The organism is Phycicoccus sonneratiae, assembly GCF_016887965.1.
Taxonomy (GTDB): domain Bacteria; phylum Actinomycetota; class Actinomycetes; order Actinomycetales; family Dermatophilaceae; genus Phycicoccus; species Phycicoccus sonneratiae.
Window position 1 is genome coordinate 230,687 of record NZ_JAFDVD010000008.1, and the last position, 111,388, is coordinate 342,074.

Genomic DNA, 111,388 nt, shown 5'->3' on the forward strand with positions numbered 1-111,388 from the left:
CTTCGGCTGGAAGTGGATGTCGGCGATGACCGGGATCTGGCTCTTCTGCGCGATGGCCGGCAGCGCCTCGGCGTCGTCCTGGCTCGGGCACGCGACGCGGACGATGTCGCAGCCGGCGGCGGTGAGCTCGGCGATCTGCTGGAGCGTGGCGTTGATGTCGGTCGTCGGCGTCGTCGTCATCGACTGCACCGACACCGGCGCGTCGCCGCCGACCTCGACCTTGCCGACCCGGATCTTGCGGCTCTGCCGGCGCGGGGCGATGACGGGGGGCGGGGCGGCGGGCATCCCGAGGGAGACGGACATGCCCCCCAGCCTACGGCGCGCGGCTGGGTGTTCCCTGCACGGGGACCGGGGTCAGCCGCCGAGGTCCACCGGGTTGACGAGGTCGGCGTAGATGAGCAGCGCGGACATCCCGATGAGCACGACGGCCACCGAGTACGCGAGCGGCAGGGCCTTCGCCACGTCGACGAACCCGGGGTCGGGACGGCCCCGCAGGCGGGCCCACTGGCGCTTGGTCCCCTCCCACAGCGCGCCGGCGACATGACCGCCGTCGAGCGGCAGCAGCGGGACGAGGTTGAAGACGAAGAGCATGATGTTCAGCCCCGCGAGCAGCGCGAGGAGGGTCCACAGCTTGTCGCCGAGGCCCTTGCCGAAGATCGCGTCGTACTTGCCCGACCCGACGTCGCCGGCGACCCGTCCGACGCCGACGACCGACATCGGGCTGTCGACCTCGCGCTCGGCCCCGCCGAAGGCCGCGTCCCACACCCCGCTCATCCGCTGGGGGATGTGCGCGAGCGCCGAGGCGGTCTGGGTCGTGTAGCCCCAGACGATGCCCGGCACGGCGGTGAGCGGCTGGCGCTCGTAGGCCATCGGCTGGCGGCTCGTGACCCCGAGGAACCCGGCCTCGGTCGTCTCGGGGGTGCCGTCGGCGCGCACGACGGGGTTGCCCGCGTCGTCGAGGACCTGGACCGTGTTGCGGATGGGCGTCACCGAGAGCGTGAGGCGCTGCCCGTCGCGCTCGACGACGACGGGCACCGCGGTGCCGGCCTCGGGCCGGATGAGGGCGCCGACGTCGCGGATGTCGTCGACCGGCGTCCCCGCGATCGAGACGAAGCGGTCACCGGGCAGGATGCCGGCGGCGAGCGCCGGGGTCGGCGCGCGGCCGGCGCACGAGGTGGTCGCGGCGGCGTCCGTGGCGGGGACGACGCACTGGGCGACGGAGGCGACCTCGGCCCCCTTCTGCGGCGCCTGGAGCCCGTGCACGGTGACGAGGATGGTCAGGAGGACGACCCCGATGAGCAGGTTCATCAGCGGCCCGCCGAGCATGACGAGGACCTTCTTCGGCACCGAGAGCCGGTAGAAGACGCGGTCCTCGTCGCCGGGGCGGACCTCCTCGAGGCTGGCCGCCCGGGCCTCGTCCATCAGCTGGCTGAACCGGCCGGTGCTCGAGGCGCGCAGCTTCCCGTCGTCGCCGGGCCGCGGCGGGAACATCCCGATCATCCGGATGTAGCCGCCGAGCGGGATGGCCTTGACGCCGTACTCGGTCTCGCCGCGACGGCGTGACCAGACGGTCGGGCCGAAGCCGACCATGTACTGGGTGACGCGCACCCCGAACCGCTTGGCCGGGACGAGGTGCCCGACCTCGTGCAGCGCGATCGAGAGCGCCACGCCGAGCGCCATGAAGAGCACGCCGAGCACGAACGCGACGGTCGTCACCGGCGGCCTCCTTGGGTCTGGTCGGTCGGTGCGCCCCCGAGCAGCTCGCGGGCGCGCTCCCGTGCCCACCGGTCGGCGGCGAGCACCGACTCAACGCTCGAGGCGTCGAGTTCGCTCCCATTGTGCGCCTGCTCGTCGTGGTGCGCCTCCACGACGCGTTCCACGGTGTCGACGATGTCGAGGAAGCCGATGGCCCCGTCGTGGAAGGCGTCGACGCACACCTCGTTCGCCGCGTTGTAGACCGCCGGGAAGGTGCCGCCGGCCTCCCCCACCCGCCGGGCGAGCCGCACGGCGGGGAACGCGTCGTCGTCGAGGGGGTGGAACTCCCAGGACTGGGCGAGTGACCAGTCGCACGGGACGTCGACGTCCTCGAGCCGTTCTGGCCAGGACAGGCCGAGGGCGATCGGCACGAGCATCCGCGGCGGGCCGAGCTGGGCGATGGTCGAGCCGTCGTGGAACTCGACCATCGAGTGGATCTGCTGCTGCGGGTGGACGACGACGTCGATCCGGTCGAACGGCACGTCGAAGAGCAGGTGCGCCTCGATGACCTCGAGGCCCTTGTTGACGAGCGTCGCGGAGTTCGTCGTGATGACCCGGCCCATCGAGAAGTTCGGGTGGGCGAGGGCCTGCTCGGGCGTGACGTCGGTGAGCTCGGCCCGGCTGCGGCCGCGGAACGGCCCACCGCTGGCGGTGACGACGAGCCGGCGGACCTCCTCGGCCCGGCCGCCACGCAGCGACTGGGCGATGGCGCTGTGCTCGGAGTCGACGGGCACGATCTGCCCCGGCGCGGCGGCGTCCTTGACGAGCGGGCCGCCGACGATGAGCGACTCCTTGTTGGCCAGCGCGAGCACGGACCCGGCACCGAGCGCGGCAAGGGTGGGGCGCAAGCCGATCGAGCCGGTGATGCCGTTGAGCACGACGTCGGCCCCGCACCCGGCGGCCGTCGTCGCGGCCTCGTCGCCGACGACCACCTCGGGCCGGTACGACGGGTCGCCGGACGCGGCGGCGACGGCCTCGCGCAGCTCGTCGGCGCTCCCCCGCGCGGCGGCGACGAGGGGGGCGCGGGTGGCCGCCGCCTGCTCGGCGAGCAGAGCGGTGTTGCCCCCGGCCGAGAGCGCGACGACGCGGAAGCGGTCGGGGTGGGCGGCGACGACCTCGAGGGCCTGGGTGCCGATCGAGCCGGTGGAGCCGAGGACGGCGACGGTGCGGACGCTCACGCCGGCCATCCTGCCGCACCCGGCCGGCGGCCCCGACGCGGCCCGGACCCGCTCAGGAGGTGAACACCCGCTCCTCGATGAGGCGTTCGGCGACCACCCGGGCCTTCGGCACGTAGCGGCCGTGCTCGAAGTCCTTCTGCACCTCGAGCTCGACCTGGCCGCCGCCGAAGCGGTTCTTCTCGACCGAGATGACGACCCAGCGCCGGAAGACCTTGGCGGCGTTGAGGTCGTAGGTGAGGTGCTCGCGGGCGACGATGTTCTCCTTGGTCTGGAGGATGAGCACGATGTCGGCCTCGTAGGCGAGGGCGCTCGAGCCGCGCAGGTCGCGGGTGCGCATCCGATGCCCGGCCCCGAGGCTCTCGCGGTCGGCCGCGGAGATGGCGACGACGGGGCACTCGAGCTCCATCGCGAGCTCCTTGAGCGTCTCGGTGACGAAGGTGACGCGCGTCGTCTCGTCCGAGGTCCCCTCGATGCCGTCGACCGGGATCTTCTGGAGGTAGTCGACGAGGACGATCGGCGGCTCGCCCGTCTCGTCGGCGACGGCCGCGACGGTGCTCGCGATCTGCCCGATCGTCGTCATCCGGTTGCCCTCGACGATGTGCAGCCGGTCGGAGTAGGCCTCGATGGTCATCAGCGCGTCGACGCCGTACGGCAGGGCGCGCATCGCGGAGCCGAGGCCGCGGCGGTCGGGGTCCTCGGCCTCGAGCACGGCCCGGAACTGGCGGACGTCCGCGGCGGGGTTCATCGGGTCGTCGAGCCGGTCGGCGGCCGTCGCGGCCTCGAGACCGAGGAGGCGCTGGATGAGCGAAGCGGCCGTCAGCTCGAAGGAGAAGACGACGGCGTGCCGGCCCGCGACGACCGCGTTGCGCATCAGCTGCATCGCGAAGGTCGTCTTGCCGGCGCCCTCGGTGCCGGCGAGGAGGACGAGCTCGCCGGAGCGCAGACCGCCCCCGAAGGTCGTGTCGAGCAGGTCGAAGCCGGTCGGCCAGACCCGCGCACCGGGACGCGCGCCCATGCGCAGCGCCTCGTCGGTGTCGTCGAGGAAGGAACGCACGGACCGGTGACGGTCCGGGCGCTCGGAGTGGCGGGCCCGGCTCATGGGGTCAGTGCACCACTCGCGCCCCACCCGCCGCACGCCGCCGGGCCAGATCCTGTCCCTTCGGCCGACCCGTCCCCGTGTCAGAGGGACGGCGGATGCCGCCCTGACACCGCCGCTGCAGCCGCCGCGCAGCTGCGCTGTCATCGTGCACCGTCCCCATCCTCACGGGGAGGACGCGGACGCCGGCCGATGACGTGGATACATCCGCGTCATCGGCCGGTTTCCCCGGCATCACCGTGACGACTCGGACATTCGCGCTGGTCGGCCTGCGCGGTCGACGGCTGCCCGGCGGGCCCGGCAGCAGGGACGTCCGGTCAGAGCGCGATGCCGACGTACTTGACCTCGAGGTACTCCTCGATGCCCTCGAAGCCCCCCTCGCGCCCGTACCCGGACTGCTTGACGCCGCCGAAGGGGGCCGCGGGGTTCGAGACGATGCCGGTGTTCACGCCGACCATCCCGAACTCGAGGGCCTCGGAGACCCTCAGCACCCGGGCGTTGTCGCGCGTGAAGACGTAGCCGACGAGCCCGTACTCGGTGGAGTTGGCGCGCGTGACGGCCTCCTCCTCGGTGGCGAAGGTGCACACCGGAGCCACCGGGCCGAAGATCTCCTCGGTGAGGCAGCGGGCCCCCTCCGGCACGTCGGTGAGGACGGTCGGCGCGTAGAAGTTGCCGCGCCCGGCCACCGGAGCGCCACCGGTGAGGACCGTGGCCCCGCGGCCCACCGCGTCCTCGACGAGCTCGTGGACGCCCTGGCGGGCCTTCGGGGTGATGAGCGGCCCGACGTCGACACCCTTCTTGGTGCCCTTGCCGACGGTCAGCGCCCCCATCCGGGCGGCGAGCTTGCCCGAGAACTCCTCGGCGACGGACTCGTGGACGAAGAACCGGTTGGCCGCCGTGCACGCCTCGCCGATGTTGCGCATCTTCGCGAGCATCGCGCCCTCGACGGCGGCGTCGACGTCGGCGTCCTCGAAGACGATGAACGGCGCGTTTCCGCCGAGCTCCATCGACAGCCGCAGGAGCTGCTCGGCGGACTGCTCGACGAGCTTCTTGCCCACCGCGGTCGAGCCGGTGAAGGTCAGCTTGCGCAGCCGCGGGTCGCGGATGACCGGCTCGCAGACGGCGCCCGAGTGGGTCGTCGTCACGACGTTGAGGACGCCGTCGGGCAGGCCGCACTCCTGGAGCACCTGGGCGAGCAGGAGCATCGTCAGCGGGGTCTCGTGCGCCGGCTTGACGACCATCGTGCAGCCGGCGGCGATGGCCGGGCCGATCTTGCGGGTGCCCATGGCCAGCGGGAAGTTCCAGGGCGTGATCATCAGCGTGGGGCCGACCGGCTGGGCCATCGTCACGAGCCGCGATGCCCCGTTCGGGGCCACCGAGTAGCGTCCGTGCACGCGCACCGCCTCCTCGGAGAACCACCGGAAGAACTCGGCGCCGTAGGTGACCTCGCCCCTGGCCTCGGCGAGCGTCTTGCCCATCTCGAGGGTCATGAGCATCGCGAACTCGTCGGCGCGGGCCGTGACCGTCTCGAAGGCCCGCCGGAGGATCTCGGCGCGGTCGCGCGGTGCCGTGGCCGCCCACGAGGCGCGGGCGGCGTCGGCGGCCGCGAGGGCGGCCAGTCCGTCCTCGGGCGTGCCGTCGGCGCACGTGGTGAGCGTGGCGCCGGTGGCCGGGTCGTGGACGTCGAAGCGCTCACCGCCGCTCGCCTCCCGCCACGAGCCGCCGACGAGGATCCCCGACGGGAGGGAGTCGATGAGTGCCTTCTGGGTGATGGCCATGGGCCGATCCTTTCGCACGAACGGGGTCAGCGGTCCTCGAGGCCCCAGGGCGAGCCGTAGCCGGCGGGCTTAGGGGCGGCGAGCAGGTCGAGGAAGGGGACGGCGTCGAAGGCCTCGGGCCCGAGCACCCCGACCCCCGACCACGCCCCGGTCGCGAGCAGCTCGAGGGCGACGACCGGGTTGACCGCCGTCTGCCAGACGACGCACTGGGCCTCGTACTCGCGCATCGTGTCGGCGTTGTCGGACACGTGGTAGAGGTACGTGCGCCGCGGCTGCCCGTCCTTGCCGGTCCCGGTGACCCACAGGCCGGCACACGTCTTCCCCTCCATCCGCGGACCGATGGTCTGCGGGTCGGGCAGCACGGCGGCGACGACGTCGCGCGGGCTGACCTCGACGCCCTTGACGGTGACCGGCTCCGTCGAGTCGAGGCCGAGGGTGTGCAGCGTCCGGAGGATGGTGATCATCTCCTCGCCGAGCCCGTACTTGAAGGTGACCTTCCGCGCGTCGACCCAGCGCGGCATGAGGAGCACCTCCTCGTGCTCGACGTGCACGCACTCGACCGGGCCGATGCCCTCCGGGAAGTCGAACACCTCGGGCTCGCTGAACGCCGGGAGGGTGTACCAGCCGCCGTCGGGCTCGTCGGCCCGCGCCTTCTCCCAGACGACCGGCGGGTTGAGGCACTCCTCGATGATCGTCCACATCGAGAACCCGGGAGCGAACACCTCGTTGCCGTCGTCGTCGCGGATGACCAGGTTGGCGCCGTCGCGCGTGCCGAGCTCGTCGATCTCGGAGAACAGGTGGTCGGCGGCGTACCGGGCGAAGACGTCGGACAGGCCCGGCTCGACGCCGATGCCGACGAGCGCGAGCCGACCGTCGGCCTCCCACTCCCCCGCCTGCGCGAACTGCTCGTCGCCGAGCTTGACCCCGACCTTGGCGTACGGCTCGTCGGGGTGGCGGCGGGACAGGCTCATCGCCATGTCGAGGTAGTCGGCCCCGGCCGCCCGCGCGCCCTCGAAGATGGGGACGACGAACCGCGGGTCGACGGCGTTGAACACGTGCGTGGCCGACACCTCGCGGGCCAGCGCCGTGACGGCGTCGGCGTCCGAGGCGTCGACCTGCGCCGCCGAGAACCGTTCGCCCCCACCGCCGCGGGCCGACACCGCGGCGACGGTGCGCTCGGCCCGGGAGACGTCGTGGTCGGCGACGACCCACGCCTCGAAGAAGTCTCGCTCGGCGGCGATGCGGGCCGCGGCGTCGCCGACGCCCCCCGCACCGATCATGAGGACGCGCACGGTGACCTTTCCTGTGTCGTGCCGGGGGTGCCCCCGGCGGCTACTTGCTGCTGCGGCGGGCGTTGCCCACGAGCTGGCCGACGATGACCAGCGTGAGGGCGATGACGAACATCGAGAAGCCGATGACGTTGGCCTGGGCGGGGATCCCGCGCAGGTAGGAGACGTAGACGAACTTCGGGAAGGTCGTCTCGTTGCCGGAGACGAAGTTCGTGATGATGAAGTCGTCGAACGAGAGCGAGAACGCGAGCAGCGCCGCCCCGACGATGCCCGGGAGGACGAGCGGGAAGGTGACCCGCCAGAACGTCGCGGACGGACCCGCGTAGAGGTCCTGGGCGGCCTCCTCGATGCGCGGGTCGAGGCTCTGGAGACGGGCCTTGACCGTGACGACGACGAAGCTGACGCAGAACATGATGTGCGCGATGGTGATCGTCCAGAAGCCGAGGCCGAGGCCGACCCGCGAGAAGCCCTGGACGAAGATCGTCAGCAGGCTGGCGCCGAGGACGATCTCGGGGGTCGCCATCGGCACGAAGACGAGCACGTTGCTCGCCGACCGGCCGACGAAGCGGTGCCGCACGAGGGCGAAGGCCAGCAGCGTGCCGAGGACGGTCGCCACGAGGGTGGCGATGACCCCGATCTCGAGGGAGGTGACGAGGGCGTCGCAGACCCCCGGTGCACCGCAGGGGTCCTGCCAGTGCTTGAGCGTGGGGCTGCCCTGCGGGTTCCAGACGATGTTCGACTTCCGGTAGTTGTTGAACGAGAAGACGAACGTGTAGGCGACCGGGAGGAACAGGTAGAGGAGCACGAGCACCGCGACGATGATCGCGAAGCGGTTCTGCAGACGGCGGATCACAGCAGCTCCTCCGTCCCGAAGCGGCGCACGTAGACGAAGACCATGGCGAGGATCAGCGCCATGAGGGTGAACGACAGGGCCGCCGCCACGGGGAAGCCGCCGAGCACCCGGAAGAACTGGCTCTCGATGACGTTGCCGACCATCTTCGTGTTGTCGGCGCCGAGGAGGTCGGCGTTGACGTAGTCGCCGGCCGCCGGGATGAAGGTCAGCAGCGTCCCGGCGATGACACCGGGCATCGACATCGGCAGGGTGACCGTGCGGAAGGTCGTGAACCCGTTGGCGTACAGGTCACCGCCGGCCTCGATGACCCGGTGGTCGGCCCGTTCGAGGGAGGCGTAGATCGGGAGCACCATGAACGGCAGGAAGTTGTACGTGAGGCCGGCGACGACCGCCGCCCACGTCTCGGTGATGTGGCCGCCCGGCAGCAGGTGCAGCGCGTTGAGCGTGCTCGCCACCGGCCCCTCGTCGGCGAGGATCTGCCGCCAGGCCACGGTGCGGAGGATGAACGAGGTGAAGAACGGCGCGATGACCGCGATGAGCATGACGTTGCGCCAGCGGCCCGCCTTGAACGCCATCGCGTAGGCCAGCGGGTAGGCGAGGCAGAAGGCGAAGAAGGTCGCCAGGCCGGCGAAGAGCAGCGAGCGCCCGAACTGCGGGGCGAAGTCGGTGAGCGCCCGCAGGTAGTTCGAGAAGTTGACGTCGCGGTAGTAGTAGCCCGGGTACCCCGGGAACTGCGACTGCAGGCTGACCGTGAACAGCTGGAGCAGCGGGATGACGAAGAAGACGAAGAGCCAGAGCGCGCCGGGGAGCAGGAGGAGGTAGGGCAGCCAGCTGCGTCCCGCGCGCTCCTGGGCGGGCGCGGGGTCGGTGGGTCCACCTCCCCCGGCCTGCCCGACGTGGGCGAGGGCGCTCACGCCGTGGCCTCCTCGGCCGCCCTGGCCTCCGCCTCGTCGGCGGCGACCGTGAAGGCGTGGGCCGGGTCCCACGAGATCCACACGTCGTCACCGGGGCGCAGGTCGATCGGGTCGACGTCGAGGTTCTGCTCGTAGCAGCTCCAGACCGTGCCGCTCGGCAGCCGCACGAGGTACTCGGTGGCGACGCCGGTGAAGGAGACGTCGAGGACGGTGCCCTTGACGTCGTCGCCGCCGCCCTCGGGGGCCGAGCGCAGCACGCGGACCTTCTCGGGCCGGACGCCGAACATCACGGTGCCGTCCTTCGCATTGGCCCGGGCGAGCGGCACCTTGACCTTCGTGCCCTGCACCTCGGCGACGAGGTTGTCGCCGTCGCGGTCGACGACCTGTCCCACACCGAGGTTGGAGCGGCCGACGAAGTTCGCGACGAACGACGTGAGCGGCAGGTCGTACATGTCGGCGGGCCGGCCCATCTGCTCGATCCGCCCGTGGTTCATGACGGCGACCGTGTCGGCCATCGTCATGGCCTCCTCCTGGTCGTGCGTCACGTGGATGAACGTGAGCCCGACCTCGGTCTGGATCCGCTTGAGCTCGACCTGCAGCTGGCGCCGCAGCTTGAGGTCGAGGGCGCCGAGGGGTTCGTCGAGGAGGAGCACCTCGGGACGGTTGACGAGGGCGCGCGCCAGGGCCACGCGCTGCTGCTGCCCGCCCGAGAGCTGGGCCGGCTTGCGCGACGCGAGGTGGTCGACCTGGACCAGCTGGAGGGTCTCGTCGGCGAGGGTCATCGCGTTCCTGTCGCCCCGCCGCTTGGGACCGAACGCGACGTTGTCGCGGATCGTCAGGTGCGGGAAGAGCGCGTAGCTCTGGAACACGGTGTTGACGGGACGCTCGTACGGACGGCTGCCCGTGAGGTCGGTCTCGCCGATGAAGATGTTTCCCGCGGAGGGCTGTTCGAGCCCCGCCACCATCCGCAGCGTCGTCGTCTTGCCACAGCCGGACGGGCCGAGCAGTGCGAAGAACGAGCCGCGCGGGACGACGAGGTCGAGGTCGTCGACGGCCGTGAAGTCGCCGAAGGACTTGGTGACCGACTCGAGGCGCAGGTCGCCCTTCGCCTCGCGGAAACCGCTGCTGCGTGCCATCAGTTGCCCTGCACCTTCTGCCAGATGGCGCTGTAGGCCTGGTCGTCCTCGGGAGAGAGCGCCGGGAAGCCCTGGATGTTGTTGTCCTTGATGTAGTCGGCGCTCGGGAAGATGAACGGGCTCTGCGCCAGCTCGGGGTCGCTCTTCGCGAGCTCCTCCTGGGCCCCCTGGACCGGGCAGACGTAGTTGACCCACGCCGCGACCTCCGCGGCGACCGCCGGGTCGTAGTAGTAGTTCATCAGCGCCATCGCGTTCTTCCGGTGCGTCGACGTGATGGGAACCATCATGTTGTCGCTCCACAGCGTGCCGCCGGACTCGGGGATCACGAACTGCCAGTTGTCGTTCCCGGTCTCGGCCCGCAGCACGAAGAGGTCGCCGCTCCAGACGATGCCGGCGAGCGCGTTGCCCGACTTGAGGTCCTCGAGGTAGCTGTTGCCCTTGATCCGGCGGATGTAGCCCTCGGACATCTTCTGCTCGATGACGGCCACGGCCTTCTCGAACTCGGTGCGCCCCCACCCGCCGGTGATGTCGACGCCCTGGCTCTGCATGACGATGGCGACCGTGTCGCGGAACTCGGAGAGGACGACGATGCGGCCCTTGAGCTCGGGGGTCCACAGGTCGTCGAGGCTCTTGAGCTCCTTGCCGACCTTCGACTTGTCGTAGCCGATGCCCGCGAAGCCGGACTGCCAGGTGAGCGAGTTGGTGCGGCCCGGGTCGAAGCTGACGTCCTTGAGGCTGTCGAGGAGGTTGGAGGCGTTGGGCATCCGGATGATCTCGAGCGGCTGGCAGAGCTGCTCGCGGACCACCCGGTTGGCCATCCAGTCGGTGAAGACGAAGATGTCGGCCCCGACGTCCTGCTTGGCCCGCAGCTGCGGGGCGATCTTGTTGAAGTACGAGTCGTTGTCCTCGATGTCCTCCGAGTACGTGGCGCGGATGCCGGAGTCCTTGATGAACGCCTCGAGGGTGGGGTACTTCTTCGTGTCCTCGTCGTAGTCGAGGTAGGCCGTCCAGTTCGACCACCGCACGACCTTGTCGGTGCCGGAGACGTCGGTGGGCAGCTCGAGCGCCGCGGCGCCGCCGGCGGGCGGGGTCGGGGGCGCGCAGGCGCTCAGGGCTGCGGCGACTCCGCCGAGGGCGGTGCCCCCGAGGAGCGAGCGGCGGGAGAGCTGGGAGCCGCGGGCCGCGCGCACGAGGCCGCGGACGGCGGGGTCGGCGGGGGGACGCCGTCGAAAGGGTGCCATCTGGGTCCTCAGCTCTCGATGTTCGCCATGACGTGCTTGATGCGCGTGTAGTCCTCGAACCCGTACATCGACAGGTCCTTGCCGTAGCCGGACTTCTTGTAGCCGCCGTGCGGCATCTCGGCGACGAGCGGGATGTGGGTGTTGATCCACACGCACCCGAAGTCGAGGGCCTTGCTCATCCGCATCGCGCGGCCGAAGTCCTTGGTCCACACCGAGGAGGCGAGGCCGTAGTCGACCCCGTTGGCCCACGCGACCGCCTCGGCCTCGTCGGTGAAGCGCTGGACGGTGATGACCGGCCCGAAGATCTCGTTCTGCACCGCCTCGTCGTCCTGGCGCAGGCCGGAGAGCACGGTCGGCTCGAGGAAGAACCCGTCGCCGAGGGCGGCGACCCGGTTGCCGCCGGCCGAGACCGTGGCGTGCGAGGGCAGTCGCTCGATGAACCCCGAGACCCGCTCGAGCTGGTTCGCGTTGTTGACCGGCCCGAAGAGCGCGTCCTCGTCGTCGGGCAGACCGACCGGGGCCGAGCCCTTGGCGTACTCGGCGAGCGCGGCGACGAAGTCGTCGTGGATGCCCGGGGCCGCCAGCACGCGGGTCGCGGCCGTGCAGTCCTGACCCGCGTTGAAGTAGCCGGCGATGGCGATGCCCTCGACCGCGGCCTCGAGGTCGGCGTCGTCGAACACGACGACCGGGGCCTTGCCGCCGAGCTCGAGGTGCACGCGCTTGACCTGGGGCGCCGCGCTGGCGGCGACCTCGGCCCCGGCCCGGACCGACCCGGTGATGGCGACGAGCGAGGGGGTGGGGTGCTCGACGACGAGCCGGCCGGTGTCGCGGTCGCCGGTGACGACGTTGAGCGTGCCGGCGGGGAGGAACTCCGAGGCGATCTCGGCGAGCAGGAGGGTGGACTCGGGGGTGGTGTCGCTCGGCTTGAGGACGACGGCGTTGCCGGCCGCGAGGGCCGGGGCGATCTTCCACACCGCCATGAGCAGCGGGTAGTTCCACGGAGTGACCTGACCGACCACGCCGATCGGCTCGCGGCGGACCCACGAGGTGTGGCCCTTCATGTACTCGGCGGACGCCCGGCCCTCGAGGACCCGGGCCGCACCGGCGAAGAACCGCAGCTGGTCGACCATCGGCGGGATCTCCTCGCTCGCGGTGAGCGCCTTGATCTTGCCGGTGTTCTGCGACTCGAGGGCGATGATCTCCTCGGCCCGGGACTCGAGGGCGTCGGCGATCTTGAGGAGCGCCTGCTGGCGCTCGCTCGGCGTCGTGGCGCCCCACTCGCCGGCGAAGGCCCGGGACGCGGCCGCGTAGGCGGCGTCGACGTCCTCGGCCGTGCTCACCGGGGCCTGGGCGACCACCCGCCCGGTCGACGGGTCGACGACGTCGGTCGTCGCGTCGGTGCTGGCGTCGACGTGCGCTCCGTCGACGAAGTTGCGCAGGACACGGGGGGTGCTCATCTGGGTGCTCCCGGGAGTCGGTGGCGTGGCGGCGGGGTCGTGCGGGCACAGTAGTACGCGGAACCGCGAAATCACTAGGGTCCGTCTGGATTCGCAGGGGAAAGTCACCGACAGATGTCCTCGATGTTGCGGAATCCGCGCCCGGTTACTTGCGTCGGCCCCCGCCACCGGCCACGATGGGCCCCGTGACTTCACGCCAGCACCGGGACCGGTCGCCCGAGATCCGTCTCGACGACGTGGCCAAGCGGATCATCGAGCTGCTCCAGGAGGACGGCCGCCAGTCCTACGCCGCCATCGCCAAGGCCGTCGGGCTCTCCGAGGCCGCGGTGCGCCAGCGGGTGCAGCGGCTGCTCGACGCCGAGGTCATGCAGATCGTCGCCGTCACCGACCCGCTCCAGGTCGGCTTCCGCCGTCAGGCGATGATCGGCGTGCGCGCGTCCGGCAACCTCATCGACCTCGGCGAGGCGCTCTCGGCGATGCCCGAGGTCGACTACGTCGTCACCACCGCGGGCTCCTTCGACGTGCTCGTCGAGGTGGTCTGCGAGGACGACGACCACCTCCTCGAGCTGCTGACCCAGCGCATCCGGCCGCTGCCGGGCGTCACGAGCACCGAGACCTTCGTCTACCTCAAGCTCAACAAGCAGCACTACAACTGGGGCACGCGGTGAGCATCCACCCGAACGACGTCTGGGAGCCGAGCTCGGACCGGCACACGGCCACCGGGAAGCTGTACTCCGACGCCGCCCGCGACCACCTGTGGATGCACTTCACCCGCCACTCGGTGTTCGAGGAGCGCGGCGACGGCGGCCTCGGCCACAGCGTCCCGATCATCACCCGCGGCGAGGGCTGGCGGATCTGGGACGACCGGGGCAACGAGTACATCGACGGCCTCGCGGGCCTGTTCGTCAACAACGTCGGGCACGGCCGCACCGAGATCGCCGAGGCGATGGCCAAGCAGGCCTCCGAGCTGGCCTTCTTCCCGCTGTGGTCCTACGCCCACCCCCGGGCCATCGAGCTCGCCGAGCGGCTGGCGCACCACGCCCCCGGCGACCTCAACCGGGTCTTCTTCACGACCGGCGGCGGCGAGGCCGTCGAGACGGCGTGGAAGCTGGCCAAGCAGTACTTCAAGCTCGTCGGCAAGCCGACGAAGCACAAGGTCATCTCGCGTTCGGTCGCCTACCACGGCACGCCGCAGGGCGCGCTGTCCATCACCGGCATCCCCGACGCGAAGCTGCCGTTCGAGCCGCTCGTCCCCGGCGGCCACAAGGTGCCGAACACCAACCTCTACCGTGCGCCCGAGCACCTGCGCGAGGACGAGAAGGCCTTCGGGCGCTGGGCCGCCGACCGCATCGCCGAGGCCATCGAGTTCGAGGGCCCCGACTCCGTCGCGGCGGTCTTCCTCGAGCCGGTGCAGAACTCCGGCGGCTGCTTCCCGCCCCCGCCCGGCTACTTCGACCGGGTCCGCGAGATCTGCGACGAGTACGACGTCCTCCTCGTCTCCGACGAGACGATCTGCGCGTTCGGCCGGATCGGCTCGATGTTCGCCTGCCAGGACTTCGGCTACCAGCCGGACATCATCACGACGGCCAAGGGCATCACCTCCGGCTACGCGCCGCTCGGGCTGATGATCGCCAGCGACCGGCTGTTCGAGCCGTTCCGCAGCGGGACGACGTACTTCCCGCACGGGTACACGTGGGGCGGGCACCCGGTGTCGTGCGCGGCGGCGATGGCCAACCTCGACATCTTCGACCGCGAGGGCCTCAACGACCACGTCAAGCAGAACGCCCCGGTCTTCCGGTCGACCCTCGAGCGCCTGCTCGACCTGCCGCTCGTCGGCGACGTCCGCGGCGCCGGGTTCTTCTACGGCATCGAGCTCGTCAAGGACAAGGCGACCCGCGAGACCTTCGACGACGACGAGGCCGAGCGCCTGCTGCGCGGGTTCCTCTCCAAGGCCCTCTTCGACGCGGGCCTGTACTGCCGCGCCGACGACCGCGGCGACCCCGTCGTCCAGCTCGCTCCCCCGCTGACGATGGGGCCCGCCGAGTTCGACGAGATCGAGCGCCGGCTGCGCGGCGTGCTCACCGAGGCGGAGAACCACCTCTGAGCGCCGGGCCCGCCACCGGTACGCCGCCGCTCTGGTGGGACACCCGGGCGGCGGACGCGGTGCTGCCCCCCGACTCCGGGGCCGACCTGCCGCTGCGGGCCGACGTCGTCGTCGTCGGCGGCGGCTTCACCGGCCTGTGGACGGCCTACTACCTGCTCTGCGCGGAGCCGTCGCTCGACGTGCTCGTCCTCGAGGCGCGCCACGTCGGGTTCGGCGCCAGCGGGCGCAACGGCGGCTGGGTGTCGGCCCTGTGGCCGGTCGCGCCGGACGCGATCGCCGCGCGGCACGGGCGGGCGGCCGCCCTCGCCCACCTCGCCGCCCTCCGGGACACCGTCGACGAGGTCGGGCGGGTCGACGCCGCGGAGGACCTCGGCTCGGGGTTCACCAAGGGCGGGACGCTCGTCGTCGCCCGCACCCCGGCCCAGGAGGAGCGGGCGCGGGCCGAGGCCGAGCACGGAGCGTCCTGGGGCGACGGCACGGTCTGGCTGGGCCCGGAGGAGGCCCGCGAGCGCCTGGCCACCGGACCGGTCCGCGGGGCGACGGCCAACCCGCACTGCGCGCGCGTGCAGCCGCGCGACCTCGTCGACGGCCTGGCCGCCGCCGTCCGGCGCCGCGGTGGCCGGGTCGTCGAGGACACCCCGGTCGGTCGGGCGGGGGACGGTGTCGTCGTCCTCGCGGACGGACGGCGCCTCAGCGCCGGGGCGGTCGTCCTGGCCACCGAGGGATGGACCCCGCGGCTGCCGGGCCACGAGCGCGCGGTCGTGCCCGTCTACTCGCTCATGGTGGCCACCGACGTGCTGCCCGAGGAGCAGTGGGAGCGCATCGGCCTCGCGCGGCGCGAGGTCTTCGCCGACCACGGGCACCTCGTCATCTACGGCCAGCGCACCGTCGACGACCGGATCGCGTTCGGGGGCAGGGGTGCTCCGTACCACTTGGGCTCGACCATCCGCCCGGAGTTCGACCACGAGGAGCGGGTCTTCGCGTCCCTGCGTCGGACCCTCACCGCGCTCGTGCCGGCCCTCGAGGGGGTCTCCTTCACGCACGCCTGGGGTGGTCCGCTCGGCATCGCCCGCGACTGGCACCCCACCGTCACGTGGGACCCCACGACCCGCACCGGCCGGGCGGGCGGCTACGTCGGCGACGGCGTGGCGGCGACCAACCTCGCGGGGCGGACGCTGGCCGACCTCGTGCTCGGCCGGTCCTCCGACCTCGTCGGGCTGCCGTGGGTCGGGCACCGGTCACCGTCGTGGGAGCCCGAGCCGCTGCGCTGGCTCGGGGTGAACGCCGGTCTGCGGCTGGCCCACGCCGCGGACGCCGAGGAGGCCCGCACCGGCCGGCCGAGCCGCCTCGCCGGTCTCCTCGGCCGACTCACCGGCGGCCACTGACCGCGCCGGGCGGCCACCCTCCGCGACGACGGAGGGACCCCGGCCCTCGGGCCGAGGTCCCTCGTGGCGGTGATCCGGGGTCAGGCGACGGCCGGGGTGGCACCGGTCGCGGCCAGCTCCGGCACGTCGTCGGCCTCGGGCCCGGTCGCGGCGTCCCGGGCCCGCCGCGGCCGCGCGAGGCCGAGCGCGACGAGGAGCGCCAGCGAGGCGAAGGCCGCCGAGGTGAGGAAGGCCTCCCGTGCGCCCGGCGTGAACGCGTCCGGGACGGCCCCGGCCGCGTAGACCGACACGATGGCGGCCACGCCGACGGCACTGCCCAGCTGCTGGAACGTCTGGAGCATCCCGGACGCGGCACCCGCGTCCTGCGGCTCGACGCCCGCGAGGGCCGTCATCGTCACCGGCATGAAGACCAGCCCGGCCGACAGGCCGTTGACGAGCAGCGCGCCGAACGCCGTGGTCCAGTAGGTGCTCTGCTCTGACACCCCGCTCATCCAGACGAAGCTGACGAGCAGCCCGAGCACGCCGACCACCATGAGCGGCGCGGCACCGAAGCGGCCGACGAGGCGCGGCGTCAGCCGCGACATCCCGAAGATGCCGAGGCTGAGCGGGAGGAAGGCCAGCCCCGAGGCCATCGGGCCGAAGCCGAGGGTGCGCTGCAGGAACTGCACGACGAGGAAGAACATCGACAGCTGGCCCCCGACGACCAGCGCCATGACGGCGAGGCTGCCGAGGCGACGCCGACTGCGCAGGAGGTGCAGGCGCAGCATCGGCTCGGCGACCCGGGTCTCGACGACGGCGAGCGCGCCGAGCAGGACCAACCCGAGGGCGGCGGTGCCGAGCGTGCGGTCGGAGGACCAGCCGTAGGTGGGCGTCTCGATGAGCGCGTAGACGAGGGCGACGGCACCGCTCGTGGCGAGCACCGCCCCGAGGACGTCGAACCGGCCGCGGACCCGCGGGGTCTCCTCGACGAAGCGCGGCGCGAGCAGCAGGACCGCGAGGCCGATGGGGACGTTGATCCACAGGGTCCAGCGCCACGAGCCGAGGTCGGTGAGCAGGCCGCCGAGCAGCAGCCCGATGGACGCACCGCCCGAGGACACGGCGCCGAAGAGGGCGTAGCCGCGACGGCGAGCCTCCTCGTCCGGGGCGCTGGTGGTGAGCAGCGCGAGCACGCCGGGGGCGGCGAGCGCCGCGCCGACGCCCTGGGCGGCGCGGGCCGCGACGAGCGCGCCGGCCGTGGGTGCGAGGCCGCCGACGAAGGAGGCGATTGTGAAGAGGGCCAGGCCCACCTGGAAGGTGCGCAGCCGGCCGAGGACGTCGCCGAGCCGGCCGCCGAGGAGCAGCAGGCCGCCGAAGGCGAGGGTGTAGCCGTTGAGGACCCACGAGAGGGTCGCCGGGCCGAAGCCCAGGTCCGTGGCGATGCGCGGCAGCGCCACGTTCACCACGGTCGCGTCGAGCACGAGCATGAGCTGCGCGACGAGGACGATGAGGACCCCGGTCCGCGCCCGTCGCGCGGAGGTCTGGGAGTCAGGCAAAGGAGTGCCCCTGTTCTGGCCCGGGTGGGCCGTCGTACACTAGACGGAGAAGTTCTCCGCTTGGCTTCACCAGCATACGGAGACTGTCTCCGCTTTGGCAAGGAGGAACCGTGCGCGCCGATGCGCAGAGGAACCGCGACCGGATCGTGGAGGTCGCCCGCGAGGTGTTCCGGGAGCAGGGCTACGACGCCTCGCTCGACGAGATCGCCCGCCGGGCCGAGGTGGGACCGGGCACGCTCTACCGGCACTTCCCGCGCCGCGAGAACCTCGTCGATGCGGTGATGCAGGCCTGGGTCGACCGTGTCGACGCCGCCGCCGACGTGGCGCTGTCCCGCACCGGGCCCCCCCGCGAGCGGCTCCTCGCCTGGTTCGAGGACTACGTCGGGCTCATCACGCTGCACCGGGGCGGCGCCGTCAAGCTGACCTCCGCGCTCGGCGACGAGACCTCCCCCATCCGCACCAAGTGCCGCGTCCTCACCTCGGCGATGGGGCGGGTGCTGGACAGCGAGCGACCCGCCCTCCGCGAGGGTGTCGACGACGTCCAGGTCTGCCGGCTCGTCGGCGGCGTCGCCACGGTCGCCGACTCCGGCGGCCTCGCGGCGGACCAGGTCCGCCCGATGCTCGGGGTGGTCGTCGACGGCGTCCTGGCCCTCGAGCGGGCGGGGGCCGTCCCCACCCCCTGACGGACTAGGTTCGCGGCATGCGCGAGATCGAGACCCTGGCCGCCCTCGACGCGGCGCTCGCGGCCGGTGGCTCGCTACGCGGCCTGCGCCTCCAGGACCTCGACCTCACCGGCCGGGTCGACCGGCTGCTGGAGCGCGACGACGTCGAGGGCCTCGTCGTCCTCGGTGGCCGGCTGCCCGACGGGCTCGGCGAGCACCTGCGCCGGCACGGCGCGCTCGTCTTCCCCACCGACCCGCACGCCCCGGTCGACCCCTACCGCGCGAGCCTCTACTCCCCCGACGAGCTGTACGCCGGGCTGCGCGAGGCCGGGTACGAGGCCACCCCGGACGCCCGCGCGTACCGCTGGTCCCGGGACGCCGGTGTGGGTCACGACGTCTTCGTCACCCTGCTCCGCGCGGTCCACGACGACTCCATCGGCGACGCCCTGACCGACCTCCTCGACGGGCACCCCGTCGTCGGCGTCATGGGCGGGCACGCCCTCGCGCGCACCGACCCCGCCTTCGCCCGGGCCGCGGCGCTCGGCCACGCGCTGGCCCGCAACGGCCTGGTCGTCGCGACCGGCGGCGGGCCGGGGGCGATGGAGGCCGCCAACCTCGGGGCCCTCGCCCCGACGAGCGAGGCGCTCGCCGACGCCGTCGAGGCCCTGCACGCGGTGCCGTCCTTCCACCCCGACGTGCGCGCCTGGGCCGCCCTCGCCCTCGAGGTCCGCGAGCGCCTCGGCTCCCTCGGGCCCCCGACCGGCGGTCGCCCGCACAGCATCGGCATCCCCACGTGGTTCTACGGCCACGAGCCGCCCAACGTCTTCTGCGACGGCATCGCGAAGTTCTTCTCCAACGCCATCCGCGAGGACGGGCTGCTCGCGCGGTGCACCGCCGGGGTCGTCGTCCTCGAGGGCGCCGCGGGCACGGTGCAGGAGGTCTTCCAGGCCGCGACCCGGCTGTACTACGCGACCGAGCCCGGCGACGGCACCCCGCTCCCCCGGCTGGTCCTCGTCGGCCGGAGGCACTGGACCGAGACGGTCCCGGTCTGGCCGGCCCTCGCCGCGCTCGGGGCGGGCCGCGAGATGGCCGGGCGCATCCACCTCGTCGACGACGTCACCGAGGCCGCCGGCGTCCTCACGACCGGGGCGCCACAGGAGCCGGCTCGTCGCGGCCCGGCAGCACCATGAGGGTCGCCGTGACGACGAACCCGAAGGGCACGAGCAGGAAGAGCTGCCACCACGGGCTCTGACCCGCGTCGCGCAGGCGGCGGGTGCCCGCGGCGAGGAGCGGGACGAGGCAGAGGACCCCGACGAACGCCCCGAGCCGGTCGTCGAGGGCCGCCGGCGCGCCGACGACGACGACCGCGGCGAGGACGAGGAACCAGTACTCGGAGCGGCTGGCCCGCCCCTCGAACGAGGACCAGCCCCGCGCACCGAGGCGCAGGGCCTCGGCGAACGTCACCTCGGGTGCGGGTGCACCGGCCGCCTCGCCGGGGGCCGCGTCGGCCAGGACCTCGGGCTCGACGCCCAGCGCCGCGGCGAGGGCCGCCGTCGTGGCCCGGCCGGCCGGGCGCCCGCCCTCCACCCGCTGGACGGTGCGCACGCTGACGCCGCTGGCGTCGGCCAGCTCCTCCTGGCTCCAGCCGCGGCGGACCCGCTCCTCACGAAGGCTCACGCCGCCAGTCTGGCCGAGGCAGGGCCGCCACCACCACGACACGGGGCCGCCACCTGCCCGACGGACGAGGGCGCCGGCCCGTCAGGGACGCGTCAGCAGGACGATGCCGAGGCACATCTCGTCGGTCGTGCCCTCGCCCCAGACGACGTAGCGCTCGCGCTGCCCGGCGAAGGCCGGCAGCCGGTCGCGCAGCGACTGGTCGTGGCGGCAGGTGACGGTGATGGTGTCACCCGCGGCGACCCGCACCGGCTTCTCCAGGGGGATGCTCCCCTGGTCGTCGAAGTCGTAGTTCGCCACGTCGAGCACCCGCTGGGCCGTCGTCGAGCCCTTGTCGACGTCGACGGTGATGGCCCGGCCGAGCAGGTGCATGTGGCCGGCGACGGCACGGATGGTGCCGGGCTCGCGGACCGTGCGCGAACAGCTCTGCACCGGACCCGGGACCACGGGGCCGCACAGCCAGTGCAGCATGTCGGCGGTGGCCGGTCGCTCGTCGAAGCGTCGCGACACGTCGGCGACCGACACCGCCCGGCTGCAGGTGCCGGCCGTGCGGTTGTCGCGGCAGGGCAGCTCGACCGGGGCGGGCAGCAGCATCGTGTCGAGCGCCTTCTTCGGGCTGCCCTCGGCCTCGGACAGGCGCAGCCGCACGGTGCTGCGGTCGGTGCCCGAGCCGGCGAGCAGGTTGTAGTGCATCTGGACGACGAGGCGGCTGCCGGCCTCGAGCGGGATGCCGATGTCCTTCGCCATCACCCGCTCGCCCCCTCCGGGCGCCCAGGCCCCCACCCAGTCGGCGTCGTCGAGGTCGACCCCGACGCCCTGGATCCCGCTGCCGCCGAAGCAGGTCCAGCCGTCGCCGGGCTCGGCGGCGTCGAGGCGCTCCGCCTCGCCGACGTCCTTCGGGGCGACGCGGGAGACGATGACGTGGTGCACGAGCGCCGCGTTGTCCGGGCGGATGTCGACGCCGCTGACCAGCTGGTCGGTGGTGAGCCCGGGGTCGACGAGGAAGCAGCGGTAGTCGTCGGTGCCCTTCGGCGTGGGGGCCTTCGGGGTGTAGGCGGACGGGAGCCGGACCTCGACGAAGCGCTCCCCGGCGCGGAGCGGGACGTCGGCCTTCGTCGGTGTCGCCGACGGCGTGGCGGCGGCCGCGTCGTGCGCCGCGTCGTGCGAGCTCTTGTCCTGCAGGCTCGCCGGGAGGTCGGCCGAGGACGCGCAGCCGCCGAGGGCCGTGGCGAGGACCACGGCGCATCCCAGCAGGCGACGTCGCATGTGCGGAGCGTAGCCCGGCGGGTCGGTGCCGGTCAGCCGGTGCGCGCCGGTCGGGTCAGGCGGTCGAGGCGGCGAGCTGGCCGCAGGCACCGTCGATCTCCGAGCCGCGGGTGTCGCGCACGGTCGTGGGGATGCCGTGCGCGCGCAGCCGCTCGACGAACTGCTGCTCCACCCCGCGGCGCGAGGCCGTCCACTTCGACCCCGGCGTGGGGTTGAGCGGGATCGGGTTGACGTGCACCCACCCCCGTCCGCGCGCGGCGAGCTTCTCGCCGAGCAGGTCGGCACGCCAGGCCTGGTCGTTGATGTCGCGGATCAGGGCGTACTCGATGCTCACCCGGCGCCCGGTCGCCTCGTAGTACCGGTACGCGGCGTCGATGGCCTCGTCGACCTTCCACCGCGTGTTGATGGGCACGAGCTCGTCGCGCAGCTCGTCGTCCGGGGCGTGGAGCGAGAGGGCGAGGGTGACCGGGATGCCCTCGGCCGCGAGCCGGTCGATGCCGGGGACGAGCCCGACCGACGACATCGTGATGCCGCGGGCCGAGATGCCGAGCCCCGACGGCGGCGCCTCGGTGAGCCGGCGGATGGCGCCGATCGCCGCCTTGTAGTTGGCCAGCGCCTCCCCCATCCCCATGAAGACGACGTTGCTGACGCGGGTGGGACCCGACGGCTCGGCGGAGTCGTCGGCCTCCTCGCCGAGGCCGGCGCCGGCGGTGGGCGCACCGATCTCGGGGAGGCCGCCGTGGCGGAGCAGCCGGGCGGCGGCGACGACCTGCTCGACGATCTCGCCGGCCGACATGTTGCGGGTCAGGCCCTCCTGCCCGGTGGCGCAGAACGGGCAGTTCATCCCGCAGCCGGCCTGGCTGGAGATGCAGACGGTGACCCGGTGGGGGTAGCGCATGAGGACAGACTCGACGAGCGCGCCGTCGAAGAGCCGCCACACCTGCTTGACCGTGGCGCCCTCGTCGGCGGTGATCGAGCGCACCGGGGTGAGCAGCGGCGGGAGGAGGTCGCGGACGAGGTCGTCGCGCACCGCCTTCGGCAGGTCGGTCATCTCCTCCGGGGCGTCGACGAGCCGCTCGAAGTAGTGGGTCGAGAGCTGGTTGGCCCGGAAGGCCGGGTGGCCGAGGGCGGCCACCGCCTCGCGGCGCTCCTCGACGGACAGGTCGGCCAGGTGGCGCGGCGGCTTGCCCCGGCGCGGGGCGACCATCGTCAGCTGGCCGGGGACGGGGCGGGTCGAGGGCTCGGGCGCATCGGACATGACCGCACGATTGTCGCAGGTCGTCGAGCGGCTCCCGCCCGCCGGACCCCGCCACCCGGCCCGGCCCCCTACACCGGCCCGGCCGGCGCGCGGCCCCACGGCACACCACCCTGTCCGTTCGGTGGATTCCGCCGATCGGCCACGCGGACGAGCCCGGTGGCTTTACCCTTCCTTTAACTTCGCTCCGCAGGGGGAGCGAAGATGCAGGGAAAGGCACGGCCATGGGCCTGTTCGATCGCTGGCGCGCGCCCGCAGGGGGTTCCGCCCAGTCCACCACCACCTCGCCGACCGTCCGTCGTCCGCTCCTCCCGGTGCCCGACGTCGACGCCGACGGCCCGTCGCTCGACGAGGCGGTGCGCGCCCACCTCGAGCGGCTCACCGCCGCGGCCGAGACCGACGTCGACGCGCTGACCACCGAGCAGTTCGACGCCGCGCTCACCTCGCGCCTCGTCGCCCGCGACCGCGTGCACGGCACCGGCCTCGGCTTCTCGTACGCGGTGCCGTTCACCGAGCACATCGACGAGGTCCTCACCCTCGACCTCCCGACGACGGTCGTCACCCTCCCCGACTCGCGGATCGCCGCGACCCGGCGCCAGGTCTCGACGCTCCTGGAGATCGGGCGCAGCAACCTCGTGCGCGAGATGGAGCGCGCCGACGTCGAGGTCGTCCGGCTCGGCTCCGGGCGCCGCTCGGTCACCGCGCTCGTCGGCGACTCGGCCTACACCGCCTCGTTCGCCCGCTTCCTCCTCGACGCCGTCGACCTGTGGCTGCCGGGCGCCGACCTCCACGGCGGGCTCGTCTTCGCGATGCCGCACCGCCACGCGCTCGTGCTCCAGACCTGCGCGACGCAGGCCGAGACGCGGCTCGCGCTCGACCTCGTGCCCTCGCTCGCCGCGGAGATGTTCGACGACGGCACCGGGCCGGTCTCGCCGCACGTCTACCACTGGTACCACCGCGAGATCACCTGCCTCACCGAGGAGCAGGCCGACGGCTCGCTCGAGGTGCGCCCGACCCCGCTCGTCGAGGGGATGCTCGGCCGCGGGGGCCGCCGGGCCAGCTGAAGCCGCCCGGGCCCGGTGCCGCGAACCCACCGGGCCCGGGTCGCTCCTCCGTGCCGCCGGCTCAGCCGCCGGGGACGAACCAGAGGAGCAGCGCCCAGGCCACGGGTGCGACGACGACGAGCGAGTCGAGGCGGTCCATGAGGCCGCCGTGGCCGGGCAGCAGCGTGCCCATGTCCTTGATGCCGAGGTCGCGCTTGATGCTCGACTCGATGAGGTCGCCCGTGGTCGCCGCCCCCGCGGCCACGGCACCGAGCACGGCCCCGGCCCACCAGGCGCCGTCGAGGAGCAGCGGCAGCGCCACGGCGCCGACGACCGCGCAGGTGAGCACCGAGCCGGCGAAGCCCTCCCACGACTTCTTCGGGCTGAGCGACGGGGCCATCGGGTGCTTCCCGAACACGACACCGACGGCGTAGCCGCCGATGTCGGAGAAGACCGTGACGAGCACGAACGTGATGATCCGCTGCCGCCCGTCGTCCGGCGAGGCGAGCATCAGCGACGCGAAGCCCCCGAGGAAGACGGGGTAGAACACGACGAGGGCGGACGCCGCGAGGTCGCGTGCCGCCCCCGCGAGGCCGTCGGCCACCCGCCACACGAGCATCCCGACGACGGTGAGCCCGAAGGTGACGACGAGCGCCTCGGCACCGCGCAGGTAGGCAGCGGCGATCATCCCGACGGCGCCGAGCACGAGCGGCACGAGCGGCACGCGGATGCCCCTGGTCGCCACCGCGCGGCGGACCTCCCACGCCCCGAGCACCATCGCCGCGATGACGACGACGAGGAAGGCGCGCGCGTCGAGGACGAGGGTGGCGATGACGACCGCGCCGAGGAGCAGCCCGACGCCGATCGCCGCCCGCAGGTCGCGCCCGGCCCGCGGGGTGCGGCGGGGCGCCTCCTCGGGTGCGGCGTCGGAGTCGGCCGCGACGTCGGCGTCGGCCGGGACGTCGGTGTCGGGGTCGGGAGCGGGCGGGGCGTCGGGCATCGTCGGGTCAGACCTCGAGGAGCTCGGCTTCCTTGTGCTTGAGCAGGTCGTCGACCTGGTCGACGTGCCGCTTGGTGACCGCCTCGAGCTCCTTCTCGGCCCGGGTGCCCTCGTCCTCCCCGACCTCACCGTCCTTGACGAGCTTCTCGAGGCTCGTCTTGGCGCTGCGGCGGACGTTGCGGATGGAGACGCGCGCCTCCTCGGCCTCGGTGTGCGCCATCTTCACGTACTCGCGACGGCGCTCCTCGGTGAGCAGCGGCATGGTGCAGCGGATGATGTTGCCGTCGTTGCTCGGGTTGACGCCGAGGTCGGCCTGCTGGATGGCCTTCTCGATGGCGTGCATCGAGCCCTTGTCGAACGGGCTGATGATGATGGTGCGGGCCTCGGGGGTCTGGAACGACGCGAGCTGCTGGAGCGGGGTCGGGGCGCCGTAGTAGTCGACCATGACCTTCTGGAACATGCCCGGGTGCGCCCGGCCGGTGCGGATGCCGGCGAAGTTCTCCTTGGCGACCTCGACGGCCTTCTCCATCTTCTCCTCGGCCTCGAACAAGGTCTCGTCGATCATCGGGGTCGTTCTCCTTCGGTCGGCGGCGCCGGCGCGGCGCTGCGGGTCCAGTGTGTCAGGCGGGCTCGGGGAGAGCGGCTCAGCCGGCCGACACGAGCGTGCCGATCGGCTCGCCGCGCAGCGCCCGGGTGACGTTGCCGTCGCCCTCCATGCCGAAGACGACCATCGGGAGCCGGTTGTCCATGCAGAGGCTGAACGCCGCGGCGTCGACCACCTTGAGGCCGGTGCGCAGGGCCTCCTCGAAGGTGACCTTGTCGAGCTTGCGGGCGTCGGGGTTGGTGCGCGGGTCGGCGTCGTAGACGCCGTCGACGCCGTTCTTGCTCATGAGGACCGCGTCGCACTGGCACTCGAGGGCGCGCTGGGCGCTGACGGTGTCGGTGGAGAAGTACGGCATCCCCGCGCCGGCGCCGAAGATGACGACGCGCCCCTTCTCGAGGTGGCGGATCGCGCGGCGCGGGATGTACGGCTCGGCGACCTGGCCCATCGTGATCGCGCTCTGGACGCGGGTGTCGACACCCTCCTTCTCGAGGAAGTCCTGGAGCGCGAGGCAGTTCATGACGGTGCCGAGCATCCCGATGTAGTCGGCGCGGGCGCGGTCCATGCCCTTCTGCTGCAGCTCGGCGCCGCGGAAGAAGTTGCCGCCGCCGACGACGATGGCGACCTCGATGCCCTCGCGCACGGCCTCGGCGATCTGGCGGGCGATGCCGCGCACGACGTCGGGGTCGACACCGACGCGTCCGCCGCCGAAGACCTCGCCGGAGAGCTTGAGCAGCACCCGGCGGGCGCGGCCCGGGGTCGCGGTGGCGGCCGGGGCCTCGGTGGTGGCAGGCGTGGTCACGGGGCCTCCTCGGCGGGTGGTGCACAGCGGTCACCCGATCCTTTCACAGAGGTGCGGCGGGACCGAACCCGCGAGGCGGGGCCGCGCCCCGGGCGCGGCCCGCCCCGGCTGCGACTTCTCGCAGGACGAGTTCCCGGCGGCGCGACCGGACCCTAGGATCCGATCGCGGCACGGCGGACGAACGCCGGCCCGGAGCGTGAGGGGTTGCCGTGCGGGGTCGACGGTGGATGTCGGTGGTGGCGGCCGTGGTGGTCGCGGGGTCGGGGGTGGCCGTGGCGCCGGGCGCGGCGACAGCGCGTGGCGGTGCGCCGACGGCGGCGGCCGGCGACTCCGTGCCCGGGGGGTACCACGCGGTCCCGGCGGCCCGCCTGCTCGACACGAGGAACGGCACCGGCGCCCCCGCCGGCCTCCGGGCCGCGGGGTCGACGACGAGCCTCGGGGTGCTCGGCGCCCACGGGGTCCCGGCGACCGGGGTGTCCGCCGTCCTCGTCACGGTGGTCGCCACGGGGACCACGGGCACCGGGTACCTCACGACGTTCCCGCACGGTTCGGCGGCGCCGCAGGCCTCGACGCTCAACTGGACCGCGGGCCGCACGGTGAGCAACACCGCCCTCGTGCGGGTCGGTGCCGGTGGCGCCGTCGACCTGCGGGTCAGCGGGACGGCCACCCACCTCGTCGCCGACGTCGTCGGGTGGGTCGAGGACGCCGCGGGCAGCCCGGGTCCGGGTGGCATCACCCCCCTGACGCCGAGCCGCGTGCTCGACACCCGCAGCGGGGTCGGCGCACCGGCTCGTCCCGTCCCGGGCGGCAGCGTGCTGGGGCTCGCGGTCGCCGGGCGCGGCGGTGTGCCCGCGACCGGGGCCGGCGCCGTCGTCCTCAACGTCACCGTCGCCGGGGCGAGCGCCGGCGGGCACGTGACGGTCTCCCCCACCGATCCCGGGCCCGGAGGGACGTCGAGCCTCAACTACGCGACCGGCGAGACGGTGGCCAACCTCGTGACCGTCGGGCTCGGACCCGACGGCGGCGTCGACCTGCGGGTCACCTCGCCGGGGACCGTCCGGCTCGTGGCCGACGTCGTCGGCTGGGTCGCGCAGGGAGCGCCGGCCGGCCCCCTCGGCGTCACCCCGGTGACTCCCACCCGCCTCCTCGACACCCGTGAACCCGCGGGCGGAGGTGCCGTGCTCGGCGGCTCCCGGCGCACGGTGCAGGTGACCGGCCGGGGCGGGGTCCCGACCACGGGCGCGGGCGCGGGCCTGCTCAACGTCACCGTGTCCGACGCGACGTACACGGGTCACCTGACGGTCGTCGCGTCCGGCGCCGGGGTGCCGGCGTCCTCGACCCTGAACTTCGAGAAGGGCCGCACGAAGGCCTCCTTCGCGGTCGGGCTGCTCCCCTCCTCGGGGCGGGTCGACGTCGTCGCCTCGTCCGGGGGCACGCTGCGGCTCGTCGTCGACGTCGTCGGCTGGGTCGAGGGTCCGCCCGCCGACGTGGCCGCACCCACCGTGCCGACGCCCGTCTCCGCGACCGTGAGCGGCACGTCCGTCACCGTCGGGTGGACCCCGCCGGCGGATGAGGACCCGCTGACCTACCGCGTCGACCGGATCGTCAACGAGGGGCCGCCCTGGCAGAAGGTGGTCCGGAGCACCGTGGGGACGACCTCCGGCACCTCCGTCGTCGACACCGGTGCCCCGCCCGGCCTGGCCCTCCGGTACGAGGTCGTGGCCGTGGACCCGTGGCACAACGCGGGTCCGGCCGGCAGCAGTCCCTCGCGCACCGTCCCGCTCACCGTCGGCACCCCCGAGGTGGTGGCCCCGGTGACCGGAGGCCTGCTCGACGTCGACTGCCCCACCGCCACCTGGTGCGTCGCCCTCGAGCGGGACGGCGCGGTGCGCACGTGGAACGGCACGGCGTGGTCGGGCCGTACCCAGCTGCTGCCGCGCAGGGCCGACGGTGACCCCTTCGCGGGCCTCGCGCACGTGTCGTGCGCCGACCCGACGTTCTGCGTCGCCACCCGCAACGACGACCCCTCGGTCATGGTCTGGCGGGCGGGCTCGTGGACCCGTGTCGACCTCGGCGACCGGGGTGCGTCGGCGGTCTCGTGCCCCACGACGACGCGCTGCCGCCTCCTCGGCGCGCCGATGACGGCGTTCGGTACCCCCGACACCGTCCTCGAGTTCGACGGCGAGCGCGTGCTCGGCCGGACCACGCTGCCCACCGGCGTCGAGTGGCGCGCCCTGTCGTGCGGGTCCACGACCTCGTGCGCCGTCACCGGCATCACCCCGTCCGTGCCGTACACGTCCTACGCCGCGGTGCTGAACGGCAGCACCTGGACCCGGACCCGACTCGGGACCGGGCCCGAGGAGGTCCACGACGTCTCGTGTCCCGCCGCCGCCTCCTGTGTCGCCGTCAGCGACGGGCACGCCTTCTGGGTGCTCGGGTCCGGCGGGTGGTCGGCCCGGACCAGCTCGGTCCTGGGCTCGAGCTGGCACGGTGCCGTGCTCGACTGCACGTCGAGCCGCTGGTGCCTGAGCAGCGACTGGAACGGGTCGTCCGCACGGTTCGACGGATCCACCTGGCGTGCGGTCACGGGCGGTGTCGACCCACCCCGGGGACGAGCCCTCGCGATGTCCTGCGCCTCGACGACGGCCTGCGTGCGGGTCTACCCCGAGGGCACGGTGCGCTGGTTCCGCGGCTCGACGTGGTCCTCGACGACGGCCGTGGCCCCCGCCGCCGGCCCCGTCGTCACGCTGTCGTGCTCGTCGGCGACCGCGTGCGTGGGGCTGGACGCGGACGGGTCGGTCCGCGCGTGGAACGGGTCCACCTGGGGCACACCCCGCCCGCTCGCCGTGAACCTCGTCGAGTGCCCCAGCGACGACTGGTGCCTGGCCGGCGGCACCGACGCCGTCAGCGAGAGCCGCTACCTGGTCCGGACGGGGGACACGTGGTCGGCTGCTGCACCCTCGCCCATCCAGCTGGCCGCCCTGTCCTGCCCCGTCAAGGGGTGGTGCATGGCGCGCGACGCCTACGGGACGACGTCGGTCTTCTCGGGTGCTCGGTGGTCGACGCCGGTCCGCCACACCGGAGCGGCCGCCGAGGCCGGGATGCTGGCATGCTCCGGTCCCCGGTTCTGCGTCCTCGTCGCCGACCGCACCCAGCGGACGTGGGACGGGACCCGCTGGTCCGCCGCCACGGCCACGACGATGGTTCGCCCCTACAACCTCGACTGCACCGCCGACGACTGGTGCCTCGTCCTCGAGCAGTCCGGCCGCTACTGGCAGCGCACCCGGACCTCCTCGTGGACCGGGGCCACGTCCGGGGTGGGCACCCAGTCGGACCTCTCCTGCACGAGCCGCGCCTTCTGCCTCGCCGTCGGGGGTTTCACCGGCGGCATGGGGTACTCGGTCTGGGGCGGGGTGATGCAGGACGTTCGCTCGACCACCGACGTGCCCGGGCAGCCGGGCGTGTGGGGAGCCACCACCTCGTGCTGGGCGCCCGGCCAGTGCTTCGTCGCCGAGGGGCCGCGCATCATCCGGGTGTCCGCCGGCTGACCGGTCCCCCTGCGCGGGCCGGGCACCCGGCGGCACCACCGGGGTGCCACGATGGCGCCGTGGACGAGCGCGAGGTGCTGACCTGGGAGCTGTTCGACGAGGCCGTCTGGTCGCTGGCCGAGGAGGTGGCGGCCGAGGGCGTGCCCGACATGATCCTGTCGATCGCGCGGGGCGGCCTGCTCATCGGCGGCGCGCTGGGGTACGCGCTGGGGGTGAAGAACACGTACACGATGAACGTCGAGTTCTACACCGGCGTCGACGAGCGCCTCGAGGTACCGCGCATCCTCCCGCCGGCCCCCGACTTCGTCGACCTCCACGACGCGACGGTGCTCGTGGCCGACGACGTCGCCGACACCGGGCTCACCCTGCGCTCGGTGCAGGAGTTCTGCGCCGGCAAGGTCGGCCGGGTGCGCACCGCGACGATCTACGCCAAGCCCCGCTCGGTGGTCCGCCCCGACCACGTCTGGCGCGACACCGACCGGTGGATCACCTTCCCGTGGAGCGACCGCCCGCCGGTCACCGGCCGCGGCGTGCAGGACGCCTGAGGCCGCGCCGTGTGGCCCGTCACCGCGTCACGCACCGTCTACGCCAACCCGTGGATCGAGGTCGTCGAGGACGACGTGGTCCGACCGGACGGCAGCGCCGGGGTCTACGGCGTCGTCCGGCTGCGCCATCCGGCGGTCTTCGTCGTCGCCCTCACGGCGCAGGACGAGGTCGTCCTCGTCACGGTCGACCGGCACACCACCGGGCCGTCGGTCGAGGTGCCCGCCGGCGGGTCCGACGGCCCGGACACCCTCGCCGGGGCGCAGCGCGAGCTCGCCGAGGAGACCGGGCTGCAGGCCGAGCACTGGCGCGAGGTCGGGCGGATGAACGCGCTCAACGGGGTGTGCGTCGCGCCCGAGGTCGTCTACCTCGCGACGGGCCTCTCCCCCGTCGCGGGGGCGGAGCAGGAGGTCGAGGGGATCAGCGCGGTGCGCGCGGTCCCGTGGACCGCGGTGTTGGCGATGGTCGCCGACGGGCGGATCCACGACGGTGAGACGGTCGCGGCGCTGATGTACGCCGCCGTGGCCCTCGGCCGCGTGTCCTGACGGCGGCCGAACCGGTCAGGGCCAGAAGCCGCCGTTGCGGAGCATGAACTCGGTCTCGGTGTCGCGGCCGCCCCGCGGGTCGCGGGCGGGCTCGACCTCCTGGGCCGTGGACATCTCCTCCGGCCGGACGCGGGGCAGGTCGACGTGCACCCGCCGCTCGAGGTCGTGCCGGTCGGTCTGCCGCGCTGGTCCCATGGTGGCCTCCCTGGGTCCATGGTGCCACGGTGGGCGACGACGGCTCCGGGTGTCGGGGCCCGCGCGTAGCGTCGCCGCATGGGTACCGAGGGGCACGCCGAGACCGTCCGCCGCTACTGGGCCGCCGCCGAGGCGCGCGACTGGAAGGCCTTCGCGGCCACCCTCTCCCCCGACGTCGTCTACCGCTGCCCCCAGACGCGTGAGGTGGTCCGCGGCCGCGAGGCGTACCTCCGGTTCAACCGCGAGTTCCCGGGCGACTGGCACCTCGTCGTCGACCGCGTCCTCGTCGACGACGGCGGGGCGATGAGCCGCACGACCTTCACGGTCGGGGGCGAGACGATGACCGGCCTGTGCCTCTTCACGATGGACGCCGACGGCCTCGTGGCCGGGGTCGAGGACTGGTGGCCCGAGCCGTACGAGCGGCCCGCCGAGCGCGCCCACCTCTCCGAGCTCGAGACCTGAGCGACGCGACCACCCGAAACCGTCGACGGCCGGCCCCGCCGTGCCATACGCTTCGCTCGCCCCGCAGCGCCGGGGGTGCGACGAGGCCAGGGGGTCACAGCTCATGCGTGCACGACGGTGGGTCCGGACGGTCGGGGCGGCGCTGGCCTCCCTCGCCCTCGTGACGGGCGCCGCCGCGCCCCTGACGTCGGCCGCAGCGGTCCCCCCGTCCGCGGTCCGCGCGGCCACCGAGGACGCGTCCACACCCGGGGCGCTCCACGCCGTCCGGCCGCAGCGCGTCCTCGACACCCGCAGCGGGTTCGGCGCGCCGGCCGGCCCTCGGGCGGGCGGGTCGACGACGGTCGTCCCCGTCGCCGGCCGCGCCGGCGTCCCCTCGGCCGACGTCGCGGCCGTCACGCTGCACGTCACCGTGGCCGACGCCACCGGCAACGGCCACGTCACCGTCTTCCCCTCGGGCACACCGCTGCCCACCGCCTCCACCCTCAACGTGTGGGCCGGCGACGTCGTCACCAACCTCACGACCGTCCCCCTCGGTGCCGACGGCACGGTCAGCCTGCGCTACACCGGGTCCGGCACCGTCCGCCTCGTCGCGGACGTCTCCGGGTGGGTCTCGGCCGGCGACCCCGTCGACCCCGGGATGACCGTGGCGCAGGCCCCCGCCCGGCTGCTCGACACGCGCACGGGCCTCGGCGCACCGGTCGGCGCCGTCCCCGCCGGCGGCCTCACCCGGCTGCAGGTCACCGGCCGGGCGGGTGTCCCGGCCGACGTCGGGGGCGTCACCCTCAACGTCACGGTCGTCGACCCGAGCGCCGGTGGCTGGCTCGCCGTCACACCGGTCGACCCGGGAGCGGGGCGCGCGAGCACCTCCTCGGTGAACTTCGTCGCGGGACGCACCATCGCCAACGCCGTGACGACCGCCCTGTCCCCCACGGGCACGGTCGACCTCCGCCTCTCCCCCGGCGCCTCCGCCCACGTCGTCGTCGACGTCGTGGCGCACACCGTCGCCGGCACCCCGGCGCTGCCCGGAGCGCTCGCCCCGAAGGCGCCCCAGCGCCTCCTCGACACCCGGCGCGACGGCGGCATCGTCGAGCCCGGGGACACCCGCACCGTGTGGGCGGGCGGCGGGGCGGTCCTCAACGTCACCGCGGTCGGCGCGGCGCGGGCCGGGCACGTGGTCGTCTCGGCCGAGGGCACCGGCACCCCCAACGTCTCGCAGCTCACGGTGCCGGTCGGCACCGCCCGGGCGGCCCTCGTCGTCGTGCCGTCGGGCGCCGACGGGAGCATCCGGCTCACCGTGTCGTCGGCGTCGTCGGTGCACCTCGTCGTCGACCAGGTCGCCTCGCTCGTCGACCAGTTCCTCGTCGGCAGCCTGCCCGACCCGCCGTCGGGCCTCACCGCCACGGTCGGGCCCTCGGGGGTCGCGCTCAGCTGGCCGTCGAGCCCGGGCGCCCGCAGCTACGAGGTCCGCCGGCTCCCCGACGCCGCGACCGGCCTGCGCACGCCCTACCGTGGCGCCCTCGTCGCCTCGGGGGTCGCCCTCTCGGCGACGGACACCACGGCCGCCCCCGGCGCCTCGTACACCTACGCCGTCTTCGCGCTCGACGCGGCCGGCGACGCCTCGGAGGCGGCGCAGGCGGTCGCCGAGACCACGCCCCTGCGCTGGAGCTCGGCCACGGTCAGCCCCTTCACCGGCACCCCCGTCGACGTCTCGTGCCCGACGACGACGTGGTGCCTGGCGGTCGGGCAGTGGGGCCACTCGTGGGTGTGGTCCGGCGGCAGCTGGAGCGCCTCGGGCAGCCTGCCTCCCGGCCAGCCGGGCGCGCTGCAGTTCCGGGCCGTCTCCTGCGCCACCACGACCTCGTGCACGGCCGCGCTCTACACCCAGCAGGTCGCCACCTGGAGCGCCGGCGCCTGGACGGTGACCGACCTCCCGTACGGCGTCACCGACGTCTCCTGCTGGGCGGCCACGGCCTGCGGCCTGACCACCGACGCCGGGTCCGACTCCGGTCCCGAGCTGCTGCGCTGGCAGGACGGGGCGATCGCCTCGACCGTCAGCGTCCCGTCGCGGGCCGGGGCCACCGAGCTGTCCTGCCCCACCTCGACCTGCCACTTCCTCACCCAGCGAGGCGGCGGCGTCTACGTCCACCGAGCCGTCGGGTCCACCGTCACGACGACGAAGCTGGCGACCGACTACCAGGGCGAGCTGTCGTGCGCCACGGCGTCGTTCTGCATGTTCCTCGGCAGCGACGGTTTCCGCGTCGGGTCGGGCACCTCGTGGTCGGCCCGCGCGCGGGCCGAGGACGTCCACGGCTTCAACCTCTTCTCGCTCATGGACCTGTCCTGCCCGACGACGACGACCTGCCTCGCGGTCGGCGCGCTCGGTGGCCCGACCGACGCCAACGCCCTGCGCTGGAACGGCCACACGTGGACGGCGTACGGCCTGGGCACGGGCATGAACACCGAGCGCTCGCTCGACTGCGCGTCCTCGTCGTCGTGCGTCGTCGTCGACCTGCGCGGCCGGTACACCCGCTTCACCGGGTCGGCGTTCACGTCCCGCTCGACCTTCGCCAACTCCACGGGCGGCTTCACCGGGCTCGACTGCACCGGCGTCTCGGCGTGCGTCGCCACCGACTCCTACGGCAACGTCCTCCAGTGGTCGGGCGGCGCGAGCTGGCCGCGCGCGGTGCTGTCCGAGGGACCCTCGTTCCTCGACTGCGCGGGCACCACGTGCATGACCACCGACCCCTCGGAGGCCGACTGGCGGGTCCGTCGCTCGGGCACCTGGGGCCCGCGGGTGCTCGACCGCGTGTACGGCGCCTACGGCCAGGTGGTCTGCTCGTCGTCCACGTCGTGCTTCCTCCTGTACTCCGACACGGTGCGCCGGTGGACCGGCTCGTCGTGGGGTGAGCCGGGCTCGCTCGGTCGCGACCTCGGCGGGACGATCGCCGTCGACTGCCCGTCGTCGACGTTCTGCCTCGCGGTCGGTGAGGGTGGGCGCAGCGCCACGTGGAACGGCAGCCGGTGGTCGGGTCGCAGCACCGCCCCGATCGACGTGCAGGCCGACGCCGCCCTCGACTGCACGAGCGCGTCCTTCTGCCTGCTGTCGAGCGGCCAGCAGTCGGCCGTGTGGTCGGGTGCGGGATGGCGCCCGCCGGTGGCCACCCCCGGGTACGTCAGCGGGGTCGGCTGCCAGTCGCCGACGCGCTGCTTTGCCACTTCGTGGGACCACCTCGTCGCCTGGGACGGCACCCAGTGGGCGCGCACGTCGATGCTCGTCGGCGACGAGTGGTTCGGCAACACCCAGATCCGCTGCGTCGGGACGGCCCAGTGCGTCGTCGCGTCGGGGACGCGCACCTGGTGGACCTCCTGACCCGCCCGGCCGCCGGCCGACACCCCTGACACGGACGCACGCCGCCCCCGGGAGGTCCCGGGGGCGGCGTGCGTGGTGGCGCTGCGGACAGCGCGGCGGCTCAGCTGCCGACGCGGAAGCGCGCGAAGCCGGTGGCGGTGGCGCCGGCCTCGTCGAGCACCTTGGCGACGGTCTTCTTCGGCTCCTTGGCGAATGGCTGCTCGAGGAGCACCTGCTCCTTGAAGAACCCGTTGACCCGGCCCTCGACGATCTTCGGGAGGGCGGCCTCGGGCTTGCCCTCCTCCTTCGCGGTGGCCTCGGCGACGCGACGCTCGTTCTCGACCGTCTCGGCGTCGATGTCGTCGCGGGTGAGCACGCTCGGGCTGAACGCGGCGACGTGCATCGCGACGTCGCGGGCGGTCTGCTCGTCGCCACCGGCGGTCGAGACGAGGACACCGATCTGCGCGGGCAGGTCGGGGCTCGTCTTGTGCAGGTAGGAGACGACGTTCTCGCCCTCGAGGCGGGCGACCCGCTTGACCTCGATCTTCTCGCCGATGGTGGCGTTCGCCTCGTCGAGCAGCTCCTTGACCGACTTGCCGTCGGACAGGGTGGAGTCGAGGAGCGCGTCGGCGTCGGCGGCCTTGGTGGCCACGGCCTGCTCGAGCACCTGGTCGGCGAGGGCGCCGAAGCGCTCACCCTTGGCGACGAAGTCGGTCTCGCAGAGGACCTCGACGAGGGTGCCCTCGCCGGCGCCCGCACGGGCGGCGACGAGACCGTTGGAGGTCGTGCGCCCCTCGCGCTTGGTGACGCCCTTCTGGCCCTTGACGCGCAGGATCTCCTCGGCCTTGGCCATGTCGCCGTCGGCCTCGTCGAGGGCCTTCTTGACGTCCATCATGCCGGCCGCGGTCTTCTCGCGGAGCGCCTTGATGTCAGCGGCGGTGTAGTTCGCCATGGTGTCCTAACTCGCTCGGTTTCGTGGGGGGGAAGAGGACGGCGGGGGCGGGCCCGGGGGCCCGCCCCCGCCGATCGGGACCTCAGGACTGCTCGGCGGTGGCCTTGTCGGCGTCGGCGTCGGCGTCGGCGGTCTCGGTGGCGGCCTCGGCGGCCGGCGCCTCCTCGGCGGCCGGAGCCTCGGCGGCTGCGTCCGCGGCCTCGGGGGCGTCCGCGGCAGCGGTCTCGCCGGCCTCGGGCGCGGTGGCCTCGGCGGCCTGGTCGGCATCACCGGCGAGGAGCTCGCGCTCCCAGTCGGCGAGGGGCTCCTCGGTGGAGCCCTCGCCCGCGGCGGCCTGGCCACCGGAGCGGCTGATGAGGCCCTCGGCGACGGCGTCGGCGATGACGCGGGTCAGGAGCGTGACCGAGCGGATGGCGTCGTCGTTGCCAGGGATCTTGTAGTCGACCTCGTCGGGGTCGCAGTTGGTGTCGAGGATCGCGATGACCGGCAGGCCGAGCTTGCGGGCCTCGTCGACGGCCAGGTGCTCCTTCTTGGTGTCGACGATCCAGACCGCCGAGGGGACCTTGGACATCGAGCGGATGCCGCCGAGGGTCTTCTCGAGCTTGTCCTTCTCGCGCTTCATCATGAGGAGCTCCTTCTTCGTGCGGCCCGAGCCGGCCACGTCGTCGAAGTTGATCTCCTCGAGCTCCTTGAGGCGCGTGAGGCGCTTGGAGATCGTCTGGAAGTTGGTGAGCATGCCACCGAGCCAGCGGTGGTTGACGTACGGCATGCCGACGCGCGTCGCCTGCTCGGCGATGGGCTCCTGGGCCTGGCGCTTGGTGCCGACGAAGAGGATGGTGCCGCCGTGGGCGACGGTCTCCTTGACGAACTCGAACGCGTTGTTGATGTACGTCACCGACTGCTGCAGGTCGATGATGTAGATCCCGTTGCGCTCGGTCATGATGAAGCGCTTCATCTTCGGGTTCCAGCGACGGGTCTGGTGCCCGAAGTGGACGCCGCTCTCGAGGAGCTGGCGCATGGTGACGACGGCCATCGTCGTTCTCCTTGATCTGTGGTTGTCAGTTGCGTCGGTGGTGCCCGAGCCCGTGAGGGTGGACCCACCTGCCTGGCGCCGCGACGCACCCCGGACGACCGTGACCCCAGGGGGCCGGGTCGTCACTGCCGTGGTGCGCCCCTGCTCGGTGGACGAGCCTCGTCGCAGGGAGAGTGACGCGCGAGATGTGGCACCCGTGTGCGAGCACACGGAGGCCGTCGGACATCGTACGTCTCAGGGGGCCGGTTGCGGAAATCGGCGAGGACGTCCGGCGGGCGCGCACACCCCCGCGCGCCGGTCGGCGGGCGGGGGTAGCGTCTCGACCTCGTGAGCCGGATCCTCGACGCCATCGCCCCGCCGCGGATGGGCACGGCGTTCCGGTGGAACCTCGCCTCCTCGTGGGTGGGCCAGGTCGGTGACGGCATCGCCCTCGCGGCCGGCCCGCTGCTCGTGGCCAGCCAGACCCGCTCCCCCGTCCTCATCGCCGCCGCCGCGGTCGTCCAGCGGCTGCCCGGGCTCGTCGTCGGTCTCTACGCCGGCGCGGTCGCGGACCGGGTCGACCGGCGGCGGGTCGTCATCGCCGCCAACGTCGCCCGCGTCGTCGTCCTCGCCGTGCTCGTGGCCACCCTGCTCACCGGGGTGCTGTCGATCGGGCTCCTCCTCGGGCTGCTGCTGCTCGTCGGCACCGCGGAGGTCTTCGCCGACACCGGCTGGCGGGCCATCCTCCCGATGATCGTCGCGCCCGCCGACCTCGGCCTCGCCAACGCGCGTCAGATGTCGGGCTTCCTCGTCGCGAACCAGCTCGTCGGGCCGGCCGTCGGCGCGGCGCTGTTCGCCCTCGGCTCGGCGGTGCCGTTCGGGGTGCAGACGCTGTCGCTGCTGCTCGCGGTGGGGCTCTTCGCACGGGTCCGCCTGCCGCGGATGGAGCGCGAGCGGCCGGACCAGCACGTGGGGCGCGACATCGTTGACGGCCTACGGTGGATCGCGCACAACGCCCCGGTCCGCACGCTGACCGTCGTCATCCTCGTCTTCAACATCACGTGGGGTGCGCCGTGGGGCGTCCTCGTCTACTGGGCCCAGGAGCGGCTCGGGGTCGACTCGATCGGCTTCGGCCTGCTGACGACGGCCTCCGCGGTCGGCGGCATCGCCTCGGTCCTCTCGTACGGGTGGCTGGAGCGGCGGATCCCTCTCGCCGCGCTCATGAAGGCCTGCCTGCTCCTCGAGGTCGTCACCCACCTCGCCCTCGCGCTGACGACCGTGTGGGTCCTCGCGGTGGCCATCATGGTCGTCTTCGGGGCCTACGCGTTCGTCTGGGGCTCGCTCTCCTCGGCGGTGCGCCAGCGCGCGACGCCGCAGGAGTACCAGGGCCGGGTCGGGTCGGTCTACTGGGTGGGGTTGGTCGGCGGTCTGCTCGTCGGGCAGTTCCTCGGCGGCGTCATCGCCGAACGGTTCGGCCCGGCGGCGCCGTTCTGGTTCGCCTTCGTCGGGTCCGGGGTCACGCTGCTGCTCGTGTGGCGCCAGCTCGACCACATCGCCCACGCCGACGCGGTGGAGGGGCCGGAGGACGAGCCCTCGCCCGCGTAGCCTGCGAGCCATGCCCTCGATCCCCGGCCACCCCGCGCTGACCGAGTTCGGGACGACGATCTTCGCGACGATGACGCAGCTGGCGCTCGAGAAGGACGCCGTCAACCTCGGTCAGGGGTTCCCGGACACCGACGGACCCCGCGAGGTGCTCGACGCCGCGGTCGAGGCGATCCGCTCCGGGCGCAACCAGTACCCGCCGGGGCCGGGGGTCCCCGAGCTGCGGGACGCGGTCGCCGCGCACCAGGAGCGGTTCTACGGGCTGCGGGTCGACCCCGCCCGCGAGGTGCTCGTGACGGTCGGGGCGACCGAGGCCATCGCGGCCGTCGTGCTGGCGCTCGTCCGGCCGGGCGACGAGGTCGTGACGTTCGAGCCGTACTACGACAGCTACGCGGCGACGATCGCGCTGGCCGGCGGGGTGCGGCGCACCTCCCTCCTGCGGTTCCCGGACTTCAGGGTCGACGAGGCATCGCTGCGCGCGGCGTTCTCCGAGCGCACGCGGCTGGTCCTCCTCAACACCCCGCACAACCCGACGGGGAAGGTCTTCAGCCGCGAGGAGCTCGAGCTCGTCGCCGCGCTCGCCCGCGAGCACGACGCGTGGGTGGTCACCGACGAGGTGTACGAGCACCTGACCTTCGACGGGCGGCCGCACGTGCCGATGGCGTCGCTGCCGGGGATGGCGGAGCGGACGCTCGCGATCTCCTCGGGCGGCAAGACGTTCGCGACGACGGGGTGGAAGGTCGGGTGGGTGACCGGCGCGGCCGAGGCGGTGGCGGCGGTGCGCGGGGTCAAGCAGTACCTGACCTTTGTCGGCTCGGGGCCGTTCCAGCCGGCGATCGCGGTGGGGCTCGGGCTGCCGGACGCGGTGTTCACCGGTCTCGCGACCTCGATGGCCGGCAAGCGCGACCGGCTCGTGGCGGGGCTGCGGGCGGCCGGGTTCGCGGTGCCGGTCCCCGAGGGCGGCTACTTCGTCCTCGCCGACGCCGCGCCGCTCGGGGTGGTCGATGCCGAGACGTTCTGCCTCGAGCTGCCGGACCGGGCCGGGGTCGTCGGGGTGCCGGCGTCCGCGTTCCACGACGACCTGGAGGCGTCCCGGTCCCTCGTGCGGTTCGCCTTCTGCAAGCGCGACGAGGTCCTCGACGAGGCGTGCCGGCGCCTCGAGGCGCTGCGCGCGGGCTGACCGCCCGGTCGTCGGGCGCCGGCTCGTTCGTCCACAGGGGGCCCCGGGTTCGACGCCGTCCACAGGCGCCGGGTCGGGGGTCGCGGCCCGACCGGCCGAGCGGCGAGGGTCGGGGCATGACCGGGCCCCGTCTCCTCCCCGCCCTGGCCGCCCTGGCCGCCGTCGGGCTCGCCGGCCCCTGGGTCGCGCTCGACGCGAGGGGCTCCGGGGGCGGGCTCCTGCTCGCCGGCCCGGCGGCCCCGTCGGCTGCGGCGCCCCGGGCCGGGCCAGGGTGGTCCCGCCCGCCGCCCTCCCCCGCGGCGCGCTGGCGCTGGCCGCTGGCGCCGGTGCCCCGGGTGGTCCGGCCCTTCGACGCCCCGCTGTCGTCGTGGGGTCGTGGTCACCGCGGCCTCGATCTCGCGGCCGCACCGGGCGCGGTCGTGCGCGCGGTCGAGGCCGGGACGGTGACGCACGCGGGCGTGGTCGCCGGGCGCGGCACCGTCACCGTCACGCACTCCGACGGGCTGCGCAGCACCTACGAGCCGGTCGCGGCGTCCGTCGGCGCCGGCACCGCGGTCGCGGCGGGGGACGTGCTCGGCACCCTCGAGCGGTCGGCCGGCTCGCACTGCGGGTCGGCGGCCTGCCTCCACCTCGGGGCCCGGCGCGGGGTCGGCTACCTCGACCCGCTCCCGCTGCTCACCGGTGGTGGGAGGGTCCGGCTGCTCCCGACGGGACCCGGGCCGTGAGGTGGTGCTCGCACCGGGACCGAGGGCGCGCTCCTCCGGCCGGGCCCGCGCTCCGGGTCAGCCGAGCAGCGGGCCGCCGCCGTGCGGGGAGTGGAGCAGGACGGCCGCCGCGTGCTGCGCGGTGGTCGTGTCGGCCGAGGCCGTCGCGTGCGGCCGCAGGACCCACCACGCCGCCGCCACGACGACGAGCAGGACGATGGCCGCGACGAGCGCGCGACGACGGCGGGCGGTGCGGGCGCGCTCGGCCCGGCGGGCCGCCGCGCGGGTCTCGGCGCGGCTCAGGGGCGCGTCGTGGCCCTGGGCCCGCTCGGGGCGCTCGGGCACGTCGGCCTGCTGGGCCCCGTCGCCCTGCTCGGCCTCGGCGGCGAGCAGGGCCGCGGCGAAGGTCTCGGCAGGAGTACCCGAGACGTGGGGTGCGGGGTCTTCGGCGGGGGCCGGCGCGGCGGAGCGACCCGTTCGGCGCGAGGACCGGCCGCTGCCGCGGCCGGAGGCCCGGTGTCGGTCTCCGCGGCGGGGCGCGGGGTCCTCGGCCGGCGGCTCCGGCGCGGCCGGGGCGGCCGGGGTCGCGAGCGTGTCCGCGTCCGGCTCGGGGTCCATCTCCGCCGCGGCGGTGTCGGCCTCGTCGTCCTCGGCCAGCTCGCCCTCGTCCCACCACGACCGTCGGTGCGGCGCCTCGGGGGCAGGCCGGTTCTCGGTGTCGTCCACGGGGGTCGTCGCCTCGTGGTCCGTGGCCGCGGTGGCCTCGTCGACGGTCACCGGCCAGGCCTCGAAGACGGGCTCGTCGTCCACCGGCTCGCCGTCGGCCACCGGCTCGGCGGGCCAGGCGCGGAACCCGGGGTCGTCCTCCGCCTCGACCTCGGCGACGGTGTCGACGGTCCAGGACGGGTCGTCGGCGAGCACCGAGGACGCGGCAGGACGCGCCGCCTCCGGCTCGTCGTCGTCGGCGGTCGGCGCATCGGTCGCGAGCGCGTCGTCCCACCAGGAGGACCCGCTCGGCGCCTCGTCGGCCGGCGACTCGTCCTCGACTACGACCTCGGCAGACACGTCGTCGGCGAGCGCCACCTCGTCGACCGGCGACTCGTCCTCGACCACGACCTCGGCAGACACGTCGTCGGCGAGCGCCACCTCGTCGTGCGGCGCCTCGTCCTCGACCACGACCTCGGCAAGGACCTCGTCGGCGGGCACCGGCTCGAGGTTGTAGGGCCGGGGGTCCGGCGCCGGCGCGCTGTGCGCCTCGGTGGGCGCGGCCGACGGCTGGGCGTTGATGAGGTCCGCGAGGCTCGGGTGCGCCGGCGAGGGCGCCACCGGAGCGACGACCTCCTCCGGCGCCTGGTGCCGGCGACGGCCGAGGAGGCGTCCGCGGCCGCGCGCTCGAGGCTCGGGGGTGTCGTCCTCGAGCTCGGCCGGGACGTGCAGCTCGGCCGGCCCCTTGGGCTCGACGTAGAGCCGACGGACCTCGGAGATCCACTCGGAGTAGCGCGCGTCCGCGGCCGGGTCGCCGCCGCCGTCGTGGGGGTCAGGCACGGGGGTGGGCCTGGGCGAAGGACCGCTTGAGGCGGTCGACGGAGACGTGGGTGTAGATCTGGGTCGTCGCGAGCGACGCGTGGCCGAGCAGCTCCTGGACCATGCGCAGGTCGGCTCCCCCCTCGAGGAGGTGCGTGGCGGCGCTGTGCCGCAACCCGTGCGGGCCGAGGTCGGGGGCGTCGGGGACGTGCGCGAGCAGCCGGTGGACGGCCTCGCGCACCTGGCGGGGGTCGACCCGCCGGCCGCGGCGGCCGAGCAGCAGGGCCGGGCCGCTGCCGGCCGTGGCGAGGGCCGGACGCCCGCGGGCCAGCCACTCGAGGACGGCCTCGCGCGCCGGGACGCCGAAAGGAACGCGCCGCTCCTTGTCGCCCTTGCCGACGACGCGCAGCACGCGCTGGTCGAGGTCGACGTCGTCGACGTCGAGCCCGGCGAGCTCACCGACGCGGATGCCGGTGCCGTAGAGAAGCTCGAGAGCCGCGCGGTCGCGCAGGTGGACGGGGTCGTCGTCGTCCGCGGCGAGTGCGGCGACGTCGAGGAGCGAGGCGGCCGAGCGCTGCGCGAGGACCGGCGGCAGGGTGCGCCGGCGCTTCGGGGCGGCGAGCCGCAGCGACGGGTCGTGCTCGACCCGGCCGGTGCGCTCGCACCACCGGAAGAAGGTGCGGAGGGAGGCCGAGGTCCGGGCCACCGTGGAGCGGGCCGCGCCGCCGCGCGCCACCGCGCCCAGCCACCCGCGCAGGTCGGCGAGGGTGACGGCCCGCAGTGCCGCGTCGTCGTCGGCCCCGACCTCGTCGAGGAACGCGCCCACGTCGCGCGTGTAGGCACGCACGGTGTTCTCGGAGCGGCCGCGCTCGGAACGCAGGTGGCGTTCGAAGGCGGACAGCACCTCATGGCGGACGACGGTCACCACGACACCGTCGCACCGCGCCGTGCGGGACGCAACGAGAACCGCCGCAGGAATGGCCGTTCGTCCATGTCGGTGCCGACGGTGTTCCCGCAGGTCGGGGCAGCCGCCGGCCGACCCCGCAGGCCGGCTCGGCGTCGGCGCCGGGTCAGGTCGCCGGCCCGCCCCGGCCGAGGGCGCCCACGGGGGTCTTGCGCCAGCGGCCGGCCTCGACGTCGACCAGGCCCATCGCCTCGAGGACGGCCAACGCGGTCGGGACACGGGAGGGGTCGGTGCCCGCGAGGACGGCCAGCCGCTCGGGGGTCGCCCGGCGCCGCACCGGGGCCGCGGCCCAGACCGCGTACTCGACGGGGTCGAGGGCGTCGGTGGGCAGCGGAGGGGCCGCCCGGCGGGGTCCGAGCTCGTCGCCGATCCGGGCGGCGAGCTCGGCGGCGTCGGAGGCGTCGGTGACGAGGACCGCGTCCGTCTCGCGGACCAGCTCGTGGCACCCGGCCGACGTCGCGCTCGTGACCGGCCCCGGGACGGCGCCCACCGGCAGGTGGTGGTCGCGGGCCTCCCGGGCCGTCGACAGCGACCCGGACCGCAGCCCGGCCTCGACGACGACCGTCGCCCGGCCGAGCAGGGCGATGATCCGGTTGCGCGCGAGGAAGCGGCCGCGCATCGGGTCCGACCCCGGCGGCACCTCGCTGACGACGGCACCGGCCACGGCGACGGCGTCGATGAGCCGCTCGTGGGCACGGGGGTAGGGGACGTCGACACCGCACGCGAGGACGGCCACGGTCGAGCCCTCGGCGGCGAGCGCACCCCGGTGGGCGGCGGCGTCGATGCCGAACGCGGCCCCGCTGACGACGGTCCAGCCGCGGGCGGCGAGGCCCTCGCCGATCTCGGCGGCCACGCGCAGCCCGTAGTGGGTCGCCGCCCGCGACCCGACGACGGACACCGCACGCTCCGAGAGACGCGCGAGGTCGGGGTCGCCGCGCACGAAGAGGCAGTACGGCGGGTGGCGGTGCCGGTCGAGCGCGTCGGGCCACTCCGGGTCGCCGGGGACGAGCACGCGTGCGCCGCACGCGCGGACCCGCCGGGCGATCTCCTCGAGGTCGAAGCCCTCGAGGCGCACGTAGAGCTCGGGTGAGCCGGCGCGCCGCTCGCGGACGGCGGCCAGCGCCTCGGCTCCCCCGACCGCCGCGAGCGAGCGCACGATGCGTCCGTTCCCCGGCTCGACGAGCGCGGACAGCCCGACCCGGGCCCAGCGGTCGTCGCGCTCGAGCGGGGGCACGCGGGCGCTCACGCCGCCACCACGCCCTCGGACCGCCGCAGGGTCAGGGCGGTGGCGACGTCGTCGCGCGAGGGGACGGTACGACCCCCGAGGTCGGCCGCGGACCACGCCACCCGCAGCACCCGGTCGTAGCCGCGGAGCGTGAGCCGGCCGGCGTCGAGGGCGTGGTCGACCGCGACGGTGACGGCCGCGGGCAGCCGGTATGGCGGGCGGCGCAGCACGTGGCCCGGGACGAGCCCGTTGACCGCCCAGCCACCCGCGGACCACCGGTCGGCCTGGGCGGCCCGGGCGGTGAGGACCCGGGCCGCGACCGCGGCACTCGGTTCGCCGGCCTCCTCGGCGAAGGCGGCCCGCCGCACCGGGGGCACGTGGACCCGCAGGTCGACCCGGTCGAGCAGCGGACCCGAGAGCTTGCCGAGGTAGCCGCGGACGGCCCGCGGCTCGCAGGTGCACTCGACCCCCTTGCCGAAGGCCATCCCGCACGGGCAGGGGTTGGCCGCGAGGACGAGGAGGAAGCGCGCCGGGTAGCGCACGACCTGCCGCGAGCGGCCGATGACCACCTCGCCGGACTCGAGCGGCTGGCGCAGCGCCTGGAGCACCGAGCTGCGGAACTCGGGGGCCTCGTCGAGGAAGAGGACGCCGTGGTGGGCCTGCGACACCGAGCCGGGCAGCACCGTGGAGGATCCGCCGCCGGCGAGGGCGGCGAGCGAGGTGGAGTGGTGCGGGGCGACGAAGGGCGGCGTGCGCTCGAGCACGGCGACCTCGCCGACCGGGGCGACGAGCGAGCGGACCGCGTGCACCTCGAGGGCCTCCTCGCGACTCAGCGGCGGTAGGACGGTGACGAGGCGCTCGGCGAGCATCGTCTTCCCGACCCCGGGCGGCCCGGTCATGAGGACGTGGTGCGCCCCGGTGGCCGCGAGCTCGAGGGCGGCCCGGGCCTCCGGCTGCCCGACGACGTCGGCGAGGTCGACCCCCGGGACCGTCGGCCCGACCCGCCCCGGCTGCCGCGGCGCCACCGGCAGCGCCACCCCCTCCGCGGCCTCCCGGTACCAGCGGACGACCTCGGCGAGCGAGGTGGCCCCGTGCACCGTGACTCCGGGGACGAGCTGGGCCTCGGCGACGTTCTCGCCGGGCACGACGACGTGCCGCACCCCACGGCGGGCGGCCTCGAGGACCGCCGGGAGCACGCCGCGCACTCCGCGGAGCCGACCGTCGAGCGCCAGCTCGCCGAGGTGGACGACGTCCTGCACCTCGTCGCGGCCGAGGACCCCGGCCGCGGCGAGCACGGCCACGGCGATGCCGAGGTCGAACCCCGACCCCCGCTTGGGGATGGAGGCCGGCGAGAGGTTGACCGTGACCCGGTGCGGAGGCACGGGGACCTCGCAGCTCGCGGCCGCCGAGCGCACCCGGTCGGGGGCCTGGCCGCAGGCGGTGTCGGGGAGCCCGCCGACGGTGAAGCACGGCAGCCCCTGCCCGATGTGCGCCTCGACGTCGACGAGCGTGCCCACGAGGCCGGTGAGGGCGACCGCGCGGGTGCGCCCGAGCCCGAACGTCACGACCCGACCCCGACGACGTGCCGGACCTCCGGCGGGGCGCCGCGACGACAGAGGACGCCGACGACGTCGATGCGCAGGCCGCCCGGGTGCCCGCCACGGTCGCGGACGTAGGCGGCGGCGAGCCGGCGCAGCCGCATCGCCTTGGCGACCGTGACCGCCTCGACGGGCTCGCCGAAGCCGGTGCCCGAGCGCGTCTTCACCTCGCAGACGACGAGGCAGCCGGCGTCGAGGGCGACGATGTCGACCTCACCGTGCTCGCACCGCCAGTTGCGCTCGAGCACCTGCATCCCCCGCTCGCGCAGGTAGCGCGCCGCGAGGTCCTCGCCGTAGCGGCCGAGGCCGGCGCGCGGGCCGGGCGGCCGGCCTCCCGTCGTCGTGTCCATGCCCCGAGCCAACCGGCCGGACCCCTCCCGGCGGCACCCCCGCGAGGGCATCTGTGGACGACGGCCCGCGAGGCCCCGCCTGTGGACGACGGGGGGCCGACCACCGCCCGAACCCCCCGACCGGGTCGTCCCGCCGCGCGGGCGACCGTGCGAGAGTCGACGGACCAGCCCCGACCGCACGCCGACCCCGAGGAGCCCCCAGGATGAGCGCCTACCGCGTCGTCGACCCCGCGACGAACGAGCAGGTCGCCGAGTACCCCACGGCGACCGATGCCGAGGTCGAGGCCGTCCTCGCCCGGGCCCACGCGGCCCACCGCACCTGGCGCGCCACCCTCCTCGCCGAGCGGGCCGCCGTCGTCCGCCGCGCCGGCGAGCTCTTCGCCGAGCGGCGCGAGACCCTCGCCGCCGCCGTCACCCGCGAGATGGGCAAGCGCACCCGCGAGGCCCTCGGCGAGCTCGGGCTCGTCGCCGACATCTGCGCCTACTACGCCGAGGACGGCCCGGCGATGCTCGCCGACGAGGTGTTCACCCCGCGCCACGGCGGACGCGCGACCCTGCGCCACGAGCCGATCGGGGTGCTCCTCGGGGTGATGCCGTGGAACTTCCCCCACTACCAGGCCGTCCGGCTCGCCGCCCCCAACCTCCTCGCCGGCAACACCGTGCTCGTCAAGCCCGCGCCCCAGTGCCCCGGATCGGCCCTCGCGGCGGCCGAGGTCTGGCGCGACGCCGGCCTCCCCGAGGGCGCGTACGAGGTCCTCCTCGCCACCGACGACCAGGTCGCCGCCGCCGTCGCCGACCCCCGGGTCGCCGGCGTCTCGGTCACCGGCAGCGAGCGGGCCGGCTCGGCCGTCGCGGCCGAGGCCGGGCGCCACCTCAAGAAGGTCGTCCTCGAGCTCGGCGGCTCCGACCCGTTCATCGTCCTCGACGACGCCGACCTCGAGCGCACCGTCAAGCACGCCGTCAACGCCCGGATGCAGAACTGCGGGCAGGCCTGCAACGCCGGCAAGCGCTTCCTCGTCGTCGACGCCGTCCACGACGCCTTCCTCGAGCGGTTCGCCGCGGCGCTGGCCGCCCTCTCCCCCGGCGACCCCGCGGACCCCGCGACCACCCTCGCCCCGCTCTCGTCCGAGGCCGCCGCCGAGCGCCTCGTCGAGCAGGTGCGCGACGCCCTCGACCACGGTGCCACGGCCGTCGTCGGCGGCGCCGAGCGACCCGACCGACCCGGGGCCTGGGTCACCCCGACCGTGCTCACCGGGGTCACGGAGGGGATGCGCGCCTTCGACGAGGAGCTCTTCGGACCGGTCGCCGTCGTGCACCGGGTCGCCGACGCCGACGAGGCGGTGGCCGTCGCGAACGCCTCGCCGTTCGGGCTCGGTGGCGCCGTCTTCGGCAGCGACCCCGACGCCACCGCCGACGTCGCCGCCCGGCTCGAGACCGGGATGGTGTGGGTCAACGCGATGCAGGGATCGATGGCCGACCTGCCGTTCGGCGGGACGAAGCGCTCGGGCACCGGCCGCGAGCTCGGGACGCTCGGCATCCGCGAGTTCGTCAACACCAAGCTCGTCCACGAGCCCGGCGCCCGCTGAGCCGGGACGCTCGCCGGCACACCCTCAGCGGGTCAGAACTCGCCCTTCGGCAGCTCGAGCTCGGACTTGGCGAGCTCCTCGACGTTGACGTCCTTGAACGTCACGACCCGGACGGTCTTGGCGAACCGCGCCGGCCGGTAGATGTCCCAGACCCAGGCGTCGTGCATCGTCACGTCGAAGAACACCTCGCCGCCGTCGCTGCGGACCTTCACGTCGACCGAGTTGCAGAGGTAGAACCGGCGCTCGGTCTCGACGACGTGGCTGAAGAGGCCGACGACGTCGCGGTACTCGCGGTACAGCGCGAGCTCGGCCTCGGACTCGTACTTCTCGAGGTCCTCCGAGCTCATCGCTCCCCCACGCTCGTCAGGTCGGTCACGGTCGTCTCGGCGGTCTCGGGCACCGGCCCATCATCGTCCATCGTGCCGGGCAGCCGCCACGAGCGCCGGTGCCACACCGACGGTCCGCGGACGCGCAGGGCGTCCATGTGCTCGGGTGCCGCGTATCCCTTGTTGCCGACCCAGTCGTAGACGGCGTGCTCCTCGTGGCCGCCGAGCTCGACCATGATGCGGTCACGGGTCACCTTCGCGAGCACCGACGCCGCCGCGACCGACGAGCACTTGAGGTCGGCCTTGATCATCGTGGTCACCGGCGGGGTCGTCACGGCCGACTCGTGCGCGAAGGCGAGCAGACCGACGTCCTCGGGCGCGGTGAGCCAGTCGTGGTTGCCGTCGAGGATGACGAGGTCGGGCCGGACCCCGCACGCCGCGAGGGCCCGCGTCCCCGCGAGCCGGAGCGCGGCGATGATGCCGATGTCGTCGATCTCGGCGGCGCTGGCGTGGCCGACGGCGTGGCAGAGGGCCCAGCGCTCGATGCGCGGCACCATCGCCTCGCGGGCGTGCGGCTGGAGCAGCTTGGAGTCGCGGACCCCTTGCGGCGCGCTGCGACAGGTCTCGTCGATGAGGACGACCCCGACCGTCACCGGCCCGGCGAGCGCACCGCGACCGACCTCGTCCATCCCCGCGAGCACCCGGTGGCCGTCGCGCTGGAGGGCGCGCTCGACCCGCAGGGTCGGGCGCTTCGAGCGGGGCGCCGGGCTCACTTCGCCGGCGGGCGCGCGGGCACGCCCGAGAAAGTGTCGGGGTGGTCCGAGAGCCACCCGAAGCGGGAGAACGGCCAGACGACCGCCACGGCCCGTCCGGTGATCCGCGCGATCGGGACCGACCCGTCGCTGCCGTCGCCGGCGTCGTCGTGGAAGCGCGAGTCCTCGCTGTCGGAGCGGTGGTCGCCCATGACCCACACCCGGCCGGTCGGCACGGTGATGTCGAACGTCACCGAGCTCGCCTGGTCGCCGGGCTTGAGGTACGGCTCGGTGAGCGGGGTGCCGTTGACGCTGAGGCGGCGCTGGGCGTCGCAGCAGACGACGTGGTCGCCGGGCAGGCCGACGACCCGCTTGATGAGGTGGTCCTCGGACTCGCTCGGGAGCAGGCCGACGAAGACGAGCGCCTCGTGGACGGCGCCGGAGACCCCGGTGCGCGGGGTCGGGGGCACCTCGCCGAGCCAGCCGCCCGGGTCCTCGAAGACGACGACGTCGCCGCGCTTGAGGTCGAACGGGCCTGGGGTCAGCTTCGAGACGACGACCCGGTCGCCGACGAGGAGGGTGTCCTCCATCGACCCCGAGGGGATGAAGAAGGCCTGCAGGAGCCAGGTCTTGACGACGAAGGAGAGCACCATCGCCATGACGAGGACGAGGGCGATCTCCTTGACCGCGCCGACGAGCAGGCTCCCCGCCGACCGCCCGGGCCGCGGGCCCTCCACCGCGGGCTCCTCGGTGCCCTCCGGCTCGCTGCCGTGGGTGCGCTCGGGGGCGCTCACGGCGCGACCGGGGCGCTGGACGTGCTCACCGGGCCGAGCCGGTCGAGCGGCCAGAACCGCCAGACGACCGTGCCGACGACGTGCGCGCCGGTGCCGACGAGGTCGGTGGAGGGGGTGAGGCGCAGGGCGCCGTCGTCGTCGACGAGCGCGACGTCACCCGCCTCGGCCCGGCGGTCGGTCTTGAGGACGAGCACGCGGTCTCCTGGCTCGAAGGTCGGCGCGTTCGCGGCCGACGGGACGTGGTACGACTCGACGAGCAACCCCCGCACGAGTGCTGCCGTGATGACCCCCACGGCGAGGACGACGAGCGGCCCGGGACGCCGCGACCCGGTGGCCGCCACGGGGGCGGGCACCGGGTCGGTGGCGGGTCGGGCACTCACTCCGTCGAGGGTAGTCCCCCGTGCCGGACGGGGCGCCCGGGTGGCCGGCAGGCCTCTCAGGCGTTCGCCGGGGTGTCGCGCTTCTCGCGGATCTTGGCGGCCTTGCCGCGCAGGTCGCGCAGGTAGTAGAGCTTGGCGCGGCGGACGTCGCCGCGGGTGACGACCTCGATCTTGTCGACGATCGGGGTGTGGAGCGGGAAAGTGCGCTCGACGCCGACGCCGAAGGAGACCTTGCGGACCGTGAAGGTCTCGCCGATGCCCCCACCGTGGCGGCGGATGACGACGCCCTGGAAGACCTGGATGCGCGAGCGCGTGCCCTCGACGACCTTGACGTGGACCTTGACGGTGTCGCCGGCGCGGAAGGCCGGGATGTCGCTCTTGAGCGACGCGCGGTCGATCTCGTCGAAACGCTGCATGGTGGTTCCATTTCTCGCGGGCTGCCACAGGTCATCCGCGGTTCTCGGGTGCTGCACGGGGTTCGTCGCGTCCCTCCGGGCCTCATGCCGTGGTCGGACCGGGGTCCGGGGCACTCCCCCTGTGGCGGGGGCCGTTCGTCGGGTGGACGCAGCGCCCCAGTCTGCCAGAGGGGCGCGGCCCGGCGAAATCGACCGGGCGCCCCGGCCCTAGGCTGCGCCCGTGACGATCGACCCCGGGCTGCCCGTCGCCCTCGCGGTGGTGCTGCTGCTCGGCGTCACGGTCGCGATGTACCTCCTCGGGAGGTTGCCCCGCCCCGCCTCCCCCGTGCTCTCGATGGCCCGCGCGATCGGCCAGCTCGGCCTCGCCGCGCTCGTCATCACCACCGTCGTGCGCTCGCTCGCGCTCTCGGTGCTCCTGCTCTGCGTGATGTTCACGATCGCGGTCGTCACCACCGTCCGCCGCGTCGAGGCGCCCGCCGCCTGGCCGTGGGCGACCCTGGCGATGCTCGCCGGCCTGCTGCCGGTCGTCCTCGTCGTGCTGGCGACCCGCACGGTGCCGCCGACCGGGCTGGCCCTCGTGCCGGTCGTCGGCATCATCGCCGGCAACACGATGAACGGGCACACCCTGACCTGCCGGCGCGCGTTCGCGGCGCTGCGCGAGGAGCACGGCCAGTACGAGGCGGCGCTCTCGCTCGGGCTGACCCGGTCCCAGGCGGTCGCCGAGGTCGTGCACCGGCGGGTGCCCGAGGCCCTGGTCCCGGGCCTGGACCAGGTGCGCACGGCCGGCGTCGTCACCCTTCCGGGCGCCTTCATCGGGGTGCTGCTCGGCGGCGGCACGCCGGCCCAGGCCGCGGCCGCGCAGGTGCTCGTCCTCGTCGGCATCATGGCCGCGCAGACGACGACGGCCGTCGTGGCCGAGCGCCTCATCGGCCGGGCCCTGCTGCTGCCCGACGACCTCCGTGCCTCCCTGCGGCCCTGAGGGTCAGCGACGGGGCTTCGTGAGGTCGACGGTGCCGGGGAAGGCACCCTCGCCCGGCACCAGCCGGTAGCCGGCCCGCCTGTACCGGCGGATGTTCGCTTCACTGACCCGGCCGGTGTTGATCCACAACGTCGAGACCGACTGCGGCGCACCGGCTTCCCCCAGCTCCAGCAGCGCACGGCCGAGGCCCCGCCCCTGGAGGTCGGCGGCCACCATCAGCCGTCCGGTCTCCCACACCGACGCGTCGTCGGGGCGCACACGTCCGCGGACCGACCCTACGAGCCGACCCGAGCCGTCCGTGGACGGCACGCGCGCCACCCACGTGGTCCACTCCCCCAGCCCGCGCACGACGTCCTCGAGCGCCTCCTCGAGGGGTGGGATGTGCCACGAGCCGGAGATGCGCCCCTCCTGCATCCAGCAGGCTCGCTGGAGGACGAGCAGCTCGGCGGCGTCGGCGGGGACGGCGACCCGCACGTCGAGGTCGTCGAGTCCGGCGACCGTGGCCGACGCGGCCGCGAGGTCGGGGCGGCGGGCTGCGGTGCGGGCCACCCGCTGCTCGTGCCGCCACGCGGCGATGGCGGCGTGGTCGCCGGAGAGCAGCACGGGCGGCACCTCGCGCACGGTGCCGGAGTCGTCCCACGACGCCGGGCGGGTGTAGACGGGGTACTCGAGCAGGCCGCCCTCGTGCGACTCCTCGACCAGCGACTCGGCGTTGCCGACGACGCCGGGCAGCAGCCGCCCGACGGCCTCCACCATCGCGAGCACCGCGACCTCACCGCCGTTGAGCACGTAGTCGCCGAGCGAGACGACGGTGAGCGGCATCCGCTCGGCGGCGTGGTCGTAGACCCGTTCGTCGAGGCCCTCGTAGCGGCCGCACGCGAAGGCCAGCCACGGCTCGGCGGCCAGCGCGTGGGCCATCGCCTGGGTGAACGGCACCCCGCCCGGGCCGGGGACGAGCAGGTGCGGCACCGGGGCATCGTCGGTGGTCCCGTCCTGCACCACGTGGTCGAGGGCGGCGGCCCAGGGTTCGGGCTTCATGACCATCCCGGCCCCGCCGCCGAACGGGCTGTCGTCGACCGTGCGGTGCCGGTCGGTCGTGAAGTCGCGCAGGTCGTGGACGTGGAGGTCGAGCAGGCCGTCGCGGCGGGCCTTGCCGATGAGCGAGAGGTCGAGCGGCGCGAGGTACCCGGGGAAGATCGAGACGACGTCGAGGCGCATGCTCAGGCCTCGAGGTCGAAGAGACCGTCCGGGGCGTCGACGACCACGCGGCCGCCGGCGACGTCGACCTCCGGCACGAGCGCGGCGACGAACGGCACCTCGCCCTCCCGGCCGTCGTCGAGCCGGACGGCGAGCCGGTCCTGGGCGGACCCGAGCACCAGCCGCACGACCTCGCCGACCCGGCGACCGGACGGGTCGTGCACGGCGAGCCCGACGAGGTCGTCCTCGGCGTAGGTCTCGCCGTCGTCCTCGGCGACGGGCGGGGCGTCGGCGTCGAGGACGAGCCGGGTGCCGCGCAGCCCCTCGGCGCCCGTGCGGTCGGGGACCTCCTCGAAGCCGACGAGCCAGATGCCGCGGTGCACGCGGGTCGAGCGGACGGTGAGGGTGCGGGGCACGCCGGAGCCCGACGTGGCCTCGGTGTCGAGGACCGCCCCCACCGCCAGCCGGCGCTCCGGCTCGTCGGTGTGCAGCTGCACGGTCACCTCGCCGCGCAGGCCGTGCGGCTTGCCGATGCGGGCGACGACGGTGGACTCGCTCACGCGGACATCCTCTCGGAGAACGGCCGACGGCGGGGCACCCCGTGAGTGGGGGCCCCGCCGTCGGATGCGGTGCGGGTCAGCGGACCCGGTCGGTGTCGACGATGTCGATGCGGACCTGGCGACCACCGGCGAGGGCACCCATGACGGTGCGCAGCGCGCTGGCCGTGCGGCCCGAGCGGCCGATGACGCGACCGAGGTCGTCGGGGTGCACGCGCACCTCGAGGATCTCGCCGCGCCGCAGCTCCTTGCGACGGACCTGGACCTCGTCCTTGTGGTCGACGATGCCGGTGACGAGGTGCTCGAGAGCCTCCTCGAGCACGGTCAGGCCTTGTCGGCGTCGGCGTCGACGGACTCCGCAGCAGCCTCACCGGAGTCGGTGTCGGCGGCGACGGGCGCCTCGTCGGCGGCGGCGTCGGCCGCGGGGGCCTCCTCGGCCGGGGCCTCGGCGACCTCGGGCTCGGCCTTCTTGGCGGCGGCCTTCTTGCGCGGCGTCGTGGCGGCGGAGCCGTCCTCGGCGGTCTTGCCGGCGGCGGCGACGGCGGCCTCGTAGAGCTCCTTCTTGCTCTTCTTCGGCTCGGCGACCTTGAGGGTGCCCTCGGCACCCGGCTCGCCCGTGAACTTCTGCCAGTCGCCGGTGATCTTCAGGAGGGCGGCGACGGCCTCGGTCGGCTGCGCGCCGTTGCCGAGCCAGTACTGGGCCCGCTCGCTGTCGATCTGGATGACCGAGGGCTCCTCGGTGGGGTGGTACTTGCCGATCTCCTCGATCGCCCGGCCGTCCCGCTTGGTGCGGGAGTCCATGACGACGACGCGGTAGAACGGAGCGCGGATCTTGCCCATGCGCTTGAGGCGGATCTTGACGGCCACGGTGGTGGTCTCCTGTGCATTGTGAGCGCGGCGAGACCGCGCACGGATCGCGCGGGGAGCCGACATCTCGGTGTGTAGGCGTCCGGTCCGGTGCTCCGCGGGGAGCGGGCCCGGACGGGTACAGCGCTCGATTCTGCCAGAGGGGCCGGGCCGTGGACGAATCGCCCCGATCAGCGGTAGGGGTCGGTGACCTCGCGCAGGGCCTCGAGCGCGTCGCGCAGGCCGGCCATCCGCTCCGGCCCGAGGTGCTCGGCCCACTCCGTCTCGATGCGCTCCTCCTCGGCCCGCGCGACCGGCAGGAGCGCATGGGCGTGCCCGGTGAGCCGCACGAGGCGGGCCCGCCCGTCGCCCGGGTCGCGGACCCGCTCGACGTAGCCGGCGCGCTCGAGCTTGTCGACCAGCGCGGTGGCCGTCTGCTTGGCGACCTGGGCACGGTCGGCGAGCACGCTCAGCCGGGTGCCGTCCTCGTCGATACCCATGAGCAGGCGCGCCTGGGCGATCGTGACCTCGTCGTGGCCGGCCGCGTGGATGGCCCCGAGAACGCGGGAGACGGCGGCCCGCGAGGCGATGAACATCATCAGGCTGGTCGGCAGCTCGTCGGCCATCGGCCCTCTTCATATGGTTCGCTGATAGGACTATATTGGTTCGTTAATAGGACCATTCTAGCCACGGAGGACCCGTGCGCCCGCTGACCGCGCTCGAGACCGACGCCCTGTGGGCGGGTGTCGACGACCAGCGCACGCGGACCGCCGACCTCCTCGAGGGCCTCATGCCCGCGCAGTGGGACCATCCCTCCCTGTGCGACGGATGGACGGTGCGCCACGTCGCGGCCCACCTGACCCTCCAGGAACAGGGCCTCGGTGATCTCCTGGGCTTCGTCGGCCGGCACCCGCGGATGTGGCGCCACCCCGGCCTCAACGGGACCATCCGCTCGTCGGCTGACGTCGTCGCCGCCGTCACCACCGACGACGAGATCGTCCGGCGCATCCGGGCGGGGGTCGGCCGCCACCGGCACAACGCCTTCGTCACGCCGCTCGAGACGCTGACCGACGCGCTCGTCCACGGCCAGGACATCGCCGTGCCGCTCGGGCTCCCGCTCCAGATGCGTCCGGGCCCGAGCGCCCTCGCGGCGACCCGCCGCTGGGACACGCGCCGATCGTGGCTGGCGACGGTCAACCGCCGCCTGCCGCTCGACGGATACTCCTTCTGCGCCACCGACGCCGACTGGCTCCGCGGCGAGGGGCCCGAAGTCGTCGGTCCCGTCGGCGCGATCCTCCTCCTGATCACCGGCCGGCCGGCGGCCCTGGACCGGCTCGAGGGGCCCGGCGCCGTCGCACTGCGAACACGGCTGGGCCACAGGGCGACTCCCCGGCCCAGGGGATGACGTGCACATCGACCTGCGGACGACGGCGACCCCGGAGCTGGTGCGCCGTGCGTTCACGGACTTCACCGACCGGCGGCTGCGCACGTGGCACCGCACCCTCGACCCGGCCACCTACGAGCTGCGGGGCCTCGGCCCGGACTGGGCCGAGGCGCGCGAGGGCAGCCGGCACTCGCCCGTCTGGGTCGTCTGCCGCTACGACTGGTCCCACCCCGACGTCGTGAGCTGGGTCTTCACCGAGACGAGCTACGGCGGCGGCGGTGACGGCTGGGTCCGGGCCACACCCGACGCGGGCGGCGGCAGCCGTGTGCGCGCCGAGTGGACCTCGACCGACGTCCGGCGCCAGCACCTCGTCCTCCTGGCCGTGCACCGCACGCCGGTGCACCGGATGATCCAGCGGCAGTGGGCACCGACGCTCGACGAGTACGCAGCAGCCGAGGCCTGAGCGCGGCACGTCCGGGGCGGTCAGCGGCTCTGCCAGGCCTCCGGCGGCTCCGCGAGGGCGCGCACGTGCGCCGGCAGGTCGCCGGCGAGCACGTCGGCGAGGGTGGTCTCGTCGAGGATGTCGCGCAGCGCGGCGCGCGCGGCCACCCACACCGTCGCGAGGTGCTGCGCCGCTCCGTCGTAGTGCGTCTCGTGCGGGCGCTGCCCCCGCACCTCGGCGAGCGGCCCGTCGACGGTCCGCAGCACCGACCCGAGCGTGACGTCGTGCGGGTCGCGCGCGAGGAGGTAGCCCCCACGGCTCCCCCGGCGGCTCGTGACGAAGCCGGCCCGCCGGAGGTCGCCGAGGATCGCCTCGAGGAACTTGGCCGGCACGCCGGCCCGGCGGGCCAGCTCGTCGGCGGGGTGGGCGACGTCACCGTCGGCGTCCTCGGCGAGCACGAGGAGGGCGCGGACGGCGTAGTCGGCGCGGGCGGAGATGTCCACGTCCGCATCCTGCCACCGAGCCCGCCGCGACGAGTTCGCGGGAACCGCTTGCGCACCGCACCGGCCATCCCTATATTTCCTAGTTGTCCACTAGGTTTTATCTACTCGCAGGGGGTCGCCATGCGGCGTCTCGTTCTCCTCGCCCTCGTCGGTCTGGGTGCCCAGCTCGTCGACGGTTCGCTCGGCATGGCCTACGGCGTCACGTCGACGACACTGCTGCTCGCCATCGGCACCAACCCCGCGGCCGCCTCGGCCACGGTGCACCTCGCCGAGATCGGCACCACGCTGGCCTCCGGGGCCTCGCACTGGAAGTTCGGCAACGTCGACTGGAAGGTCGTGCTCCGCATCGGCATCCCGGGAGCGGTCGGCGCCTTCGCCGGGGCCACCTTCCTCTCGAGCCTCGACACCTCGGTCGCCGCTCCGCTGATGTCGCTCATCCTCCTCGCGCTCGGCGCCTACGTCCTCGTCCGCTTCACCGTCAAGGGCCTGCGCCGCGACCGCCTCGGCCACCCGCTGCGCAGCACCTTCCTCGCCCCGCTCGGGCTCGTCGCCGGCTTCGTCGACTCCACCGGCGGTGGCGGCTGGGGCCCGGTCGGCACGCCGGCCATCCTCGCGAGCGGGCGCCTCGAGCCCCGCAAGGTCGTCGGCTCGATCGACACGAGCGAGTTCCTCGTCTCGGTCGCCGCGAGCCTGGGCTTCCTCCTCGCCCTCGGGTCGGAGGACATCGACTTCGCGTGGGTGGGCGCCCTGCTCGTCGGCGGGCTCATCGCGGCACCCATCGCCGCGTGGCTGGTCCGGCACGTCCCGCCGCGGGTCCTCGGCTCGGCCGTCGGCGGCATCATCGTCCTGACGAACACCCGGACGATCCTCAAGAGCGACTGGGTCGACGCCTCCGAGGGCACCCGCTGGGTCGTCTACGGCGTCCTCTACGCGGTGTGGGCCGCGGCCGTCGCGTGGTCGGTGCGCGCGCACCGGGCCGAGCAGGCCGCGCTCGACACCGAGATCGCCGAGCTCGAGGAGTCCGGCGCCGGCAAGCCCGCCTGACCCGGCAGCAGGGCCGGGGCTCAGGAACCGGGGACGACGGACCCGCGGAGCACGACGGCAGCGGGGTGCGAGAGCGCCCGCACGTCGACCCGCGGGTCCGTCGTGTACACGACGAGGTCGGCCGGCGCGCCCTCGGTGAGCGCCGGGCGGCCGAGCCAGGCCCGGGCCCCCCACGTCGCGGCGTCGAGGGCCTCGACGGGTGAGAAGCCGCAGCGGGTGAGCCGCTCGACCTCCTGCCCGACGAGGCCGTGCGGCAGCGACCCCCCGGCGTCGGTGCCGACGTAGACCGGGATGCCGGCGTCGCGCGCCGCGGCGACGGTCTCGTAGCGGCGCGCGTGCAGGTCGAGCATGTGCCGGTGGTACTCGGGGAACTTCTGGCGGGCCGGCTCGGCGATCTGCGGGAAGGTGTCGATGTTGACGAGCGTCGGCACGATGGCGATGCCCTGCCGGGCGAAGGCCTCGATGCTCTCGGGCACCAGGCCGGTCGCGTGCTCGATGCAGTCGGTGCCGGCGGCGGCGAAGTCGTGGAGGCTCTGCTCGCCGAAGCAGTGGGCGGTCACCCGTGCCCCCTCCTCGTGCGCCGCGGTGACGGCCTGCGCCAGCACCTCGGCGGGCCAGCACGGCGTGAGGTCGCCGGCGTCGCGGTCGATCCAGTCGCCGACCAGCTTGACCCATCCGTCCCCGGCGCGGGCCTCGAGCCGGACCCGCTCGACGAGGCCCTCCGGCTCGACCTCCCACGCGAAGTTCCGGATGTAGCGCCGGGTGCGGGCGATGTGCCGGCCGGCCCGGATGATGCGCGGCAGGTCGCCACGGTCGTCGACCCACCGGGTGTCGCTGGGCGACCCGGCGTCGCGGATGAGCAGGGTGCCGGCGTCGCGGTCGGTGCGCGCCTGCTCCTCCGCGGTGGCGGCGTCGGTGGCGCCGGTGGCGACCAGCCCGACGTGGCAGTGGGCGTCGACGAGGCCGGGCAGCACCCAGCCGTCGAGCGTGGTGACGTCGTGGTCACCGACCGGCCGGGTGAAGGTCACCGTGCCGTCCAGCACCCAGGCCTCGGGCACCTCCTCGTCGCGGCCGACGAGGACGGGACCCGTGAGGTGCAGCACCGACGCCATGGCCCGACCCTAGCGAGGTGCGTCCGACGCCTCCGCCGTTGACGTGAGAGAACTCTCTCGATACGGTCCTCTCAGATCAGGAAGGAGGCCGCGATGGCCAACCCGTACGGCGACCTCGAGCTCGACGCCCGGGGCATGCGCGCCCTCGCCCACCCAGTGCGCGTGCGCCTCCTCGGCGAGCTCCAGCGGCACGGACCGTCCACCGCCACCCGCCTCTCCCCGCTCGTCGGGGCCACGCCCTCGGTGACCAGCTGGCACCTGCGCCACCTCGCCGAGCACGGGATGGTGCGCGACGCCCCGGCGCAGGGGTCCGGTCGCGAGCGGTGGTGGGAGGCGGTGAGCCGCGGCTACCGGCTGACCACCGAGGGGCCGGGCGCGCTCGAGGCCGGGCGGGCGCTGGCGGGCATCATCGAGGAGGTCGAGGGCGACGTCGTCGGCGACTGGCACCGCGACGTCGAGCCGACCCTCCCCCGCGAGTGGCTCGAGGTCGCCGGGCGCTCCAGCACCCGTGTGCTCGTCACCCGCGAGGAGCTGCTCGCGCTCGACGCGGCGTGGGAGCAGCTCGTCGCCCCGTACGTCCTGCGCAAGGACGACCCCTCCTCGGCGCCCGAGGGCGCCCGGCTCGTCCACGTGCTCCAGCACCTGCTGCCCGGGGCGCCGCTCGATGGCTGAGCCGGTCCTCGCCGATCCCCCGGCGCGCGCCCTGTGGCGCGGGCGGCGGTTCGCGACGGCCTGGGGCGCCCAGACCGTCTCCGAGCTCGGAGACCGCGTGTCCGAGCTCGCCCTGCCCCTCGTCGCCGTCACCGTCCTCGACGAGAGCGCGTCCCGGGTCGCGCTGCTCACCGCCGTCGTCTGGCTGCCCAACCTGCTCGCCCTGCTCGTCGGCACCTGGGTCGACCGCCGGCCGCGGCCCCGCATGCTGCTCGTCAACGCCGACCTCGCCCGGGCCGTCGTCGTGCTCACCGTGCCGCTCGCCGCCGTGCTCGGCGGCCTGACCTTCGCGCACCTGCTCGCCGTCGCGCTGCTCCTCGGGGCGTGGTCGACCCTCTTCCGGTCCGCGTGGCAGCCCTTCTTCGTCGCCCTCGTGCCGCGCGAGCGCTACGTCGAGGCCAACGGCCTGTTCAGCGCGACCCGGTCGGGGTCGTTCATCGCCGGCCCCGCCCTCGGCGGCGGGCTCGTCCAGCTGCTCACCGCGCCGTACGCGCTCGTCGTCGACGGCCTCTCGTTCCTCGCCTCGGCCTCGCTGCTGCGGGCGGCCGACGTCCCCGACCGCACCCCGGCGCCGGACGACGGGTCCTCGCTGCGGCGCCGGCTCGCCGACGGGATGCGGCACGTGTGGCGCGACCCGTTCCTCGCCCCGCTGCTGCGCTGCGTGTCGTGGATCAACCTCTTCACCTTCGTCGTCCAGGCCCTGCTCGTCGTCTTCGCGAGCCGCGAGCTCGGGCTGTCGGCGGGCACCATCGGCCTCGCCCTCGGCATCGGAGCGGCCGGCGGCCTGCTCGGCGCGGTCGTCGCGGGCCGGTTCGCGCGTCGGGTCGGCATCGGGCGGACGGCGGTGGTCGGCGCACTGCTCTTCACCCTCCCGACGGTCGCCCTGCCGTTCGCGCACGGGCCGGAGCTGGCGAAGGTCGCGGTGCTCACCGCCGTCGAGGCGGTCACCGGGTTCGGGGTGATGCTCTTCGACGTCAACGTCAACGCGGTGATGGTCGCCTCGATCCCCGACGCCGTCCGGGCCCGGGTGCAGGGCGCGTTCACGACCGTCAACTACGGGGTGCGGCCCCTCGGTGCGGCGCTCGGCGGCCTGCTGGCCGGCCTCGTGGGGACGGGGCCGGCCCTCGCGCTCGGCGGCGGGCTCGCCGCCCTGGCGGTGCTGTGGCTCGTCGGCAGCCCGGTCCTCGCCGTCCACGGCCTCGAGGACGTCCCGGACCCGGACGCCGCCGAATGCGAATGATCGACCCCCGGACGCGGCGTCCAGTCTTCGTCGCAGCTACGCCGCGTCCGGTCGAGAGGCCGCGGCCCGGGCCAGATACCGCTCGGGGTCCTCTCGACAGTGCTGGGAGACCAGGAGGCGGGAGGGCCCGACCCAGCTCAGCCAGGGGCCGTCTACGGGCAGGACCGCGACGGACAGGGGCCGGCCGGGGTCCCCGCCCGATGGCTCACCGGCCAGGCGCTGCTCGACCCCGGTCCCCCGGGGCAGGATCTCATCACGGAACCGGGTGCGCCAGGACGTCGTCCAGGCGCCCACCCGGGCGGAGTCGTCGTCCAGGAGGGCGGCGAACACCGGAGGGCACCTCGACCCCGGCGCCGGCCGGCCGGGCCGGTCCAGCAACCGCGGGTCCGCGGCGTCGAGCCCCACCAGCCAGGTCCACCACGCCGACCACACGGGAGCGAGCTCGGCGCCACCGAGGGCTTCGTCCCTCGCGAGGCCCAGGGCCGGAGGCGGGTCGGTGACCTCGAGACCCCAGTGGTCACGCACGTACAGGGCGCGCAGGAGGTGGACGGGCATCTCCATGGCGTACGCCCCGGTACTGCCCGCGCGCGGACGGAACCGGCGGCGCAGGGCCTCGCGAGCTGTCATGGGTCACCTCACCAAGGGCGCCGGTGCCCGCCCTGGCCGGCGGGTCGTATCAGTTGATGTACTCACCGTCGGTGGGCTGGAGCAGTGTGCACGACGCCCCCCAGAACAACGTGACCGTGCCCCCCAGCGTCGCGTAGAGGTACCCGGAACCGGTCGTCCGCTCGCCGCTGGTGTGGCTGTAGGACGTGGAGGCCATGAATCCGCTGTCACTGAAGCCCCCCGGGCCACGTGCACCCGAGTACCCCACGGCCAGGTTACGCGAGACCACGATTCCCTTGCTGGATGAGAAGCCGTAGCGGAACCTCGCCGTCGACGACGTCCAGTTCGGGTCCTCGATGTAGATGAAGGATGAGCCGCAGTTGCCGTAGACGGTGTTCTGCGGCGTGACGTCGCCGGACGTGCGGCCGGCAGCGGGGCAATAGGCATGGTCGACTGCGTACTTGCGCACCTGTCCGCGAAGGGCGCCGCAATCGAGGTACATCGGCGCCTCGACGACGCCCACACCGACCGGGGTGGCGGCGTCAGGGGTCGCCGCAGCGGCGGAGGGAACCACTATCGCCAGCAGCAAGGTGGTCGCACCCAGCGCGGCGCGAATGACATGAAGAACGTGGACACCGCTCATGAGTACTCCTCGGCCCCGCCGTGTGTCTGCTCGGGATCGTAGGCCGGTCGACGAACGGAGGCAAGAGTCGGTCCCCACCCCTGACGAGCGTGCACTCCCCGTCAGGATGCTCGACGAGGGGACGCCGCCACGACGCGGCGCAGGGTCTCGACGACGACGGCCGGCTGGTCGGTGTGCACCCAGTGCGCCGCGCCCCTGACCGTGACCAGCCGGGTGCGCGGGAACAGGGCCCGCATGTCGGCGACGTCGGCGTCGCGCACGTACTCGGACTCGCCGCCGACCAGCCAGACCACCGGCCCCTCCCACGGGTCGGCCTGCAGCGCAGGGAAGTCCGCGATGTCGGAGTCAGCGCCCCGCTCGGCGTCGGCCGCGATGAGCGCGAGGTTGGCCTGCCACGACCACTCGGTCCCGGAGCGCCGCAGGTTCTGCAGCAGGAAGGCCTTGACGCCGGGGTCGGGCTCGGCGAAGCGGGCCTCGGCGTCGGCCCGGCTCGTCAGGTCGGCCAGCGGCAGGGCGAGCATCTCGTCGATGTAGCCCCGGAAGCGGTCGAGGTCGCCGTAGTCCTTCGGGGCGATGTCGACGACGACGAGGCTCGCGACGAGCTCGGGGTGGGCGAGCGTGAGGACCATCGACACCTTGCCGCCGAGGCTGTGGCCGACGACGACCCACCGCTCCCCCGGTGCGACCGCCGCGAGCGTGTCGGCGACCGCCGAGGCGTAGGCCTCGTAGGAGAAGGCCTCCGACCACGGCGAGCGGCCGTGGTCGGGCAGGTCGACGAGCAGGCAGCGCGCGCCGGTGCCGTCCGGTCCGGCGAGGGCCTTGGCGACCTGGGTCCAGTTGCGGCCCTGCCCGAACAGGCCGTGCAGGAAGGCGACCCGCGGCCCGTCCGTGCCGACCGACAGGGTGTTGAGCCCGCCCGGGGCGCTCGCGGTCACTTCCCGAGGAACTTCTCGAAGCCCTTCGGCAGCTGGGACGGGTCGAAGTCCGCGGGGTCGGCGCCCGGCGCCGAGCCGAAGCTCGACCCGCCCGCCGGCCGCTCGGACGCCCGCTGCGCCGCGGCCCGCTCCTCGGCGGCCCGCTTCGCCGGGTTGCCCGACTTCGACTTCTTGCGCTGCGGCGCCTGCTGGCGCCCGCGCTTGCCCGGCCCCGCACCCATCCCCGGCATCCCGGGCATCCCGGGCATCCCGCCCTTGGCCATCTGCTTCATCATCTTCTGCGCCTCGCCGAAGCGCTCGAGGAGCTGGTTGACCTCGGAGGTCGAGGCCCCCGAGCCCTTGGCGATGCGGGCGCGGCGTGAGCCGTTGATCTGCTTGGGGTGGTTGCGCTCGAACGGGGTCATCGAGCGGACCATCGCCTCGACGCGGTCGAACTCGCGCTCGTCGAAGGCGTCGAGCTGGGCCTTCATCTGGCCCATCCCCGGCATCATCCCGAGGACCGACTTCAGCGAGCCCATCTTCTTGATGGCCGCCATCTGCTGGAGGAAGTCGTCGAAGGTGAAGTCCTCGGCCGCGAGGAACTTGCGCTCCATCTCGGCGGCCTGCGCACGGTCGAATGCCTTCTCGGCCTGCTCGATGAGGGTGAGCACGTCGCCCATGTCGAGGATGCGCGAGGCCATCCGGTCGGGGTGGAAGACCTCGAAGTCCTTCACGCCCTCGCCCGTGGAGGCGAACATGATCGGCCGGCCGGTGACCTCGGCGACCGAGAGCGCCGCACCACCGCGGGCGTCGCCGTCGAGCTTGGAGAGGACGACGCCGGTGAAGTCGACGCCCTCGAGGAAGGCCTCGGCCGTCTCGACGGCGGCCTGGCCGATCATCGCGTCGATGACGAAGAGGACCTCGTCGGGCGTGATGGCCGCGCGGATGTCGGCGGCCTGCTGCATGAGGTTCTCGTCGACGGCGAGCCGGCCGGCGGTGTCGACGATGACGACGTCGTGCTGCTTGGCCCGGGCCTCGGCGATGCCGTTGCGCGACACGGCGACCGGGTCGCCGTGCGAGCGCGTGCCCTCGATGTCGGCGCCGACCGCGTCGTGGCCGGCGATGTTGCCGCGCTCGGGGGCGAAGACCGGCACGCCGGCCCGCTGGCCGACGACCTCGAGCTGGGTGACCGCGTTCGGGCGCTGGAGGTCGGCCGCGACGAGCATCGGGGTGTGGCCCTGCTCCTTGAGCCAGAAGGCCAGCTTGCCGGCGAGGGTCGTCTTGCCCGAGCCCTGGAGGCCGGCGAGCATGATGACGGTCGGCGGCTGCTTGGCGAACCGCAGCCCCCGGGTCTCCCCGCCGAGGATGGTGACGAGCTCGTCGTTGACGATCTTGACGACCTGCTGCGCGGGGTTGAGCGCCTCGCTGACCTCCGCCCCGAGGGCCCGCTCGCGGACGTTGTGGGTGAACGTCTTGACGACGGGCAGCGCGACGTCGGCGTCGAGCAGCGCCAGCCGGATGTCGCGGACCGTCTTGTTGACGTCGGACTCGCTGAGGCGGCCCTTGGTCCGCAGGTTGCGGAAGGTCTCGGTCAGCCGGTCGGACAGGGAGTTGAACACCGGGACAGCCTAACGACTGACGACGGGGCCTCAGGACGGGCCGACGCCGTCGCAGGTGTCGATGACGAGGCTGACCGCCTGCGCGACCCGGGCCGGCGGCAGCGGCAGCCCGTCGGCGCCGGTGAGGTAGAAGGTGTCGAGGGTCTGGCCCGCGTAGGTCGCGATGTGGGCCGAACGCACCGACACGCCCGCCCCGGCGAGCGCCGCGCCGAGCTCGTGGAGCAGCCCCGGGCGGTCCTGGGCGCGCACCTCGAGGACCGTCGCCTCGGTACTGGCGCCCGGGACGACGAGGGCGCGCGACTGCCCCGGCGACCCGATGCCCGAGGACCCCGACGGCCGCGGCAGGTGCGCCCGTCGGCGGTCGAGGGTCTGGAGCGGGCCGCGGTCGCCGCGCCCCAGCCGGGCCAGGCCGCGGACGATGCGCTCGGGGTCGGGCACCGCGCCGGACGGTGACTCGACGTGCCACTCGTCGATGGCGACGCCGTCGACGGTGCGCAGGATCGCGGTGCGCACGGTGTGGCCCTCGGCGGCGAGCAGCCCCGCGGTGTCGGCGAACAGCCCGACCCGGTCGACGTCGACGATGTCCAGCCGGTGCGACCCGCCGCCGGACACGACGTGGACCTGGGGGCGTCCGGCACGCACCGCCGCGGCGACGTCCGGGTCGACCCGCCGGACGCCGGTCTCCTCCCCCGCGGCCGCGTCGTCGGGCCCGGCCTGCGGCGCGTCGAGGCGCGCCCGCACCGCCACGGCGAGCTGCTCGAGCAGGGTGGCCCGCCAGTCGGTCCACGCCAGCGGCCCGGCCGCCGAGGCGTCGGCCTCGGTGAGCGCGAGGAGGATCTCGAAGACCTCCCGGTCGCCGTCGACCGCCGCGACCGCGGCGTCGACGGTCGCGGGGTCCTCGTGGTCACGCCGGGTGGCGAGCTCGATGAGGGTGAGGTGCTCGCGCACGAGGGTGACGAGCACGTCGACGTCGCGCGGCGGGAAGTCCCAGCGCGTCGCGACGGTACGGGTGGCCTCGGCACCGGTGACGGAGTGGTCGTGGCTGCCGCGGACCTTGCCGATGTCGTGGAGCAGCGCGCCGACGAGGAGGAGGTCCGGGCGGGAGGTGCGCCGGACGAGCCCGGCCGCGCGCACGACGGTCTCGACGAGGTGCCGGTCGACGGTGTGCCGGTGCACGGCGTTGCGCTGCGGGCGGGAGCGCACGGCCGCCCACTCGGGCAGCCACTGCTCGATGATCCCGACCTGGTCGAGCCCCTCCCAGACGGTGACGAGCCCCGGTCCGGAGGCGAGCAGGTCACCGAGCAGGTCGCGGCCGTACTGGGGCCACGGGGTCGGCAGGGCCGGGACGGCGGCCGCGAGGTTCTCGAGGGTCACCGGCGCGATCGGCAGGCCGGCCCGGGACGCGACGACCGCAGCCCGCAGGGCCATCCCGTCGTCGGTCTCGGCGAGCCGGGCCGACCCGAGGACGACCTCCCCGTCGCTCGCGAACAGGCCGTGCCCGAGCGGGGTCATCTGGGGGCGGCGCGGGCCGACGCGCAGGGTCCGGGCCCGCTGCGACTGCCCGGCTCGCCGCACCGTGCCGTCGAGCGAGTAGGCGATCAGCCGGCCGGCGTCGGACACGGCGGTCAGCAGGTCGTCGGCGTCCGGGTGTCCGAGGAGCGCCGCGACGGCGTCGTGGTCCTCGCGGCCCAGCCGGTCGCGACCACGGCCGGTGACGACGTGGACGGCGTCGCGCACGTCGAGGAGCAGCTCGTGGGCCGCGTCGACCCCGCCGTGCGGTCGGTCGGCGAGCCACGCCTCGGCGAGCGCGAGGAGGACGGTCATGTCGCGGAGGCCGCCGTGGGCCTCCTTGAGCTCGGGCTCGATGGACTGCGCGAGGTCACCCTGGCGCGCGTACCGCGTCGCGAGGGCCTCGACGAGCTGCGGGAGGCGCTTGCGCGCGTTGCCCCGCCAGTCGTGGGCGACCGTGGAGCGGGCGGCCGCGACGAGCTCCTCGTCGCCCGCGAGCGCGGTGAGGTCGAGCAGCCCGACGGCCGCGGTGAGGTCGCCCGCCGCCACCTGGCGGCACTGGGTGACCGTGCGGACGCTGTGGTCGAGGCGGACCCCGGCGTCCCAGATGGGGTACCAGACGCGGTCGGCGAGGGCGGTCAGCTCCTTGGCCGGCAGCGAGCGCTCCGAGTGGAGCAGGACGAGGTCGTAGTCCGAGAGCGGGCCGGCGTCACCGCGCCCCAGGCTCCCGACGGCCGCGAGGGCCACCCCCTCGATGCGCGCCCCACCCGTCGCGGACCGCCACACCTCGGCGAGCCACTCGCGGTTGAAGGCCGACAGGGCCGCCCGGCGCGCCCGGCCGGCACCGGCGACGTGGAAGTCGCGGGTGCCGGCCAGGTCGAGCCTCCGGGAGCCGATGTCGCTCGAGGAGGTGGCCATCGCTCAGATCGCCTCCACGCCGCGTTCGCCGGTGCGGACCCGGGCGACCTCCTCGACGGGGGTCACCCACACTTTGCCGTCGCCGATCCGCCCGGTCTGCGCGGCCTTGAGGACGACGTCGACGACCGAGGTGGCGTCCATGTCGTCGACGAGGACCTCGAGGCGGGTCTTCGGCACGAAGTCGACGGTGTACTCGGCGCCGCGGTAGACCTCGCTGTGGCCGCGCTGGCGGCCGTAGCCCTGCGCCTCGCTGATGGTCATGCCCTGGATGCCGAAGGCCTCGAGGGCCTCCTTCACCTCGTCGAGCTGGTGCGGCTTGATGATGGCGGTGACGAGCTTCATCACTTGGCTCCTTCGAGGTCGAGGCTCTCCGCGCTCGGGCGGCTCGGCGTGGGCGCGGCGGCGGTGGTCATCCGACCACCCCGGCCGGCCAGCTCGTACGCGGACTCGCCGTGCTCGTTGTAGTCGATGCCCTCGACCTCCTCGTCCTCCGACACCCGCCACCCGATGGTGAACTTGATGGCGTAGGCGATGATCGCGGTGAAGACGCCGGTCCAGACCATCGTGAAGAGCGCGGCACCGGTCTGGTTGATCAGCGACTCGAAGCCGCCGCCGTAGAACAGGCCGTTGACCCCGCCGGGGGCGACGTCGGTCGAGAAGAACCCGATGAGGATGGTGCCGAGCAGGCCGCCGACGAGGTGCACGCCGACGACGTCGAGCGAGTCGTCGAGGCCGAACTTGAACTTCAGCCCGACCGCCCAGGCGCAGACCGCGCCGGTGATCGCGCCGATGGCGATGGCGCCGGCGAGGCCGACCGCACCACAGGCCGGGGTGATGGCGACGAGGCCCGCGACGATGCCGGACGCGGCGCCGAGCGAGGTGGCCTTGCCGTGCATGAGCCGCTCGACGAGCAGCCAGCCGAGCATCGCGGCGCAGGTCGCGAGGGTCGTGTTCATGAAGGTGAACCCGGTCTCGGACATGAACTGCGCGGTGCTCGCCTCGGCGGTGTCACCGGCGAGGACGACCGAGCCGACGTTGAAGCCGTACCAGCCGAACCACAGCAGGCCCGCGCCCGCCATCGTCAGGGTGAGGTTGTGCGGCTTCATCGGCTCCTTGGGCCAGTTCCTGCGCCGACCGATGATCAGCGCGAGGACGCCGCCCGCGATGCCGGCGTTGATGTGGACGACCGTGCCGCCCGCGTAGTCCTGCTGCGAGAGGTGGCTGTAGATGAACCCACCGCCCCAGGTGTTGTGGGCGATCGGGAAGTAGCAGAGGGTCAGCCACAGCGGCACGAAGACCATCCACGACGAGAACTTCACGCGGTCGGCGATCGCGCCCGAGATGAGCGCGGCGGTGATCGTCGCGAAGGTCAGCTGGAACAGGACCCCGACGTACGGGCTGCCCGTGCCGTCGGCGGTGCTGTGCCACGAGACGCCGGAGAGGCCGAACATCTCGAACGGGTTGCCGATGAGCTGTCCGTTGCCCGCGCCGCCCCAGCCCATCGACCAGCCCCAGAGGACGAAGACGATCGCGCCGATGCCGAAGGCCCCGTAGGACATCATCATCATGTTGAGGACCGACCGCGAGCGGGTCATGCCTCCGTAGAAGAGCGCCAGCGCCGGCACGGTCATCATCAGCACGAGGGCTGTCGCGACCAGCATGAAGGCGTAGTAGCCGTCCAAGGATCCTCCAGTGTTCGATGCTCCTGGACGGGCGACCGGGCAGCTCACCCGGGTCGAGAGACCCGTCCGCGTACCCGAGACAGCGTCGGCGGCCGAGGTTTCACCGCCCGCCGTGTCGTGTTTCGTCGACGTTTCGGCTCCGGCCCCCCGGTAAGCATCGCGTTTCGGGTCCGGGGAGGTCCCGCATCGTGAGACCGCGGCGGCGTGGAGGGCGCCGGCGGTCGTCCGCCGTCAGTCGAGGACGGCGTCGACGAAGGCCTCGGGGTCGAACGGCGCGAGGTCGTCCGGACCCTCGCCGAGGCCGACGAGCTTGACCGGCACGCCGAGGGCCCGCTGCACGGCGACGACGATGCCGCCCTTCGCGGTGCCGTCGAGCTTCGTGAGGACGATGCCGGTGATGCCGACGACCTCGGAGAACACCTCGGCCTGGCGCATGCCGTTCTGGCCGGTCGTGGCGTCGAGGACGAGGAGCACCTCGTCGACGGGGCTCTGCTTCTCGATGACCCGCTTGACCTTGCCGAGCTCGTCCATGAGGCCGGCCTTGTTCTGGAGGCGGCCCGCGGTGTCGACGAGCACGACGTCGGCCTCGAGCTCGGCGGCGGCCTTCACGGCGTCGAAGGCGACGGAGGCGGGGTCGGCGCCGTCGCGGTCGGAGCGCACGGTCGGGACGCCGACCCGTCCGCCCCACGTCTCCAGCTGGTCGGCGGCGGCGGCGCGGAAGGTGTCGGCGGCCCCGAGGACGACGTCCTTGTCCTCGGCGACGAGGACGCGGGCCAGCTTGCCGACCGTCGTCGTCTTGCCGGTGCCGTTGACGCCGACGACGAGGATGCACGCCGGTCGGTCGCCGACCCGCTCGTCGGCGAGCGAGCGGTCCATCGACGGGTCGACGAGGGCGAGCAGCTCCTCGCGGAGCATCGTGCGCACGGCGGCCTCGTCGGTGGTGCCCTCGACGGCGACGCGGGTGCGCAGCCGCTCGACGAGCTCGGTGCTCGCCTGCACCCCGAGGTCGGCGCCGAGGAGGGTGTCCTCGACCTCCTCCCACGCGGCGTCGTCGAGCGAGCCGCGCGACAGCAGGGCGAGCAGCCCCTTGCCGAGGGCGGTGTTGGAGCGGGCCAGCCGGGCGCGCAACCGCCGCAGCCGGCCGGCCGGCGCCTCGGGGGTCTCGACGGTGGGGGTCGGCGCGGGGGCCGGGAGGACCTCGGGCTCGTCCTCGACGACCTCGCCGGGGTGCTCGATGGTGCCGATCGCCCCGTCGGGCGCGAGGTCGGCGTCGGACGGACCGGGAGCCCCGGGGACCTGCGGCGCCCCGAGCTCGCGCTCGTCGGCGCCCCCGCGTCCGCGGAGGAGACCGAGGACGACGCCGCCGACGACGACGAGCACGGCGACGGCGATGCCGACGTAGACCCACAACGAATCGCTCACGGCGCCATCCTGTCAAGGGCGCGGCGTCGACCCAAACCGGACGACCTCAGAAGATGCGCACCCGCTCGTCCTCGGGCACCCACAGCCCGTCCCCCGGCCCGGTGCCGAAGGCCTCGTGGAACTCGTCGAGGTTGCGGACGGCGTTGGCCCGCAGGTCCATCGGGCTGTGCGGGTCGATGGCGAGCAGGCGCTCGGCCTCGGCCCGGCGCGACTTGCCCCGCCAGATCTGCGCCCAGCCGAGGAAGAAGCGCTGGTCGCCGGTGAAGCCGTCGAGCTCGGCGGCGGGCTCGTCGCCGAGGGCGATGCGGTAGGCGGAGTAGCCGATGGTCAGGCCGCCGAGGTCGCCGATGTTCTCGCCGACGGTCAGGGCCCCGTTGACCTTCTGGCCGGGGGCGTCGCGGGTCTCGAGGAGCGAGTACTGCCCGACGAGCGCGTCGGCGAGGGCCTGGAAGCGCTCGCGGTCGCTCGCGGTCCACCAGTCGCGCAGCTCGCCGCGCCCGTCGAACTGCGAGCCCTGGTCGTCGAAGCCGTGGCCGATCTCGTGACCGATGACCGCGCCGATGCCGCCGTAGTTGGCGGCGTCGTCGGCGTCGACGTCGAAGAAGGGCGGCTGGAGGATCGCCGCGGGGAAGACGATCTCGTTCATCCCGGGGTTGTAGTAGGCGTTGACGGTCTGCGGGGTCATGAACCACTCGGTGCGGTCGACGGGGCCGCCGAGCTTGGCGAGGTTGCGCTCGACCTCGAAGGCCGCGGCCCGCCGCACGTTGCCGAGCAGGTCGCCCGCGCGCACCTCGAGGGTCGAGTAGTCGCGCCAGCGGTCCGGGTAGCCGATCTTCGGGGTGAACGCCCCGAGCTTCTCGAGCGCCTCGGCGCGGGTGGAGGCCCCCATCCACGGGACCTCGGAGAGGCTGCGTCGGAAGGCCTCGACGAGGTGGCCGACGAGCTCGAGCATCCGCTCCTTGGCGTGCGGCGGGAAGTGCCGCTCGACGTAGAGCTGGCCCACCGCCTCGCCGAGGGCGTCCTCGACGAGGGTGACGGCGCGCTTCCAGCGGTCGCGCAGCTTCGGGACGCCGGAGAGCGTGCGACCGAAGAAGTCGAAGTTCTCCTCGACGAAGGGCGCCGACAGGTACGGCGCGTGCGCGTGGACGACGTGCCACGCGAGCCAGTCGCGCCACACCTCGATGCCGACCTCGGTGAGCGCCTCGCCGAGGGCCGTGACGAACGACGGCTGGCGGACGACGACGGCCCGGAAGGCGTGCGCGGGGGCGCCGAGGCCCTCGAGGAAGGCCGTCCAGTCGAGCGCCGGCGCGAGCGCGTCGAGACCGGGCCGGTCGAGGAGGGTGTACGTGCGCACCGGGTCGCGGTTGCTCACCTTGTCCCAGTGGGCGGCGGCGAGCCGGGTCTCGAGGTCGACGACCCGCGCGGCGGCGGCCTGCGCGCCGGGGTGCGCGACGAGCTCGAGCATCCGGGCCACGTGCGGGACGTAGGCGGCCCGCGTGTCGGCGTGCTGCGGCTCGCGGTAGTACGACTCGTCGGGCAGGCCGAGCCCGGCCTGCTCGAGGTAGACGACGTAGCGGTCGGGGTCGCGGTCGTCGGTGTTGACGAACGGGATGACCGGGCCCATGACGCCGTCGCGGCCGAGCTCGCCGAGCAGGCGCATGAGGCCGGAGGCGTCGCGGACGCCCGCGACCCGCTCGAGGTCGGCGAGCACGGGGCCGGCGCCGAGGGCGTCGACGGCGGCCTCGTCCATGAAGCTCGAGTAGAGGTCACCGACCTTCGCGGCGACGCTGCCCGGGGCGGGCGACCCCGCCGCGACCTCCTCGATGATCGTCCGGACGTGCTCCTCGGCGGCCTCGCGGAGCGTGTCGAAGGTGCCGTACCGGCCGCGGTCGTCGGGGATCTCGGTGTGCGCCACCCACCCGCCGTTGGCGAAGGCGAACAGGTCGTCCTGGGGGCGGACCGTCTCGTCGACGGAGGCGGTGTCGATGCCGGACCTCATCCGGTGGCTCCTTCTCGCTCGGGTGGCCTCATTCGACCACACCGCGCCGACGGGAGGTGGGCCCCCGGCGGGTCAGGCGGAGAGGCGCTCGCGCTCGGGGACCTCGACCGGTGCGGCGGCGTCGGAGCCGGGGGCGACCCGCTCGCGCAGCGTCTCGAGGGTGGCGTGGCCGCGCCGGGTGAGGACCCGGCGACCCGCCCGGCGCGCCGGCACCGCCACCACCCCGACGACGGCCACGGCCAGGGCGGTGATGAGCAGGAGCGAGAGCACGACGGCGACCATGCCCCCAGTCTCCCGAGCCCTCCGGCGCGTCACCAAATCGACACCTGTGACGGGACCGGACTAGGGTGACGCGCGTGACCGACGCCGGTGCCGTGCCCGACCGGCCGACCCCCCGCCGCCGACGTCGCCTGCCGTGGTTTACCGAGGTGCTCGTCGCCCTCGTCGCGGTGGCCCTGGTCCAGGCCTTCCTCGTCAAGCCCTTCGGCGTCCCGTCGCAGTCGATGGAGAACACCCTCCACATCGGCGACCGGATCCTCGTCAACCGCCTCGACCACGACGTCGACCGCGGTGACGTCGTCGTCTTCGGCCACGGCAGCTCGTGGCAGGAGAAGCGGCTGCCGCCGGCGTCCAACCCCGTGACGCGGGCCGCGCGCTGGGTCGGCGACCTCACGGGCATCGGCCCGAGCAACACCTCGTACACCGTCAAGCGGGTCGTCGGCCTGCCCGGCGAGCGCGTCGCGTGCTGCAGCACCGACGGGCGGGTCACCGTCGACGACCGGCCCCTCGACGAGCCCTACGTCCTCGAGGACCTGCCCTTCGTCGCCGGCTCGCTCGACTGCTCCAGCACCCCCCGCTCGACCCGCTGCTTCCCCGAGATCACCGTGCCGCGAGAGAACCTCCTCGTCCTCGGCGACCACCGCTCGCAGTCCGCGGACTCGGTCATCGGGTGCCGGGGCGCGACCGAGGGCGGCGAGTGCGCGCGGTTCGTGCCCCTGACGCGGGTCGTCGGCCCGGTCGTCCTGCGGTTCTGGCCGCCGGGCGACGTCGGCGGCATCCGCCACTGACCCCCGGGCGTCCGCGCTCCCCGGCTCCGCTCTCCGCGAACAGGCCTTCCGCAGAACCGGTCCCGCGTGGTCGGGTGGCCGGATGAAGCTCCTCGTGCTCGGCGGCACCGCCTTCCTCGGCCGGGAGGTCGCCCGCGCCGGGCTGGCCGCCGGTCACGACGTCACGTGCGTGGCGCGCGGCACCTCGGGCGAGGTCGCCGCGGGCGCGCGCCTCGTCGTGGCCGACCGCGCGGCCGACGGGCTCGGCGGGGTCGAGGAGGAGCGGTGGGACGCCGTCGTCGACGTCGCACGCGACCCCGGGCAGGTCCGCCGCGCGGTCGCGGCGCTGCGGGGCCGGGTGGGGCACTGGGGGTTCGTCTCCACCGGCAACGTCTACGCCGACCACTCGGTGCGCGAGGCCGACGAGTCCACTCCCCTGCTCGACCCGCTCGAGGAGGGCGGCGAGGAGCCCGACGAGTACGGCGGCAAGAAGGTCGCCTGCGAGCGCCACGTCCTCGACGGCGTCGGCGCCGACCGCGTGCTCGTCGCCCGGGCCGGCCTGCTCGGCGGGCCCGGCGACACGTCCGGGCGCACCGGCTGGTGGCCGTGGCGGTTCGCCCACCCGGCCTCCCCCGGAGAGGTACTGGTCCCCGATGCGCTCGAGGACCCGGCGCAGGTCCTCGACGCCCGCGACCTCGCGGCGTGGCTCGTCCGCTCCGGCGAGTCCGGAACGGCCGGTGTCGTCGACGCCGTGGGACCGACGACGACGCTCGGGGGCGTGCTGGCGGCCGCACGCGAGGCGGCCGGGTCCCCCGCCGTCGAGGCCGTGGCCGCGGACCCCACCTGGCTCACCGAGCAGGACGTCGGGGCCTGGATGGGCCCGCGCTCGCTGCCGCTGTGGCTGCCCTACCCCGAGTATGCGGGGTTCGCCGCCCGCACCGGGGAGGCCGCGCGGGGGCTCGGGCTCACGACCCGCCCGCTCGTCGACACGCTGCGCGACGTCCTCGCCTGGGAGGAGGAGCGTCCGGCCGACCAGCCGCGGCGCACCGGGCTCGGAGACGACGACGAGCGCACGCTGCTCGCCGCCTGGCACACCCGCTGAGGCGCCCCGCGGTCAGGCGGAGGCGGCGACGTCGCGGATGCGCTGGCTGACGACCGTCGTCACGCCGTCACCGCGCATCGAGACGCCGTAGAGGGCGTCCGCGACCTCCATCGTCCGCTTCTGGTGCGTGATGACGATGAGCTGGCTGGAGTCGCGCAGCTCTTCGAAGAGGGTGATGAGCCGGCCGAGGTTGGTGTCGTCGAGGGCGGCCTCGACCTCGTCCATGATGTAGAAGGGGCTCGGCCGGGCCTTGAAGATGGCCACGAGCAGCGCCACGGCCACGAGCGAGCGCTCGCCACCGGAGAGCAGCGAGAGCCGCTTGACCTTCTTGCCCGGCGGCCGCGCCTCGACCTCGATGCCGGTCGTCAGCATGTTGTCGGGGTCGGTGAGCACGAGGCGGCCCTCGCCGCCGGGGAACAGCCGGCCGAAGACCCGCTCGAACTGCGCCTCGGTGTCGTGGAAGGCCTCGGTGAAGACCTGCTCGACCCGCTCGTCGACCTCGCGGACGATGTCGAGCAGGTCGCGCTTGGAGCGCTTGAGGTCCTCGAGCTGGGTCGTGAGGAAGGTGTGCCGCTCCTCGAGCGCCGCGAACTCCTCGAGGGCGAGCGGGTTGACCCGCCCGAGGGCGGACAGCGCGCGCTCGGCCTTGCGCAGCCGCTTCTCCTGCTCCTCGCGGACGTACGGCACCGGCTCGGGCGTGGCGTCGGGGTCGTCGTCCGGCCCCGCGACGTGCGGCACCTCGCGGTGCGGGCCGAACTCCTCGACGAGCACCTCGGGGTCGATGCCCAGCTCCTCGACGGCCTTGGCCTGCAGCTGCTCGATGCGGGCCAGCTGGCGGGCGCGGGCCATCTCGTCGCGGTGCGCGGCGTCGGTGAGGTCGCGCAGCTCGTCCTGGACGCCGGCGAGCTCCTGGCGCAGACCGGAGGCGACCCGGTCGCGCTCGACCCGCTCGGCCTCGGCGGCGTCGCGCAGGGTCGCCGCACGGGTCAGGGCCCGGGCGACGCTGTCGACCGCCCACGCGGCGGCCTCGTGGACGGCGGCCGCGACCTCGGCCTCGCGGCGGCGCTTCTCGCGGCGCTCGCGCAGCCGCTCGCGCGCGGCGATCTCGTTGCGGGCCGCACCCTCGAGCGAGTCGGCGCGACCCTTGAGCGCCCGGGCCCGCTCCTCCTTGGTGCGCAGGGCGAGCCGGACCTCGGTCTCCCCGGTGCGCGCCCGGCTGGCCTCGAGCTCGAGGCGGTCGCGCTCGTCGGTGGAGGGGTCGGCGTCCTCCTCGACCGGCTCGGCCTCGGCCTCGGCGAGCCGGGTGGTCAGGGCCTCGAGCTCGGTGCGGTCGGCCTCGAGCCGCTCGGTGGCCGCGGCGATGGCGGCCTCCGCGCGCTCGGCCTCGGCGCCGGCGGTGCGCATCGAGGCCCCGAGGGTGCCGAGGCGCTCGGCGATCGCGGCCATCCGGGCGTCGGACTCGTGGAGGGCCTCGAGGGCGGAGTCGACCTCGGTGCCCATCGTCGCCGCCTTCTCACGAGCGGCGGTGAGCGAGAACCGGGTCCGCTCGGCGCGGGCCGAGGCCTCGCCGAGCGCGGTGCGGGTCTCGTCGACGGCCGCCTGCACCTCGAGGAGGCTCTCGCCGGCGCTGCTGCCGCCACGGGCCCAGCCGGGGCCGAAGACGTCGCCGTCGGCGGTGACCGCGGTGACGCCGGGGTGGCGCGAGACGAGGGCGACGGCGTGGCCGGCGGTGGGCACGAGGGCCACCCGCTCGAGGAGCTGCTCGACGGCCGGCGCGACGGCGGCCTCGGCGCGCACGACGTCGCGGGCCCAGACGGCCTCGCCGCCGAGGTCGGGCCAGGAACCGGGGTCGCTCGGGCTGGCGGTCTCGCCGACGAGGAGGGCGGCGCGCCCACCGTCGGCCTCGCGCAGGCTCGCGAGCGCGGCGGCGGCGGAGTCGGCCGACCCGACGGCCAGCGCCTCCGACGCCCAGCCGAGGGCGGCGGCGACGGCCGCCTCGTGGCCGCCGCTGACGTGCAGCAGGGCGGTGACGGTGCCGAGGATCGCGTGCTCGTCGTCGGCCGCCTCGAGGAGCGTGGCCGCGCCGTCCTTGCGGCGCAGGCTCATCTCGAGCGCCTCGAGCCGGGCCTGGCTGGACGCCCGGTCGCGCTCGGCCGCCCGCTCGGCGGCGAGGAGCTGCTCGATCTCGCCCTCGACGGCGGCCAGCCGTTCGGCGGCCGCCTCGTAGGTGGTGTCGAGGCCCTCCTCGCCCTCCTCGTCGTGGGCGATGCCGCCCTCGAGCCGGGCGAACTCGCGCTCGGCCTCGGTGGCTCGCTCGCGGGCCTCGGTGACGAGACCCTGGAGCCGGCCGATCTCGGCCTCGGCGGCCTCGATCCGGCTGCGACGGGCCCCGACCTGTCCGGCGAGCTTGGCCAGGCCCTCGCGGCGGTCGGCGGCGGCGCGAGCGAGGCGGGCGAGGCGCTGCTGCTCGGCGGCGAACGCGGCCTCGGCGGCCTCGCGGGCCGACACGGCCTCGGCGAGCCCCTCGGTGGTCTCCTCGATCTCGGCGAGGAGCACGCCCTCGGCCTCGCGGGCCTGCGCGGCCTGGGCGCGCAGCTCCTCGGGGTCGCGGCCGGAGGTGGTCTCGTGCTCCTCGTCCTGGGAGAGCAGGCGCACCCGCTCGGCGGCGACCGAGCCGGTGGACTCGAGGCGGTCGCGCAGGCTCTGGAGGCGCACGACGCGCTCCTGGGCCCGGCCGAGCTCGGGGGCGGCGTCGGCGGCCATCCGCTCGACCTCCGAGAGCCGGCCGCGGACGGTGGCCAGGGCGTCCTCGACGGCGGTGCGGCGCTCGAGGAGCGCGGTCTCGTCGGCGACCTCCTGCTCGACGATGCCCGTCAGCTGGACGAGGTCGTCGGCGAGCAGGCGCAGCCGGGCGTCGCGGACGTCGGCCTGCACGACGGCGGCGCGGCGCGCGGCCTCGGCCTGGCGGCCGAGCGGGCCGAGCTGGCGCCGGATCTCGCCGGTGAGGTCCTGGACGCGGGTGAGGTTGCCCTCCATCTGCTCGAGCTTGCGCAGCCCCCGCTCCTTGCGGCGCCGGTGCTTGAGGACGCCCGCGGCCTCCTCGATGAAGCCGCGCCGCTCCTCGGGGGTCGCGCGCAGCACGGTGTCGAGCTGGCCCTGGCCGACGATGACGTGCATCTCGCGGCCGAGCCCCGAGTCGGAGAGCAGCTCCTGGACGTCGAGGAGGCGGCAGGACGTGCCGTTGATGGCGTACTCGGAGCCGCCACCGCGGAACATCGTCCGGGTGATCGTCACCTCGGTGTAGTCGATGGGCAGGGCGCCGTCGGTGTTGTCGATCGTCAGGCTGACCTCGGCCCGCCCGAGCGGCGGGCGACCGGCGGTGCCGGCGAAGATGACGTCCTCCATCTTGCCGCCGCGCAGGCTCTTGGCACCCTGCTCGCCCATGACCCAGGCGAGGGCGTCGACGACGTTGGACTTGCCGGAGCCGTTCGGGCCGACGACGCAGGTGATGCCCGGCTCGAGGCGCATCGTCGTCGCCGAGGCGAAGGACTTGAACCCCTTGAGGGTCAGCGTCTTGAGGTACATGCGGGCGGTCGTCGTCTCTCGTCGGTGGGCGGCCGGACCGGGGTCCGGGTCGCGGGCGATGCTACCGGGGCGCGCGGGAGGCGGCGGGACGTGCCGCTGCCCCGGTGGTGCCTGTGGCCCGTGGTGCTCGTGGGACCCGTGGGGGTCAGGAGCCGCCCGCGAGGTGCTCGTGGTGGTGGATGACCTCGGCGATGATGAAGTTCAGGAAGGCCTCGGCGAACTGCGGGTCGAGGCCGGAGTCGTCGGCGAGCGCCCGCAGCCGCGCGACCTGGGCCTCCTCGCGACCGGGGTCGGCGGCGGGCATCCCCACGGCGGCCTTGAGCTCGCCGACCGCCTGGGTGCACTTGAACCGCTCGGCGAGCAGGTGGACGAGGGCGGCGTCGATGTTGTCGATGCTCGAGCGCAGCCGCGCGAGGTCCGGGGGGATGTCGCTCACCCGCCCATCGTAGGAAGCCCACTCGCCCGCACCCCAGCGCGTCCCACTTCCCGAGCCTCGCCACCATCGAGATCGCGCGACATGCGGACATCGGCACTCCATGCTCCGCATGTCGCGCGACGTCGACCCGTCAGCGCTCGCGGAAGCCGGTCTCGCCCTTCGGCTCGGACCACAGTGGCGCCGAGACCGACGTGACCCGGCCCGGCCGCCCCGCACCGGACGGCTCGTCCCGCAGCAGGGCGTGCAGCGCCTCGATGTCCGGCCGCGGCCCCTCCGCGGCCACCTCCACGCGGCCGTCGGCGGTGTTGCGTGCCCAGCCGGCCAGCCCGAGCTCGAGGGCCCGGGCCCGGGTCCACCAGCGGAACCCGACGCCCTGCACCTGCCCCCGCACGAAGACCGTCGCCCGCTCGTCGTCGCCGACCTGTTCGTCCGCACCCATGCCGTCGATCCTAGGAACCCCACGGCCCCGCCCCACCGCGCGCCTCCGTCACCCTGTCACCACGCGTCACTACCGTTGCGTCATGGAGTCGCTCCGGCCCGAGGGGAGCGGTGGGGTCGCCACCGAACCGCGCCCCGCCGCGCCGACCGCCCGCCCCTCCCGACGCCTCCCGGGGCTCGACGGCCTGCGGGCCCTCGCGGTCCTCGCGGTCATCGCCTTCCACCTCGACCCGCGCTGGCTCCCCGGCGGCTTCCTCGGGGTCGACGTCTTCTTCGTCATCTCCGGGTTCCTCATCACGACGCTGCTGCTGCGCGAGCGGGCCGAGACCGGGTCCGTCGACCTGCGCGCCTTCTGGACCCGCCGCGCCCGCCGGCTGCTGCCCGCGCTGCTGCTCGTCGTCCCGTCGGCGGTCCTCCTCGCCCGGCTCACCGAGAGCGACCTGCTCGTCGGCATCGGGCGGCAGGTCCTCGGTGCCCTGACCTTCACCTCGAACTGGCTCGAGGTCGGGGCCGGCACCGACTACTTCGCCTCGACCTCCCCCACCCTGCTCGCCAACCTCTGGAGCCTGGCCGTCGAGGAGCAGTTCTACCTCCTGTGGCCGCTCGCGCTCCTCCTGCTGGTCCGGGTCGTCCGCCGCCCCGAGGCGCGCGCCGGCGCGGCCCTCGCGCTGGCCCTCGGGTCCTCGCTCCTCATGGCCCTGCGGCTCGACCCCGAACACCCGACCCGCGTCTACTACGGCACCGACACCCACGCCACCGGCCTGATGGTCGGCGCGGCCCTCGCGCTCGCCCTCGCCGCTCCGCACCGGGCCTGGACGCGCACCGCCTTCTGGGAGAGGCACCGTCGGGCGGTCGGCGCCGTGGCGCTGGTCGTGCTCGGCAGCCTGCTCGTCCTCGCCGACGAGCGCTCCCCCGTCACCTTCCGCGGCGGCATCCTCCTCGCCTCGGTCGCGACGGCCGCGCTGGTCCTCGTCGTCGTCGAGCGCCCCGGCCGGCTGCGCGCCCTCCTCGACCTGCCGGCCGCCCGCTGGGTCGGCTCACGCTCCTACGGCCTCTACCTGTGGCACTGGCCGGTCGTCCTCGTCGTCGGCCAGGACCTGCCGGTCGCGCCCGGCGGCCTCGACTACGTCCTCACCCGCGGCTGGGCCCTGCTCGTCACCGTCGCCGCGGCCGACCTCTCGTACCGGTTCGTCGAGACCCCGGTCCGCCGGCTCGGGTTCGGTGGCGCGCTGGCGGCCGGGGCCCGCCGGCTCCGCCGCGCCGGCACCCGTCGCGCCAGGGTCGCGATCGGCGTGCTCGTCACCGCCTCGGTCGCCACCGCGGTCGTCCTCGTCACGGCCCCCGAACGCACCGCCACCGAGGAGCTCATCGAGGCCAACGAGGCGGCCCTCGCGCGGCAGGCCGCCGCCACGGCCACCCCCACGCCGAGCGCCACCCCGACCCCGTCGGCCGGCGCGGCGACGAAGCCCGCGAAGGCCTCGACCACGCGCGCGTCGTGGACCATGCCCGCGGGCTCGGAGATCGACGCCTTCGGCGACTCGATGCTCGTCGGGGCCAAGCAGGCGATGGAGTACTACTTCCCGAAGATCCGCCTCGACGCCCGCTCCAACCGCCGGTGGAGCGAGGCGCCGGCGCTCGTGAAGCGCCGCGGCGACGGCCTGCGGCGCGCCGTCGTCCTCGCCTTCGGCACGAACTTCGGCACCGACGCCCGGGCCATCGACCGCACCCTCGACGCCGTCGGCCCCGACCGGATGGTCGTCGTCCTCACCGTCCACGGCCGGTACGCGCGCGCCGAGACCGACAACGACCAGCTGCGGGCCGCCGTCGCGGGCCGGGCCAACGTCGTCGTCGCCGACTGGGACGCCGCGCTCGCCGACACCAGCGGGATGCTGCAGTCCGACGGCATCCACCCGAGCATCAAGGGCGCGCACCTCTACAGCGCGACGGTCCGCTCCGCCCTCGCCGCCCTCTCCGAGCGGCGCACCGGCACCCCGGTCAGGCTCGAGCCGATCCCGCTGCCCTGACCCGCCGGGGCCGCGGCTGGCAGCGCGGGCACGAGAACGACGAGCGGTTCATGAACTGCTCACGCCGGATGGGGGTCCCGCAGCGCCGGCAGGGCCGGCCCTCCTGCCCGTACGCGGCGAGCGACCGGTCGAAGTACCCCGAGGCCCCGTTGACGTTGACGTAGAGCGCGTCGAAGCTCGTGCCCCCCTCGCCGAGCGCCTCGCGCATCACCTCCGTGGCGTGGTCGAGCAGCGTCCCCAGCCGCGGCTTCGTGAGCGCCGACGCCGGCCGCTCGCCGTGCACCTGCGCGCGCCAGAGCGCCTCGTCCGCGTAGATGTTGCCGATGCCGGAGACGACGGTCTGGTCGAGGAGGACCCGCTTGACGGCCGAGTCCTTGCCCTTCATCCGGCGCACGACGGCTGCCCGGTCGTAGGCGTCCTCGAGCGGGTCCGGGGCGATGTGGGCGATGGTCAGCGGCACGCCGTCGTGACCGAGGTCGGTGAGGGCCAGGCCGCCGAAGGTGCGCTGGTCGACGAAGCGCAGCTCGGGGCCGCCGCCCTCGAACGAGAACCGGGCGTGGAGGTGCTTCTCGTCGGGCAGCGCGGGGTCCTCGACGAGCAGCTGGCCGCTCATCCCGAGGTGGAGGATGAGCCCGACGCCGTCCTCGAGGTCCCACCACAGGTACTTGCCGCGGCGCCGGACGGCGGCGACCCGGCGCCCGGCCAGGCGCGACGCGAGGTCCTCGGGGCCGGCGACGTGGCGACGCGCGACGCGGTGGCCGCGCAGCTCGACGCCGACCAGCCGGCGGCCCTCGACGTGCGTGGCGAGGCCCCGCCGGACGACCTCGACCTCGGGGAGCTCAGGCACCGTCGGCGGTGGCGCTCTCGTGGGCGTCGCGGATGGCCGTCCAGGCGTGCGCGGCGGCCTCCTGCTCGGCGACCTTCTTCGTGCGCCCGGTCCCCCGACCCAGCACCGTGCCCCCGATGACGACCTCGGCCTCGAACGACTTCGCGTGCTCGGGACCGTCCTCGGAGACGAGGTACTCGGGCGAGCCGAGCCCGTGCCGCGAGCTGATCTCCTGGAGGCTGGTCTTCCAGTCCAGGCCGGCCCCGAGGGTGGCCGACTGGGCGAGGAGCGGGTCGACGAGGCTGTGCACGAGCTCGCCGGCGGCCTCGATGCCGGCGCACTGGTAGACCGCCCCGATGACCGCCTCGACGGTGTCGGCGAGGATCGAGTCCTTGTCGCGCCCCCCGGTGCTCTCCTCGCCCCGGCCGAGGAAGACGAAGTCGCCGAGCCCGAGCGTGCGCCCGACGTCGGCGAGGGCCCGCATGTTGACGACGGCCGCTCGCAGCTTGGCGAGCTGGCCCTCGGTCTCGTCGGGGTTGGTGTCGTAGAGGGTCGTCGTGACGACGAGCCCGAGCACCGAGTCGCCGAGGAACTCGAGGCGCTCGTTGTGCGGCAGCCCGCCCATCTCGTACGCGTACGAGCGGTGCGTCAGGGCACGCCGGACCAGCGCCTCGTCGACGTCGACACCGGTGACCTCCGACAGGTGGTCGACCAGCTCGGTGACGGGACGCAGCGGCGTGAGCGATCCGGCCGCGGCCGGGCCCTTGCCCATGGGGCCGGGGTCAGCCCTGGTGCTCGGTGCGCTCGGCCGCGCCGAAGTGGCGGCCCTTGTAGGTGCCGCAGGACGGGCACGCCATGTGCGGCTGCGTCGGCGCCTTGCACTGCGGGCAGGTGGTCGTGGCGACCACCGTCGCCTTCCAGTTGGCGCGGCGCGAGCGGGTGTTGGAGCGCGACATCTTCCGCTTCGGAACGGCCACGTCAGGTCCTCTTCTCTGTCGTCGTGGACGGGTCCTCGGCCAGGGCCGAGAGCGCCGCCCATCGGGGGTCGATCTGGTCGTGCTGGTGCCCCGGGTCCTCCGCGAGCGGCTGGCCGCACACGGAGCACAGGCCGGGGCAGTCCGGCCGGCACACCGGCTGGAACGGCAGCGCAGGCACCACCGTGTCCCGGAGCACCGGCTCGAGGTCGATGTAGCCGTCCTCGATCTGCTGCTCCTCGTCGGCGTCCTCGTCCCCCACCTCCTGGTGGTGGACGTGTCGATCGGCGTGAACGAACAGCTCCTGGAAGGTCCCGTCGACCGCTTCGGTGACGGGGTCCAGGCACCGCACGCAGGCGCCGGTCGCCGTGCCGGTGACCGAACCGGTGACGAGGACGCCCTCGACGACGGACTCCATCCGCAGCGCGAGGTGCAGCGGGCTGCCCTCCTCGACGCGGATGACGTCGGTGCCGAGGTCGCTCGGCGCCCCTGCCTCCCGCTCGAGCTCGTGCATCGTCCCCGGCCGACGGCCCACGAGCTTGGTGTCGAGCACCAACGGGGACCGGGGGTCGAGTCGAGACATGGCTTTCACGGGTGGTCGGGACTGGTTCGGGTCACGCCGCACGGACGCAGACCGAGGAGCAAGGCTACCGGCCCGCGGCCACCTGCCCAAACCGGCGCGACCGGAGGGCCGTCAGCCCGCGTCGCGCGGGCCCAGTGCGGAGGTCAGCGCCTGCGCCACGGCCGGGGCCAGCGTGCGGGCGTAGGTGGCGGTGAGGTGGTCACCGGGACGGTGCACGGCGACGTGCCCGATGACCACCGGGCAGCGTCCTCCGGGGCAGATCCGCTCGGTGAGGTCGAGCAGCCGCACGCCCTCCCCCGCGACGGCGGCGGCCCGGCGCTGCACCGGCAGGCCGCTGCCCGCGACGCCCGGCGCGGCGTCGAACGTGCAGGCCTCGAGGTCGCGGGGGTGGCGGGCGGCACAGACGTCGAGGTCGTCCGGGGAGAGCGGGCTGTCGCCGACGACGACCACGGGCGAGCCCGCGGTGGCGAGCGCGGACCAGCGGCGGGCGTAGCCGTCGACGAGCAGGTCGGCGTCGGCGCGCCGGCCGTCCCAGGCCCCGCGTGCCACCCCGGAGGTGACGACGAGGTCCGGCGGGTCCTCGGCGAGGGCGCTCACGACGGCGGCGTTCCAGGCGTCGCACTCGGGGTAGGCCGACCCCGGCGCGGCCGCGGGGGCGTCGGCGAAGGCGCAGGCCGACTTGCCGTACGTGACGATGCGCCACCCCTGCTCGCCGGCCCGGGCCTGCAGGGCCGGCAGCCACTGCATCGCCTTGGAGTCGCCGACGAGGGCGATCGTCGTGGGGCCCTGCGGGTCGCCGAAGGTGCACCGGACCGGCTCGGTGGCCGCGGCGTCGACCTGGCAGCGGTCGACGTCGGCGGCCGGGCGGTCCTCCCCGGCTCGCAGCGGGTCGGGGACCACCCAGCCGGGGTCGCCGGCGTCGGCGACGGCGCGGCCGGGCACGACGGTGCCGGCCCCGAGGTCACCGTCGGCGGGCATCCGGCCACCGGGCGGCGTCGTGACGAACGGGGTGCGCACCGGGAGCAGCGGGAGCGCGGCGAGCACCCCGACCGACGACAGCGCCAGCCCGGCGGCGAGCAGCGCGCGGGGACGGGTCCGCAGCCACGGCCCGTGGTGCAGGGGCTGCTCGACGAAGCGCCACGACACCCACGCCGGCCACACCGACGCGGCGGCGAGGGCGACCTTGGCCCACCCCGCGAGCGGGTCGCCGGTGAGCCACTCGGCGCTCCAGTCGCCGAGGACGAGGACCGGCCAGTGCCAGAGGTAGATCGAGTACGAGAGCCCGCCGATGCGGACCATCGGGCGGGTGCCGAGCAGCCGGACCGGCCCGTGCGGCGACCCGTGCCATCCGGACCAGAGCACGAGGGCGGTCGGCAGGGTCGGCAGCAGGGCCCAGGCCCCGGGCCAGTCGACGTCGGTGGGCAGCCGCACCGCGACGACGACGAGCGCGACGAGCCCGGCCCAGCCGAGCGCGACCGACGCCGGCGACGGCTCGGCCGGCCGCTCGCGCCCGGTGAGCCAGACCGCGAGCAGGGCCCCGACCCCGAGCTCCCAGACCCGGGTCGTCGTCACGAAGAAGGCCGGAGCCGGCGAGGAGTGCGAGTACCCCACCGACCAGAGGAAGGACGCGCCGACGAGGACCCCGAGGGCCAGCCCGACGGTGCGCCGGTCCGGGGTGCGCCCGAGCCGGCGCAGCACGAACGCCAGCGCGACGAGGAGGAGCGGCCAGACGACGTAGAACTGCTCCTCGACCGACAGGCTCCAGAAGTGCTGGACCGGTGACGGGCGGGCGTCGGAGGCGAGGTAGTCGACCTCCCGGCCCGCGAGCACCCAGTTGACGACGTACGTCGCGGCGCCGATGACGTCGTGCCCGACCGAGCGCAGCCGCAGCCCCGGGACGACCAGCCACGAGAAGAACGACGTGACGACGAGGACGAGCACCGCCGCGGGCAGCAGCCGCCGGATGCGCCGCCCGAGGAAGCGCGGCCACGAGACGGTGCCGGTGCGGTCGAGCTCGGCGACGAGCAGGCCGGTGATGAGGAACCCGGAGATGACGAAGAAGATGTCGACGCCGACGAAGCCGGCGTGCACCGGGAGGCCGGCGTGGTAGAGCAGCACGCTGAGGACCGCGACGGCGCGCAGCCCCTCGATGTCGGGCCGAAACCCCCGGCGCGGCGGCTCGGCGGACCCGTCGCCGGGCGCCCCGGCGCCGGGCGCCCCGGCGGCGCGCGCCGGCGCGAGCTCAGCGACCGTCACGCAGCCGGGCGACGAGGGCGTCACGGACCTCGACGGGGACGAGCCCGTCGACGTCGCCGCCGTACCGGACGACCTCCTTGACGAGCGAGCTCGACACGTGGGCCAGCGACGGCTCGCCCGGCAGGAACACGGTCTCGACCCCGGTGAGGTGCCGGTTCATCAGCGCCATCGGCAGCTCGTACGCGAAGTCGGTGTCGCCGCGCAGGCCCTTGACGACGACGTCGGCCCCGACCTCGCGGCAGACGTCGACGAGCAGCCGCCCGCCGAACGCCTCGACCCGCACCCGGTCGGCCAGGCCGGCGGCCGCCACGGCGTGCTCGACGAGGGCGACCCGCTCCTCCGGGGTGAAGGTGCCGGCCTTGGCCGGGTTGTGGAGGACCGCGACGACGACCTCGTCGTGCAGGGCCGCGGCGCGCGCGACGACGTCGAGGTGCCCGTGGGTCACCGGGTCGTAGGAGCCGGGGCAGACCGCCCGGCGCACGCGCTCGCTCACGCGCGCCAACCTAGCAAGGGGGCGGCCGGGTCAGTCGCGCTTGGCGGCGTCCTCGACCTCCTCGGCCTCCTCCTTGGCCTCGTCCTTGATCCGCTCGGCCTCCTCGCGCGCCCCCTCGGGCGCCAGGGTGCCCTCGTCGACCGCCTCGTCGAGCAGCGCGGCGACCTGCTCCTCCGAGGCGCACCCCTGCTCGAGGAGCTGGTTGCGGCGGGTCAGCCAGTCGATGCCGAGCCGCTCGCGCACCTCGAGGTCGACCTCCTCGCGGGCCGGGTTGAGGATGGTCTGCTCCTCCTCGTTCGAGTGGTGGTTGACGACCGTCGCGAGGTCCTCGAGGGCGTCGTCGTACTTGTCGGTGTCGGTGCCCTTCGCCCGGAGGAAGGCGAGCAGGGCCTCGATGATCTCGGCGTGCTCCTCCTCGCCGTGCTCGGCCTCGTGCGCGGTGATGTCGGCGGCCTTCCGGCGCAGGGTCGGGTAGACCGTCTCCTCCTCGGCCGTCGCGTGCGCCACGAGCACCTCGGCGAGCGCCTGTCGGGCGGCCGCCCGGTCCGTGTCGGTGCGCCGGGCCTCGCGCAGCAGGTCCTCGAACAGCCGGTGGTCCTCGAGGATGCGCTCGAGGACGTCGCCGCTGACCGGCCGGGGGATCTCGTAGTCGCTCATCCCCCGATCCTGTCAGAGCAGCGCGCCGACCTGCGGGGACGGCGTCGTCGGTTCGACGGGCTCAGCCGCGGACCGCGAACCAGACGGTCGTCTCGCCGTAGCGCCGGGCCCTGCCGTCGCGCTCCAGGCCGTCGGGCCACACGGGTTCCGGTGAGCGCGAAGACCGTTCGACGACAACGAGCCCGTCGGGCGCGAGCCGGCCGTGCACCAGCCGCTCGAGGACGGCGGCCAGCGCCCCCTCGCCGACGTCGTACGGCGGGTCGACGAGGACGAGGTCGACGGCCTCGTCGGGGCCCGGCTCGCCCGAGAGCGCGGCGGCGACGGTGGAGGCGCGCACCCGCACGCCCTCCAGACCGAGCGCCCGGACGTTGGCCGTGATGGTCGCCGCCGCCCGCCGGTCCGACTCGACGAGCACGGCCGACCGGGCTCCCCGGCTGACCGCCTCGAGCCCGAGCGCCCCCGAGCCGGCGTAGAGGTCGAGGACCCGCGCCCCACGCACGGCGTCGCGGGCCTCGAGGGCAGAGAAGAGGGCCTCGCGCACCCGGTCGCTCGTCGGGCGGGTGCCCGAGCCGGGGGGCGTGCGCAGCGTCCGCCCTCCGTGCGTGCCGGCGATGATGCGGGTCATCCGCGCTCCAGGTAGGCCGCCTGCTCGGCGTCGACCCGCGCCCGGACGGCCTCGGCGAGCACCGGGTGGCCGGCGAGCGCGGGGTCGGCCTCGACGAGCGCGAAGGCGTCCTCACGCGCGGCCTCGATGACGTCCTCGTGCTCGAGGATGTGGAGGAACTCCAGCTGCGTGCGCCGGCCGTGCTGGGCGGCCCCGAGGATGTCGCCCTCGCGGCGCTGGGAGAGGTCGAGGCGGGCCAGCTCGAAGCCGTCGGTCGTGGCGGCGACGGCGTTCAGGCGGGTCAGCGCGGCCTCCGCGTCGGTGCCCGTGACGAGGAGGCAGAGGCCGGGGAACCCGCCACGACCGATGCGCCCGCGCAGCTGGTGCAGCTGGCTGACGCCGAAGCGGTCGGCGTCCATGACGACCATGACGCTGGCGTTCGGCACGTCGACCCCGACCTCGACGACGGTCGTCGAGACGAGGACGTCGGTCTCGCCGCGCTGGAACCGGCCCATGACGGCGTCCTTCTCGTCGGTCGGCATCCGGCCGTGCAGCACCTCGACGGAAAGCCCTGCGAGAGAGGGTTCCTCGGCGAGGTCGGCGACCACGGCGGTGACGCTCTTGAGGGGACGCGGGGGCGGCGCGGCCTCGTCGTCGCCGTCGGGCGGGGCCTCGGTGGTGATGACCGACCCCTCGTCGGGGGCGTCGTCGTCGCCGATCCGCGGGCACACGACGTAGGCCTGCCGACCCGCCCGCACCTCCTCGCCGACCCGGGCCCACGTGCGCTCCATCCACCCCGGCTTGTCCTCCGGCACGACGTGCGTGGTGATGGGCGCCCGACCGGCCGGCAGCTCGCGCAGCGTCGAGGTCTCGAGGTCGCCGAAGACCGTCATCGCGACGGTGCGCGGGATGGGCGTGGCGGTCATGACGAGCACGTGGGGAGGGGTGGACCCCTTGCCGCGCAAGGCATCCCGCTGCTCGACCCCGAAGCGGTGCTGCTCGTCGACGACGACGAGGGCGAGGTCGAGGAAGTCGACGTGCTCCTGGAGCAGGGCGTGGGTGCCGACGACGATGCCCGCGTCGCCGCTGACGACGTCGAGGAGGGCCTTGCGCCGCTCGGCGGTGGACTGGCCGCCGGTGAGGAGGGCGACGCGCGTCCCCTTCTCGGCGCCGCCCAGCATCCCGTCCTCCGCGAGGTCGCCGAGCATCCGGGTGATGGTGCGGTGGTGCTGCCCGGCCAGCACCTCGGTGGGGGCGAGCAGCGCCGCCTGCCCGCCGGAGTCGACGGCCTGGAGCATCGCCCGCAGCGCGACGACCGTCTTGCCGGAGCCGACCTCGCCCTGGAGCAGCCGGTGCATCGGCACCTCGCGGGCCATCTCGGCCGCGACGGTCTCGCCGACCTCGCGCTGGCCGTCGGTGAGCGAGAACGGGAGTCGCTCGTCGAAGGCGGCGAGCAGGCCGTCGGTGCGCCCGGCCCGGGCACGGGTGGCGGTGCCGGAGGAGGCCCGCCGCCGCTGGGCGAGGGTGGTCTGGAGGACGAACGCCTCCTCGTAGCGCAGTCGCTCCTGGGCGGCCGCCACCTGGGCCATCGTGTCCGGGCCGTGGATGCCGCGGAGTGCGTCGGTGCGGGACAGGAGGTTCCGCCGGGCGCGCACCTCCTCGGGGACCGCGTCGGGCACGTCGTCGAGGACGTCGAGGACGCGGCGCACCGACTCGGTGACCGTCCAGGTGTGGAGGTTGCCGACGGCCCGGTAGATCGGGATGAGGTCGCGCCGGTGGCCGGCGTCGAAGTCGTCGAGCATCGTGTAGCCGGGGTGGGTCAGCTGGTTGCGCCCCCGGTACGTGCCGACGGTGCCGGCGAAGATGCCCCGGGCGCCGGGGACGAGGGCCCGCTCGTGCCCCCAGGCCTTGAAGAACGTGATGTCGAGGTCGTTGCGGCCGTCGGTGATGACGACCTCGAGCATCGTGCCGCGGCGCTTCTGCATCGGGCGGGTGTGCGCGGCCTTGACCTCGGCCACGCCGACGAGGAACTCGCCCGGCACGACCGACCCGAGGTCGGCCTCGCGGGTGCGGTAGCGGCGCGGCCAGAACGCGAGGAGGTCGCCGACCGTGTGGATGTCTCGGTGCTTGGCGAACTTGTCCGCGGCGGCGGCGATGATCGGCTTGAGCCGGCTGGCCTCGGTCGCCACGTCACTCCACCCCGATGAGCAGCGGGTAGACGGGCTGGCCGCCGTCGATGACGACCACCTCGACCTCGGGGCGCTCGCGGGCCAGCGCCGCGGCGGTGCGCTCGGCGAGCCCGGCCTCGGCGTCCTCGCCGGTGACGAGGGTGACGAGCTCACCGCCGGCCGAGAGCAGCCGCTCGAGGACGTCGCGCGCGGAGTCGGCGAGGTCGGAGCCGAGGAAGGCGACGTCGCCGTCGACGATGCCGAGGACGTCGCCCGGGTGGCAGACGCCGGCCCAGGTGAGCGCCTCCTTCGTCGCGACGGTCACCGCACCGTGCCGCGTCGAGACCGCGGCACCGGTCATCGCGACGACGTTGGCGTGCACCGAGCGCTCGGGGTCGAGGACGGCGAGCGCCGCGAGGGCCTGGACCGTCGTGCGCGCGGGGACGACGTGCACCTCGAGGCCGTCGCCGGCCGCCGCCTCCGACGCGACCTCGGCCGCCATGAGGCCGTCGGGGTCGGCGGGGAGGACGACGACGGCCGAGGCGCCGGTGCGCCGGGCAGCGTCGAGCAGCTGGCTCGCCGAGATCCGGCGCCCGGGGCCGAAGGGCACCGAGACCGCCCCGGCCTCCTCGAGGAGCGTGGCGACGCCGGGGCCGGCCGCTCCGGCGACGACGCCCACGGGCACGACCTCCTCGCGGGCCGCGACCTGGCTCGGGAGGTGCGTGATGCGGATGCGCTCGGGCCGGCCCGCCGCGATCCCGGCCTCGACCGCGGCGCCGGCGTCGTCGACGTGCGCGTGGACGTTCCACAGGTCGGGTCCACCGACGACGAGGAGCGAGTCGCCGAGCCGGTCGAGGGCGGTGGTCAGCGTCCGCACCGCGGCGGCGTCGGTGTCGGTGAGGAGGTACATCACCTCGAAGGCCGGGCCGTCGGGACCGGCGTCGTCGGACGACCCCGCGTCCGCGACCGGGCCCGCGGCCGCGTGCCACTCGGGACGGCCGAGGTCCTCGGCGGTCGTGAGCAGCCGGTCGTCGGCCGACCAGGCCCCGGTGACGACCCGGTGCAGCGCCTCGAGGAGGAGGACGCACCCCGCTCCCCCGGCGTCGACGACCCCGGCGCGGGCGAGGGCGGGCAGCTGCTCTGGCGTGCGTGCGAGGGCCTCGGTGGCCGCCTCGACCGCGGCGGCCGAGACCTCGGACATCGACCCGCCCGCGTCACCGGCCCGGCGGGCGGCGGCCGCCGCGGCGTCGGCGACGGTGAGCATCGTCCCCTCCTGCGGGTGCGCGACGCTGGCCCGGGCCTTGGCGGCGCCGCGTTCGAGGCACTCGACGAGCAGGGCGGTGTCGACCTGGGCGGCTTCGCGCTCGACGACGACGTCGCACAGCCCGCCGACGACCTGGCTGAGGATGACCCCGGAGTTGCCGCGCGCCGACATGAGGACCGCCCGGCGCAGCGTGCGGCACTCCTCGACGAGGTCGGCGGTGCCGAGCACCCCGCGGGCACCGTGCGTGGCGACGACGTCGTCGATCGCGCCGTCGAGGGTGAGGTAGAGGTTGGTGCCGGTGTCGCCGTCGGGCACCGGGAAGACGTTGAGCTCGTCGATCTCGGTGCGGCGCGCGGCGAGGGCGGCCCGGGTGAGGAGGGCCCAGTGCCGGGCGTCGTCGGCGGTGAACACGTCGGGCACGGGCTCAGGGTAACGGGGTGCCCCGTCGCCGGCCCGGAGGCCGTTTTGGTCCGGCGGGTGGGGCTCGGCTACGCTTGTCCGGTTGCGCATGCGCCCGTGAGTGCTGCGCCGACGACCACTGACCAGTACTGCATCAGGAGATCTCCCGTGGCTGCCACCTGCGACGTCTGCGGCAAGGGCCCCGGTTTCGGGCACAACATCTCGCACTCGCACCGCCGCACCAAGCGCCGCTGGAACCCGAACATCCAGCGGGTCAAGGCTCTGGTGGGCGACGCGGGTGTGACCCCGAAGCGGCTCAACGTCTGCACCTCGTGCCTCAAGGCCGGCAAGGTCAAGCGCTGACCCGGCACTGACGCACCCCGGAACGGGCGGCCTCCCTCGTGGAGGCCGCCCGTTCCGTGTGTCCGGGGAGCGCTCAGGGGCCGGCGAAGTGGTCCCACCCCCGGGCGTCCGGGACGACGCCGTCGACGGTGACCCGCGGCCCCGCCGGCCCGACCTCGCCGACCCGCCCGACGACGACCCAGGGCTCCCCCGGTAGCGCCGCGAGGTCCGTCCCTGCCGGGAAGCAGCCGACGAGCGAGTGCTCCTCGCCGCCGGCGAGCACCTGGTGCAGCGCCTCGGTCGTGCCGAGCGCGGCGGTGAGCGGGCCGTCGGCGAACCGGTCGCGCAGCACCCGGCCGTCGAGGTCGACCGCCACCCCGCTGGCCCGGGCCACCCGCCCGAGGTCGGTGACCAGACCGTCCGAGACGTCGACGAGAGCGCTGGCGCCGGCGTCCGAGGCCACCGGGCCGGACTCCCACGGCGGGCGCGGCGCGAGGTGGGCCCGGACGAGCTCGTCGGCCCCCGGCAGCGCCCCGGCGAGCAGCCGCACCAGCCCGCCCCCGGACCGGCCGAGCGAGCCGCACACCGCGACGACGTCGCCCGCCCGCGCCCCGGACCGCAGCACCGGGCGGCGGCCGCGCAGGTCGCCGAGCGCCGTGACGGTGACGACGACGACGCCCGCCGGCCCCGACGACAGGTCGCCGCCGACGACCGGCGCGCCGGCGTCGGCAGCGGTCGCGGCGATGCCCCGGGCCAGGTCGAGCGCCCACGACACCTCCGTGTCGGGGTCGGCGACGAGCGAGACGAGCAGGCCGGTCGGCACGGCGCCCATCGCCGCGACGTCGGCGAGGTTCTGGACCGTGACCTTGACCCCGACGTCGTGTCCGCTCGACCACTCGTCGCGCCAGTCGCGGCCCCGGACCATCCCGTCGGTCGTCGCGACGACCGAGCCGCCGGGGGCCGCGAGGACGGCGGCGTCGTCGCCCGGACCCACCGGCACGGCCTGCGGCGAGCGGGGCACCGCGTCCTCGTAGAGCGGGAACAGCCGCGCGAGCAGGGCCGACTCGTCGAGGTCGCGCAGGCGTTCCATCGCTGTTCCTCCCTGGGCTTCCCCGCGGTGACGTCCGGACCACCGGCACGGTAGCGTCTGCGGTGCGTCCCGCCCGACAGGGCAGGGTGCCCGGCGGAGTCACCGACGACCCGCCGACCCGACGAGAGTGGAGCTGCAGTGGTCCAGGCCTACATCCTGATCCAGACCGACGTCGGTCGCGCCGCGGCCGTGGCCGCGACGATCGCCGAGATCGAGGGCGTGGTCCTCGCCGAGGACGTCACCGGCCCCTACGACGTGATCGCGCGCGTCGAGGCCGACACCGTCGACGAGCTCGGCAAGCTCGTGATCTCGCGGATCCAGGACACCGACGGCATCACCCGGACGCTCACGTGCACGGTGGTCCACGTCTGACCCCGCACCGACTCCGCCCGACGGCGGCAGCGCTCGGCGTTGCCGCCGTCGTGCTGTCGGGGTGCTCCTCCGCGGTCGACGTCTCCGTCCCCGGCGGCGCCGGCGCCCCGGCCTGCGCGTCCGCCGCGTGGCCCACGACGGTCAGCGGGATGGACCGCCGCGACACCGACCCTGCCGACCCGGCCGTCGCGGCCTGGGGCGACCCGGCCGTCGTCGCGCGCTGCGGGGTCGCCGCGCCCGGTCCCACCGACACCGAGTGCGTCGAGGTCGACGGCGTCGGCTGGATCCCCGAGGCGCTCTCGGACGGCACCCGCTTCACGTCGTTCGGCACCGAGCCGGCCGTCGAGGTGCTCGTGCCCGGCGACTACGACCCGGCCCCCCTGCTCCTCCCCGCCTTCGACGCCGTCGCGAAGGCCTTGCCGCGCAACGGCCTCGAGTGCCGCTGAGACCGCCTCCCGGGACGTACTGACAGGCAGAGTGCCCCACGGCCGGGCGCCCGCTCGCACGCTGCGTCCCCGCACCCGCCGCTCTGCCTCTCGGTCCGCCCGCCGCGTCAGTGCCCGGACGGCGGCGGAGTGGGCGGTCGGCCGCAGTAGGAGATCTCCCGCCCCGCCCTCATCGCGGCATCGCGCTCGGCGCCAGGCATCCGTCCCGACGTCCTCCACGAAGATCGACGGTAGTCGGTCAGCGCAGGCCGGTGCGGCGCTCCAGCGCGAGCGCGACGAGCTCGTCGATGAGCTGCGGGTAGCTGACGCCGGTCGCGGCCCACATCCGCGGGTACATCGAGCTGGGCGTGAACCCCGGCATCGTGTTCACCTCGTTGACGAGGACCTCGCCCTCCCCGGTGAGGAAGAAGTCGACGCGCGCCAGCCCCTCGCACCCGGCGGCCTCGAACGCGACGACGGCCATCTCGCGGATGCGCTCGGCGACCTGCGTCGGCACGTCGGCCGGCGTCTCGAGCCGGATGTCGTCCGCGGCGAGGTACTTGGCCTCGAAGTCGTAGAACTCGTGGTTCTGGACGACGACGCACTCGCCGAGCTCGCTCGTCCGGGGGGCGTCGGTGCCGTGGCCCTCGAGCACGCCGCACTCGATCTCACGCCCCACGATGCCCTGCTCGACGACGACCTTGGGGTCGTGCTCGCGGGCCGTCTCGATCGCGGCCTCGAGCCCCTCCATCGACGAGACCTTGGTGATGCCCATGCTCGACCCGGCGCGGGCCGGCTTGACGAAGACGGGGAAGGTCAGTGCGCCGACGGCGTCCATCGCGGCGGCCCGGTCGCGGCGCCACTCGCGGTCGGTGACGACGACGTACGGCCCGACCGGCAGCCCGGCGGCGGCCAGCACGGTCTTCATCATCGCCTTGTCCATCATCACCGCCGACGCGGTGACGCCGGAGCCGACGTACCGGACGTCGGCGAGGTCGAGCAGGCCCTGGATGGTGCCGTCCTCGCCGAACGGGCCGTGGAGGAGCGGGAAGACGACGTCGACCTCGCCGAGGGTCCGCGGCGGCTGCCCGGCCTCGTGGACGACGAGGGTGCGGTCGGTGGCCGACGTCGGGACGATGACGCTCGCCGACCCGCCGTCGACCTCGGGGACGTGCCCGGGCGCGAGGCGCAGCGGCTCGGGGTCGTCGGCGGCGAGCACCCAGTGCCCGTCCTTGGCGATGCCCACGGGGACGACGTCGTAGCGGTCACGGTCGAGGGCCTCGAGGACGCTCGCCGCGGTCGCGCACGAGACGGCGTGCTCCGACGAGCGGCCCCCGAACACGAGGGCGACGCGGATCCGGTCGGCGGGGTGATCGGTCATCGCACGCGACTCTAGCCGCCCCTAGGGTGGGCCCCGTGACCGACGGCCCCTCCCCCGGCTCCGACGACCTCGCGCCCGCGACGCGCCTCGTGGCGCTCGGGCGCGAACCGGCGTCTCCCGGCGCCCAGGTCGGCGCGCCCCTCGTCCTCACCTCCACCTACCACGCGGACGGTGCAGTGTCCTACGGCCGCGGCGGCAACCCGACGTGGTCGGCCCTCGAGGCGGCGCTCGGCGACCTCGAGGGCGGTGACGCGCTCGTCCTCTCCTCGGGGATGGCCGCCGTCGCCGCGGCCTTCTCCCTCCTGCCCCACGGCGGCACGGTCGTCGTGCCCGACGCCGCCTACAACGGCGTGATGGCCACCGTCGGCGACCTCGAGGCGGCCGGGGCCGCCGACGTGCGGCGCGTCGACCTCACCGACACCGCGGCCGTCGTCGCGGCGCTGCCCGGAGCCGACCTGCTCTGGCTCGAGTCGCCGACCAACCCGCTGCTCGAGGTGGCCGACCTGCCCGCCCTCACCGCCGCGGCCCGCGAGCACGGCGTCCTCAGCGTCGTCGACAACACCTTCGCCACCCCGCTGCTCCAGCGACCGCTCGCGGACGGGGCCGACGTCGTCGTCCACTCGGTCACCAAGTACCTCGCCGGCCACAGCGACGTCCTCCTCGGCGCCGTCGTCACCGGCCGCACCGACCCGGGCCGGGCGCTCCACGACCGCCTGTACCGGCACCGGCAGCTGCACGGTGGCATCCCCGGTCCGATGGAGGCCTGGCTCGCGCTGCGCGGGATGCGCACGCTGCACCTGCGCCTGGAGCGCGCCTGCGCGAACGCCGCCGAGCTCGCCGGCCGGCTCGCGGAGCACCCGGCCGTCCACCGGGTCCGCTACCCGGGGTTCGGGGCGATCGTCGCCATCGAGGTCGCCGGCGGTGCCGAGGGGGCCGAGCGGGTGGCCGCGGCGACGCGGGTCTGGGTGCACGCGACGAGCCTCGGCGGGGTCGAGAGCCTCCTCGAGCGACGCCGCCGCCAGCCGAACGAGCCGGCGAAGGTGCCCGAGGACCTGCTGCGCCTCTCGGTCGGCGTCGAGGACGTCGAGGACCTCTGGCGCGACCTGTCCTCGGCCCTCAGTCGGTCTCGGCCTTCCGCGGACGGCTGAGCAGCGCGGCCACGACCTCCTGGGCCGTGCGCCCGTGCCGGATCATCGCGTCGACCTGCTCGATGATCGGCACGTCGACGCCGTGGGCCCGGGAGAGGTCGAGGATCGAGGTGCACGACTTGACGCCCTCGGCCGTCTGCTTCGTCACGGCGACCACCTCGTCGACCGACATCCCCTGGCCGAGCCGCACCCCGAAGGAGTGGTTGCGCGACAACGGCGACATGCACGTGGCGATGAGGTCGCCGACGCCCGCGAGCCCGGCGAAGGTGACGGCGTCGCCGCCCACCGCCGTGCCGAGGCGCATCGTCTCGGCGAGCCCGCGGGTGATGATCGAGGCCTTGGAGTTGTCGCCCATCCCGAGGCCCTCGGCCATCCCGACGGCGAGGGCGATGACGTTCTTCACCGCGCCGGCGATCTCGGTACCGACGACGTCGGTGCCGGTGTACGGGCGGAAGTACGGTGCGGCACAGGCGGCGGCGACCCGCTCGGCCATGTGCTCGCTGCGGGAGGCCACCACCGACGCCGCGGGCTGCTTGGCCGCGATCTCGCGCGCGAGGTTGGGCCCGGAGACCACGACGACCCGCTCGTCGTCGACCCCGCCGACCTCGGCGATGACCTCCGACATCCGCTTCGTCGTGCCGAGCTCGACACCCTTCATGAGCGAGACGACGGCGGCATCGCCCGGAAGCACCGAGCCCCAGGCGCCGAGGTTGTCGCGCAAGGTCTGCGACGGCACGGCGAGGACGACGACGTCGGCGCCGTCGGCCGCCTCGGCGGGGTCGGTCGTCGCCCGGACGGTCGCGGGCAGCCGCAGCTCGGGGAGGTAGTCCTCGTTGACCCCGGCGTTGACCTGGGCCACGACCTCCTCGCGCCGGCCCCACATCGTGACGGGGGTGCCGGCGTCGGCGAGGACCGCCGCGAAGGCGGTCCCCCAGCTGCCGGTTCCGTAGACGGCGGCGCGGCTCACGAGGCCTCCTCGAGGGGTCGGGGTCGGCCGGTGGGCGTGACGCCGGCCCGGCGGGGGTCGAAGCGGACGGTCGGGGCGCGCTCGCCGCGCAGCACCTCGAGCTCGGCGGTGATGGCCGCCATGATGCGCGCGGTGGCCTCGGCGAGGACCTCGGTCGTGACCGGGAGGCCGTGGAGGTCCTCGAGGTCGACCGGCGCCCCGGCCCGGACGTGCATGACCTTGCGCGGGAACGGTCGTGGCCGCTTCGCGTACGGCGGGAGCAGCTGCTCGGGTCCCCAGACGGCGACGGGCACGACGGGGCACCGGGTCTCGAGGGCCACCCGGGCCGCTCCGGTCTTGCCGCGCATCGGCCAGAGGTCGGGGTCGCGGGTCAGCGTCCCCTCCGGGTAGATGGCGACGCACTTGTCGGCCCGCACGGCCTCGACGGCGGCGCGGTAGGCGTCGGCGGCCCGGCCGGACTCGCGGTACACCGGGATCTGGTCGGCCGAACGCAGCACCGCGCCGACGAACGGCACCCGGAAGACCTCGTTCTTGCCGAGGAAGCGCGGCGAGCGGCCGTGGTCGACGAGGAAGTGCGCGAAGGCGAGCGGGTCGACGTGCGAGACGTGGTTCGGGCAGACGACCCAGCCACCCTCGGTCGGCAGGTGCTCGGCGCCGGACCAGTCCCGGCGGGTCAGGACCCGGAAGAGCGGACGGAGCACGGCGATGGCGAACCGGTAGCCGAAGGGACGGGAGTTGTCCGTGGGGGTGCTCACCTGGGGCCTTCCGTGCGGGGGGTCACCGCATTCTGGTCCGCGGTCGGGGTGATGTCGAGCGTGCCACGTCGGCCTGTCAGGATCGGGGGGTGGGCACTCCCCCCGACCACGCGCTCGTCGTCCCCGTCAAGGGCGGCCCGCTCGCCAAGTCGCGCCTCGACCTGCCCGAGGGGACCCGGCGGGCGTTCGCCGAGGCCTTCGCCCGCGACACCCTCGCGGCCGCGGCCACCGCCCTCCCGGACGCCGTCGTGCTCGTCGTGACGTCCGACCGCGGAGTCCGCCTCGGGGTCACGGCCGACGGGTTCCGGGTCGTCGACGATCCCGGCGAGGGGCTCGACCCCGCCGTCGCCGCCGGGTTCGCGGCCGCGGTGGCCCTCGGCGCCGGGACCGTCGGCGTCCTGCTCGCCGACCACCCGGCCCTGCGCCCCGAGGAGCTGCTCACGGCGCTCGCCGCCGCGCGCGGCCGGGGGCCGGTGGTCGTCCCGGACGCCGACGGCACGGGCACCGCCCTGCTGGTCCTGCCGCTCGTCGACCCCGCCGGCCGACCGTGCACCGTCCCGCCGACCCGGTTCGGCCCGGGCAGCGCCGCGGCGCACGAGGGGTTGGGGTGGGAGCGGGTCGAGGTGGACGCCCCGGGGCTGCGCGGCGACGTCGACGACGCGGCATCGTTCGCGGAAGCCATCGCGGCCGGGGTCGGCCCGCACACGCGTGCGGCCCTCGCCCGCGCTACCCTGCCGGGCGTGCAGGCGACGATCCACCGGATCCCGGGAGACGAGGGCGGCAGCGCCCTGCTCGACGACGGTCGCGAGGTGGCGGTACCCCTGGCCGCGCTCGTCGACAGCGGCCTGCTGCACCTGCGGGTCGGCCAGCGCGTGAGCCTCGAGCTCGACGACGCCGAGGCCGCCGCGACCCGCGTGTGGATCGTCGGGATCGGGCCGGGCGAGACCATCCGCTGAGGGACGGCCCCGCCCGGCCGACCTCGTCAGCGCTTGGCGGCCTTCTTGGCCGGCGCCTTCTTCGCGGGAGCCTTCTTGGCCGGCGCCTTCTTCGCGGCGGTCTTGGCGGGGGCCTTCTTCGCCGGCGCCTTCTTCGCCGCCGTCTTCGCCGGCGCGGCCTTCGTGGCCGTCTTCTTCGCCGCGGTCTTGGCGGGAGCCTTCTTCGCCGGCGCCTTCTTCGCCGCCGTCTTTGCCGGCGCGGCCTTCGTGGCCGTCTTCTTCGCCGCGGTCTTGGCGGGGGCCTTCTTCGCCGCGGCCTTCTTCGCCGGTGCCGCCTTCGTGGCCGCCTTCTTCGCCGTGGTCTTCTTCGCCGCGGCCTTCTTGGCCGGGGCGGCGGCCGCGGTGGTCGAGCCCGCGCTCGCCCGGCCGGTGGCCGGCGCGGCCTTGGGCAGCGTGCTCGGCTTCTTCGTGAAGGCCTTGAACGCGGTCCCGGGACGGAAGCGCGGCGACTTGCTCTTGGGGATGCGCACCGAGGTGCCGGTGTGCGGGTTGCGACCGGTGCGGGCGGCCCGCTCGGCGCGGTCGAAGGTGCCGAAGCCGGTGATCGCCACCTTGCCGCCGCGGACCACCTCCCGGACGATCGTGTCGAGGACGGTCTCGAGCGCGTCGTTCGCGGCCTTGCGGCTCCCGAGCGTCTTCTCGAGCTCCTTGATGAGGTCTGCCTTGTTCACGTGGTTCCTCCATGGATGGGGCGTCGGCCGGACGCGCCGACGATGTTGACGTGACGGGTCGGGAGCACCGACCTCGTCACCGACGGTATGCCTGTGTGACAGGCACGTCCACAACTCTCTCGGCGTGTTCCGGTTGCGCGACAGACGGTTTGGCCGACCGGGTCGTCACATCCGCCCCATCAGCACCATGGCCGCGCCGGAGTCCGTCGGGGTCCGGAGACCTTCAGGAACCACCGAAAGGGTTCTCCGGCAACGATTTCGCTCAGGCGGTGACGGTCGGCTTCCACGCGGGACGGGACGCCTCGTAGACCGTGATGTCCGACTCGTGCCGCAGCGAGAGGCTGATGTCGTCGAGCCCCTCGAGGAGGCGCCAGCGCGTGTAGTCGTCGACCTCGAAGGACGCCACGAGGTCCCCGGCGGTGACGGTGCGCGACTCGAGGTCGACCGTCACCGACGTCCCGGGCTCGTTCTCGAGGAGCTTCCAGAGCAGCTCGACGTCGTCCTGGCTGCACTGCGCGGTGAGCAGGCCCTGCTTGCCGCTGTTCCCGCGGAAGATGTCGGCGAAGCGCGAGGAGATCACCACGCGGAAGCCGTAGTTCATCAGCGCCCAGACGGCGTGCTCGCGCGAGGAGCCGGTGCCGAAGTCGGGGCCGGCGACGAGCACCGAGCCGGCGGCGAAGGTCGGGTCGTTGAGGACGAAGGTCTCGTCGTTGCGCCACGCGGCGAACAGCCCGTCCTCGAAGCCGGAACGCGTCACCCGCTTGAGGTAGACGGCCGGGATGATCTGGTCGGTGTCGACGTTGCTGCGGCGCAGCGGGACCCCGATGCCGGTGTGGGTCGTGAACTTCTCCATCAGACGGTCTCCTCCACACGGACGGGCTCGAGGTCGGCCGGGCTGGAGAGCGTGCCGCGCACCGCCGTCGCGGCGGCGACGAGCGGGCTGACGAGGTGCGTGCGCCCGCCCTTGCCCTGGCGGCCCTCGAAGTTGCGGTTCGACGTCGAGGCGCTGCGCTCCCCGGGCGCGAGCTGGTCGGGGTTCATGCCGAGGCACATCGAGCACCCGGGCAGGCGCCACTCGGCCCCGGCCTCGGTGAACACCCGGTCGAGGCCCTCCCCCTCGGCCTGGAGGCGCACCCGCGCCGAGCCGGGGACGACGAGCATCCGGACGCCGTCGGCGACCCGGCGGCCCTTGATGACCTCGGCCGCAGCGCGCAGGTCCTCGATCCGGCCGTTGGTGCACGACCCGACGAAGACGGTGTCGACGTGGATGTCGCGCAGGGGGGTCCCGGCCGTCAGGCCCATGTACTCGAGCGCGCGCTGCGCCGCGACCTTGTCGTTGTCGTCGCCCATCGCCTCGGGGTCCGGCACGGCCTCGCCGAGGGGGCTCCCCTGGCCGGGGTTGGTGCCCCACGTGACGAACGGGGTGAGGCTCGCGGCGTCGAGGACGACCTCGGCGTCGAACTCGGCGTCGTCGTCGCTGCGCAGCTCGCGCCAGGCCTCGACGGCGGCGTCCCAGTCGGCCCCGGTCGGAGCGTGGTCGCGACCGCGCAGGTACTCGAAGGTCGTCTCGTCGGGCGCGATCATCCCCGCGCGGGCGCCGGCCTCGATCGACATGTTGCACACCGTCATCCGGGCCTCCATCGAGAGGGCGCGGATGGCGCTGCCGCGGTACTCGAGGACGTACCCCTGGCCCCCGCCGGTGCCGATCTTCGCGATGACGGCGAGCACGACGTCCTTCGCGGTGACCCCGGGGGCGAGCTCGCCCTCGACGGTGATCGCCATCGTGCGGAACGGCTTGAGCGGCAGGGTCTGGGTGGCCAGGACGTGCTCGACCTCGGAGGTGCCGATGCCGAAGGCCAGCGCCCCGAAGGCTCCGTGGGTGGAGGTGTGGCTGTCGCCGCAGACGATGGTCGCGCCCGGCTGGGTGAGCCCGAGCTGCGGGCCGACGACGTGGACGATGCCCTGCTCGGCGTCGCCCATCGGGTAGATCGTGACGCCGAACTCCTCGCAGTTGCGGCGCAGCGTCTCGACCTGGGTGCGGCTCACCGGGTCGGTGATGGGGCCCGGGGTCGTCGGGACGTTGTGGTCCTCGGTGGCCAGGGTGAGGTCGGGGCGGCGCACCGGGCGGCCGGCGAGCCGCAGCCCGTCGAAGGCCTGCGGGCTGGTCACCTCGTGGAGCAGGTGGAGGTCGATGTAGAGCAGGTCCGGCTCGCCCTCGCCGCGGCGGACCACGTGCTGCTCCCAGACCTTCTCGGCCAGCGTTCCGGCCATCTCTCACACCTTCCGAGGAGGACCGCGGTGGGGCGGCCCGGACGACTGCTGCGCGGACGACCTGCGCCGGAGCGCCGTCGCCGTCCTCCCGAGATTCGCACGGGCCCACCCCCGATGGACTTGCGTCTCAGGCAATGAGACTGCAATATCAAGACATGGACAACAGCAGTGGGGTCGGAGTCCTCGACAAGGCGGCCATCGTCCTGTCCGCCCTCGAGGCCGGCCCGTCGACGCTCGCGCAGCTCGTCACCGCCACCGGTCTGGCCCGCCCGACGGCCCACCGGCTGGCCGTCGCGCTCGAGCACCACCGGCTCGTGACGCGAGACCTCCAGGGGCGCTTCGTCCTCGGCCCCCGCCTCGGCGAGCTGGCCGCCGCCGCGGGCGAGGACCGGCTGCTCGCCGCCGCGGGTCCGGTGCTCGGTGCGCTGCGCGACCACACGAACGAGTCGGCCCAGCTCTTCCGCCGCCAGGGCGAGTACCGCGTCTGCGTCTCGGCGGCCGAGCGCCCGGTCGGCCTGCGCGACTCCATCCCGATCGGGGCGACGCTCTCGATGCGCGCCGGCTCGGCGGCCCAGATCCTCCTCGCCTGGGAGGAGCCGGACCGGCTGCACCGCGGCCTCCAGGGCGCCGCGTTCACGGCGACCGCCCTCTCGGGGGTGCGGCGCCGGGGCTGGGCGCAGAGCGTCGGCGAGCGTGAGCCCGGCGTCGCCTCGGTGTCGGCCCCGGTGCGCTCCCCCTCCGGGCGGGTCATCGCCGCGGTCTCGATCTCCGGCCCCATCGAGCGGCTCTCGCGCCAGCCCGGTCGTCTCCACGCCGCCACCGTCATGGCCGGCGCGAACAAGCTCACCGAGGTGCTGGCCCGGCACGCCGCGCAGCAGGACGCGCAGAACAACGTCTGAGCCGCGGCGCAACACGATCGTCACGCGCGGGGAGGCCGGCGGCAACATCGCTGGGCCACCCTCGGGTCACCGCCGACCGGAGGAGCCGCCCGTGACCCCGACGCCCGCCCGCCGCATCGCCCGCGACCGCACCCGACTGCTCGCCTTCCCGCGGGCCGACCGGCCGGCGGTCGTCGTCGGCGGCGGCCCGGTGGCCGCCCGCCGGGCGGCCGCCCTGACCCGCGCCCACACCCCGGTCGTCGTCTTCGCACCGGCCCTGTGCGACGACGTCTTCGACCTGCTCGCCGAGCGGCTCGTCACGTGGGAGAACCGGTGGCCGACGCTGGAGGACCTGCGGGCCGCCTGGCTCGTCCACGCCGCCACCGGCGACGCCCAGCTCGACGCCCGGGTGTGCGCCCTCGCCTCGAGCGCCCGGGCCCGGGTGGCCTGAGCCGCCGCCGGGCTCAGGCCGGGGGCGCGCCGAGCCCGGAGCCCATCCGCTGCCGGGCGCTCTCGCCGCGCCGGCCCACCGGGAGGACCCCGGCGACCGACCCGAGCCCGAACGGCTTCGGGCCGGAGTAGATGCTCTCGGCACCGTGGTCGGCGAGCGAGTACGTCTCGTGCCAGATGGTGACCGCCGAGGGGTCGGCCTTGGCGACCGCGTAGAACTCGGTCCACGCCGGCCGGTGCAGGTGGTCGGCGGCGTTCGCGTAGGCGTAGAGGTCCTCGGTGCTGCGCCAGTACTGGATCATCGTCGTCGCCATGACGTGCACGGTCGAGCGGCTGCCGAGGTAGCCCAGCGACTCCTCCTCGCCCCGGGCCGCGGCCGCCTTGTTCCGCTCGAGCTCGGTGATCATCCGGGGCATCGCGGTGGCCGCCTGCTGGACGATCCGCCACCTCCAGGGCTTGTGGACCCGCAGGCCGATGAGGAAGACGGTCAGCGGCCCGTCGTACGCGTGGGTGACCCGGTCCATGGGAGGCTCCTGACTGGATAGTGCGACTGTCTGGTGCTCCATGATGGACAGTGGCACTATCCACTGTCAAGACCCCGGATCGCCCGGGTCGCCGGACGGACAGGAGCGAGGGTGCGGATCTCCCAGCTGGCGGAGCGGACCGGCGTGCCGGTGCACACGCTGAAGTACTACCTGCGCGAGGGGGTGCTGCCCGCGGGTCGCGCGACGAGCCGGACCTCGGCCGAGTACGGCGAGGAGCACGTCGACCGGGTCCGGCTCGTGCGGGCCCTCGTCGAGCACGGCGGGGTCCCGGTGGCGGCGGTGCGGCGCATCGTCGGAGCCCTCGACGCCCCTCCCCCGTCCCGTCACGAGCTGCTCGGCACGGCGCACTCGACCCTCGCCGGGGAGGACCCCGGGGCCGCCGCCCCCGCCGAGGTGGTCGAGCTGCTGCGCGGGCTCGGGTGGTGCACCTGGGAGCAGGGACCGTTCGTCGCCGAGCTCGGCCGCGCGGTCGAGGCCGCCCGGGCGGCCGGCGCCCCCCTGACGCCCGAGGCGCTCCGCCGCTACGCGGAGGCGATGTTCGCCGTGGCCGAGGTCGACGTCGAGCTGGCCCTCGGGGCACCGAGCCCGGAGGAGGCGATGCGGGCCGTCGTCGTCGGCACCGTCATGGTCGACCCCGTGCTCCTCGCGCTGCGGCGGGTCGCCCAGGAGGCGGCGAGCACCGCCCGCGCCTGAGGGCCGCCGGCGAGCCACCCCGGGCACGACGAAGGCCCGGTCCTGTGCGGACCGGGCCTTCGACCGATGTAGCCCCGACGGGATTCGAACCCGCGCTACCGCCTTGAGAGGGCGGCGTGCTAGGCCACTACACAACGGGGCCGTGGTGTCGACCGGTCCGCGCGAGGGCGGCTCGGGCAACGGGAGAGAACCTTACCGAACGGGAGGGCTTTCTCCGAAATCGCCCCGGGCGGACCCGGAGGCGATGGCTGGGGTACCAGGACTCGAACCTAGAACGGATGAACCAGAATCACCAGTGTTGCCAATTACACCATACCCCATGGGGTATGCCGTCCGTCGTCCCGCGCAGGGCCGACGAGCGGCGAACCGAGTGGCGATACTACCGGCCCCGCTCCCCCGGCCCAAATCGCGCGGCGTCGGGCGCCACGAGGCCGGGGACCTCGGCGAGCGAGGCGATGACGGGGATCTTGCGCGCCTCGACGAGCCGCCCCGAGCGCTCGTCCGGGACGCCGTCGCGGACCAGCCACGCGGCGGCCAGCCCGGCGTCCGCGGCACCGAGCGGGTCGGTGGCCACCTCGTCGCCGACGTAGAGCGTGAGGGCCGGCTCCGAGCCCAGCCGGCGGCATGCCTCGTGGAAGGCGCGGGCGTCGGGCTTGCCGAAGCCCAGGGTGTCGCGGCTGCACACGACGTCGAAGAGGTCGTCCAGGCGGGCGGCGGCCAGCTTGGCCCGCGTGTACTCGCCGGAGGAGTTCGTGAGGACGCCGACCGCGAGACCGGCCGCCCGCAGCGCGGCCACCGCCGGGCGGACGTCGTCGAACGCGGTCATCGCGGCGAGGAACGCCGGCTCGTACCGGTCCTCGAACTCGTCCCACCAGTCGCCGTCGGCCGGACGGTCGAGCCACGCCGCGAGCTCGGCGAGCCGGGCCCGGCGCATCTCGTCGAACTCGATCTCGCCACGGGTGTAGGCGGCGAAGTGCCCCTCGGGGTCGTCACGGAAGCGGACCCCGGCCTGGGCGAGGCGCTCGGGGTCGGCGTCCGGCCAGAGCGCGCTCGCCGCCGCGGCGCCGGCCGCGTGCATCGCCGAGCGCGTGTCGTAGAGGGTGTCGTCGGCGTCGAGGAGCACCGCCTCGACGCCGAGGCCGTCCCCGGTCACAGGGTGGCGCGCAGGGTCGCGAGGCGGGTGAGGGTCGCGCCCTTGCCGAGGATCTCCATCGACTCGAAGAGCGGCGGGCTGACCCGGCGCCCCGACACCGCGGTGCGCAGCGGCCCGAACGCGAACTTCGGCTTGAGCCCGAGGCCCTCGACGAGGGCGGTGCGCAGCGCGGCCTCGATGGCCTCGGCCCGCCACGTCGCCTCGGAGCCGAGCACACCGTCGTGCTCGTCCGGCAGGTCGCCGAGCGCGGCCAGGGCGGCGTCGAGCGTGGCGGCCGCGTCGTCCTTGAGCTGGGCGCGGGCGTCGTCGGCCACCTCGACCGCGTCGTCGGCGGCGTAGAACGGCGCGACGAGGTCGGCGGCCTCGGTGAGGTGCGCCATCCGGGTCTGGATGAGCGCGACGACCTGCTCGAGGCGGGCGAGCTCGCCGAGCGAGGGGTTCGGGCCGAGCACCTCGGCGCGCTGGAGGTAGGGCAGGAGGCGCGAGGTGAGGTCGGCGAGCGCGAGCTCGCGGATGTGGACGCCGTTGAGCCAGTCGAGCTTCTTGAGGTCGAAGATCGGGCCCACCGGGTTGACGTCGGCCCAGTCGAAGCGCTGCGAGAACTCCTCGAAGGTGAAGACCTCGACGTCGTGGCCCTCGGCGTCCTGGGCCGGCGGGTAGGCCAGCAGACCGAGGAAGTTGACGAGCGCCTCGGGGAGGTAGCCCTCCTCCTCGAACCAGGTGAGCCGGGCCTCGGGGTTCTTCCGCTTGCTGATCTTGCTCTTGTTCTCGTTGCGCAGCAGCGGCATGTGCGCGAACCTCGGCGGCTCGAGCCCGAGCCAGCGGTAGAGCAGGACGTGCTTCGGGGTCGAGGAGACCCACTCCTCGCCGCGCACGACGTGGGTGATGCCCATCTCGTGGTCGTCGACGACGACGGCGAGGTGGTAGGTCGGGAAGCCGTCGGCCTTGAGGATGACCTGGTCGTCGGGGCGCGGGGCGGACATCCGGCCGCGGATGAGGTCGTCGAACCCGGTCTCGACGTCGTCGGGCACGAGCATCCGCACGACCGGGGTCTCGGAGAACCCGGGCAGCGCGCGGCGCTCCTCCTCGGTCTTCCCGACGCAGAGCCGGTCGTAGCCGGTGGGCTGCTTGAGCCGCTGCTGCTCCTCGCGCATCGCGGCGAGCCGCTCGGTGGAGCACCAGCAGCGGTAGGCGTGGCCCTCGGCGAGCAGGCGCTCGACGTAGGGCGCGTAGGTGGTGAGCCGCTCGCTCTGGCGGTACGGGGCGCACGGGCCGCCGATGTCCGGGCCCTCGTCCCAGGTGAGCCCGAGCCAGCGGAGGGTGTCGAAGACCTGCTGCTCGGAGCCCTCGACGAGCCGGGCCCGGTCGGTGTCCTCCACGCGCAGGAGGAAGCGCCCACCCTGCTGGCGCGCGAAGGCGAGGTTGAACAGGGCCATGTAGGCCGTGCCGACGTGGGGGTCGCCGGTCGGGGACGGGGCGACACGGAGGCGGACGGGGCCGGGGAGGTCGCCGGTCGGGCTCGCGGAGGTGGTGGGGGTCTGCTCGCTCATGGTCGGACCAGCGTAGTGCGGGGCGCTCGGGGCCCCGCGAGCCCGGGGCCGCCAGGCCGCACCGGAGAGCCCATCGGGCCGCCGGCTGGTCCAGACTGCTCGGATGGCGGGGACGGCGGCGGCAGGCACGGAGGCGGACGACCGGGCCGGCCGCGTCCGGGGGCGACGCATCGGGGTGGTCGTGGCCGTCCTCACGACGATCGTGCTCGTGTTCTTCGCCCGGCGGATCGCGACCGACTGGCCGCACGTCCTCGACGGCTCGGTGCCCGACGACGACCTCGCGGAGAAGTACGTCGCGTCGCCGTGGCTGGCCTACGGGCACATGGTGCCCGGTGTCGTGTACCTGCTCGGAGCCCCGCTCCAGCTCTCCCGGAGGTTCCGGTCCCGGCACTACGTGCTCCACCGGCGGCTGGGCCGCGTGCTCCTCGGGTGCGCGCTCCTCAGCGGGGTGCTCGCCGTGGTCCTCGGGTTCGTCTTCGCGTGGGGCGGGCGCACCGAGTCGTTCGCGACGCTCGTCTTCGGCTCGTGGTTCGTCCTCTGCCTCGTCCTCGCGTTCCGCGCGATCCGCTCGGGCCGCGTCCCCGACCACCGCCGCTGGATGGTGCGGGCCTTCGCGGTGGGGCTCGGGGTCGCGACGATCCGGCTCTGGGTCGGGGTCTTCACCGGCATCCAGCTCGGCCTCCTCGGCATGACCGACGAGCCGATGCCGGCGCGGAGCACCTTCGGTGTCGCGTTCTGGCTCGGCCTCGGGATGCACGTGGCCGCCGCGGAGTGGTGGCTGCGGCGTACCCCGGACCTCGACGGCTGAGCCCCCCGGCCGATGAGTTCGGCGCCCGGCGGCGGTCGGTCCTGGCGTCAGCACCAGCAGAGGAGGACCCCGTGGACACCGACCCGACCCGACCGGGACCGCTCGACATCACCTTCGAGGCCACGCTCGTGCGCAGCGACGCCGACGGCGGCTGGACCTACGTGGTCTGGCCGGAGTCGGCCGCCGTCTTCGGCACGCGCGGGCTGGTCAAGGTGACGGGCACCGTCGACGGCGCCCCGCTGCGCACGTCGTTCATGGCGCTCGGCGACGGGCGCCACAAGCTGCCGGTCACCGCGGCGACGGTGGCCGCGACGGGCAAGGCCGTGGGTGACGTCGTCGAGGTGCACCTCACCGAGCGGCGCTGAGCGCCCCTTGCTCAGCCGTCCTCGGGGTGGGCCCCGTGGACGCGGGGCGAGCCCTCGTCCTCGTGGTCCTTGACGTCGTCGATCTCGTCGACGAGCCGGTCGCGCTCGGCTCCGTCGACCGCCACCTGCGCGTCCTCGAGGCCCTCGTCGAGCTCGCGGGCGATGGTGTCCTTCTCGGCGCTGTACTCCCAGGTCGTCACCTCGTCGACGACGTTCTGGGCGGCCTCGGTCGCGGCGTCGTCGGCGCTCTCGGTCCCGGGCTCGGTGCCGTCCGGGCGGTCGGTGTCGGGCATCGGGCTGCTCCTCTCCGCGCGCGGGCTCGCGCGCCGTCCTCCGCCCCGTGCCCGCTCCGGGCCCGGGGCAAACGGCCGGGCGGGGACCGGAATCCGGTTGCCGTGCCGCGGCACCGTCCCTAGCGTGCCGGGCACGGGGGCCACCGGGCACCCGCCGACCTCGACGGGGTGACACCCATGACCGTCCGACTCGACGCGCTGACCGTCGACGCCCTCGACCCCCACCGGCTGGCCCGGTTCTGGGGCGGGCTGCTCGGGTGGACGCCGGTCGCCGACCCGCACGCGCCCGCCTCCCTCGAGCCGACCGACGACACGACCTTCCGCCTGCGGTTCCTGCCCACCGACGCTCCGAAGACGACGCAGAACCGCATGCACGTCGAGGTGACGAGCGAGACGCCCGGGCACCAGGACCGCACGGTGGCCCGGGCCCTCGAGCTCGGCGGGCGGCACGTCGACGTCGGGCAGCGGCCCGAGGAGGGCCACGTCGTGCTCGCCGACCCCGAGGGCAACGAGCTGTGCGTCCTCGGTGCCGGCAACACCTGGCTCGCCGACTGCGGGTTCTTCGGGGACGTCGCGTGCGACGGGACCCACGCCGTCGGGGTGTTCTGGAGCGAGGCGCTCGGGTGGCCGCTCGTGTGGGACGAGGGCGAGGAGACGGCCGTCCGCTCCCCCAGCGGTGGCCCCAAGATCGCGTGGGGCGGACCGCCGCTCATGCCCTCGACCGGACGCGACCGGTTGCGGTTCGACGTGGCGGTTCCGGCTGCCGAGGCCGACGCGGAGCTGGCCCGCCTCGAGGGCCTCGGGGCGCGGCGCCTGACGGACGGACCGGACGCGGACGGCTCGTGGCGGGTCGCCGACGTCGACGGCACGGAGTTCCGGCTGCTCGTCGACTGACCCGGTCGACCCCACGCCACGACGGTCGTCGCGGGTCTAGGGTCCCCGAGCATGGACATGCTGAGGAGCGCGCAGATCGCCGGCACCGGGCTCACCGACTGGCGCAAGCTGGCACAGGGGTTGCACGCGCGGTGGCTCGTCGGGGGGTTCTCGGCCGGCGCCCGGTTCGTCGTGGCGGTGGGCGAGGCGGCGGACGCGGTCGGCCACCACCCGACCGTCTCCCTCGGGGCCGGGCACGTCGACCTCAAGCTGAGCAGCGCCGACGCGATCTACCGCGACGACGAGGGCACTGAGTACGTCGTCGAGTGGGTGACCCAGCAGGACGTCGACCTCGCCCGCCGGATCAGCGAGGTCGCCGCCGAGCACGGCCTCGTGGCGGACCCGGGCGCGGTGAGCGTCGTCGAGCTCGGGCTCGACGTCGCCGCGTCGGCGGCCGTCGCCCCGGTGTGGGCCGCGCTGCTCACCGGCGACCCCGAGGCCCAGGGCCGCGGCACGCCGGGCGACGAGGTCCGCGACGACACCGGCCGGGTGCCGAACCTGTGGTTCGGGGACGCGCCCGACGAGGCGAACCGTCAGCGGTTCCACGTCGAGGTCTACGTCGCCCCCGAGGTGGCCGCCGGGCGCATCGCCGCCGCCGTCGCCGCCGGCGGGAAGGTCGTCGGCGGGGACGAGCCCGGGCTCACAGTCATCGCCGACCCCGAGGGCAACACCGGCGTCGTGTGCGTCGACACCGAGGCCGCGGCGACCGGCTGACCGGTCGCTCGGCCCTTGCCCGCCGGGCCGCGCACGCCGACGATGGCACGGTGGACGCACCGAGCTACCGCATCTGGCCCCCGGTGGCCCTCGGCGTCCCGCTCCTGGCCGGCCTCGCCCTGTCGGCGGCGGGCGACCCGTTCGAGGTCCCGACGGGTCCGGCCCGCCTCGTCGGCGTCCTGCTCGTCGTCGCCTTCGCCCTGTGGAACGGGTGGGCCCTGCTGCTCATGGGGCGCCACCGCACGGCGCTGCTGCCGGGCGGTGCGACGACGACGATCCTCGACTCCGGCCCGTTCGGACTGAGCCGCAACCCGCTCTACGTCGGGCTCGTCGCCCTCGACGCCGGGTTGGCCCTGCTCGCCGGCTCGGCGTGGGCGCTGCTCCTCGTCCCGGTGGGCGTGCTGGCCCTCGGGTGGGGCGCCGTCCGTCCCGAGGAGCGCTACCTCACCGAGAAGTTCGGGGACGAGTACACGGCCTACCGACGCCGCGTCCGCCGCTGGATGTAGGAGTGCCTCAGGGCTCGACGACGGGGTTCGACAGCGTGCCGATCCCCTCGATCTCCACCTCGACGCGCTGCCCCGGCCGCATCGGGCCGACGCCGGCCGGCGTGCCGGTGAGGATGACGTCGCCGGGCAGCAGCGTGAAGGCCTTCGACGCGTGCGACACCAGCGCCGCGACACCGTGCACCATGTCGGCGGTCGTGCCGTCCTGGACGACCTCGCCGTCGAGGCGAGTCACGACCGAGACCGACGACACGTCGAGGTCGGTCTCGATCCACGGCCCGAGCGGGCAGAAGGTGTCGAAGCCCTTGGCCCGGGCCCACTGGCCGTCCGAGCGCTGGAGGTCGCGGGCGGTCACGTCGTTCGCGACGGTGTAGCCGAAGACGACGGCCGCGGCGTCCTCGGGCTCGAGGTCCTTGCACAGCCGCCCGATGACGACGGCGAGCTCGCCCTCGTAGTGCACCTCGGAGGTCTGCGGCGGGTAGACGATCGGGTCGCCCGGCCCGACGACGGCGGTGTTCGGGACGAGGAACATCAGCGGCTCGTCGGGCACGTCGGTGCCCATCTCGGCCGCGTGGTCGGCGTAGTTGCGGCCGATGCCGATGACCTTGCTGCGCGGGATGACCGGCGCGAGCAGCCGCACGTCCTCGACGAGGTGGGTCGCGCCGGTCAGCTCGATCCGCTGGTAGAGCGGGTCGCCGGTGACCTCGGCGATCTTCTCGCCCGTCCCGTCGACCAGACCGTAGACGGGATCCTCACCGGTGGTGAACCTCGCGATGCGCATGGGCCGAGGCTAGTGCCCCCTGCCCGCCCGCGGCTCAGCCACCCTCACCACGCCGTCCCCGGGAGTCCTCGTCGACGAGCCGGTTGATGAGCTGCTGGACGTCGTCGCTGTCGGGGACGTTGACGAGGTCCTCGTCGGGGCTGTCGCCGGCCGACTCGATGTGCAGCGAGCCGGCACCGATGAGCCGGTCGAGGAGGGTCTGGCGGAAGCTGACGTCGGTGATCTTGGCCAGCGTGATGTCCTTGCCCGACTTCGTCAGCACGCCGCGGCGCACCATCACCCGGTGGGTCGTGATGACGTAGTGCGTCGAGCGCCAGCGCACGTACGGCGCGAGGACGAAGAGCAGGAGGACGAACGCGGCCGCGCCGAGCACGACCCAGAGCAGCACGGTGCCCACCGACCCGTCGGGCAGCACGAGCAGCGCGATGACCGCCGCGGCCACGACGACCACCCCGACGACCGTCGGGAGCAGCACGGTGAACCAGTGCGGGTGGAGGTGGCGCACGACCTTCTCGTCCTGCGCGAGCACGTTCTCGGGGAAGCTCACGGCGTCAGCGTAGGGCCGTGCGCCCCGGCGCGTCAGGAGGTGGCGCCGGTGGCGGGCCTCAGCCGACGCCGGCCCTCGCCGCGGCCTCGGCGACGACCTTGCCGACGGTGACGGCCCCCTCGTCGGTGAGGTGGATGTCGAAGGCGGTGCAGATGTAGGTGAGGGTGCAGACCTGGGCGACGTTGCGCGGGACCTCGCGGCCGTTGAAGGATGTCGGGGTGTCGTCGTCGAGGGCGAAGGCCGCGTCGAGCGGGACGAACCGGGCGCCGGACCCCTTGGCTGTGCGCGAGATCGTCGCGTCGAGGTCGGTGAAGGCCTTCGTGGCGACCTTCAGCTGCGCCTCGCCGGTGCCGAGGTACGAGGCGGCGAGCCACGGGTTGTAGTAGCCGAGGACGAGCACGGGGACGTCCGGCCCGGCGGCCGCCCGCAGGCGCGACAGGATGGTCGGGAGGTTCTCGTCGACCGTGCCGAGCCCCGTGGTCGCGCACGCGGCGTCGACGGTGAGCCGGGCGACGCAGCGTAGGAGGTCGTTGCCGCCGATGTCGACG

General features: G+C 74.5%; 112 protein-coding genes and 2 tRNA genes (2 of these 114 cut by a window edge). 37 read left to right on the forward strand and 77 right to left on the reverse strand.

Going from position 1 to position 111,388, the window contains the following annotated elements; translation table 11 throughout:
- The 11 genes from ispG to JQN70_RS08385 all read right to left on the reverse strand — a co-directional run.
- Positions 1-303: the start of a flavodoxin-dependent (E)-4-hydroxy-3-methylbut-2-enyl-diphosphate synthase gene (ispG, locus tag JQN70_RS08335; protein ID WP_204130858.1), read on the reverse strand. 858 nt of this gene lie to the left of the window's left edge; 303 of the gene's 1,161 nt are visible here — the first part of the coding sequence; the start codon lies at positions 301-303; its stop codon lies off the left edge, out of view.
- Between the two features lie 51 nt (positions 304-354).
- Positions 355-1,716 (reverse strand): M50 family metallopeptidase, encoded by a 1,362-nt coding sequence (locus tag JQN70_RS08340; RefSeq protein WP_307835870.1) that lies wholly within the window; start codon positions 1,714-1,716, stop codon positions 355-357.
- Positions 1,713-2,942: a 1-deoxy-D-xylulose-5-phosphate reductoisomerase gene (dxr, locus tag JQN70_RS08345; RefSeq protein ID WP_204130859.1), complete on the reverse strand. Its 1,230-nt coding sequence runs from the start codon at positions 2,940-2,942 to the stop codon at positions 1,713-1,715. The genes JQN70_RS08340 and dxr overlap by 4 nt, the downstream gene beginning before the upstream one ends.
- A 43-nt stretch (positions 2,943-2,985) precedes the next feature.
- Positions 2,986-4,032, reverse strand: a complete 1,047-nt coding sequence (locus tag JQN70_RS08350; protein ID WP_204130860.1) for a DnaB-like helicase C-terminal domain-containing protein — start codon at positions 4,030-4,032, stop codon at positions 2,986-2,988.
- A gap of 314 nt (positions 4,033-4,346) precedes the next feature.
- On the reverse strand, positions 4,347-5,807 hold the full coding sequence (locus tag JQN70_RS08355; protein WP_204130861.1) for an NAD-dependent succinate-semialdehyde dehydrogenase: 1,461 nt from the start codon (positions 5,805-5,807) through the stop codon (positions 4,347-4,349).
- A gap of 26 nt (positions 5,808-5,833) precedes the next feature.
- Positions 5,834-7,099, reverse strand: a complete 1,266-nt coding sequence (locus JQN70_RS08360; protein WP_204130862.1) for a saccharopine dehydrogenase family protein — start codon at positions 7,097-7,099, stop codon at positions 5,834-5,836.
- Positions 7,100-7,139: 40 nt separating this feature from the next.
- A complete protein-coding gene (locus tag JQN70_RS08365) occupies positions 7,140-7,949 on the reverse strand; it encodes an ABC transporter permease (RefSeq protein WP_204130863.1) in 810 nt (269 codons plus the stop codon).
- Positions 7,946-8,863 (reverse strand): ABC transporter permease, encoded by a 918-nt coding sequence (locus JQN70_RS08370; RefSeq protein ID WP_204130864.1) that lies wholly within the window; start codon positions 8,861-8,863, stop codon positions 7,946-7,948. The genes JQN70_RS08365 and JQN70_RS08370 overlap by 4 nt, the downstream gene beginning before the upstream one ends.
- Positions 8,860-9,999: an ABC transporter ATP-binding protein gene (locus tag JQN70_RS08375; RefSeq protein ID WP_204130865.1), complete on the reverse strand. Its 1,140-nt coding sequence runs from the start codon at positions 9,997-9,999 to the stop codon at positions 8,860-8,862. Before JQN70_RS08375 ends, JQN70_RS08370 begins: the two co-directional genes overlap by 4 nt.
- Positions 9,999-11,240: an ABC transporter substrate-binding protein gene (locus JQN70_RS08380; RefSeq protein WP_204130866.1), complete on the reverse strand. Its 1,242-nt coding sequence runs from the start codon at positions 11,238-11,240 to the stop codon at positions 9,999-10,001. The genes JQN70_RS08375 and JQN70_RS08380 overlap by 1 nt, the downstream gene beginning before the upstream one ends.
- An 8-nt stretch (positions 11,241-11,248) precedes the next feature.
- Entirely contained in the window at positions 11,249-12,697 is a 1,449-nt protein-coding gene (locus JQN70_RS08385) for a gamma-aminobutyraldehyde dehydrogenase (protein WP_204130867.1), read from the reverse strand.
- Positions 12,698-12,873: 176 nt separating this feature from the next.
- Here JQN70_RS08385 and JQN70_RS08390 point away from each other — a divergent pair, with 176 nt between their 5' ends.
- The 3 genes from JQN70_RS08390 to JQN70_RS08400 are packed head-to-tail and all read left to right on the forward strand — an operon-like array spanning position 12,874 to position 16,186.
- Complete coding sequence (locus tag JQN70_RS08390; RefSeq protein ID WP_204130868.1) at positions 12,874-13,365, forward strand: Lrp/AsnC family transcriptional regulator; 492 nt, start codon at positions 12,874-12,876, stop codon at positions 13,363-13,365.
- A 59-nt stretch (positions 13,366-13,424) separates the two neighbouring features.
- Positions 13,425-14,801 carry an aspartate aminotransferase family protein gene (locus JQN70_RS08395; RefSeq protein WP_255546861.1) on the forward strand — a complete coding sequence of 459 codons (1,377 nt, stop codon included), beginning with the start codon at positions 13,425-13,427 and terminating at the stop codon, positions 14,799-14,801.
- Between the two features lie 59 nt (positions 14,802-14,860).
- On the forward strand, positions 14,861-16,186 hold the full coding sequence (locus tag JQN70_RS08400; protein ID WP_307835872.1) for an NAD(P)/FAD-dependent oxidoreductase: 1,326 nt from the start codon (positions 14,861-14,863) through the stop codon (positions 16,184-16,186).
- Between the two features lie 80 nt (positions 16,187-16,266).
- Here the strand turns inward: JQN70_RS08400 and JQN70_RS08405 are convergent, their stop codons facing one another.
- Positions 16,267-17,718 (reverse strand): MFS transporter, encoded by a 1,452-nt coding sequence (locus JQN70_RS08405; RefSeq protein ID WP_239111246.1) that lies wholly within the window; start codon positions 17,716-17,718, stop codon positions 16,267-16,269.
- 110 nt (positions 17,719-17,828) lie between these two features.
- Here JQN70_RS08405 and JQN70_RS08410 point away from each other — a divergent pair, with 110 nt between their 5' ends.
- Complete coding sequence (locus JQN70_RS08410; protein WP_204130870.1) at positions 17,829-18,401, forward strand: TetR/AcrR family transcriptional regulator; 573 nt, start codon at positions 17,829-17,831, stop codon at positions 18,399-18,401.
- Between the two features lie 17 nt (positions 18,402-18,418).
- Positions 18,419-19,570 (forward strand): LOG family protein, encoded by a 1,152-nt coding sequence (locus JQN70_RS08415; protein WP_204130871.1) that lies wholly within the window; start codon positions 18,419-18,421, stop codon positions 19,568-19,570.
- Here JQN70_RS08415 and JQN70_RS20865 read toward each other — a convergent pair.
- From JQN70_RS20865 to rlmN, 3 genes are all read right to left on the reverse strand, one after another.
- Positions 19,518-20,057 (reverse strand): DUF805 domain-containing protein, encoded by a 540-nt coding sequence (locus JQN70_RS20865; RefSeq protein WP_204130872.1) that lies wholly within the window; start codon positions 20,055-20,057, stop codon positions 19,518-19,520. The two genes, JQN70_RS08415 and JQN70_RS20865, sit on opposite strands and share 53 nt — an antisense overlap.
- Before the next feature lie 81 nt (positions 20,058-20,138).
- Positions 20,139-21,320: a monooxygenase gene (locus tag JQN70_RS08425; RefSeq protein WP_204130873.1), complete on the reverse strand. Its 1,182-nt coding sequence runs from the start codon at positions 21,318-21,320 to the stop codon at positions 20,139-20,141.
- A gap of 55 nt (positions 21,321-21,375) precedes the next feature.
- Positions 21,376-22,578, reverse strand: a complete 1,203-nt coding sequence (gene rlmN / locus JQN70_RS08430; protein ID WP_204130874.1) for a 23S rRNA (adenine(2503)-C(2))-methyltransferase RlmN — start codon at positions 22,576-22,578, stop codon at positions 21,376-21,378.
- Positions 22,579-22,889: 311 nt separating this feature from the next.
- Here rlmN and JQN70_RS08435 point away from each other — a divergent pair, with 311 nt between their 5' ends.
- A complete protein-coding gene (locus JQN70_RS08435; RefSeq protein WP_204130875.1) occupies positions 22,890-23,639 on the forward strand; it encodes a hypothetical protein in 750 nt (249 codons plus the stop codon).
- A 61-nt stretch (positions 23,640-23,700) separates the two neighbouring features.
- Here JQN70_RS08435 and JQN70_RS08440 read toward each other — a convergent pair whose 3' ends face one another.
- The 3 genes from JQN70_RS08440 to pyrH all read right to left on the reverse strand — a co-directional run bounded on the left by JQN70_RS08440 (position 23,701) and on the right by pyrH (position 26,021).
- Complete coding sequence (locus tag JQN70_RS08440) at positions 23,701-24,618, reverse strand: phosphatidate cytidylyltransferase (RefSeq protein ID WP_204130876.1); 918 nt, start codon at positions 24,616-24,618, stop codon at positions 23,701-23,703.
- 7 nt (positions 24,619-24,625) lie between these two features.
- Positions 24,626-25,183: a ribosome recycling factor gene (gene frr, locus JQN70_RS08445; RefSeq protein WP_204130877.1), complete on the reverse strand. Its 558-nt coding sequence runs from the start codon at positions 25,181-25,183 to the stop codon at positions 24,626-24,628.
- Positions 25,184-25,262: 79 nt separating this feature from the next.
- On the reverse strand, positions 25,263-26,021 hold the full coding sequence (gene pyrH / locus JQN70_RS08450; protein ID WP_204130878.1) for a UMP kinase: 759 nt from the start codon (positions 26,019-26,021) through the stop codon (positions 25,263-25,265).
- Between the two features lie 236 nt (positions 26,022-26,257).
- Between pyrH and JQN70_RS19945 the strand changes: the two genes are divergently transcribed.
- Genes JQN70_RS19945 through JQN70_RS08460 form a run of 3 tightly spaced genes read left to right on the forward strand, consistent with a single transcriptional unit; the run spans position 26,258 to position 30,657 of the window.
- Positions 26,258-29,569, forward strand: coding sequence for a fibronectin type III domain-containing protein (locus tag JQN70_RS19945; RefSeq protein ID WP_239111247.1), 3,312 nt, complete (start codon positions 26,258-26,260; stop codon positions 29,567-29,569).
- Between the two features lie 59 nt (positions 29,570-29,628).
- Entirely contained in the window at positions 29,629-30,114 is a 486-nt protein-coding gene (locus JQN70_RS19950; protein WP_307835873.1) for a phosphoribosyltransferase, read from the forward strand.
- 9 nt (positions 30,115-30,123) lie between these two features.
- A complete protein-coding gene (locus JQN70_RS08460; protein ID WP_204130879.1) occupies positions 30,124-30,657 on the forward strand; it encodes an NUDIX domain-containing protein in 534 nt (177 codons plus the stop codon).
- A gap of 15 nt (positions 30,658-30,672) precedes the next feature.
- On the opposite strand, the gene JQN70_RS08465 is transcribed toward JQN70_RS08460, so the two are convergent.
- Positions 30,673-30,852: a hypothetical protein gene (locus JQN70_RS08465; RefSeq protein ID WP_204130880.1), complete on the reverse strand. Its 180-nt coding sequence runs from the start codon at positions 30,850-30,852 to the stop codon at positions 30,673-30,675.
- Between the two features lie 78 nt (positions 30,853-30,930).
- On the opposite strand from JQN70_RS08465, the gene JQN70_RS08470 reads away from it, so the two are divergent.
- Both JQN70_RS08470 and JQN70_RS08475 read left to right on the forward strand, forming a co-directional pair.
- Entirely contained in the window at positions 30,931-31,314 is a 384-nt protein-coding gene (locus JQN70_RS08470; RefSeq protein ID WP_204130881.1) for a nuclear transport factor 2 family protein, read from the forward strand.
- Positions 31,315-31,417: 103 nt separating this feature from the next.
- Positions 31,418-34,684 carry a fibronectin type III domain-containing protein gene (locus JQN70_RS08475; RefSeq protein WP_204130882.1) on the forward strand — a complete coding sequence of 1,089 codons (3,267 nt, stop codon included), beginning with the start codon at positions 31,418-31,420 and terminating at the stop codon, positions 34,682-34,684.
- Between the two features lie 100 nt (positions 34,685-34,784).
- Here JQN70_RS08475 and tsf read toward each other — a convergent pair whose 3' ends face one another.
- Positions 34,785-35,615 carry a translation elongation factor Ts gene (tsf, locus tag JQN70_RS08480; protein WP_204130883.1) on the reverse strand — a complete coding sequence of 277 codons (831 nt, stop codon included), beginning with the start codon at positions 35,613-35,615 and terminating at the stop codon, positions 34,785-34,787.
- 82 nt (positions 35,616-35,697) lie between these two features.
- Positions 35,698-36,648 carry a 30S ribosomal protein S2 gene (gene rpsB, locus JQN70_RS08485; protein ID WP_204130884.1) on the reverse strand — a complete coding sequence of 317 codons (951 nt, stop codon included), beginning with the start codon at positions 36,646-36,648 and terminating at the stop codon, positions 35,698-35,700.
- 327 nt (positions 36,649-36,975) lie between these two features.
- On the opposite strand from rpsB, the gene JQN70_RS08490 reads away from it, so the two are divergent.
- From JQN70_RS08490 to JQN70_RS08500, 3 genes are all read left to right on the forward strand, one after another.
- Positions 36,976-38,232 carry an MFS transporter gene (locus JQN70_RS08490; RefSeq protein ID WP_307835874.1) on the forward strand — a complete coding sequence of 419 codons (1,257 nt, stop codon included), beginning with the start codon at positions 36,976-36,978 and terminating at the stop codon, positions 38,230-38,232.
- Positions 38,233-38,242: 10 nt separating this feature from the next.
- Positions 38,243-39,409 carry a pyridoxal phosphate-dependent aminotransferase gene (locus JQN70_RS08495; RefSeq protein WP_204130885.1) on the forward strand — a complete coding sequence of 389 codons (1,167 nt, stop codon included), beginning with the start codon at positions 38,243-38,245 and terminating at the stop codon, positions 39,407-39,409.
- 116 nt (positions 39,410-39,525) lie between these two features.
- Positions 39,526-40,134: a murein hydrolase activator EnvC family protein gene (locus JQN70_RS08500; RefSeq protein WP_204130886.1), complete on the forward strand. Its 609-nt coding sequence runs from the start codon at positions 39,526-39,528 to the stop codon at positions 40,132-40,134.
- Positions 40,135-40,191: 57 nt separating this feature from the next.
- On the opposite strand, the gene JQN70_RS08505 is transcribed toward JQN70_RS08500, so the two are convergent.
- The 5 genes from JQN70_RS08505 to JQN70_RS08525 form a co-directional block, all read right to left on the reverse strand.
- Positions 40,192-41,658, reverse strand: coding sequence for a hypothetical protein (locus JQN70_RS08505; protein WP_204130887.1), 1,467 nt, complete (start codon positions 41,656-41,658; stop codon positions 40,192-40,194).
- Positions 41,651-42,562, reverse strand: coding sequence for a tyrosine recombinase XerC (locus tag JQN70_RS08510; protein ID WP_204130888.1), 912 nt, complete (start codon positions 42,560-42,562; stop codon positions 41,651-41,653). The genes JQN70_RS08505 and JQN70_RS08510 overlap by 8 nt, the downstream gene beginning before the upstream one ends.
- 145 nt (positions 42,563-42,707) lie before the next feature.
- Positions 42,708-43,847, reverse strand: a complete 1,140-nt coding sequence (gene dprA, locus JQN70_RS08515) for a DNA-processing protein DprA (protein ID WP_307835875.1) — start codon at positions 43,845-43,847, stop codon at positions 42,708-42,710.
- A complete protein-coding gene (locus JQN70_RS08520; RefSeq protein WP_204130890.1) occupies positions 43,844-45,391 on the reverse strand; it encodes a YifB family Mg chelatase-like AAA ATPase in 1,548 nt (515 codons plus the stop codon). The genes dprA and JQN70_RS08520 overlap by 4 nt, the downstream gene beginning before the upstream one ends.
- Complete coding sequence (locus JQN70_RS08525) at positions 45,388-45,774, reverse strand: YraN family protein (protein WP_204130891.1); 387 nt, start codon at positions 45,772-45,774, stop codon at positions 45,388-45,390. The genes JQN70_RS08520 and JQN70_RS08525 overlap by 4 nt, the downstream gene beginning before the upstream one ends.
- Before the next feature lie 203 nt (positions 45,775-45,977).
- On the opposite strand from JQN70_RS08525, the gene JQN70_RS08530 reads away from it, so the two are divergent.
- A complete protein-coding gene (locus JQN70_RS08530) occupies positions 45,978-47,360 on the forward strand; it encodes an NAD-dependent succinate-semialdehyde dehydrogenase (protein WP_204130892.1) in 1,383 nt (460 codons plus the stop codon).
- A 32-nt stretch (positions 47,361-47,392) separates the two neighbouring features.
- On the opposite strand, the gene JQN70_RS08535 is transcribed toward JQN70_RS08530, so the two are convergent.
- The 5 genes from JQN70_RS08535 to rplS are packed head-to-tail and all read right to left on the reverse strand — an operon-like array spanning position 47,393 to position 50,028.
- Complete coding sequence (locus tag JQN70_RS08535; RefSeq protein ID WP_030527975.1) at positions 47,393-47,707, reverse strand: DUF2469 domain-containing protein; 315 nt, start codon at positions 47,705-47,707, stop codon at positions 47,393-47,395.
- Positions 47,704-48,459 (reverse strand): ribonuclease HII, encoded by a 756-nt coding sequence (gene rnhB / locus JQN70_RS08540; RefSeq protein WP_307835876.1) that lies wholly within the window; start codon positions 48,457-48,459, stop codon positions 47,704-47,706. The genes JQN70_RS08535 and rnhB overlap by 4 nt, the downstream gene beginning before the upstream one ends.
- Positions 48,456-49,232 (reverse strand): signal peptidase I, encoded by a 777-nt coding sequence (lepB, locus tag JQN70_RS08545; RefSeq protein WP_434063746.1) that lies wholly within the window; start codon positions 49,230-49,232, stop codon positions 48,456-48,458. Before lepB (JQN70_RS08545) ends, rnhB begins: the two co-directional genes overlap by 4 nt.
- A complete protein-coding gene (locus JQN70_RS08550) occupies positions 49,229-49,612 on the reverse strand; it encodes a S24/S26 family peptidase (RefSeq protein ID WP_204130893.1) in 384 nt (127 codons plus the stop codon). Before JQN70_RS08550 ends, lepB (JQN70_RS08545) begins: the two co-directional genes overlap by 4 nt.
- Before the next feature lie 56 nt (positions 49,613-49,668).
- Positions 49,669-50,028, reverse strand: a complete 360-nt coding sequence (rplS, locus tag JQN70_RS08555; RefSeq protein WP_204130894.1) for a 50S ribosomal protein L19 — start codon at positions 50,026-50,028, stop codon at positions 49,669-49,671.
- Between the two features lie 220 nt (positions 50,029-50,248).
- Here rplS and JQN70_RS08560 point away from each other — a divergent pair, with 220 nt between their 5' ends.
- Positions 50,249-51,007, forward strand: coding sequence for an ABC transporter permease (locus JQN70_RS08560; RefSeq protein ID WP_204130895.1), 759 nt, complete (start codon positions 50,249-50,251; stop codon positions 51,005-51,007).
- Between the two features lie 3 nt (positions 51,008-51,010).
- Here JQN70_RS08560 and trmD read toward each other — a convergent pair whose 3' ends face one another.
- The 5 genes from trmD to JQN70_RS08585 form a co-directional block, all read right to left on the reverse strand.
- Positions 51,011-52,225, reverse strand: a complete 1,215-nt coding sequence (trmD, locus tag JQN70_RS08565; RefSeq protein ID WP_204130896.1) for a tRNA (guanosine(37)-N1)-methyltransferase TrmD — start codon at positions 52,223-52,225, stop codon at positions 51,011-51,013.
- A gap of 2 nt (positions 52,226-52,227) precedes the next feature.
- On the reverse strand, positions 52,228-52,764 hold the full coding sequence (gene rimM, locus JQN70_RS08570; protein ID WP_204130897.1) for a ribosome maturation factor RimM: 537 nt from the start codon (positions 52,762-52,764) through the stop codon (positions 52,228-52,230).
- A gap of 76 nt (positions 52,765-52,840) precedes the next feature.
- On the reverse strand, positions 52,841-53,083 hold the full coding sequence (locus tag JQN70_RS08575; protein WP_166118929.1) for an RNA-binding protein: 243 nt from the start codon (positions 53,081-53,083) through the stop codon (positions 52,841-52,843).
- A 2-nt stretch (positions 53,084-53,085) separates the two neighbouring features.
- Complete coding sequence (gene rpsP / locus JQN70_RS08580; protein ID WP_204130898.1) at positions 53,086-53,628, reverse strand: 30S ribosomal protein S16; 543 nt, start codon at positions 53,626-53,628, stop codon at positions 53,086-53,088.
- Positions 53,629-53,798: 170 nt separating this feature from the next.
- Complete coding sequence (locus tag JQN70_RS08585) at positions 53,799-54,233, reverse strand: MarR family winged helix-turn-helix transcriptional regulator (RefSeq protein WP_239111248.1); 435 nt, start codon at positions 54,231-54,233, stop codon at positions 53,799-53,801.
- A gap of 74 nt (positions 54,234-54,307) precedes the next feature.
- On the opposite strand from JQN70_RS08585, the gene JQN70_RS08590 reads away from it, so the two are divergent.
- A complete protein-coding gene (locus JQN70_RS08590; RefSeq protein ID WP_307835877.1) occupies positions 54,308-55,012 on the forward strand; it encodes a maleylpyruvate isomerase family mycothiol-dependent enzyme in 705 nt (234 codons plus the stop codon).
- A 1-nt stretch (position 55,013) separates the two neighbouring features.
- Positions 55,014-55,454, forward strand: coding sequence for an SRPBCC family protein (locus JQN70_RS08595; protein ID WP_204130899.1), 441 nt, complete (start codon positions 55,014-55,016; stop codon positions 55,452-55,454).
- Between the two features lie 20 nt (positions 55,455-55,474).
- Here the strand turns inward: JQN70_RS08595 and JQN70_RS08600 are convergent, their stop codons facing one another.
- Positions 55,475-55,936, reverse strand: a complete 462-nt coding sequence (locus JQN70_RS08600; protein ID WP_204130900.1) for an RrF2 family transcriptional regulator — start codon at positions 55,934-55,936, stop codon at positions 55,475-55,477.
- Positions 55,937-56,056: 120 nt separating this feature from the next.
- Between JQN70_RS08600 and JQN70_RS08605 the strand changes: the two genes are divergently transcribed.
- Positions 56,057-56,980 (forward strand): sulfite exporter TauE/SafE family protein, encoded by a 924-nt coding sequence (locus JQN70_RS08605; protein ID WP_204130901.1) that lies wholly within the window; start codon positions 56,057-56,059, stop codon positions 56,978-56,980.
- Between the two features lie 20 nt (positions 56,981-57,000).
- Here JQN70_RS08605 and JQN70_RS08610 read toward each other — a convergent pair whose 3' ends face one another.
- Positions 57,001-58,092 carry an amidohydrolase family protein gene (locus JQN70_RS08610; protein WP_204130902.1) on the reverse strand — a complete coding sequence of 364 codons (1,092 nt, stop codon included), beginning with the start codon at positions 58,090-58,092 and terminating at the stop codon, positions 57,001-57,003.
- A 93-nt stretch (positions 58,093-58,185) separates the two neighbouring features.
- On the opposite strand from JQN70_RS08610, the gene JQN70_RS08615 reads away from it, so the two are divergent.
- Both JQN70_RS08615 and JQN70_RS08620 read left to right on the forward strand, forming a co-directional pair.
- Entirely contained in the window at positions 58,186-58,764 is a 579-nt protein-coding gene (locus JQN70_RS08615; protein ID WP_204130903.1) for an ArsR/SmtB family transcription factor, read from the forward strand.
- Positions 58,757-60,043, forward strand: coding sequence for an MFS transporter (locus JQN70_RS08620; protein ID WP_204130904.1), 1,287 nt, complete (start codon positions 58,757-58,759; stop codon positions 60,041-60,043). Before JQN70_RS08615 ends, JQN70_RS08620 begins: the two co-directional genes overlap by 8 nt.
- 36 nt (positions 60,044-60,079) lie before the next feature.
- Here JQN70_RS08620 and JQN70_RS08625 read toward each other — a convergent pair whose 3' ends face one another.
- The 10 genes from JQN70_RS08625 to JQN70_RS08670 all read right to left on the reverse strand — a co-directional run bounded on the left by JQN70_RS08625 (position 60,080) and on the right by JQN70_RS08670 (position 71,637).
- Complete coding sequence (locus JQN70_RS08625; RefSeq protein ID WP_204130905.1) at positions 60,080-60,670, reverse strand: hypothetical protein; 591 nt, start codon at positions 60,668-60,670, stop codon at positions 60,080-60,082.
- 49 nt (positions 60,671-60,719) lie between these two features.
- A complete protein-coding gene (locus JQN70_RS08630) occupies positions 60,720-61,292 on the reverse strand; it encodes a hypothetical protein (RefSeq protein WP_204130906.1) in 573 nt (190 codons plus the stop codon).
- Positions 61,293-61,393: 101 nt separating this feature from the next.
- On the reverse strand, positions 61,394-62,227 hold the full coding sequence (locus JQN70_RS08635; RefSeq protein WP_204130907.1) for an alpha/beta fold hydrolase: 834 nt from the start codon (positions 62,225-62,227) through the stop codon (positions 61,394-61,396).
- Positions 62,224-63,825, reverse strand: coding sequence for a signal recognition particle protein (ffh, locus tag JQN70_RS08640; protein ID WP_204130908.1), 1,602 nt, complete (start codon positions 63,823-63,825; stop codon positions 62,224-62,226). Before ffh ends, JQN70_RS08635 begins: the two co-directional genes overlap by 4 nt.
- A 30-nt stretch (positions 63,826-63,855) precedes the next feature.
- The gene (locus JQN70_RS08645; RefSeq protein ID WP_204130909.1) at positions 63,856-66,252 is read right to left on the reverse strand and encodes a [protein-PII] uridylyltransferase; all 2,397 of its coding nucleotides are present in this window, start codon (positions 66,250-66,252) and stop codon (positions 63,856-63,858) included.
- A 3-nt stretch (positions 66,253-66,255) separates the two neighbouring features.
- Positions 66,256-66,594, reverse strand: coding sequence for a P-II family nitrogen regulator (locus JQN70_RS08650; RefSeq protein ID WP_204130910.1), 339 nt, complete (start codon positions 66,592-66,594; stop codon positions 66,256-66,258).
- The gene (locus JQN70_RS08655) at positions 66,594-67,913 is read right to left on the reverse strand and encodes an ammonium transporter (protein WP_204131002.1); all 1,320 of its coding nucleotides are present in this window, start codon (positions 67,911-67,913) and stop codon (positions 66,594-66,596) included. The genes JQN70_RS08650 and JQN70_RS08655 overlap by 1 nt, the downstream gene beginning before the upstream one ends.
- Before the next feature lie 252 nt (positions 67,914-68,165).
- Positions 68,166-69,356, reverse strand: coding sequence for a signal recognition particle-docking protein FtsY (ftsY, locus tag JQN70_RS08660; RefSeq protein ID WP_204130911.1), 1,191 nt, complete (start codon positions 69,354-69,356; stop codon positions 68,166-68,168).
- A gap of 46 nt (positions 69,357-69,402) precedes the next feature.
- A complete protein-coding gene (locus JQN70_RS08665; RefSeq protein ID WP_204130912.1) occupies positions 69,403-71,355 on the reverse strand; it encodes a M13 family metallopeptidase in 1,953 nt (650 codons plus the stop codon).
- 72 nt (positions 71,356-71,427) lie between these two features.
- The gene (locus JQN70_RS08670; RefSeq protein ID WP_204130913.1) at positions 71,428-71,637 is read right to left on the reverse strand and encodes a hypothetical protein; all 210 of its coding nucleotides are present in this window, start codon (positions 71,635-71,637) and stop codon (positions 71,428-71,430) included.
- A 74-nt stretch (positions 71,638-71,711) separates the two neighbouring features.
- On the opposite strand from JQN70_RS08670, the gene lepB (JQN70_RS08675) reads away from it, so the two are divergent.
- Together lepB (JQN70_RS08675) and JQN70_RS08680 are read left to right on the forward strand one after the other, a co-directional pair.
- Positions 71,712-72,422: a signal peptidase I gene (gene lepB, locus JQN70_RS08675; protein ID WP_307835879.1), complete on the forward strand. Its 711-nt coding sequence runs from the start codon at positions 71,712-71,714 to the stop codon at positions 72,420-72,422.
- 82 nt (positions 72,423-72,504) lie between these two features.
- Positions 72,505-73,503, forward strand: coding sequence for a Rossmann-fold NAD(P)-binding domain-containing protein (locus JQN70_RS08680; RefSeq protein WP_204130914.1), 999 nt, complete (start codon positions 72,505-72,507; stop codon positions 73,501-73,503).
- Between the two features lie 12 nt (positions 73,504-73,515).
- Here the strand turns inward: JQN70_RS08680 and smc are convergent, their stop codons facing one another.
- The 3 genes from smc to JQN70_RS08695 form a co-directional block, all read right to left on the reverse strand.
- On the reverse strand, positions 73,516-77,088 hold the full coding sequence (smc, locus tag JQN70_RS08685; protein WP_204130915.1) for a chromosome segregation protein SMC: 3,573 nt from the start codon (positions 77,086-77,088) through the stop codon (positions 73,516-73,518).
- A 145-nt stretch (positions 77,089-77,233) separates the two neighbouring features.
- The gene (locus JQN70_RS08690) at positions 77,234-77,626 is read right to left on the reverse strand and encodes a chorismate mutase (protein ID WP_204130916.1); all 393 of its coding nucleotides are present in this window, start codon (positions 77,624-77,626) and stop codon (positions 77,234-77,236) included.
- A gap of 28 nt (positions 77,627-77,654) precedes the next feature.
- Positions 77,655-77,963, reverse strand: a complete 309-nt coding sequence (locus JQN70_RS08695) for an acylphosphatase (RefSeq protein WP_204130917.1) — start codon at positions 77,961-77,963, stop codon at positions 77,655-77,657.
- Positions 77,964-78,045: 82 nt separating this feature from the next.
- On the opposite strand from JQN70_RS08695, the gene JQN70_RS08700 reads away from it, so the two are divergent.
- Positions 78,046-79,986 (forward strand): acyltransferase family protein, encoded by a 1,941-nt coding sequence (locus JQN70_RS08700; RefSeq protein WP_204130918.1) that lies wholly within the window; start codon positions 78,046-78,048, stop codon positions 79,984-79,986.
- Here JQN70_RS08700 and mutM read toward each other — a convergent pair.
- The 10 genes from mutM to JQN70_RS08750 all read right to left on the reverse strand — a co-directional run bounded on the left by mutM (position 79,958) and on the right by JQN70_RS08750 (position 90,231).
- Positions 79,958-80,833 (reverse strand): bifunctional DNA-formamidopyrimidine glycosylase/DNA-(apurinic or apyrimidinic site) lyase, encoded by an 876-nt coding sequence (mutM, locus tag JQN70_RS08705; RefSeq protein WP_204130919.1) that lies wholly within the window; start codon positions 80,831-80,833, stop codon positions 79,958-79,960. The genes JQN70_RS08700 and mutM overlap by 29 nt on opposite strands.
- On the reverse strand, positions 80,826-81,584 hold the full coding sequence (rnc, locus tag JQN70_RS08710; protein ID WP_204130920.1) for a ribonuclease III: 759 nt from the start codon (positions 81,582-81,584) through the stop codon (positions 80,826-80,828). Before rnc ends, mutM begins: the two co-directional genes overlap by 8 nt.
- 10 nt (positions 81,585-81,594) lie before the next feature.
- Complete coding sequence (gene rpmF, locus JQN70_RS08715; RefSeq protein WP_030527944.1) at positions 81,595-81,789, reverse strand: 50S ribosomal protein L32; 195 nt, start codon at positions 81,787-81,789, stop codon at positions 81,595-81,597.
- Position 81,790: 1 nt separating this feature from the next.
- Positions 81,791-82,369: a YceD family protein gene (locus JQN70_RS08720; RefSeq protein WP_204130921.1), complete on the reverse strand. Its 579-nt coding sequence runs from the start codon at positions 82,367-82,369 to the stop codon at positions 81,791-81,793.
- Positions 82,370-82,480: 111 nt separating this feature from the next.
- Complete coding sequence (locus JQN70_RS20870) at positions 82,481-84,625, reverse strand: acyltransferase family protein (protein ID WP_204130922.1); 2,145 nt, start codon at positions 84,623-84,625, stop codon at positions 82,481-82,483.
- Positions 84,612-85,118: a pantetheine-phosphate adenylyltransferase gene (gene coaD, locus JQN70_RS08730; RefSeq protein WP_204130923.1), complete on the reverse strand. Its 507-nt coding sequence runs from the start codon at positions 85,116-85,118 to the stop codon at positions 84,612-84,614. The genes JQN70_RS20870 and coaD overlap by 14 nt, the downstream gene beginning before the upstream one ends.
- A 30-nt stretch (positions 85,119-85,148) precedes the next feature.
- Positions 85,149-85,775: a hemerythrin domain-containing protein gene (locus JQN70_RS08735; protein WP_204130924.1), complete on the reverse strand. Its 627-nt coding sequence runs from the start codon at positions 85,773-85,775 to the stop codon at positions 85,149-85,151.
- A gap of 61 nt (positions 85,776-85,836) precedes the next feature.
- Positions 85,837-86,400, reverse strand: a complete 564-nt coding sequence (gene rsmD / locus JQN70_RS08740) for a 16S rRNA (guanine(966)-N(2))-methyltransferase RsmD (protein ID WP_204130925.1) — start codon at positions 86,398-86,400, stop codon at positions 85,837-85,839.
- Entirely contained in the window at positions 86,397-88,568 is a 2,172-nt protein-coding gene (locus JQN70_RS08745) for an ATP-dependent DNA helicase RecG (protein WP_204130926.1), read from the reverse strand. Before JQN70_RS08745 ends, rsmD begins: the two co-directional genes overlap by 4 nt.
- Before the next feature lies 1 nt (position 88,569).
- Positions 88,570-90,231, reverse strand: coding sequence for a DAK2 domain-containing protein (locus tag JQN70_RS08750; RefSeq protein WP_307835882.1), 1,662 nt, complete (start codon positions 90,229-90,231; stop codon positions 88,570-88,572).
- A gap of 147 nt (positions 90,232-90,378) precedes the next feature.
- Between JQN70_RS08750 and rpmB the strand changes: the two genes are divergently transcribed.
- Positions 90,379-90,573 (forward strand): 50S ribosomal protein L28, encoded by a 195-nt coding sequence (rpmB, locus tag JQN70_RS08755; protein ID WP_204130928.1) that lies wholly within the window; start codon positions 90,379-90,381, stop codon positions 90,571-90,573.
- A gap of 73 nt (positions 90,574-90,646) precedes the next feature.
- On the opposite strand, the gene thiL is transcribed toward rpmB, so the two are convergent.
- A complete protein-coding gene (thiL, locus tag JQN70_RS08760) occupies positions 90,647-91,642 on the reverse strand; it encodes a thiamine-phosphate kinase (RefSeq protein WP_204130929.1) in 996 nt (331 codons plus the stop codon).
- Positions 91,643-91,780: 138 nt separating this feature from the next.
- On the opposite strand from thiL, the gene JQN70_RS08765 reads away from it, so the two are divergent.
- Positions 91,781-92,014 (forward strand): Lrp/AsnC ligand binding domain-containing protein, encoded by a 234-nt coding sequence (locus JQN70_RS08765; protein ID WP_204130930.1) that lies wholly within the window; start codon positions 91,781-91,783, stop codon positions 92,012-92,014.
- A 50-nt stretch (positions 92,015-92,064) separates the two neighbouring features.
- Entirely contained in the window at positions 92,065-92,460 is a 396-nt protein-coding gene (locus JQN70_RS08770; protein ID WP_204130931.1) for a DUF3515 family protein, read from the forward strand.
- Positions 92,461-92,698: 238 nt separating this feature from the next.
- On the opposite strand, the gene JQN70_RS08775 is transcribed toward JQN70_RS08770, so the two are convergent.
- Entirely contained in the window at positions 92,699-93,820 is a 1,122-nt protein-coding gene (locus tag JQN70_RS08775; protein WP_204130932.1) for a D-alanine--D-alanine ligase family protein, read from the reverse strand.
- A gap of 35 nt (positions 93,821-93,855) precedes the next feature.
- On the opposite strand from JQN70_RS08775, the gene JQN70_RS08780 reads away from it, so the two are divergent.
- Entirely contained in the window at positions 93,856-94,968 is a 1,113-nt protein-coding gene (locus JQN70_RS08780) for a trans-sulfuration enzyme family protein (protein ID WP_204130933.1), read from the forward strand.
- On the opposite strand, the gene JQN70_RS08785 is transcribed toward JQN70_RS08780, so the two are convergent.
- Together JQN70_RS08785 and JQN70_RS08790 are read right to left on the reverse strand one after the other, a co-directional pair.
- Complete coding sequence (locus tag JQN70_RS08785; RefSeq protein WP_204130934.1) at positions 94,937-95,935, reverse strand: NAD(P)H-dependent glycerol-3-phosphate dehydrogenase; 999 nt, start codon at positions 95,933-95,935, stop codon at positions 94,937-94,939. The two genes, JQN70_RS08780 and JQN70_RS08785, sit on opposite strands and share 32 nt — an antisense overlap.
- The gene (locus tag JQN70_RS08790) at positions 95,932-96,690 is read right to left on the reverse strand and encodes a lysophospholipid acyltransferase family protein (RefSeq protein WP_204130935.1); all 759 of its coding nucleotides are present in this window, start codon (positions 96,688-96,690) and stop codon (positions 95,932-95,934) included. Before JQN70_RS08790 ends, JQN70_RS08785 begins: the two co-directional genes overlap by 4 nt.
- An 89-nt stretch (positions 96,691-96,779) precedes the next feature.
- On the opposite strand from JQN70_RS08790, the gene cofC reads away from it, so the two are divergent.
- Positions 96,780-97,646, forward strand: coding sequence for a 2-phospho-L-lactate guanylyltransferase (gene cofC, locus JQN70_RS08795; protein WP_204130936.1), 867 nt, complete (start codon positions 96,780-96,782; stop codon positions 97,644-97,646).
- A 26-nt stretch (positions 97,647-97,672) separates the two neighbouring features.
- Here cofC and JQN70_RS08800 read toward each other — a convergent pair whose 3' ends face one another.
- The 3 genes from JQN70_RS08800 to leuC all read right to left on the reverse strand — a co-directional run bounded on the left by JQN70_RS08800 (position 97,673) and on the right by leuC (position 100,627).
- Positions 97,673-98,356: an HU family DNA-binding protein gene (locus tag JQN70_RS08800; RefSeq protein WP_204130937.1), complete on the reverse strand. Its 684-nt coding sequence runs from the start codon at positions 98,354-98,356 to the stop codon at positions 97,673-97,675.
- Between the two features lie 262 nt (positions 98,357-98,618).
- Entirely contained in the window at positions 98,619-99,209 is a 591-nt protein-coding gene (gene leuD / locus JQN70_RS08805; protein ID WP_204130938.1) for a 3-isopropylmalate dehydratase small subunit, read from the reverse strand.
- Entirely contained in the window at positions 99,209-100,627 is a 1,419-nt protein-coding gene (leuC, locus tag JQN70_RS08810; protein ID WP_204130939.1) for a 3-isopropylmalate dehydratase large subunit, read from the reverse strand. Before leuC ends, leuD begins: the two co-directional genes overlap by 1 nt.
- Before the next feature lie 155 nt (positions 100,628-100,782).
- Here leuC and JQN70_RS08815 point away from each other — a divergent pair, with 155 nt between their 5' ends.
- Together JQN70_RS08815 and JQN70_RS19955 are read left to right on the forward strand one after the other, a co-directional pair.
- Positions 100,783-101,526 carry an IclR family transcriptional regulator gene (locus JQN70_RS08815; protein WP_204130940.1) on the forward strand — a complete coding sequence of 248 codons (744 nt, stop codon included), beginning with the start codon at positions 100,783-100,785 and terminating at the stop codon, positions 101,524-101,526.
- A 91-nt stretch (positions 101,527-101,617) separates the two neighbouring features.
- A complete protein-coding gene (locus JQN70_RS19955; RefSeq protein WP_204130941.1) occupies positions 101,618-101,956 on the forward strand; it encodes an NAD(P)-dependent oxidoreductase in 339 nt (112 codons plus the stop codon).
- A gap of 13 nt (positions 101,957-101,969) precedes the next feature.
- Here the strand turns inward: JQN70_RS19955 and JQN70_RS08825 are convergent, their stop codons facing one another.
- Positions 101,970-102,479 (reverse strand): DUF4188 domain-containing protein, encoded by a 510-nt coding sequence (locus tag JQN70_RS08825; protein WP_204130942.1) that lies wholly within the window; start codon positions 102,477-102,479, stop codon positions 101,970-101,972.
- A gap of 111 nt (positions 102,480-102,590) precedes the next feature.
- Between JQN70_RS08825 and JQN70_RS08830 the strand changes: the two genes are divergently transcribed.
- A complete protein-coding gene (locus JQN70_RS08830; protein ID WP_204130943.1) occupies positions 102,591-103,193 on the forward strand; it encodes a MerR family transcriptional regulator in 603 nt (200 codons plus the stop codon).
- Between the two features lie 69 nt (positions 103,194-103,262).
- Here the strand turns inward: JQN70_RS08830 and JQN70_RS08835 are convergent.
- From JQN70_RS08835 to gltX, 4 genes are all read right to left on the reverse strand, one after another.
- Positions 103,263-103,335 (reverse strand) — tRNA-Glu (locus JQN70_RS08835).
- A 103-nt stretch (positions 103,336-103,438) separates the two neighbouring features.
- A tRNA-Gln gene (locus tag JQN70_RS08840) sits at positions 103,439-103,513 on the reverse strand.
- A gap of 59 nt (positions 103,514-103,572) precedes the next feature.
- Positions 103,573-104,346, reverse strand: coding sequence for an HAD family hydrolase (locus JQN70_RS08845; protein WP_204130944.1), 774 nt, complete (start codon positions 104,344-104,346; stop codon positions 103,573-103,575).
- Entirely contained in the window at positions 104,343-105,896 is a 1,554-nt protein-coding gene (gltX, locus tag JQN70_RS08850) for a glutamate--tRNA ligase (protein ID WP_204130945.1), read from the reverse strand. The genes JQN70_RS08845 and gltX overlap by 4 nt, the downstream gene beginning before the upstream one ends.
- A gap of 103 nt (positions 105,897-105,999) precedes the next feature.
- On the opposite strand from gltX, the gene JQN70_RS08855 reads away from it, so the two are divergent.
- Both JQN70_RS08855 and JQN70_RS08860 read left to right on the forward strand, forming a co-directional pair.
- Positions 106,000-106,704, forward strand: a complete 705-nt coding sequence (locus JQN70_RS08855) for a DUF2306 domain-containing protein (RefSeq protein WP_204130946.1) — start codon at positions 106,000-106,002, stop codon at positions 106,702-106,704.
- A 71-nt stretch (positions 106,705-106,775) separates the two neighbouring features.
- Positions 106,776-107,069 carry a DUF1905 domain-containing protein gene (locus tag JQN70_RS08860; RefSeq protein ID WP_204130947.1) on the forward strand — a complete coding sequence of 98 codons (294 nt, stop codon included), beginning with the start codon at positions 106,776-106,778 and terminating at the stop codon, positions 107,067-107,069.
- An 11-nt stretch (positions 107,070-107,080) separates the two neighbouring features.
- On the opposite strand, the gene JQN70_RS08865 is transcribed toward JQN70_RS08860, so the two are convergent.
- The gene (locus tag JQN70_RS08865; protein ID WP_204130948.1) at positions 107,081-107,362 is read right to left on the reverse strand and encodes a hypothetical protein; all 282 of its coding nucleotides are present in this window, start codon (positions 107,360-107,362) and stop codon (positions 107,081-107,083) included.
- A 177-nt stretch (positions 107,363-107,539) separates the two neighbouring features.
- On the opposite strand from JQN70_RS08865, the gene JQN70_RS08870 reads away from it, so the two are divergent.
- From JQN70_RS08870 to JQN70_RS19960, 3 genes are read left to right on the forward strand one after another with little or no spacing between them, the layout of a single operon-like run.
- Entirely contained in the window at positions 107,540-108,256 is a 717-nt protein-coding gene (locus JQN70_RS08870) for a VOC family protein (protein WP_204130949.1), read from the forward strand.
- Between the two features lie 51 nt (positions 108,257-108,307).
- Positions 108,308-109,009, forward strand: a complete 702-nt coding sequence (locus JQN70_RS08875; protein WP_204130950.1) for a 4a-hydroxytetrahydrobiopterin dehydratase — start codon at positions 108,308-108,310, stop codon at positions 109,007-109,009.
- Between the two features lie 50 nt (positions 109,010-109,059).
- Positions 109,060-109,515 carry a methyltransferase family protein gene (locus JQN70_RS19960; protein WP_204130951.1) on the forward strand — a complete coding sequence of 152 codons (456 nt, stop codon included), beginning with the start codon at positions 109,060-109,062 and terminating at the stop codon, positions 109,513-109,515.
- Between the two features lie 7 nt (positions 109,516-109,522).
- Here the strand turns inward: JQN70_RS19960 and JQN70_RS08885 are convergent, their stop codons facing one another.
- The 3 genes in view from JQN70_RS08885 to JQN70_RS08895 are tightly spaced (at most 58 nt apart) and all read right to left on the reverse strand, a layout consistent with a single transcriptional unit that may run on beyond the window.
- Positions 109,523-110,293 carry a fumarylacetoacetate hydrolase family protein gene (locus JQN70_RS08885; RefSeq protein WP_204130952.1) on the reverse strand — a complete coding sequence of 257 codons (771 nt, stop codon included), beginning with the start codon at positions 110,291-110,293 and terminating at the stop codon, positions 109,523-109,525.
- 34 nt (positions 110,294-110,327) lie between these two features.
- Positions 110,328-110,840, reverse strand: a complete 513-nt coding sequence (locus JQN70_RS20875) for a PH domain-containing protein (RefSeq protein ID WP_204130953.1) — start codon at positions 110,838-110,840, stop codon at positions 110,328-110,330.
- Positions 110,841-110,898: 58 nt separating this feature from the next.
- Positions 110,899-111,388: the 3' portion of an SGNH/GDSL hydrolase family protein gene (locus tag JQN70_RS08895; protein ID WP_204130954.1), read on the reverse strand. It continues 437 nt past the right edge of the window; only the last 490 of its 927 coding nucleotides appear in the window; the start codon falls outside the window, past its right edge; the stop codon is at positions 110,899-110,901.

Bases quoted from the DNA above. Each gene is read 5' to 3' on its own strand.
- leuC (WP_204130939.1), bottom strand. From the start codon at position 100,627: ATGGCCGGAACGCTGGCCGAGAAGGTCTGGGAGCAGCACGTGGTCCGC.
- JQN70_RS08525 (WP_204130891.1), bottom strand. From the start codon at position 45,774: ATGGACACGACGACGGGAGGCCGGCCGCCCGGCCCGCGCGCCGGCCTC.
- JQN70_RS08690 (WP_204130916.1), bottom strand. From the start codon at position 77,626: ATGGAGTGCCGATGTCCGCATGTCGCGCGATCTCGATGGTGGCGAGGC.
- JQN70_RS08380 (WP_204130866.1), bottom strand. From the start codon at position 11,240: ATGGCACCCTTTCGACGGCGTCCCCCCGCCGACCCCGCCGTCCGCGGC.
- dxr (WP_204130859.1), bottom strand. From the start codon at position 2,942: ATGGCCGGCGTGAGCGTCCGCACCGTCGCCGTCCTCGGCTCCACCGGC.
- JQN70_RS08870 (WP_204130949.1), top strand. From the start codon at position 107,540: ATGACCGTCCGACTCGACGCGCTGACCGTCGACGCCCTCGACCCCCAC.
- JQN70_RS08645 (WP_204130909.1), bottom strand. From the start codon at position 66,252: ATGGCCACCTCCTCGAGCGACATCGGCTCCCGGAGGCTCGACCTGGCC.
- JQN70_RS08695 (WP_204130917.1), bottom strand. From the start codon at position 77,963: ATGGGTGCGGACGAACAGGTCGGCGACGACGAGCGGGCGACGGTCTTC.
- JQN70_RS08625 (WP_204130905.1), bottom strand. From the start codon at position 60,670: ATGACAGCTCGCGAGGCCCTGCGCCGCCGGTTCCGTCCGCGCGCGGGC.
- tsf (WP_204130883.1), bottom strand. From the start codon at position 35,615: ATGGCGAACTACACCGCCGCTGACATCAAGGCGCTCCGCGAGAAGACC.
- rnc (WP_204130920.1), bottom strand. From the start codon at position 81,584: ATGGGCAAGGGCCCGGCCGCGGCCGGATCGCTCACGCCGCTGCGTCCC.
- trmD (WP_204130896.1), bottom strand. From the start codon at position 52,225: ATGCGCCTCGACGTCGTCTCGATCTTCCCCGGGTACCTCGCGCCGCTC.
- JQN70_RS08530 (WP_204130892.1), top strand. From the start codon at position 45,978: ATGAGCGCCTACCGCGTCGTCGACCCCGCGACGAACGAGCAGGTCGCC.
- JQN70_RS08885 (WP_204130952.1), bottom strand. From the start codon at position 110,293: ATGCGCATCGCGAGGTTCACCACCGGTGAGGATCCCGTCTACGGTCTG.
- frr (WP_204130877.1), bottom strand. From the start codon at position 25,183: ATGATCGACGAGACCTTGTTCGAGGCCGAGGAGAAGATGGAGAAGGCC.
- JQN70_RS08585 (WP_239111248.1), bottom strand. From the start codon at position 54,233: ATGGCCGACGAGCTGCCGACCAGCCTGATGATGTTCATCGCCTCGCGG.
- smc (WP_204130915.1), bottom strand. From the start codon at position 77,088: ATGTACCTCAAGACGCTGACCCTCAAGGGGTTCAAGTCCTTCGCCTCG.
- JQN70_RS08610 (WP_204130902.1), bottom strand. From the start codon at position 58,092: ATGGCGTCGGTGCTGCACCTCACGGGTCCCGTCCTCGTCGGCCGCGAC.
- JQN70_RS08495 (WP_204130885.1), top strand. From the start codon at position 38,243: ATGCCCTCGATCCCCGGCCACCCCGCGCTGACCGAGTTCGGGACGACG.
- JQN70_RS08620 (WP_204130904.1), top strand. From the start codon at position 58,757: ATGGCTGAGCCGGTCCTCGCCGATCCCCCGGCGCGCGCCCTGTGGCGC.
- JQN70_RS08665 (WP_204130912.1), bottom strand. From the start codon at position 71,355: ATGAGGTCCGGCATCGACACCGCCTCCGTCGACGAGACGGTCCGCCCC.
- JQN70_RS08875 (WP_204130950.1), top strand. From the start codon at position 108,308: ATGGACATGCTGAGGAGCGCGCAGATCGCCGGCACCGGGCTCACCGAC.
- rplS (WP_204130894.1), bottom strand. From the start codon at position 50,028: ATGCAGCGTTTCGACGAGATCGACCGCGCGTCGCTCAAGAGCGACATC.
- rsmD (WP_204130925.1), bottom strand. From the start codon at position 86,400: ATGACCCGCATCATCGCCGGCACGCACGGAGGGCGGACGCTGCGCACG.
- JQN70_RS08535 (WP_030527975.1), bottom strand. From the start codon at position 47,707: ATGAGCTCGGAGGACCTCGAGAAGTACGAGTCCGAGGCCGAGCTCGCG.
- JQN70_RS08375 (WP_204130865.1), bottom strand. From the start codon at position 9,999: ATGGCACGCAGCAGCGGTTTCCGCGAGGCGAAGGGCGACCTGCGCCTC.
- JQN70_RS08855 (WP_204130946.1), top strand. From the start codon at position 106,000: ATGGCGGGGACGGCGGCGGCAGGCACGGAGGCGGACGACCGGGCCGGC.
- JQN70_RS08615 (WP_204130903.1), top strand. From the start codon at position 58,186: ATGGCCAACCCGTACGGCGACCTCGAGCTCGACGCCCGGGGCATGCGC.
- JQN70_RS08605 (WP_204130901.1), top strand. From the start codon at position 56,057: ATGCGGCGTCTCGTTCTCCTCGCCCTCGTCGGTCTGGGTGCCCAGCTC.
- JQN70_RS08355 (WP_204130861.1), bottom strand. From the start codon at position 5,807: ATGGCCATCACCCAGAAGGCACTCATCGACTCCCTCCCGTCGGGGATC.
- JQN70_RS08385 (WP_204130867.1), bottom strand. From the start codon at position 12,697: ATGAGCACCCCCCGTGTCCTGCGCAACTTCGTCGACGGAGCGCACGTC.
- JQN70_RS08700 (WP_204130918.1), top strand. From the start codon at position 78,046: ATGGAGTCGCTCCGGCCCGAGGGGAGCGGTGGGGTCGCCACCGAACCG.
- JQN70_RS08425 (WP_204130873.1), bottom strand. From the start codon at position 21,320: ATGCGACGTCGCCTGCTGGGATGCGCCGTGGTCCTCGCCACGGCCCTC.
- JQN70_RS08500 (WP_204130886.1), top strand. From the start codon at position 39,526: ATGACCGGGCCCCGTCTCCTCCCCGCCCTGGCCGCCCTGGCCGCCGTC.
- thiL (WP_204130929.1), bottom strand. From the start codon at position 91,642: ATGGAACGCCTGCGCGACCTCGACGAGTCGGCCCTGCTCGCGCGGCTG.
- JQN70_RS08825 (WP_204130942.1), bottom strand. From the start codon at position 102,479: ATGGACCGGGTCACCCACGCGTACGACGGGCCGCTGACCGTCTTCCTC.
- JQN70_RS08415 (WP_204130871.1), top strand. From the start codon at position 18,419: ATGCGCGAGATCGAGACCCTGGCCGCCCTCGACGCGGCGCTCGCGGCC.
- JQN70_RS08440 (WP_204130876.1), bottom strand. From the start codon at position 24,618: ATGCCCGACGCCCCGCCCGCTCCCGACCCCGACACCGACGTCCCGGCC.
- rpsB (WP_204130884.1), bottom strand. From the start codon at position 36,648: ATGGCCGTCGTCACCATGCGCCAGCTCCTCGAGAGCGGCGTCCACTTC.
- JQN70_RS08670 (WP_204130913.1), bottom strand. From the start codon at position 71,637: ATGGTCGCCGTCGTGCTCTCGCTCCTGCTCATCACCGCCCTGGCCGTG.
- JQN70_RS08735 (WP_204130924.1), bottom strand. From the start codon at position 85,775: ATGAGCGACTACGAGATCCCCCGGCCGGTCAGCGGCGACGTCCTCGAG.
- JQN70_RS08470 (WP_204130881.1), top strand. From the start codon at position 30,931: ATGGGTACCGAGGGGCACGCCGAGACCGTCCGCCGCTACTGGGCCGCC.
- JQN70_RS08350 (WP_204130860.1), bottom strand. From the start codon at position 4,032: ATGAGCCGGGCCCGCCACTCCGAGCGCCCGGACCGTCACCGGTCCGTG.
- JQN70_RS08390 (WP_204130868.1), top strand. From the start codon at position 12,874: ATGGGCCCCGTGACTTCACGCCAGCACCGGGACCGGTCGCCCGAGATC.
- gltX (WP_204130945.1), bottom strand. From the start codon at position 105,896: ATGAGCGAGCAGACCCCCACCACCTCCGCGAGCCCGACCGGCGACCTC.
- JQN70_RS08775 (WP_204130932.1), bottom strand. From the start codon at position 93,820: ATGACCGATCACCCCGCCGACCGGATCCGCGTCGCCCTCGTGTTCGGG.
- JQN70_RS08650 (WP_204130910.1), bottom strand. From the start codon at position 66,594: ATGAAGCTCGTCACCGCCATCATCAAGCCGCACCAGCTCGACGAGGTG.
- JQN70_RS08630 (WP_204130906.1), bottom strand. From the start codon at position 61,292: ATGAGCGGTGTCCACGTTCTTCATGTCATTCGCGCCGCGCTGGGTGCG.
- JQN70_RS08865 (WP_204130948.1), bottom strand. From the start codon at position 107,362: ATGCCCGACACCGACCGCCCGGACGGCACCGAGCCCGGGACCGAGAGC.
- JQN70_RS08720 (WP_204130921.1), bottom strand. From the start codon at position 82,369: ATGTCTCGACTCGACCCCCGGTCCCCGTTGGTGCTCGACACCAAGCTC.
- leuD (WP_204130938.1), bottom strand. From the start codon at position 99,209: ATGGAGAAGTTCACGACCCACACCGGCATCGGGGTCCCGCTGCGCCGC.
- rlmN (WP_204130874.1), bottom strand. From the start codon at position 22,578: ATGTCCGATGCGCCCGAGCCCTCGACCCGCCCCGTCCCCGGCCAGCTG.
- JQN70_RS08680 (WP_204130914.1), top strand. From the start codon at position 72,505: ATGAAGCTCCTCGTGCTCGGCGGCACCGCCTTCCTCGGCCGGGAGGTC.
- JQN70_RS08655 (WP_204131002.1), bottom strand. From the start codon at position 67,913: ATGCTGGTCGCGACAGCCCTCGTGCTGATGATGACCGTGCCGGCGCTG.
- JQN70_RS08475 (WP_204130882.1), top strand. From the start codon at position 31,418: ATGCGTGCACGACGGTGGGTCCGGACGGTCGGGGCGGCGCTGGCCTCC.
- JQN70_RS08815 (WP_204130940.1), top strand. From the start codon at position 100,783: ATGGACAACAGCAGTGGGGTCGGAGTCCTCGACAAGGCGGCCATCGTC.
- JQN70_RS08465 (WP_204130880.1), bottom strand. From the start codon at position 30,852: ATGGGACCAGCGCGGCAGACCGACCGGCACGACCTCGAGCGGCGGGTG.